Here is a 115343-nt window from a genome sequence, read left to right as displayed (position 1 = left end):
TGTTTTATTTTTACAAGGTGGTGCGTCATTACAATTCTCTATGATACCGTTGAACTTAATGAATACGTATAAAAAAGCTGGATACGTACTAACTGGCTCATGGTCTAAAAAGGCATTGCAAGAAGCCGAAAAAGTTGGGGAAGTACAAGTGATTGCTTCTTCCGAGCAAGAGAAGTTTACTAAGATTCCTAAACTGGACGGTTTATTAAGTGATGAAAAACTAGATTATGTACATATTACAACGAATAATACAATTGAGGGGACAAAATATGTGGACATTCCACATGTAGAAAAAGTGCCGCTCGTTGCGGATATGTCCTCAAATATTTTATCAGAGCGATATGATGTTTCGAAGTTTGGTCTTATATATGCGGGGGCGCAAAAGAATTTAGGACCTGCGGGCTTAACGATTGCTATTATAAAAAGAGATTTAATCGGGAGAGCAGATCGCTCTTGTCCGACAATGTTAAATTATGAAACTTACAGTAAAAATAACTCCTTATATAATACACCGCCATCCTTTAGTATTTACGTAACAAAACTTGTACTAGAGTGGTTGAAAGAGCAAGGCGGAGTATCTGCGATTGAAGAACAAAATAGAATGAAATCTTCACTTATTTATCATTTTTTAGATGAATCTAAATTGTTTACTTCACCAGTTGATCCTGCGTATCGATCACTTATGAACATTCCGTTTACAACACCGTCAGAAGAACTTAACAATGAGTTTTTACAAAAAGCGAAGGAACGCGGCCTTGTTACGTTAAAAGGGCATCGATCAGTCGGTGGTATGCGCGCTAGTATTTACAATGCGATGCCAGTACACGGCGTACAGCAATTAGTAAATTATATGAAGGAATTTGAGCTTGAGAATAGATAGGGAGATGGGGATATGTTTCGTGTTCAAACGTTAAATCAAATTGCAGAAAAAGGTTTGCAAGTTTTTACTGAAGAACGTTATGAAGTAGGAGATAGAATCAAGCATCCAGATGGAATTTTGCTTCGTAGCTATTCTTTACATCAAGAAGAGTTTTCAAAAGATTTAAAGGCGATTGCAAGAGCTGGCGCTGGTGTAAATAATATTCCTGTCGAGCGATGTACAGAAAAAGGAATTGTAGTATTTAACACGCCGGGGGCAAATGCAAACGCTGTAAAGGAACTCATTATTGCCAGTCTTATTATGTCTTCACGTAACATTATTAATGGTGTAAGTTGGACGAAAAACTTAGAGGGTGAAGAAGTACCACAGCTTGTTGAATCAGGAAAAAAACAATTTGTTGGATCAGAAATTGCAGGGAAACGTCTAGGTGTTATCGGACTTGGCGCAATCGGTGCTTTAGTTGCGAACGATGCGTTAGCGTTAGGGATGGACGTTGTTGGATATGATCCTTACATTTCAGTTGAAACAGCTTGGCGTCTTTCTACACATGTGCAAAGAGCATTTAGCCTTGATGAAATTTTTGCAACGTGTGATTATATTACATTGCATATTCCTCTTACGAATCAAACGAAGGGGATTATTGGAGAACACGCTATAGAGAAGATGAAAAGAGGGATGCGTCTATTTAATTTCTCTAGAGGAGAACTTGTAGATGAAAAGGTTCTTCAAAAAGCATTAGAAGAAGATATTATTACACATTACGTAACGGACTTCCCAAATGAAAATGTAATAAAGATGAAAAATGTAACAGCAACGCCTCATCTTGGTGCATCTACGTCTGAATCAGAAGAAAATTGTGCAGTAATGGCAGCACGCCAATTACGTGAATATTTAGAGACAGGAAATATTCGTAATTCAGTAAACTATCCAAACGTAGAATTGCCGTATATCGGAAAGAAACGAATTACAATTATGCATCAAAACGTCCCGAATATGGTAGGGCAAATTACAGGATGCTTAGCGGAACATCATATTAATATTGCCGATATGATTAATCGTAGTAAACATTCTTGGGCATACACAATGATTGATATCGATAACGGAATTGATGATATAATAAAAGAGAATATTGTAGAAAATATAAGCAAAATTACAGGTGTTGTAGCCGTTCGAATGATTGTGTAAAGGAGAGAGGAATGTGGCAAAAATACGACCGTTTCGGGCCATTCGTCCAGTAGAGGAAAAAGCGGCACAAGTGGCAGCTTTACCGTATGACGTATTAAATAGTGAAGAGGCAAGGGAAGTTGTAAAAGGGAATCCATATTCTTTCTTGCATGTTGATAAAGCAGAAATTGATTTAGATCCTGAACTGTCACCGTATGATGATCGCGTGTATGAAAAAGCGGGCGACAATTTAAAGCAATTTATACGAGAAGAAGTGTTCATACAAGAGGAAGAGCCAGCGCTATATATTTATGAACTGACGATGCAAGGAAGAACGCAGTCAGGTCTTGTTGTTTGTACATCTATTGATGAGTATGAAGATGATACAATTAAAAAACATGAAAGAACACGTCATGAAAAAGAGCTAGATCGTATTCGCCACGTAGATGTGTGTGACGCCAATACAGGTCCTATCTTTTTAACGTACCGTACAAAAGATGAAGTAAAGCATTTAATTAGAAGCTGTAAAGAAGAGCATGCGCCAATTTATACATTTACAGCAGAAGACGGTGTTAAGCATGTTGCGTGGAAGATTGCAGATGAAGATGTAATTACGACTTTAGTAAACGCATTTGAAGATATTCCTAATCTTTATATTGCAGATGGGCATCACCGTTCTGCATCAGCTGCAAAAGTAGGACTTATGCGAAGAGAACAATATCCAAATTACACAGGAGAAGAGGAATTTAATTTCTTCTTATCGGTTCTATTCCCTCATGATGAATTATCGATTTGGGACTATAACCGAGTTGTGAAAGATTTAAATGGCTTATCAGAGGAACAGTTTTTAAATCAAATTACGCAGTACTTTTATGTAGAAGAAGCAACTGTTTCTCCGTATAAACCAAATGAGCCCAAATCATTTGGTATGTATGTAAATAAGAAGTGGTATAAGCTTACTGTGAAAGAAGAAACATTTGATGCGAATGATCTTGTTAGAGGTTTAGATGTATCTATCCTGCAAGATCATTTATTAAGCCAAGTACTTGAAATACATGATCCGCGTTCTGATTCACGTATCGATTTTGTCGGAGGAATCCGCGGATTAGAAGAACTAGAACGCCTTGTGAACAGCGGCGAATACAAAGCAGCATTCGCATTATATCCGACATCTATGGAAGATTTATTAGCAATCGCAGATGCCGGAGAAGTCATGCCACCGAAATCAACGTGGTTTGAACCGAAACTTCGTAGTGGGTTGTTTGTTCATTCTTTAAAATAAATAGACTTCTTTAGTTAGAAAAACCGAAATGATTTTTAGTTTCGGTTTTTCTTATTTTACAAGTTTTTTTGAGGAGGGGTATGGATGAAATTGCAAGTAGGCGAAAAAATCACCTTTGAACGAACTTTTACGAAAGAAGATATTGCTTTATTCACAGAGGTTTCTAGGGATGAGGGGGCGCACCATGTTACACCAGATGAGCAAGGGAGATTTGTTGTACAAGGACTGTTAACTTCAACACTTTCTACAAAAATCGGCGGTGATAATAACGTATTAGCTCGTAAGATGGATTTTGAATTTTTGCGTCCTGTTTTTAGTGGGGATACGATTCGTTATGACGTAACAATTGAGCAATTTGAATCTGATGAAAAAAATCGTACAAAGATAATTGCTATGCTTACATATAGAAATTAACTTGAAGAGGAAGTAATGAAGGGGAGATAAGGCTAGGTAGCATAAAATATATCACTATATGTGGAGTGATTAATGCAAACATGTGGGTTGAATGGTTTTAAATGATGAATTTGCGGTGATAGCGGTGATGGAGGGAAAAGAATATGTTGAGTATAAAGATAAAGTAGAAAATATAATGAATTGAACCCGAAAAGTAACGCAGTAATTGGAGGTGGTACACTAAACTAGACATTAAGTTAAGTGGGAAATTGCAACGACATATATTTCCTTGTGCTCTAGAACACCTAGCTAAAGAAATTATTGAGCAAAGGAGTTAGTTGTTTTATGTGTATGGTTTAACCCGAAATTGTAAGTATATAACTCGCACCATTATGTAGTTACCTTGAAGCATCTACAGATATTCTTATCATCCCTCAAGAACCACTTAGCTCTCGAAGTTGAGTAAATTTATGCACAATTAAGTGAACGTTTTTTTACATAGATTAGTTGACATTTATATAGAGTTCATCCATTTCTAAATGTATTTTTGCTTTGCTGTTTTTCAAATATAACGGATAAAATTTTCATATTCACGAATTTAGTGCATAATGGTCGTTGGATAAATTGAAATACCACGTTCCTTTAGAATATCAGACATATTATCTTTCTCAAACTACTTTTCTTTAACAAATCTCATCTATTATGCTCCTTAGTTGGTTTTCCGGAGTTTATTATAGTTTGAAAAAAACTGCACGAGAACCTATATTTATACTGTTTTGGTGCAGGTTCGCTACAATATAAAATATACAACAGTAAGGATAAAACATACTTTGTAATTGCAAATGAAACTTATGTATATGTGAAGTAAGGGGAAAGAGGGTCTGCACATAATCAATCACCCTTTTTTATAACGTTTCTTTGCAGAGGTACGTTATAAAAAAGGGTTGTTAATTGAAAGATGAAAAATAACTTCTATTAATTATTCATATTTTATTAAATTACATTGATCTAATTATAAGTCAGCTGAAACTGTACTTATTCCAACCTGGATAGTGCTAATAAACGTATATAATTTATGGTATGAGTTTATAGGAGTAGAAACTAATTTTCATTTGATATATTTATTTGATGATTGGTTATAGTACTATACTTCTTATTTATAACTATATAAATCCAACCAATAATTGATAAGATAACTGGATAGAAAATAGCCCAACTACTAAATGAGTATACAATAATACATATAATTAGAGATAGGAAGGCCATCCACCAACCAATATCACGCACTTTTAATAATTTAAGAGCAGCTAGCATTGTAAAAATATATGAGGTAATAAATATTACACTAGGACCTTTAAGAAGCATTTCTAAATTTGGTCGTGCCATACCATAAAAAATTAAAATACAACTAAAAATTCCTCCTAAAACTAGTAATACCCTAGTTGGAGTTTGAAATTGAGAATGTAACTTAGCAAAGAAGGAAGGGAAATGTCCTTCTCTAGCTTGAGCGTAAATCATCCTTGAAAAACCTGCAATGTTAGCATGTACAGCACTAAACGAAATGAAAATTGCTAAGATAGTTGTTATATAGGTACCTATTGGTCCTAATCCTTTTGATATTAGAATACTAAGGGAAGCTATCTGATTCTTATCACCATATGAGTGAGTACCTATTGTTACAAAAGATATAGCAATGTACATAATGGAGATACAAATTGCTCCTAAAAATAAACTAACGGAAATATCTTTAGCGGGTCTTTTAAATTCTTCAGCTAATGGGGTTATCATTTCCCACCCTACAAAGGAGAAAAAGATAATTACAGAAGAAGCGCCAACGGAAGACCACCCGTTTGGTACAAATGGTGTAAAAGAACTTAATTTTACATATGGTATAGAAACGATAACCGCGACAACTATTAAAAGTGAAATAATACAAATTACAAACACACTAACTTTTGACGATAGTTCTATCCCTTTTATATGTAGGAGCAAAGAGGTAATTAAAATTAATGCTGCAATTCCTATAACACTAAGATTGCTTATTGGAAAAGCATATCCAATATAATGGGCACCTGTTAAAGCAATAACCGGTACTCCAATAGGAATAGAACCTAACATAATCCAGCCTAGGATGGCACTTGTATTTGCATTAAATGCCATCTGAACATAAGCTGTAATTCCTCCAGCACTAGGAATTATTTTAGCAAGACGCGCTAGAGTCGCTACAATAGGAAAAGCTAATATAGACATGATAACCCAAGATAAAATTGAAGCTGGTCCAGCGCTATTTGCAGTAATTGAAGGTAAAATAAGGATTCCACAACCTAACACAGCTCCGATGGTTAATGCGGTCCCCTGTACCCAAGTAATTGAACGTTTCAATGATTGTTGTGTCAAGATTTTCAGCCTCTCTTTCGTTAATTGATATTAATTATATAAAGTTTAAAAAAAAGATAACATGCTATAATTTATGTATTAATTATAATTTTCTTAAAGAATTTAAGAATTATTAAATATTTTCTTAATTAATCAAGGGGAGGCCAAGCAATGGATGATACAGATTTAAAGATTCTTTCTCATCTTCAGGAAAATGCACGTTTAAGTATGGTTGAAATAGGAAAACTGGTAGGTTTGAGTTCTCCTTCTGTTACAGAGCGAGTTAGAAGACTAGAAGAACAGGAAGTAATTATAAGTTATCGCACGATTGTTAATCCGAAAGAATTAAAAAAACATATTACTGCGTTTGTTTTGATGGAACCAAGGGATTGCAATAAATATAAAAAGTTTGCAATGGAACATTCGGATGTGGTTGAATGTCACCGTATTGCCGGTATGTATAGTTATCTAACAAAGGTAGTGACGGAATCTGTACATACACTCGAAGACTATATTAATTTGTGCTTAGAATATGGAAAGCCTACAACCTTAATAGTGCTTTCTTCTCCAGTAGAACATAAATCATTTTTTACAGAGAGTGAAAAACTTTAATTACATATGAGTGATTATTCAAAATAAAAAGCGTTAAATTAATACCTAATAGGAAATAGAGTCCTATTAGGTATTAATTTTCAGAAAATCATCTAGAAAATTCAGATAAAAAATAATATTTTACATATTCTTACTACTGGTGGGATAATGGATATTGTATTTTAGAAAAATTAAATTCTTAGTTAATTGGAGGTAGGATTATTATGAAATATGCAGTGCTCACAAATGATTTACAGTATGATTTGGTTAATAAAAATGAGGATAGAATTGCAGCTGTGGAGGGTTTTTATTTATTAATTTTTTAAGTAATTATTGCTTAAATCCAATGATATCAACATCTAAAATATATCACGATTCAAAAGAAGAGGGAATATCAGCCGGTTTTCATATCTTATCAAATTGCGAAGTTCCTAAGGGTGGAGTAATCACAGAAGAAGGGATATTAGACAATACCATCTATACAAGCACAATGTGTATGGAGTCTGGTACATATTATTATCATACCTACGATTGTAGACAAATTACAGCCATTCATTTATTTGATGAAACCTTAGATTCAGAAGAGATTAAAACCTATCCATTCCTGTGTAAACAGAATATATTTTATGAAAACTAATTAGAATAGGTAAACTGTATACAATACAAATTCAGGGTTCTTATGTGGTTTTAATCTATTTTTAAATGAAAAATGAATAACTAATAAACATTACAACCTGCAAAAAATCAAAAAGGAAGCGTGATTAGCTTGTTGATTAATCCTGTTTTAAAACTGATGCATACGGGGACGATCCCATATACAACAGTTTTAAAAAATTAGATACTTTATTTATTAAGTTAATACAAGTTACATCAGTATAGGAAACAGTGGAAATCTAAATCTTTGTTTATATGTTAATTACTTCAAACGTATCCCTTCGAATGCGTTTATAACCAAGTCATGTACATAGGAATCATCCAACTTCTCACCGGTTACTAGCAACCGATAAAAAATTGGCCCGTAAATGAGATCGATGCTTAATTCAACATCGAGGTTTTCTTTTAATTCTCCTCTGTTAATTCCCTTCTCCAGAAGTTGCTTTGCTTGCAGTCGACGTGGTTGGAAATATCGAGCACGATATTCCTCTGCTAGTTTCGAATCAAATTGCCCTTCACCAACTAACTCATTGATAATAGTTCCTTCTCGACTGATCAAAAAACTGGCTAAACTTGTAGCGTGAGTTAAAATATCATTCAATGCTGAACCTGTGTCAGGTACAGGCAATCTAGCAGCAGCAGCAGAAAGAAAACCATCCATTACCACAGCAGCCTTATTTGGCCACCATTTATAAATCGTAGCTTTGCTGACTTTAGCACGGTCTGCAATTTTATCGACTGTGACTGCTTTAAAGCCACTTTCCAATAATAACTCATAGGACGCAGAAAGTATGGCCTTTTGGGTTTCAATATTACGTGGTCGACCTCTTTTACCTTGCACATTAATCATTCCTTTCAAAACCTAAACTATACGTTTAGTATACTTAATACGAACAAAAAACAAAATAGCCTATTTACAAAACTGAACGTTTAGTATATATTTTAGTTAATTAATAAACTGAACGTTTAGTTTATTAATTAACTAACTAACTAACTAACTAACTAACTAACATCTTGTAATGTTATGGATATATTTAGGGTCCAAAAATCACAAATTAAATTGCTAAAACATTTAGAAAAGGGGGATAAAAAAGAGAAGAAGTTGGACCTTTTAAAAGCAGAATGGAAAGTAGCTCAAACTTAATTTATTACAATAAAAAATGGCATCGCAGTAGTACTTGCCAAGGTGATTTAGTAATTTTGAAATAAAAGTATGGGAGGAAATAGTTATGTCTAATTTTAAAAATAAAGCAATTGATAAGGATATTTCATCAGGCTTAATCATTCTTTTAGCAACTGCATGTGGTATTATTGTGGCTAATCTTTATTATGCACAGCCTTTAATTGGGGTAATTAGTAATGAAATTGAGCTTTCTAATAGTAGCGCTGGATTAATTGTAACGCTAACTCAAATTGGATATGTTGTTGGCTTATTATTTCTTGTGCCTTTGGGGGATATTGTTGAGAATAAAAAATTGATACTTATATTGTTATTTTTAAGTGCATTTGCACTCATTTCTATGGTTTTTGTAAAAAGCGCAACCTTGTTGTTAATTGCTTCATTCTTTATTGGACTGGGTTCGGTCGCAGCGCAAGTACTCGTACCTCTTGTATCATATCTTTCATCGGAGAATGCACGCGGTCGCGTAGTTGGCAATGTCATGAGTGGTCTGTTATTAGGTATTATGCTTGCGCGACCGATATCTAGTCTAGTAGCCGATATGTGGGGATGGAATGCAATATTTGCTTTATCTGCTACTGTAATTATTGTTTTAGCGTTTGTATTATCGAAAGTACTCCCTACTAGGAAACCAAAGGCAAAAACAAATTATATAGCCTTACTTAATTCAATGTGGCAACTGCTACGTACTACTCCAATTTTACGCCGTCGCGCCATTTATCATGCTTGTGTATTTGGGGCTTTTAGTTTATTCTGGACCACTGTTCCATTATTATTATCTAGTCCTGCTTTTCATTTTTCTCAGACTGCCATAGCATTATATGCACTTGTCGGAATTACAGGTGCAATAGCCGCTCCAATAGGTGGTCGTCTAGCTGATCTTGGCTGGACACGACCCGCCACTGGGATAGCTCTCACTATTGTTATTATTTCTTTATTACTTCCACTTATTATTCAAAGTAGTTCGCCCATAGGAATAGCTGTTTTAGTAATTGCTGCAATTCTGTTGGATATGGGAGTATCTGCAAACCTTGTGCTTAGCCAACGTTTAATTTTCTCGTTGAGTCCAGAAATTCGTAGTCGATTAAATGGGCTATTTATGGCTATTTTCTTTTTAGGAGGTGCTGTTGGATCCTTTATTGGAGGATGGGCATATGCCTTAGGAGGATGGAATCTAACATTATGGATAGGAATCGCTTTTCCGACCATAGCCTTGCTTTATTTTGCTAGAGAAGAATAGTTTTATAATCAAATTTAAACAGCCCGGATTCGTTTGAATGCTTCTTCATTGGTATGTCCGAGTTTTATAGATTAATTGCGTTTATTTTGAAGTTTTTATATCAGAACCAGACTTTTTTCTATATTGCTGTAATTGCAAAAGACTCACCTTGTTGAATATATTTGAAATGCAATAAAAAAGAGCTTGTGCCAAAACACAGACTCTCTTTACGTTGAAATGAAAATAGCCGACCACTTTAGAGAAGGAAACGGTAGAGCGAATAGAATATGGCTAGATTTAATCTTTAAAAATGAACTTCATCAGGTGATCGACTGCAATAAAATTGATAAAGAAGATTATTTACTGCAATAGAACGCAGCCCAATTAAAGATATTGAAATTAAGCATTTACTCCAAAATGCATTAGTAGATGAAATAAATAGTCATGAAATATTCATGAAAAGTATTAATATTAGTTACTATATATGAGGAATATACCGAATATAATATAGAGGATTTATAAAACAAAAAGGGCTGAGATAGCCCTTTTTGTTTTACACTTTGACGAGTATTTTTTATAAAAAAATACGTTATTCTTTTTGTAAAATTATAAGAAAGGATGACGTTTTTGTATGTCTATTTCTGTATCCAATGAATTACAACTATTTGCTCAAGAAATTCAAAGCTTTTTATCACCAAGTATCTTACGAAATCTTGCCAGAGAGTTTGGTTTCTTGCGATGAACCCGTAAATTTCAAACAAAAGATATACCCAATTCATGAGTAAGAATGAAAAAAGAAAGAAATTCTATAATGTTTTATTTAATATCAATTTATAAGAAAATTAATATAATTAAATATGAAATAATACATATTATAATGATTTATTAATATAATATGTTATATTTTGGGGTGGAATATATAAATGGAGGAAATGTAATGAACAAGAATTTAAAATTTACCCAAATGATGATCGGGATTAGTACGATGGCATTATCATTTGGAAGTATTCAAACACAGGTATCAGCAGAAGAAACAGCACCCTATAATATCTTACAGATGAAACCAATGGGGACAGAAACTTCAAAAGATGAAATCGTACATGCTACAAAAGCGGACGAAACTTTGACTTTTGAAGAGCGTTTAAAAATAGGAGATTTTTCACAACGTCCTACTCTGGTTATGAAACGTGATGAAATTCAATTAAAGCAAAGCTATACTCTGGCAGAACTGAATAAAATGCCTAATAGCGAACTCATTGATACATTATCAAAAATTTCTTGGAATCAAATTACGGATTTATTTCAATTCAATCAAGATACGAAAGCATTTTATCAGAATAAAGAACGCATGAACGTTATCATTAATGAATTAGGACAACGAGGAAGGACGTTTACGAAAGAAAACTCAAAGGGCATTGAAACATTTGTTGAAGTATTACGTTCTGCTTTTTATGTAGGATATTATAATAATGAATTAAGTTATTTAAAAGAGAGAAGCTTCCATGACAAGTGTTTACCAGCATTGAAAGCGATTGCGAAAAATCCAAACTTCACATTAGGTACAGCTGAGCAAGATAGAGTAGTAGCTGCATATGGAAAATTAATTGGTAATGCCTCTAGTGATACTGAAACAATACAGTATGCAGTAAATGTTTTAAAACAATATAATGATAACCTTTCAACGTATGTAAGCGATTATGCGAAAGGACAAGCCATATATGAAATTATAAAAGGAATTGATTATGATATACAGTCTTATTTGCAGGATACGAATAAGCAACCTAATGAAACAATGTGGTATGGAAAGATTGATAACTTTATAAATGAGGTTAATAGAATTGCTCTCGTGGGGAATATAACAAATGAAAATGGTTGGCTAATTAATAATGGTATTTATTATGCAGGTCGTTTAGGGAAATTTCATAGTAATTCAAACAAAGGATTGGAAGTTATTACACAAGCGATGAGCTTGTATCCTCGTCTAAGTGGACCTTATTTTGTAGCAGTAGAACAAATGAAAACAAACTATGGTGGAAAAGATTATAGTGGAAATGCAGTAGATCTACAGAAAATACGTGAAGAAGGGAAACGACAATACCTACCTAAAACATATACGTTTGATGACGGATCAATTGTCTTCAAGACGGGAGATAAAGTAACAGAAGAAAAAATTAAGAAATTATATTGGGCAGCCAAAGAAGTAAAGGCACAATATCACCGTGTAATTGGTAATGATAAAGCGCTAGAACCGGGTAACGCTGATGATGTACTAACAATAGTAATTTATAATAATCCAGATGAATATCAATTAAATAGACAATTATATGGATATGAAACAAACAACGGTGGAATTTATATTGAAGAGAAGGGGACTTTCTTTACATATGAGCGTACGCCAAAGCAGAGTATTTATAGTTTAGAAGAGTTGTTCCGTCATGAGTTCACTCACTATTTACAAGGAAGATATGAGGTTCCTGGTTTATTTGGAAGCGGAGAAATGTATCAAAATGAACGATTAACTTGGTTCCAAGAAGGGAATGCAGAATTTTTTGCAGGATCTACACGTACTAATAATGTTGTTCCGCGTAAAAGTATGATAAGTGGCTTATCATCTGATCCAGCAAGCCGTTATACAGCAAAGCAAACTTTGTTCTCAAAATATGGATCATGGGACTTTTATAAGTATTCCTTTGCACTACAGTCATATTTGTATAATCATCAATTTGAAACATTTGATAAGCTTCAAGATTTAATCCGTGCAAACGATGTGAAAAATTATGACTCATATCGTGAATCATTGAGCAACAATACACAATTGAATGCAGAATATCAAGCATATATGCAGCAGTTGATTGATAATCAAGATAAATATAATGTACCGCAAGTAACAAATGATTATTTAATTCAACACGCACCAAAGCCGCTAGCTGAAGTGAAAAACGAAATTGTGGATGTAGCAAATATAAAAGATGCCAAAATTACAAAATATGAGTCGCAATTCTTTAATACATTTACCGTGGAAGGCAAGTATACAGGTGGTACATCAAAAGGCGAGTCTGAAGATTGGAAAACGATGAGTAAACAAGTAAATCGAACTTTAGAGCAGTTATCCCAAAAAGGTTGGAGTGGTTATAAAACAGTTACAGCCTATTTTGTAAACTATCGTGTGAATGCAGCTAACCAGTTTGAATATGATATTGTTTTTCATGGTGTTGCAACTGAGGAAAAGGAAAAAACAAATACTATAGTAAATATGAATGGACCATACAGCGGGATAGTAAATGAAGAGATTCAATTTCATAGCGATGGTACAACAAGTGAAAATGGAAAAGTTACTTCTTATCTATGGAACTTTGGAGATGGTACAACAAGTACAGAAGCAAATCCTACCCATGTATATGGAGAAAAAGGAACATACACTGTGGAACTAACAGTGAAAGATAGTAGAGGAAAAGAAAGCAAAGAACAGACAAAAGTTACTATAAAACAAGATCCGCAAACAGGTGAATCTTATGAAGAGGAGAAGGTACTCCCGTTTAATACGCTTGTAAAAGGAAATCTGATTACTCCTGATCAAACAGATGTTTATACGTTTAATGTTACAGATCCAAAAGAAGTAGATATTTCTGTGGTAAATGAACAAAATATTGGGATGACATGGGTACTTTATCATGAATCAGACATGCAAAATTACGTAGCTTGTGGTGAAGATGAAGGAAATACTATAAAGGGGAAATTCGTAGCGAAACCAGGGAAATATTATTTGAATGTTTATAAGTTTGATGATAAAAATGGTGAATATTCATTATTGGTAAAATAAATTCATTTCCTATATGTATACAAGGGGTGTATTTCAGGAGGAGTCTGTCACGATAGGCTGCTCCTATTTTTTCTCAAGTATTAGTTCTATAAATTGTTTAAATTCTTTCTTTGTGAAAAGTTTAGTTATCAAGAAAAAGTAAATAGTTTGTCTCTGGTACAGGGTGTAACAGAGACACTTTTCTTATCCGAATTTGCTTAGCATGAGGTTTCTGAAATGTTATCGTTACCCCTAGCTAAAAATACATGCTATAACTTTTAATTTATTTAGATGGAGCAGAATACAAGCTATTTTGGACAACATGAAGCTGCACATTCTAATCATGCAAATAAGGGCGTATTAGAATTAAGTGTAAAAGTTATAAAAATAAAAGACTATGGTTTAATCGTATGAATGAATATTAAAGACTATTATATGAAACATATGTATTAAATAGTGAAGAGAATTTGAATGATTTTAGTGAAAATTTATCTTGAACAGAAGAAACTGTGTAGTAATGCTTATTAAAAAAACAGTTACTGTAACTAAAAAGGATAGTTGAATGAAATAAGACCGTTCCTAATTATAGGAACGGTTATAAACTTATCATGTGCTGGAGGGCAATCCGAATGGCATGGAATACCTTCTCTAAACAGTATAGACATGAAAATTAACGAGTATACGTAATGATGGCAAACAATAATAGTGGAAGCCGTAACGAATTATTAGTTCGTGGTGCTGAAAGTGCAATCAATCAAATGAAATATGAAAAATCGCACAAGAGTTTGGTGTACAACTTGGTGCAGACGCAATAGTTCGTTCAAACCGATCTGTTGGTGGTGAAATCACAAAACGTCTAGTGGCAATGGCTGAACAACAATTTGGTGGAGGATTCACTCGCTAATTATATAGTTTATGGATTAGAAGGGGAGATTATATATCTCTCTTTTTTTATTGGAAAATATATGAGTAGAGTATCTTTGTAGTATTTAAGTAAAATGTCAAACTCCTTTTGTAGATAGCACGAGCTAACCTAATAGTTAGGAATTCATCATTTTGGAACATACTTAATTAATAAAAAGCAGTTAGCAAAAGCTAACTACTCGGTAACCAATTTGTTCTAAAACAGGTTAGTTATATTTTAGACAAATTATTAAAAAATATACAATATAAAAGAGCAATAATCTATGTTAACCGCTATAACGAAGACCAAATCAAGGGAAGAATATTTATTTTGTAACTCTTAAATAAACTACTATTAAGTAATTACAATATTTAAAAATAAAAAATGACCTTTGTTAATTACAAAAATCATTTTTTATACCAATTTTATTTATTAATTGTTTATTACATTTAATAATATAAATAATTTTATTAAAATAAACGGGTCAAGGAAAATTAATCCAACTGTTGCACATGTTGAAGAGTAAATCAAAAGGGAGAAGTGTAGAAAAAAGAATGACAAACAAATTCTCAAAAATCATTATTACGTAGGGGGGAAATATGTAGATAAGATTATAACGTTAACTTGAAATTTTTTTCACTTTTAACGTATTATTCTCCAAATGATATAAATCCTCCAAATAAAAGGGGAAATCAAATATGAAATCATCGATAGATAGTATTCAAGAAAGTAAAAGATTAAAAAATCAACAAAAGGAAGAGAAAGCAACATGGAAATCAATGTCTATGTTTCTAGTTCCCTTGCTTTTAAGTAACATATTACAATCAGTTGGACAATTATTTGGTATGGTGGTAGTAGGGCGATGGCTTGGTGTGAATGAATTAGCTGCCATTTCAGCATTTTTTCCATTATTCTTCTTACTGGTTTCGTTTGTAATTGGAATTGGGTCAGGTAGTTCGATTTTAATTGGTCAGGCATTTGGTGCCCGTAATGAAGAACGTTTAAAAGCCATTGTTGGTACGACGTTGACATTTACCTTTATAATAGGAGTTATTTTGGCAATAGTGGGAAATGTATTTGCTCTGAACATTATGCGTCTTATGGGTACGCCAGAAAATATAATTGATATGAGTGTGCATTATGCACGTATTTTATTTATTTCTATGCCAGTTTTATTTCTATATTTCTCCTATACAACGTTTATTAGGGGTACAGGAGATTCTAAGACACCGTTTTATTTCTTAATTGTTAGTACAGTCTTAAATATAATGCTATTACCTATTCTAATTTTTGGTTGGCTAGGAATACCAAAAATTGGTGTGTACGGAGCTGCTTATGCTTCTGTTATCTCAACCATTATAACATTTATTGTTATGATTATTTATTTAAAGAAGAAGAATCATCCATTGCAATTAGATGAGACAGTACGGAAATATCTTCGTATGGATTGGGGTTTGTTAAAACTATTATTACGCCTTGGAATTCCAGCCAGTATTAATATGATTCTTGTTTCATTATCTGAGATTGCGGTAATCGCATTTGTGAATCGTTTCGGTTCGGATGCGACTGCTGCATATGGGGTTGTAAACCAGGTTGCAAGTTATGTTCAGATGCCTGCAGTCAGTCTCGGAATTACAGTATCCATTTTCGCTGCGCAATCCATTGGTGCAAAGCAATTTAATCGATTACAGGAAGTTATTCGTGCTGGAATCGTTATGAACTATATAATTGGTGGTATATTAATCGCTTTTATTTACTTGTTTTCAAGAGAAATCTTATCGTTATTCTTAACGAGTCCGAATACAATCGAAATTGCACATAGTTTGGTAATGATTACGCTTTGGAGTTACTTAATTTTCGGTCATGCTCAAATTATTGGTGCGACAATGCGAGCAAGTGGAACTGTATTATGGCCCACTATAATTGGTGTCGTATCAATATGGCTTGTAGAAGTCCCAGTTGCTTATTACCTTTCTTATCATACAAATCTTGGTATAAAAGGAATATGGATTGGATATCCAGCTGCATTTATTGTAAGTTTACTTTTGCAATATGGATATTATAAACTTTCATGGAAGAAGAAACGAATTTCACGACTTGTTAGTTAGAATAGAAGATGAAAAATGACATTCACTCATAATTTGTCAGTTCAAGGGGTATAGCTACAACATTATCAAGCTAATAAAACCGAATTAGCCTCAGGAGGGAGTATATAATTCCCGATATTTGTTCTTTTCTTTTAATATGATATCTCGGAATAAAAGAGTGTGTTTTGAAAAAGGTAAATCAAAACACGCTCTTAATATTCTCAGTTGGTTTATTCTTTTATAAAAAAGTTTAATCATTTCCTATCTATATTACTATACTATCAAACTCTTTTCTTTAATTAGTCTAAAAGTGAATGTACAGAATTCAATTGCTTATAAGGAATACTTAGCTAACTGTTCACCCCAAGATGATAATTCAGTTTCAGTAAATCCTGCTTTTTTATATGCAAATTTAGCTGTAAGGTTTTCAGGGGCATATCCAATCATTATTCTAGAAATGTTTGCGTTATTATTTCTTCTTATCTCATCAATTACCAGATATATAGCTTGTTTACCTATACCTTTTCCTTGAAAATTTTCATCAATCATAAGTCTATAAATCCAATAATTATTATCCTCAGGATCTATCCCAAACATAGTAAATCCAATCATTTTTTCTTCAAGGTAAATACCTTTTGTATAGAAATTATCTAGAAATTGAACTTCTGCGATAGAATAAAGGTTGGATGCTATAAATGTTTGTTGTTCTTCTTTAACCGAAAGTTTAATTGCTTCTTCCCAATTATTTTTGTCAATAGCCTTTAAATAAATCTTATTCAATCTGATACTCTCCTTCCAATATTGAAGAGGAAGCACGTAGTTTATGTGCTAGTGATACGTTATCCTCTTGTTTTTTTGCCCAATCAAATAGAAATATTTTCTCATCGACAACGCCTCCTTAAATGTACAATTCAAAACACATTATTATAATCAATATAAATATATTCTTTCCACTATAAATTATTTTCCTGTTGAAAAGACCCTATTTTTCTATCTAATTTATCCAAGGTATATGATACCAAATATCCGGAGAATCTCTTTGCAAACAATTGTATTTCAGCTTGAAAAAAGAAGCACGTTTTTTGAAGAAGAAAATGATTGTTAACTTGTTAGCAGTGTGGCGGTACACTATTGTCATCAACCTATTATTCTATGATTTTTGTTTCTATTTACTTATATTTTTATTGTTACTGAACTCTACTTCATTAAAAGTTTGTTTATACCCCAGATTACCTCGTGTGAAAATAAGAATAAGTAAAGCGACAAATCCCAATCCTATCACTACAAATATATCCGTATTTTTTAAAACAGGGTTGGTGGAATGAGTTTGTGCTAAACTAAACGTATTTACACTCGCATGAATTAGCATGATTATAAATAAGTTACCGTGGTTGCAGTTATAGACCCAAGTAAGAATGATTGAGATTGGCAAACATAGTAAAATAAAAATTGGCAAATGAATATATAGGAGAGAAAGGTCAGAACCCGGGCCACCCCTTTGTGCAGCTGTTAAGAAATGTGGAAGATGCCAAAAAGTCCACAAAACACTAAGTAGTAATGTAGCTTTTAACGGTCCAAATTTCAATTGTAATCGAGGCAGAGCGAAACCACGCCATCCGATTTCCTCGGGTAAAGGCCCACCGAGAAAGAAAATTGCTACAAAAGAGAAGAGATAGGTTATAAAAAATTCAAAATTAAGGTCACGGAAAGTTGGTATCTCTCCATTTACTATAACCATCCCCAGAAACATTGTAGTTGGGATAACGATGAGAGTAAACAAGTACCACTTCAAACCGATCTTAGTAGTTAGAATGCTTTTTCTAACTTTTTTCCATGACTCTTTGCCTTCAAGAGTTCGAAACATGATATATGCTGCTAACATAGGGCCTGCAAATGCATTGGCAAAAAAGAAAATATGAAATGCTTTTGTTTTAGGGAAAATACCCCATTGGGATAAGATAAATGGAATTAATACAACCCATGAGAATAAATATGCCATCACGAAAAATGAAGTTAACGGATAGGATTCAAAATACCCTCTCAGACCTGCTGATGAGTTTTTTGATTTTGTTAAATACTTCAACACAATCACCTCTTCATTTATAAAAAACTGTATATGTGCTAATTCTACATGTTTGGATAAAGAACCTTTTTGATAAAAATACACAAAAATCCCGAATCATGGGGCTTTTTTAAGTGTCCATGATTTGGGGGACAGTTCAAATTGTCAGTTCTTTTTGTATTTTAAATAAGTAATTATTGAGGATGTAATGAGAAGAAAAAGAACCCTATTGGGTTCTTTTTCAAGGCATATTAACAGTAAGGAGAATCATGAAATGCTACTTCAAATCTTTATTAGGGGAAAGATTTTGAAAAAGCTTAACATACATCTATTTTTACATAAATGTAATATATAGTAAATTGATAATATTTATACTTACTATTACTAATATTCAATTAAGATAGTTAACACTATATGTATAGTATTAACTGATGTTTAGTGTAGTATACATTTAGGAATCTAGTATTAGATTACCATTGTCAAAAAAGCTAATAGATTTATCATTTCAAATACTAACTAACATTTAAACGATTTTAATTGAAATGGGATGTGTATTAACTCTTATAAACTAATGAAAGTAAATAAAATAAACAAAGACCCTGTAAAAATACAGGGTCGGATACAGGGTTAAGGGAACATATAGTTTCTTAAAAACATAATAGCATATATGTTTTTGATAGCTATATGAGGATTTTGACAAAATTAAGAACAAGACAGAAAATCTTTAAAAAAGAAAAATGTTTTTTAAATTAAAAGAAGAAAAGACACCTTTTGAGTGTCTTTTCTTTTGGGATACAGCTCACATATTGCTGAATTAGATATGAAATCATAATTCAACTATGAAATAAACAACTTAAGAAATTTTAACATAATCTGAACTGGAAAAAATATGTGATAGTGCATTTTTATTTTTTAACTGTTTTATTGGTATAGAAAAGCAGTATAAATAAAAAGGGCATGCAGTCGTATCTGCCGCCCCTTTAGGAGGAATTCAAGACACCAATAGGACACGTATTGGTAAAAAGGCTCAAAAATAGTATATGTAAAAAGAAAAAGTCCTATTCCAAAAGTGGGCTGAGCTGTATCTTTTTTACTTATTCAAAAATCAAATACCGTTCTTTTCAAAAGCAGTACAGCAAACATATGGTTTGGAATGGAATAAGAAAAAGTATACATGAAAATGGCAGACAACAATTTTGTCGCCTGCCAGTGCCAATGGACTGAATGAGTTAGTCAATTACTATAAATTTACTACCCCATTACCAGAAGAGTGAAGCCGCTAGTTCAAACGGCTTAAAACTAGTTTGCCTAAGAAAGAAAAAATTATGAGTGGAAATTTTGTTTGCTCTATATGAAAAGATAATGAGATATTCATCAGACAAGAATAATACAGCATACCTTGAATAGGGTGTAGGAACGAATTAAGGAAAAGAATGTGATTAAGGAAGGGACTGAATCAGGAGTGGGAATTTCGGACAGGATTTGGAGAACCGTGGTTGCCTTGGGCATTGCGAGTAATATCGTTGCTTGTATAATGGCAGTATACATTCAAAAATATGAGCTAATGATAAACTACCTTACAAATATTTTATTTTTAATAATTATAGCGATAACGTATATTAAGATGAAAATTAACAAGTGGGTGGCGTTAGGATTTACGTTAGTTGTAATGGAAAAAGGTATTAAGGCAGGCTATGACTTCTACACACATGATTACTATGGTGTCAGGTGGAGTTTAGCTATCATTGTCTATTGCATATACGAGATGAAAAATTATTATGTTGAAACAAATAAATAACCGCAAAAAATAAGGGTTAGTAGGTGGAATTCTTGTTGAAGTATACAATTTTTTTAACAATGATATTACGGTCCTATTTTTTTACTTCAATAGCAAAAAAAAGACGCCATAAGGCGCCCGAAAATTGGGTAAACGAGGTTTTAGTTTTCCAATCTAAAGAAATTATGTATCAGCTCACAATGAGAGCATATCATAATATGCAATCAAAAAAATATGCATTATTACATATATGAGTTTAACAAAAGTAAGATGGGAATAAATCAAAATAATATAAAAAAGACACTACAAGAGTGTCTTTTTTGAGAAAATACTCTATAATTAACTTTGGGGAAGGTAATGTTAGAGTATATATTTAGCATTATCTTTATATTTGATAAACCATGAAATCAAAAGATTTTGTGGTTTATTTTTTGAACAATAGCTATTACAGTATTGGTAGTGAGCTATTGATCATTATAAGCATTAGGAGAGAAGGGATTAAAAGTCTAACATCGAATAACGGTTCCGGAATATAGTGTTGCGAAATGATCTCCCATATCCCAAACGGTACTTGCTTGTATATAGCCTTTAAAGCCTTCTGAAGAATAATAAATCTCTTTTGGTATACTTTCTTTAGTTTGGAAATGTGCTTTAGAATATTTTACATAATGGTTTTTAATAACTTTTGATTCTGGAACAATATTGTTTTTTTGTTCCAATGTTTGCCTAGCACTAGAAGGTGGTATGAATTTTTGAGTGTCTTGGTAATTATGATCTAAGGTGTCAGCCTGTACACTGTGTGACGACACAAAGAAGCTTAAACTACTTCCCACAATTAATGTTGTAAATACTAACTTTGAGACTTTTGTTAATCTAATCATTTTATAATCTCCTTTTCATTATTTTGTAAGGTACCTCCTTACACCTCACAGTCTATATCCACTACATAAGGGTGTACATACATATTGATAGACAAAATTCTACAAAATACCTTGTGTTTTTTGATTTGTGTATAATAATTCAATATTTGATAATTTATCAGAAGTAAAAATGCAGGCCTTATATAAAGGAAAATGAATAATTTATGCAGAGCTTGTATATAAAATTATTGTTCAAATATTCTAAAATGAGTTGATAAAGATGGTGTGGTATTATTAGACAATAATTGATTCGATAGGTTGGATTTGAAAAGTGAATTCTCTTTTTGAGCTTTTATTATTTAAAATAACTAAAGAATAAGTACAAGCACATAATTTAAATAAAAAAAGTGAGAAAAATGATAAACATTCTTCTCACTTTCATCAATTAGGGTGGCATATACATAAATATGCGTTTGAGAGGATTTTTGGATGAAAAATCCACATACATAGTATAACAAAATATTTAAGGCACTTCGCATGTAATATTGCATATAAAGAGTTGATAGATATAATAGTTAGTCTATTTCTATTATTTAACGGATTTTCCGAAAGAATGATCCTGCCTTAAGAGAGTGCAGGGTGATAGGCGAGAGAAGAATTTTGATTTGGCGTAGCCAAAAAGAACAATACATATTTTGATATGTAAAGACCCTTCAAATGAAGGGTCTTTACATACACTTATATTAAGTTTGTTGTGGTGCACCACCATGATCGCCAACACTATATGTAGGAACAGGGTAATGTCCATGAGTAGCAAACTGATCCGCTTTAGAAAGTGGAGAAATTCCCACCGTTAGAATCCCAATAAAAGCAATACCCGATAATAATAGGCTGATTTTTTTCATTATTTTAACACTCCTTTTTCAATTGATTTTCGTCTTGCTTGATAACAAATATGGAAATAATCACTTACCTTTTGGTGGTTCTCTAATTGTCTACATTTTGTGGCAAATAATTCGGCGTATTCGACAACATATTCCCATAATTCTTCTTGTTCAAAGTATAAGATTCCTTCTTGAATGATTTTTTCTAATTCTTCCAGTGGAATATTTTCATTTAATCTTTTTAAAATAGAGAAGTGGTGTGAGTATTCTTCGTTATGAATTCCTCTGCAGATCTGTAATCCCCTATCAATGAGTTTGCTAGCTGCTAATTGTTCTCCTAATTTATAATGTTCCTTAGCCTGTAGGAAGATAGCTTTGAAGTGTGTAGGGATTTTTTCTGTTACTTCTGAAAGGTGACGAATAGCTAACGTAGACATACTTTGATCAGAATACAGCCACCCCATAGTACTTTTTACGTATAACAAGGAATCTTCTTCCTTATTCTTCTGTAGTAATTCAATTGCACAATGTAGATATTCTTCTGCCTGTTCGTACTGCTTTAAATAGATACAGCAACCCCCTAACAAACTATTACAAAAGGCTGTTTTTACTTCATAACCTTCATACTTCGAAAAGATTGCTCTCGATTTATTTGCGTATTCGATAGCAGTGAGCATGTTATAGGTATGATGATAAAAAGTAGCAATTCTATAGTAGAATTCAGCATGTTCAATCTCATCTGGAATGTTTACTAGTATCTTTTCTGCCAGTTTATAATGTTCCTCTGCCTCAGTAAAACTTGATATAAAAGTGGAATGAATGGATTTGAAAAAGTGATAGTAGAAGCGTAGAAAATGGTCTGTAGGCATATCATAATCACTAATAGCATCAAAACTATTTTGTTGAATACCGAGGCTATCTGTTAAGACTGTGTAACGAAATTCAAGTAGTGAGTAATATAGTAACAAATTTTGATCCTGACGTTCTTGATTTGACTCAATGCTTAACTTAGTAATTTTTCCATCAATTTTCTTTTTTAGATTAGTAGCTTTTACAACTTGTTGAGATAGCATAGATCGATACCAGTCGTTCAATAGAGAGGTTAATTGCTCATTTCCCTTTACTGAAACACTCACTATATACTCCCCCATCCTATAGAAATATCTTAATCCTATTTAATTGTAACTATCATAGCAAAATAGAAGGGGAAATGGAGGCGTTTTACAATTTTTTCAATAAAATTCATAAAAACTAATCAATTTATGTCGAATGTACGTAGAATTTAATACCTAAAATGATAAAAAGAGGACGCATTATTATTTACGACCTCTTTTTATTAATCACATCAGTTTAAGCAAAAACTTTAATTTAATTATGTAGATTCACGAATAATTAAGTTTGTAGGGTATTCAATAATTTTACGTTTAATAGATTCATCTGTATTTATATATAGTAGTATCTCGTTAACGGTACGTTTACTCAGTTCAACAATTGGAATATCAATAGTACTAATTGTTGGGGTTGTAACTGTACAAATTAATTGATTATCATAACCACAAACAGCTAAGTCAGTTGGGATAGAATACCCCCTAATAGTAGCTCCTTTAATGACTCCAGCAGCAACTTGATCATTTCCAGTAAATAATGCAGTAGGTTTATCTTTAAATTTATCTAGCTTCTCAAAAATTTTAAATCCATCATTAATAGTAATTGCATCTCCAAATAGCCAATTTTTATTGAATGGTAATTGTTTTTCTTTTAAGGCATGCAGATAACCTTGTTGGCGTTTTAATTGTGCTTGACTATTAAGAGAGTCAAAACAAAAGCCAATTTTTTTATAACCTTTGCTTATTAAATGTTTAACAGCTTTGTATCCCGCTTCAAATTCATCGTAACAAATTATCGGAATAGGTGCATTTTCCTCATACTCATTACAAAGTATTATAGGCCCATAAGCTAAATAATGCTCTATATTTTCCCAACTATTTTCTAGAGATGCGAGAATTACACCATCTACAGCTTTATTCTTTAGTAATGAAAGTAATTCAAGCTCTATTTTTTTCTCATAAAAAGTCTGATAAATTAGCAATTTGTAATTGTGTTTTAATAATTCTTTAGAAATTTCTCTAGCTAATTTCCCGAAAAAGGGATGATCTATATTTGGAATTGATAGAGCAATGGTTTGTGTCTTATTTACCCTAAGATTCCTAGCTAAAGAACTAGGAGTATAGTTGAATTCTTTCATTACTTTTATTATTTTCTCACGTTTTTCTGAATTTACATAAGGATGATTATTTAGAACTCTTGAAACAGTAGCATTTGATACATTACATAATTTAGCTATTTCATTAATTGTTACCATAGAGAAACCCTCCGTAAAAAATATGTTGACATGTAATCGATAACATAAAATATAGTCTACTCATGATTTTCAAAATAATTTCTTAGAGGTAATTTAACGTGAAAACTCTTACTATAATTTCTTGACATAGTAAAGCCAATTTAGCTTTATTAAAGTGCTTACAGGGGGGGGACAAAAGAAAAAGAATTTGAAATTAGTAATATATTACCGAATCACAAGATGAAAGAGAAATTATTTAGGGAAAACAAATTGAAAATGGATATTGATATAGAAAAAGATATGTTCAATTATAGCAGAAAAAATATACAGAAAATATAATTTATGCCAGTTAATCGGTTGATTTCTCAAGATGAGGTTGAAAAAATTATAGCAGTTTTAAAAAATATTTTACCGACAGGTCAATTCACAAGTGGACCATTTTCAAAAAAACTAGAAGAAGTAATCGGAAGTTATTTAAATAAAAAGTCTGTAATTGCAACAAGCAGTGGTACAGATGCCCTTATGGTGTCATTGTTATCTATTGGTATTCAGCCGGGAGATGAAGTAATTATGCCAGCTAATAGTTTTGCTACTACTGAAAATGTTGTGTTAGCGGTCGGAGCAAAACCTATATTTGCAGATATAGATCAGAAGAGTTATTGTATTGATCCATCTAAAATAGAAGAAGCTATCACCAAAAAAACTAAATGCATTTTACCTGTGCATTTGTATGGTAAGCAGTGTGAAATGAAAAAAATTTGTGAAATCGCGGATATATATCAATTAAGAGTTATTGAAGAAGCATGTCAAGCTATTGGTTCTTCAAATCTTGGAGAATATGGAGATATTATTGTCCTTAGTTTTAATCCATACAAGAATTTTGGTGTATGTGGTAAAGCTGGTGCAATAGTTACTAATAATGAAAATCTTGCAATACGTTGTAATCAATATAGTTATCATGGATTTGAAATTGATAAAAAAATAAAAAGGTATTAGACTTTGGATTCAATTCTAAAATTGATAATTTGCAAGCAGCTATTGGTTTGGAAAGGATTAAGTATTTATCATGCAACAATTTAAAAAGAGCGTATTTAGCTCAACGATATATTCGTGAGTTGAAGGATTTAGAGGATAGAGAATTAATAAAGCTACCTATGATGACAGAAGATAATGTCTGGCACCTTTTTCCGATTAGAATTGAAAATGGAAGAAGAGACGAGTTGAAAAATAAATTGTACCAATTGTATAACATTGAAACAGATATTTATTATCCAGTATTATCTCATATGCAAAATACCAAGTGGGTAAAGGGAAATAATCTGTTAAATATAGAGCAAGTTCATAAAGAAATATTACATCTACCTTTACATCCAAATATGATGTTAGAAGAGCAAAATTTCGTTTTGGAGGGATTATTCAATGTCAATAAATAATGAAGTTTTAAAGTCTTTAAATTTTGAAAGACTACCACTGGTTAAAAAGCCTAAATATGTAGTGTTCTGTGATTTTGATGAAACTTATTATCCTCATAACATGGATGATTCTAAAAGAAGCAATATGAAATTGTTAGAAAAGTATTTGTATGAACAAGGAAGTAAAGGGAATTTAGTAATTGGTTGGGTAACGGGAAGTAGTTTAGAATCAATTGTTGAAAAAATGAAAAAGGGTGGTATACAGTATTTTCCTCATTTTGTGGCGAGTGGATTAGGTACAGAAATAACGTACTTTGATAGCAACGGGACTACTATAGATGATCAAATTTGGGAAGAGAGAATTATAGAGGGTGGTTTTGATTCTTCGAAGATTGAAAGAATTATTAAATTGCTAGAATCAAAATATGAAATTTTTTTAAGACCTCAGACACAATTAGGAAGTTCTAAGTACAAATTTAATTTTTATTATGAAGAGCAAAATGAATTTATTGATGCAAAGAATTTAGAAAAGATAGGAGAAATCGGAGAGATATTCCAAGTTGGAGTTAATATTAACAAATGTAATCCATTAGCTGGTGATCCAGAAAATTGCTATGATGTAGATTTTATTCCACTTGGAACAGGTAAAGATGAGATAGTGAAATTTATTTTAGACAAGTACGAACTAGATAAAACAAAAGCAATTGCTTTTGGAGATAGTGGGAATGATTTAAGGATGCTACAAGCTGTAAGGCATGGCTATTTAGTAGAAAATGCAACAGAAGAGGCCAAAAAAACACACTCGATGCTAGCTCAAGGTGAATACTCGATTGGAATTTTAAATACTTTAAAGCACATTATTAATTAAAAGGGGATGTTCATATAATGAATATTTGGATTATAGGTGCAGGAAGTATTGCAAGAGCTCATTCTAGAGCATTATCAACTATTGATAATTGTAAATTAGTTGGAGTGTATGATGTTAATTCTGAGAATGCCGATAAATTGGTAGGGGATTTTGGTGGGAAGGTTTTTAATAGCTATGAAGAGTTACTAGAAGTAGTTGATGAGGTAATAATATCTTCTCCGAATTTTTGTCATAAATCTCAAGCTGTTCAAGCATTATTAAAAAACAAACATGTTTTATGTGAAAAGCCTATGGTGATTTCTTGTGAGGAAGCAAAGTACATGATGACAATAGCAAAAAATACTAATCTAGTCGCTTCAATGGGGGTTAACTATCGCTACTTATCCTATGTTAAGGCTTTAAAGCAATTAATTCAAAATGAAGAATTAGGGGAAATGGTAGTAATAAGATTGCATTTTGAAAAAAATAGCGCTTTTAGGAGAACTTCGTTTACTTGGCGAGATGATTTTCAAAGTAATAGAACTAGTGGAGCCTTGGGAGATTTGGGAATTCATCTAATAGATTTACTATGGTTTTTATTTGAGAGTGATTTTAGAGAGGATACCGTTCGAACTAAAATCAAAACAAATGTTAAGGAAAAAGAAAGCAAACCAGTTTTTGTTGATGACTATGCTGAGGTTTATGGCCAAAAATGTTTTTTTACCCTTTAGAAATGCATAATAGCAGTTTTGTTATGACTAATTTTATTAAAGAAAAACTTGCAACAGGATATGATGCTAAAGGTAATGCCATTCCATTTTATCAAACTAGACCAACCGATATGCCACAAGGGAGTATGTTTTCTACAGGGATTGATGTAGCCAATTTCATGATTGCTCAATTGAATGATGGTAAATTTAAAAATAACCAAATACTACAAAAAGAAACTGTAGAAGATATGCAAAAAACAAAATTTGCTTTACATCCTTGAATACCTATGAAAAGAATAAATTTTCGTTCTGGGAGAACTTCAAAATGTTAGCTTGATAGCAATGTGAATGGAACACTCACTGATTAAAGTTTCACTTTATTCCACTCCACTTTCCAAAATAGAGAAAGATCCATTTTCACAATCAATTTCTGCCATCGCACCGTAAGGTAAAATAAACTTCGGTTCAGTATGGCCAAAATTTAAATTATAAAGAATCGGCAAAGCTTCTAAATTATGTTCCTTCATAGCTTTCAGTATTTCGTGTTTATATTCTTCATAATACTTTTCGTCTTTCGGTTTACCAAAAATGATTCCTTTTGCTTTTTGTAGAATGCCTTGTGCTGCATAATTTCGTAACCAATATTTTATATAACTTGGTTCTGGATGATCTTCAGAAGTTTCAAAGAAGAGAATACTATTCTCCCAATGTTTTTTCTCAGGCCAAAGTTCCGTTCCTTTTGCAAATTCCAATACTTCAATACATCCACCAATTAAGCGCCCCTGTACAGTGGTAGAGCCTTGAAGTAGCTCATATCCATTGTTTTGCTGCATCGTACGTCTTGTATCTTTATTTATTGTAATCCATTCTAAATGCTCACTTGTCCATTCATGAGCTGGTTGAATCTCGCCAATCGTTTCATTTGAAAAGAGAGTACGATTTACCATTTCAATTGTGTATGGATCCATCTCTACATTTTCGGCAAAATCGGTCAAAATTGCTGAACCATATAAAGAGGAAAGGCCTGCTTTATGACAAAATAAATGTGAAATAGTAACGTCAGAGTAACCCATAAAAATTTTCGGATTTTCGCGTATCACATTAAAATCTATATAGGGAAGTAACCGGATGCTATCTTCACCGCCAATATTCGCGATAATTGCTTTCACGCGTGTATCTTTAAATGCTGTCATTAAGTCTTCTGCACGAGCCTGTGGGTTGTTATAAATGAATTCGCTACCTTTTAAACTATTTGGCATTGGAATAACGGTAAGACCGAAAACTTCTTCTAATCTTTTAACTCCTTGCTCATATCGCCATCTTATTTCAGAATCACCTGCGCCTCCCCATGAAGGACTTACTGTCGCCACGATATCTCCTGCTTGTAACCTCTTTGGTTTTATTAACATATGAATCCCGCTCCTACATAATGTAATGAACTACGGCTATACAAACCGTAGAGTTGAAGAACATTGTACATGACATTAGTTTCTCCGCCTCCAATAAGTTCACCTGCTGTAATTTGAGAATTTAGTATTAGTGCTGAATATAGGAATAATCTACAAACATTTTTGGTTAAAATTTATATTTGAAAATCACAGTATGCAACATTGCATGAGGAAAACGGTTGTTATTTTCATAACCTGTAACTATAATGATTACAGGTTGGTCGATACCAATCAAAAAAATAAAATCATCATGAATGGAGATGTTACATATGGGTATGAAAAAAATAATTTTAGCAGGTGCTTTAGGAATCGCAGCATTATCAGGAACAAATGTACCAGGATTAGAACTAACAAAAGCGAGTGCAGCTTCTATTGAATCGAACTTCTCGATGTTAGAAGGACGAGTAGTAGAAGTAGATAACGGTGTAATTGTTGTAAAATCTCAGCAATATGAGGAACCTGTTAGTGTGTATATTGATTCACTTTCAAACGTGAAAGTAGGAGATGAAGTAAAAGCTACTGGATCTATGATGCGTAATTTTACAGAATATATGGTTGCAACTGCAGTTGAAAATACAACAAACAAGTTAGGTATGCACATGAAAGAAGATGGCTCACCTAATTATGTAATTGGAGAAGTATCAAAAGTAGGAACGATGGAAGATGAGGGAGACGGTGCTACTAAATATGTTGTAGTTGAGTATCCATCGCTAAATGGGAAGAAAGATATTATTGATGTTTTCTTAACAAAGGGACAAGTATTTAATGTGGGTGAGAAAGTGAAAATTGATATGGAGTATGTGGGCTGGGGTGGTATTTCTATTAACTGGAACACAGTTGATCATATTGAAAAAGTTCATGAAGCAAAGACGAACGCTGAAAATAATGATGATGTATGGATTTGGTCTTAATAAGGCGAGTATAGGTCGTTATTTGCAATTTTCTCCAAACAATACATGTGAAAACTAAATGTATCATGCAGTACCCATCTCATTGCGTATGACAATGAGATGGGTACTTTTTTATTTGAAATTTGTGCAAGTCAATGTTTAGCATTTCTTTTTAAGAGTAAATTACGGGTGAAATCAAAACTTTATTTGCAGTACATAATAAATAATGTTGATTTTTTATCTTATATTAAAATAAAAACAAACCACTGTTCGATTTGAATATTCCACGATATAATAGTGAGAGTTTATGGCAGAATAAATATTTACATAAGAAGTGAGGTACTGTATGAAAAAAAGAACGACAGACATTATTTTTATTATTATCGGTGCATTTCTTTTTGCGTTAGGTGTCAATTTATTTGTTATTCCGAATGAGTTTGGTGAGGGCGGGGTAACAGGTATCACGATTATTACGTACTATTTATTTGAGTGGTCACCAGGTTTAGTGAACTTAATTTTAAATGCGATTTTGTTAATAGTCGGTTATAAATTTTTAAATAAGATTACAACAATTTATACGATTATCGCTGTAGTTACGAACTCACTATTTCTTCATTTAACAGAAGGATGGACAATTGCTTCTGATGAAATGCTCGTAAATGCCATTTTCGGTGGAATATTTATCGGGTGTGGTATTGGTCTCATCATTCGCGTTGGTGGAACAACTGCAGGTACTACGATTTTAGCGAGGATGACACATAAATACTTAGGCTGGAGTATTAGCTATGGTTTACTGTTCTTCGATTTAATCGTTGCGTTTTCATCTTATTTCATCATTGGTGCAGAAAAACTGATGCTGACAATTATTATGTTATATGTAGGAACGAAAGTAATGGAATTTGTAATTGAAGGTTTAAATCCGAAAAAGGCCATTACGATTATTTCTGATAAACCAGATGAAATTGCCGGGAAGGTGACTACTTTAATGGGCAGAGGGGTTACTGTATATTCAGGGCATGGCTATTACACGAAAACGCCGAAGGAAATTCTTTATGTTGTTATTAATAAGCAAGAAGTAGTGAAGCTAAAGCGGATTGTTCAAACTACAGATCCGGCTGCCTTCATCGCTATACACGATGTTCGTGACGTATTCGGAGAAGGATTTGTTGATATTTCGAAGGCTTAAAAATTGTTTTTGATTAAAATAATCTTAATACTAAAACGTGAGAATCTATTTTGAATAATCTTTTTTCAAAATAGATTCTTTTTTAATTAAACGCCAGTCACTTTCAGTTCAATCTTTTACGTTCTAAAGAAAACCGCCGATAAAGCGCTCCAGTCTGTTCTTTAATTTTGGAATGTGAGAGTTGAATAACAATGGGTTATATGCGATTTTTTAATCTACTCCCCATGAGTTCCGCCATTTGTTTTGCATCTGGATTTTCTTCATCGTACAATTTCTCAATAATGTTAATATAATCCGTCTCATTTCGATTTTGACTTAATTTATATGCAGCCTGGATGTCTCCCACCTTAACCTTAAATCCAACTATACCTTTCAGTTCATTTTCTAAGAGAGTAGGGGAAAGTTTATCCCATAATACTGGATTTTCACGATGCTCTTCATATTTTTTCAGCATTGTTGTTAATTCATCTATTAATTCCTCTTTATCTAAAATACTTGCTTTACCATATATATGGACAGCTTGATAATTCCATGTTGGAACTTCTTCATGTTCATACCAAGAAGAAGAGATGTAAGAGTGTGGTCCTTGAAATATTACAAGAACGTCTTCACAAGTTTCAAATGTTCTCCACTGAGGATTCCCATAAGCCATATGTCCAGTAATAAAATAGTCATCACCTTGTTTAGTTAATTCAAAGGGCAAATGAGTTGCGATTGGTTTTTCTTTTTTTGTTGTGACGATTGTTCCAAAAGAGTTTTTTTGAACAAAATCCCAAATTTCATCAAGATTTGTGACTTTAAAATACTTTGGAATATACATAATAGCCCACCTTTCAAAAAAAGTTATATGAGTGTTTTGATCATTATAAGGTCAACTTGTTCGTCATCGCCCATGTAAAAGGAATGAGAGCCAGCTTGTACAAAACCTAAGTTCTTATAAAAAGCAATAGCATTTTCATTTTTCTCCCATACGCCTAGCCAAATATTCTTTTTATTATGTTCTATTGCAATTTCAATAGCATTATTTAGTAGATATTTACCAAGACCATGTTTTTGAAAGGAGCTCTTTATATAAATTCTCTCTACTTCAAGTGATTCATTGCCCATTTCTTCAGACTGAGCATCATCAATATTGACCTTTAAATATCCAGCAATTTCATCGTTAAAGTAGACAAGAAAGAATTGAGAAGAGATATTGGATAATTCTTTTTCTAATTGCTTTAAGTTAAATGCCTTTTCCAAATAATGATGCATATTTTCGGGTGAATTCTGATGTTTAAAAGTCTCATTAAATGTTTCATAACTAATTTCTTGAAGTCTGTGTATATCTTTAAGGGTGCACTTTTCTGTATGTGTAGTCATTTGAATAGTTCGCTCCTTTATATAATCAATAATTTCTCTTATTTCCCTTTTTTACAAATTCCCAATCTTTTTCTATATTTTTTCTTACTCTTTGAAGAAGGTTAGAAATAGTTTCCGCTTCTGTTTCCGAAAATCCCTCTAATGCAACAGTATTTGAATAATCGTTTTCTCTTTTAATAAAAGGATAGACGTTTTTCCCTTTTTCTGTTGGGAAAAGTTTTTTGATTTTCTTGTTAGATTCATCTTCTTTCTTTTCGATAAATCCATTGAGTTCAAGCTTTTTGATAGCACGGGCTGCGGTTGTACGATCTACTTTTATCATCTCAGATAGCTTTTCTTGAATGATTCCTGGGTTTTCACATATTCGCACAAGGTACAAATACTGACCTTTTGTAAGCTCATATTCTTTAAATTCTATATTACTAATAGAATCTAATGCCCTTGCAATCATGCCAATTTCACGAAGAATTTCTTTCATAATGAACTCCTTATCTTTTATTTTTATTGCAAATGCAACAATTTGAAGTTACATTTAATATAAAATATTTTTATTGTAAATGCAACAAAAATAACGATGAAGAGGTTGATTAAAATGAAGTATGTTTTTTATGTATTAGGAATTTTAATATTAACCCTTGGTATTTCTTTCACAATACAATCAGATTTTGGCACTTCACCTTTTGATGCACTTTTAGTAGGACTTTCTTTAAATGTGGGGCTTACTGTGGGAAGCTGGGAAATAATAATAGCTTTATTATTAATATATTGTAATTCGATATTAAAAAGAAAAAAACCAGAGGTACTAGGGTTGTTAACAGCATTCATAACGGGTATTGGTATTGATGTGTGGCTATTTTTATTACGCAATTTAATTACACCTGAAATATGGTACAGTAAAATGATTTATTTTGGAATCGGATTAGTTATTACAGGATTAGGAACTGCAATATATTTACAAACAAATTTTGCTCCCATTCCAATTGACCGATTAACTTTAATCATACAAGAATTAACTAGAACGAATATCTTTATAGCACGAACATGTATTTACCTTATATTCTTAATAATGGCAACGATTTTACATGGACCAATTGGTGTTGGGACTATATTAACTGTTTGTTTAGGTGGGCTATTACTGAATTTCTTTATGCCACTTACTAAAAAAGTAATAGATCACTTATTCGTACACCAGAGTACAACATCACCAAGTTATAAGAGTAATAAAGCAGCTGACCACAATGATAACAAGAGTATCTTCTAAGGAATCCTTTTCTTTTTCTTGCAAAAAATCTAATTGTTTCTTAATGTAGTGATGTAGAAGGATGAACGAGAGAGGGTTTAATGAAGATGATACATATTTTATTAGCTGATGACGATAAACATATTAGAGAGTTATTGCATTATCATTTACAAAAAGAGGGATTTAAAGTTTTTGAGGCGGAAGATGGAAAGGTAGCGCAAGAAGTATTAGAGAAGGAAAATATTCATCTTGCGATCGTAGACATTATGATGCCTTTCGTTGATGGTTATACGTTATGTGAAGAAATACGGAAGTATCATGATATACCTGTTATTTTATTAACGGCGAAAGATCAGTTAGTCGATAAAGAGAAAGGATTCATTTCTGGTACGGACGATTATATTGTAAAACCATTTGAACCAGCTGAAGTCATTTTCCGTATGAAAGCTTTATTACGCCGTTATCAAATGCTGAGCGCTGACATAATTACACTCCATGGAACGACAATTGATCGTAAAGGTGTTGAAGTAAAGTGTAACGGCCAGACGATTTTACTTCCTTTAAAGGAATTTGAATTATTATCACAACTAGCTAGTTATCCTGGGAGAACATTTTCAAGAGAAGAATTAATTGAATTAGTATGGGGAATGGATTTTGAAGGAGATGAACGAACAGTTGATGTTCATGTGAAGCGACTACGAGATCGTTTCTCAAAACGAACGGATGATTTTCAAATTACAACGGTGCGCGGCCTCGGGTATAAGTTGGAGTTGAAATAAGATGAAATCACTATATTCTAGATTTGTATTTATGACGGTCGGCATTATGCTACTTAGTAGTATTATCGGCTTTTTATTAACGAACGTATATTATCAAGTGAAGTTAAAACCGTATAATAGTGAAAAGATTTTAAAGTATGCGGAAGAAGTTAAATCGTTATATGAAAAGCAAAGTGAAGAAAATCAAGAGGCGTACTTACATTCTATCGCAAAGTTAGGGTATGAAATTTATATTGTCGATGATCAAAAGAATGGAAAGCGTATCGGCAATGCGTTTCGTAAGACGTCTATTAGCGATGCTACTGTTCATAAAGTATTGCAAGGAGAAACGTTTAATGGTGTTTCTACGTATCCAACGCGTCTTTTTATTACAGGATTTTTCGATAATGAATTAATAAATAGTGTTGGTGTACCGGTAAAGCACGGTGATAAACAGTACGCGTTATTTATTCGTCCTGACATTCAGAACCAATTTGGCGAGATGCGAATTTTCTTAGCGGTATTACTTGGGTTTATCGTACTATTAAGTATTATCTTTATAGCGATTGCAGCAGGTTATATCGTTCGCCCAATCCGTAAATTTACGAACGCTACGCAAAAAATTGCGAGTGGGGAATATGAAATTGAATTAGATGTAAAACGAAAAGATGAAATAGGAACGTTATCTACAAGCTTCCAAAAGATGACGAAGAGTATTAAAGAACTAGATGAAATGAGACAAGAATTCGTTTCGAACGTTTCACATGAATTTCAATCGCCACTTTCTTCCATACAAGGTTTTTCAAAAACGTTGCAAACAGAAAAGATGAGTGAGGAAGAAAGAAATCATTACTTACAAATTATTGAGGGCGAAAGTAAGCGAATGTCTAGTTTATGTAAACAGTTACTTACGCTCGCTTCATTAGATAAAGAGGAAAAGGTTCTGCAAATAAGAGAATTCAATCTGCAGAAGCAAATTAAAGACGTCATTTTTATGCTTGAGTGGAAATGGCGCGAGAAAGATATTGCCGTTGAATTTGATGTGCCGGATATCACTATAAAAGGTGATGAAAACTTACTTCATCAAGTATGGAGTAATATCTTTACGAATAGTATTAAGTTTTCAAACGATGGTGGGACCATTGAGTTTTTTGTCGAAGAGTTAGAGTCTAGCGTTATAATCTCTATATCCGATAACGGAATCGGTATGGAAAAAGAAGAAATGGAGCGTATTTTTGATCGTTTTTATAAGGTAGATACAGCAAGGGCAAGAAATGTAGAAGGTAGCGGTTTAGGATTATCGATCGTGCAGAAGATTGTTGAACTGCATAACGGAACTGTTTCAGTTTATAGCACGAAAGGGGAAGGGACGACTGTTCGAGTGGAGCTTCCGAAATAGAGGGAAGAGGCTGTTTGGGAACGGCCTCTTCTTTTTGTCGTTTTTTGTCGGTAAGTCGATATAATCGAAAAATCGCCGATATAATTCTATTTGCGCTGATATATTTGAAAAATCGCTGATATAAATTTCACGTACCCTAACTCCTATTATAAAGCCGCACCTTTTCCGCGCTCTTCCTTAAACTGAACCCCAAAAGTATCCGCTGTAATTTAATCTTTCCTCTGTAATCTTCTGTTCATATTCCGTTCATATTTCTTTTTTATGATAAGTGCATAGAAAGAAAGAGGAAGGAGCGAGCGAAATGTTTTTAGCTCTGCGTGAATTGAAACAATCAAAATTAAGATACGGATTAATCGGACTGATTATGGTGTTACTATCATTTTTAGTTCTTGTCATTTCGGGATTAGCAAATGGATTATCATATGATAATGCTTCATCGATTCAAAATATGGAGGCAAATAAGTTCGTTTTAGCAGATGATGCGGAAAATAAATTACTTCGTTCACAAATTAAGAAAGACGATGTAGATAACGTAGTAAATCAAGTAGGTGACAAAGAGGCAGTTCCGTTTCGTGTGAAAGTTTCAACATATGAAAAGAAAGATAGTTCGAAAAAGGTTGATATCGCTATTTTCTCAAGCGAACGAGATTCATTTTTAGAACCGAACATTGTAAAAGGTGAGAAATTAGGTACAGCAAACAACGAGATGGTTGCTGATGAATCGATTAAAGAGAAGGGAATCGATATTGGAGATACAATTATCGACCCTGTTTCAAAGAAAGAATTTACAATCGTTGGATTTACGAAAGATCAAATGTTTAGCCATACACCAGTCGTTTATGTAAATGAAGACGTATGGGGATCTATTTCACAACCAAACCAAAAAGATTATAGTGCAATTGCACTTAACACAGATAAAGAAATTAAAAATGCTCACGTTATCGATAAAAAAGAAGTACTGCAAAGTATTCCAGGATTTAAAGAAGAGCAAGGAACATTAACGATGATCATTGCGTTCTTACTTGTGATCGCTGCGTTATTAATTGGTGTATTCTTCTATGTTATTACATTACAAAAAACACAGCAATTAGGTGTATTAAAAGCAATTGGTACAAAGAACTCATATTTAGCAAATAGTTTAGTCGTACAGGCGTTATTCTTATCAGTCGTTGCGATGGTAATTAGTATCGTTCTTGTACAAGGGTTAGAACAAATTTTACCAGCGGGTATGCCGTTCTTATTAACAACACCGATGATTGCACAATACGCAGCAATCTTTATCGTAATTAGTATTTTAGGAACACTTATTTCGTTATACCAAGTATTAAAAGTTGATGCATTAGAAGCAATTGGAGGCGGGATGTAATGACTTCATTATTGAAATTAGACAAAGTAAGTAAAGTGTACGGAGAAGGGAATACGGAAGTAACAGCCCTTCATCCGATGTCGCTTGATGTGAAAGCTGGAGAGTTTATCGGAATCGTCGGTCCTTCTGGATCAGGGAAAAGTACATTATTATCAATCGCGGGTGCACTATTATCACCGTCAAAAGGGGATATTTACATTCGTGAGCAAAATATTACGAAGCTATCAGAAAAGGAAATGACAGACATTCGTTTGAAAAAAATCGGCTTCATTTTCCAGTTCGCAAATCTTGTTCCATATTTAAATGTGGAAGAACAATTACTTTACATTGCTAAGTTAAAAAAAGAAAGTAAACAAGAATCAGAAAAGCGTGCGGATCATTTATTAGCGGCATTTGGATTAGGAGAAAGAAAAAATCATTATCCAAATCAACTATCTGGTGGGGAAAAACAAAGGGTAGCAATTGCTCGTGCGTTCATGAACAACCCAGATTTAATATTAGCGGATGAGCCAACGGCAAGCTTAGACTCAAAACGCGCACGTGAAGTTGTTGAAATGATGAAACGCGAAGTGAAAGAGAGCCAAAAAGCAGCAATTATGATTACACATGATGAAAGAATGCTTGATGTATGTGATCGTATATTGACGCTTCGAGATGGACAGTTAATATAAAAAAAGGAAAACCGTACATGTATGTGCGGTTTTCCTTTTTTTAATGGATTTATTTAGAGAATAACGTTTTAATTTTATTACGAGTAAGTAATAAAATCCCGCCTAATACAGATAGCATTCCTAGAGCCATATTGTTTGATTGCTCGCTACCAGCGTTAGGAAGTTCTTTAGCGTTATCGTTTTTAGTACCATTATCTGCTTGCGTTTGTTTAGACTGTGATACTTCATTAATCTTGTTATCAACATTTTGCTTCGTTGTATGTAACTCAGCTAATTTGTCGTCAATTTTTTTCTCAGTATGCTTAAAGTCGTTGATTTTAATATCTAAGTCTTGTTTTTTCTTTGTTAAATCGTCTGAAACAGTTTGTTTCGATTGTTTAATTTCGTTAATTTTATTTAGTAAATCTTCTCTAGCCTTTTGTAATTCAGCTAGTTTGTTTTTTACATCTTGTTTAGCTAGTTCTAAGTTAGCGGAAAGACTGTCTAAATTGCCTTTAATTTTCTTAAGTTCCTCTAACGTGTTACCAGTATTCGGCTTGTTTTCTTTTAACTCAGCAAGTTTGTCCTCAGCAGTTTGTTTCGCTTTCTTTAACTCAGCTAATTTTTCATCTACTTGTTTTTTTACTTCCTTAAGTTCATTAACCTTTTGATCGATGTTTTCTTTATGTTGCTTCATTTCATTCACTTTTTCATCGACAGTTTGTTTATGTTCTTTAATCTCATTAACCTTATTATCGATATTTTGCTTATGTTCTTTTACTTCAGCAACTTTATCTTCTACTTGTTTTTTATGCTCTTTTATTTCCGCGATTTTATCTTCGGCGATTTGTTTGTCTTGCTGAAGTTTTGCATCTAACTCTTGTTTATGTTGTTTAATCTCGTTAATTTTTTCATCAGCAACTTGTTTACGTTCATGTAGTTCATTCACCTTCGTATCAACATTTTCCTTAACCTTGTTAAGTTCATTCAATGTTTGATCCACGTTTTCTTTGTGTTGCTGCAATTTAGCATCTAACTCTTGTTTATGTTGCTTAATTTCAGCTAATCGATCTCCCGTACTTTGCTGAGGAGTAGCATCATTTACTTCCGCATGAGCAGAGTTTGCGCCAGCAATCATTGCTAAAGCTAGTGTAGACGCAGCGATTGTTTGTTTTGTTTTCATATTTTTGTACCTCTTTTCTTTCATATGCATGAACTGTTTTGTGTAAAAATGAGCATATAGAAGTAGATTATCTTATTATTATATACTATGTTAGGCGCTTAGAGGAAGGATTTGCATAATAATCTATGATTATGTAATTTTTATAATCTCTTATTTGGGGTAGGGGATAAACCTTTAGCTAGATGAACAATTTCTTCTATAGTAAAGCTTACATCTTTATTATTGCGAATAACAAACAAATAATCAGCCTCGTTTTCTAAAGGATCTACCACATCATCGTGAAGTGATTCAGTTTGTTGTCGATCAAGTACTTCTTTGAAACTAGAATATCCACCTCTAAAAATATTCGTACTTCGCGTGCTTCGAGCCACTCTTTCGTAAAGTACATCATCTGGAATGTCAAAATGAACTAATATGCGTACATATTCATTCTGTGGAAATAATTCGTTTAGTAAATAGAATCTTCCGTTTTTACTGCGATTGGAATTACAAATAATAAGGTGTAAATTTGTATGTTCTTTCGCATAATCAACAATGAATTTTGAAAGACCGTGCTTAAATGTATTAGCACCTTCAGCCGGCTGTAATTTTTCGTAATGCGTGTTAATAAATTCAGCTTGGTTATCTTGATCCATAACGAAAGAGTGGGATAACTCTTTTTCTAAAGCTTTTGCAAATGTAGTTTTACCGCTGTGTGTTTTTCCTACAGTAATAATGACGAATCGTTTCATATTGGCCTCCATTTGTATTGTTATGAACTGGAATATTCGGTGTAGATCGAAATCTTCCTGCTAGAGATTACACAAATTGTTGGAGCGTTAGTAGGCTGGAAACTTGACAAAAAAACTTATTTGTGCTATAATTTACCAATATAAAAATAAGGTGTATAATAGGGTTCTCCTGGCCAGGGGAACCCTATTTTTGTTGTGAAAATGAAGGAGAGTGTATGTGCGTGAAACAAGGTGAAGCAAGTGTAACGTCGTTAGTATCAGCTTTCGGAAGGGCGTATCATAGTGAATTTGATAATCCTAAAATCTTTGATGATTATGTAGCTAAAGATTTCATTTCACAAAAAGAACGTAACAATATTGAAACGAACATGGTTCACGGGATACATTTCTTCAATACAGACATTGCACAGCAGTTTCAAGATAATCCACAAGAAATATTAAAATGGATTACACAAGTGCAATTATCACCAACACCTTTAGCACGTGCGGCATATTGTGAAAGAGTATTACTACACGAGATTACGCTGGGAGCGAAACAATACGTTATACTCGGTGCGGGATTAGATACATTCAGTTTTAGACACCGAGAATTAGAAAATAAAATAGAAGTATTTGAAGTGGATCATCCTTCTACGCAGCAGTTTAAGAAGGAAAGAATAAAAGAAGCAGAACTTGAAATTCCAAACAATCTTCATTTTGTTTCAATGGATTTCACGAAAGGATTTTCCTATGAACAGTTACGGAATGAAGGATTTGAAAATAAAAAGACTTTCTTTAGCCTTTTAGGTGTTACGTACTATTTAACGAAAGAGGAACTTGCTAGTTTAATAGAGTGCTTGTTTGAGATAGTTCCAGTAGGGAGTTCTATCGTTTTCGATTATCCCGATGAAAACTTATTTACGAAAAAAGGACTGTCCAATCGAGTTGAAAATATGGTGAAAATGGCTGCGGTAGGCGGAGAACCGATGAAATCATGTTATTCTTATGCTGAAATGGAAGCACTGTTAGAGAAGGCGGGCTTACTCATTTATGAGCATTTATCACCAGAGGACATAAATACATTATATTTTGAAGGACGAAATGATTATTTGAAAGCTTTTGAGACGGTGCATTATGTACATGCGGTGAAGAAGTAAGGAATTAGTAGGCATGGGGAGGAATCTCTGTGTCTTTTTTTATAAAAAAGGAAATGAGCTGTAGTGGTGGAAAATATAATTATAAATATATAATATCTATAAATTAATGTTTTGTAGAAACTAAAGGAAAGGAGTAATAGAAGATGTTGAAATTACAAGGGAAATACAATGAAGCGAAAGTGTTTACTACGAATGTAGAAAAAACTGCAGCAGGTCAAATTATTGATCTTTGTAACCAACAATTCGTAAAGGATAGCAAGATCCGTATTATGCCAGATACACATGCGGGCGCAGGTTGTACGATTGGGACAACAATGACAATTCAAGATAAGATTGTTCCTAATTTAGTCGGGGTTAACTAAGCGGCTCAGACTTTAAACTACTCACTCAATTGACTGGGAACCCTAACGATAAAAGGCGAGGGCAATCAGCAGCCAGTGGTTATGGTGACATAATCGAATGGTTCAGAGACTTGTACCATGTTAGCAGACTAAGGTACAGAATTATTCCTCATCCATTTTGAATTGAAGAGGAATAATTAATACGGTGAGCCTACAGTAGAGACTGCATATCTCGATGACTGTAGAGAAGGTATAGTCCACTCTTTCAGGAAACTGAGAGGTAAGTACGATATTGGTTGTGGCATGGAAGTTGTTATGATTAATAAGAAAAAAGAGGAAATCAACTTCGATCACTTAGACGAAACGATACGTAAATTTGTCCCAAGTGGTTTTCGTATTCGAGATAAGGAACATAGATTTTCAAAAATGATTGATTTTGATAGTGTAAGAGCCCCGTTTACATTGCAACGTGCTCAAAAAAGTATTGGTACACTTGGCGGGGGCAATCATTTTGTCGAACTGAATGAGGATGATAAAGGAAATGTATACATTGTCATTCATAGTGGTTCGCGTAATTTAGGGAAACAAGTAGCAGAGTATTATCAAAACTTTGCTTACGAGCAACTTATAAACGTTAAATCTATTAAAGAAGAAATTATTGAGCGTTTAACGAAAGAGGGTAGACAACAAGAAATACATGAAGCTTTACGTGAAATTAAGAAACCGGTGATTCGTAAAGAATTAGCTTATTTAGAAGGACAAGGATTTAAAGATTACATGAATGATATGAAAATTGCTCAAAAATATGCGGAGTTAAATCGTAAAGCAATGATTGATGAAATCGTCACTAAAATGGATTGGAAAGTAACCGATCAATTCACTACAATTCATAACTACATCGATATGGAAAATATGATTCTACGAAAAGGTGCCATTTCAGCTCAGAAAGATGAACGAGTAATCATTCCAATTAATATGAGAGACGGTTCTATCATTGCATTTGGTAAAGGGAATCCAGATTGGAACTTTTCTGGCCCTCATGGAGCAGGACGTATTATGAGCCGTAAGAAGGCGAAAGAAGTACTTAACTTAGAGGATTTTCAAAATACAATGGCAGAGGTTTGGACTACATCTGTTGCAGAAAGTACTTTAGATGAAGCACCAATGGTATATAAGCCAATGGATGAAATTATTGAGAATACAAAAGAAACAATTGATATTAAACATATTATTAAGCCACTTTACAATTTTAAGGCGAATTAAAAGAGGAGTAATGTTTATTAAAGAAAGAGAACTTGAAAAGATAGCATATTTTGTGGCGGTTATATAACAGAGATTAAAAAGACAACATATTAAACTAAGAGATTCATCATATTCATTTACATTTATGTAATGTAAAAGGCTAGAAAGCTAGATTGGCGTGAATCGCTAATTGTGGAGTGCAAAAAACGACAAAATCTCTTAAAAAACACTTAACTTTTAACTCCATCTATCTTTACAATCCCTCCTTATAATGTGAATTGGACAAGCACCTAAGAGAAAGCAGAACATGTCAGTTTGTACATTCTATTATTAGGGGGAGAATTTGTATGAAAAAGACAGTTGCTTCGTTAGCAGTTATGGCGGCATTATTACCGACGTTTTCAGTGCATGCAGAAGGGAAAGAGCAAGCCCGAAAATCAGCTACAACTTTTAATGTTATTAGTGATATTCAAGGTGATTTAGGGGATTTTGATCATGTGCTAAAAGATATGAACAAAGTGACGCCACTTTCTAGAGCGCTTATTATGAATGGGGATATAACGCCGACTGGACAACAGTCACAATATGATGATGTAAAGCGTGTGTTAAATAAAAATAAGCATCCAGAAAATGTATGGTCTACTGTTGGGAATCATGAGTTTTATGCTGGTAAATGGACAGCGGATGGGAAACTTTCTCAAAGTACATGGCCAAATGGTGTAACGGAAGAAACACTATTTGGTCGCTACTTACAATTTAGTGGACAAGAAAAGGTATATCATAAAAAAGAATTAGATGGGTATCCGCTTCTATTTTTAGGAACTGAAAAATATATGAAATACCACGATTCAAAAATGTGGGACGAAGTATATATGAGTGATGAGCAATTAGGTTGGTTAAAACAAAATTTAGAAGAGTATAGTCAAAAAGATAAAAATAAGCCAATCTTTATTTTCTCTCATCACGTTTTACCTGATACAGTATCTGGATCAAGACAATCACCGTACTTACAAGATTATTTAAACATCGATAAGTTGTACGATATATTAAAAGACTATCCGCAAGTTGTTTTCTTTACGAGTCATACGCATTGGGATTTAAACTTACCGGACTGGGCTGGTAAAAAGAAAATTAAAGGCGGAGATGAAAAAGGTTTCACTGTTGTAAATACGGGCGGGATTGAAACAGGCTGGATGTCAGCAGGACCAAATGGAGGAGAGAAAACTGCTCCAGATGGCTATTCATTTAAACAAGGGTTACAAGTGAAAGCATATGGTAACGATGTAATTGTGACAGCTTACGATTACAAACGTGATAAGGATATAAAGAAGTTATTAATTAGTGATTCAAAAATTGCGCAGATGGCACCAAATGTAACGGCAGATGATAGTAAAAATATAATTGTCGGTGCAACTGAATATATGGAGTATTCTATAGAAGGAACGAATGAGTGGCATACGTATAGTAAAGCAAACCCTCCGAATTTTGATGGAGATAAAGTCGTATACGTACGCCATAAAGGTGAAATGAATTTAGAGCCGGGATTAACACAGTTACTTCGTTTTTCGGTAAATAAGTGATTGGAGGGAGTCTGCATTTGAATGTGTGGGCTCTTTTTTTTGTTGATGAGAAAGGGGTTGCCTGTCTGTCGTTGTTTGTCGATAGATCGATATATTAAGAAAATCGTTGATATACTGCAAGTTACGATCGATATATTTGAAAAATCGTTGATATATTGTAAGTAATGAACGATATATTTAAAAAATCGTTGATATAAATTTCATGTACCATAATTAAGTTAAAAGCATTAATACGGTTTTACTTATCAAAATGAAATTCTAATACATTTTTAACCGAGAAAGATGACTTCACCATTTTTACGTGTAATAATAGTAACGTTACATATATTGTGAAAGAAGTACAAAAGGAGCGTTACAATGAATTTAGCTAAATTCCCGAGGAAAAAATATACAGAATCATATACACCAATTGAAAAGTTAAACAACTTTTCTGAAGCACTTGGTGGTCCGACTATTTATTTTAAACGAGATGATTTACTTGGTTTAACAGCCGGTGGCAATAAGACGAGAAAGTTAGAATTTTTAGTTGCAGATGCACAGGAAAATGGTGCAGATACGTTAATTACAGCTGGTGGTATTCAGTCAAATCATTGCCGCCTGACACTTGCTGCTGCAGTAAAAGAAAAAATGAAATGTATTCTTGTATTAGAGGAAGGGCTTGAGCCAGAAGAGAAGAGAGACTTTAACGGAAACTATTTCTTATATCACTTATTAGGTGCTGAGAATGTCATTGTTGTACCAAACGGAGCAAATCTTATGGAAGAAATGCATAAAGTAGCACAAGAAATAAGTGAAAAAGGTAATATACCATATGTAATTCCAGTTGGTGGATCAAACCCTACAGGCGCAATGGGATACGTTGCTTGTGCCCAAGAAATTATGGCGCAATCATTTGAGCAAGGAATTGATTTCAGTTCAGTTGTTTGTGTAAGTGGAAGCGGCGGTATGCATGCCGGTTTAATTACTGGTTTTTCTGGAACGCAAAGCCAGATTCCTGTAATCGGAATTAACGTAAGTAGAGGAAAAGCTGAGCAAGAAGAGAAAGTAGCAAAACTTGTAGATGAAACTTCAGCACACGTTGGTATTCCAAACTTTATCCCGCGCGACGCTGTTACGTGCTTTGATGAATATGTAGGGCCAGGCTATGCGTTACCAACGCCAGAAATGGTAGAGGCAGTTCAGTTACTTGCGAAAACAGAAGGTATTTTACTTGATCCAGTGTATACAGGTAAGGCGGTAGCGGGATTAATCGACTTAATTAGAAAAGGTAAATTTAATAAGGAAGACAATATTTTATTCGTACACTCAGGTGGTTCACCAGCTTTATATGCGAATACTTCTTTATTTGCGTAAGTGTAAAAAGCATTGGGTATCCAATGCTTTTTTGTTATATACTGGAATTATTGAGAGGTAGGAGGATGATATGAATTCAAATTTAAAATGGATTATATATACGGTACTTGGCATTTCTATTCTATTAATCTTATTTGTGGCTTATGGGGTGTATTCTTATTTTACATTTTAAAAGCGTAATGGAAGTGAACCATAATGTAATGTATGTTATAGTTTGATATGTTAATTACTTACAATACTTTCCACAAGGAGAATACATAATGAGAGCAAAGAAACTAGTAACGTTAGCAGTTCCATTTATGCTGTTAGTCGGATGCGAGGTAGGAGATAAAGATTCTACTCATAAGACTGAGCAAACTAGTAAAGCAATAACGAAAACAGTAATTTCCGAACAACGGTATCCGTACTACATAAGTGAACAAGTGGTAGAGTTCCAATTTAAGAAGGATGAACTATTACTAAACTTAGGAGAATCCTTAAAGGATAAAGCAAAAGCAAAAGCTGTTTTAAAAACATCAAACGAGATAGATAAAATTTTAGACAATATGGAACACATAAAAGTACCTGATACATACAAAGACATTCACAAATCCATACAAGAAGGGGTAACAGAGGCAAGAAAAGCAACGAAGTTAATTAAGGATGCTGGTAAAGAAGATAAACAGAAGATTCAAGAAGCTACAATGAAAGGTACTGAATTTTTATCAGGTGTAGACGGAGAGCATTGGAAAAAAGCAATTTATGAGTTATCACAGGAAAACAAAGATGCTTATAGTAAGGCACTTGATAAGAAAGTAAAGGAGCACTCAAAGTAAAACAGTAACTTGTAACAATACATATCCACCTAAAATTTCCGCGAATGCTATGCTAGGAAGTTAGGTGGGAGATTACTGTCCTTAAATGTGGCTGATTAAAGCTACAGCCACATTCTCCTGTTCTAATTAACTAAAAGAAGAACTTCCCCATCCCGATTAAACTACTGATCATTCCTATTCCACTCATGGTGCCTTTTCCTGCTGTAAGTAAGTTTCCAAGCATTCCAAGCTGACCGTTACCTCCATTATTTCCCCATCCCATTGGGGCCCACGGACCACCCCAGCCTGAAGGATTACCAAAAACACCCGAGTTATTGGTATTGAAATGAAAAGGCTTGGCTGGCGGCGATAGTAAAGCGGCAAGCTGACCTTGTGCGAACATCCCTGTATGATTGAATGGTTGCGCCCAGGGGAAGGGAGGTTTTTGAAAATTAAAACCTGCATGACCTGGTAATGGAGTCCAATTAGCAGGGTGACCTTGTGGTATTATCCCTGCATAATTAATTGGCTGCTGCCCCCAAGAGAAGGGAGGAGGTTGGGGATTGAACCCCGTATAATTGGCTGATGAATCCCAACTAACTGGATAGACTCGGTAACTCCAATTCTCAGGAAGCTTTAAATCATTCATTACCTCAGATTTAGTTATTTCGGGCTGTGAATATAATGAAATTTGGTTAGTATATTGTTCCCCGTTTCCCTTTGAATTCAAATACCAATATTGGTGCATACGCTTATTCTCCTCACTTTAAAAATGTAATGTTAGACTTAGCCTATGTAATATTCTTTTTTATGGATGGTTACATAACTAGATCTACAAGCCTGTATTTAAAGGAATGGGTGCGTGGTCTTTTTGATTTTTCTCGCTGCCTGTAAAATTCCCATTGATTTAAAGTTTCAATTTATTTTAGAAGGGTATTTTCAGTTGCTTCTTTTTGTATTTCAGCCTAATTTAAATTCCGTTAACAAACATTTTTATAAAGGTTTAATCAACAAAAAGATTTTAAAATGGTATGTTGAGCAAGTGGAATTGCTAAAAAGAGAATATCCATTCGAAGAGTTTGGCAAAATACTGCAAGGGTAATATTTTCTTGTGCAAATATGTAAACGATTTAAACGAATCAATGAAATTTATAATGAAGGGGCAATTAAATATATGAGTGAAACATTACATAAAAGAAAACCACCATATGTAATGCTTGTAATCCTTTTTATTGGGGCATTTGTTTCATTTCTAAATAACTCCCTTTTAAATGTAGCCTTGCCATCAATAATGAAAGATTTAAACATTCAAGATTATTCAACGATTCAGTGGCTTTCTACAGGGTATATGCTTGTAAGTGGTATATTAATTCCGGCCTCAGCATTTTTAATAACGCGTTTTTCAAATAGGAGCCTATTTATTACATCTATGGTGATTTTTATTCTTGGTACTGCCTTAGCGGCTGTAGCACCGAACTTTGGTTTATTACTTACTGGTCGGATGGTTCAAGCGGCAGGCTCTTCAGTTATGGGACCTTTGTTAATGAATATTATGCTAGTAAGCTTTCCGAGAGAAAAAAGGGGAACAGCAATGGGGATTTTTGGACTAGTTATGATTACAGCTCCAGCAATTGGGCCGACACTATCAGGTTATATTGTAGAGTATTATGACTGGCGTTTGCTTTTTGAAATGATTTTACCGTTAGCAATCATTAGCTTACTGTTAGGGATTTGGAAATCTGAGAATGTCATGAAACAAAACAAAAATGCAAAACTTGATTATCTCTCATTACTATTATCTTCTCTCGGTTTTGGCGGTTTGTTATATGGATTCAGTTCTGCAAGCTCCGATGGTTGGACGAATAAAGTTGTCTTAACAACTTTAATCATAGGCGCTATTGCCCTAATTGCTTTCATTATTCGTCAATTAAAAATGGATGAGCCGTTATTGGATTTACGTGTTTACAAGTACCCAATGTTTGCACTTGCGTCTGTAATTGCAATTGTTAACGCGGTGGCCATGTTTTCGGGTATGATTTTAACACCAGCTTATGTACAAAACGTCCGTGGTATTTCGCCGCTGAGCTCTGGGCTGATGATGCTTCCAGGTGCGGTAATAATGGGGATTATGTCACCAATTACAGGTAAACTATTTGATAAATATGGTCCTCGGATTCTTGGCATAGTAGGGCTTTCCATTACAGCTGTTTCAACTTATATGTTGGCAAGTCTGCAAATTGACTCTAGTCATACACATATTATTCTTATTTATACACTGCGGATGTTTGGGATGGCGATGGTGATGATGCCACTTATGACAAATGGTCTTAATCAATTGCCAACTCGCTTAAATCCGCACGGTACAGCTGTTAATAATACAGCTCAACAAGTGTCCGGTTCGATTGGTACTGCTATTCTTGTTACGATTATGAATTCTGTAACAAAAACAAAAGCTGAAAGTTTAATGTCTCATATAGATCCAACAACCTTCACAGAAACTACGAAGGCAATGTTAACTCAGAAGGCTTTATTATCCGGAATTCAATATTCATTCTATGTAGCGCTTGGCATGAATGTTGTTGCACTACTATTAGTTTTTTTCGTTAAACGTGTAGATACAAGTGCGGAAGCTGTCGAGAAGTTAAATCGGTAGAGAAAAATAAAACGCTAGATAAAGATTCCTACAAGTTTTTTTGCTGCTAAGGCGCCGGTATTTAAAGCTAGAAAAAACTAAAAGAAGCAGGGAAATAATTATGTAGTGAAAGAGGACCTGATGTTCATATCAGGTCCTCTTTCATTAGTAGCACGGTATACTTGCTTATTGTATTGGTTTAACTAAACCACTGATTTTTCGAATACTACAATCTTAAGCTCGTCAACTTCTCTATTTTGGGGTGTTTTAGAAGAAAATGAATCAAAATAATCATTTTTATGAACAAATACAAGAGATGAGATCCGTTTGCAATTTCTTATAAACATTACAAGTTTAGATTATCTTTTAATACCAACATTAAAAGGCTCCAACTATATTTATTCGCTTCATTTTAATTTAGTATTTTTCTACAAGTTATAAATCTAATTGCCAAGCTTATACGCAATATCATAATCATGAATAGTTAGGGAAAAGATAAAATAAGGTAATCAATTACATATCTTTATCCCAGGCGATTAGTTGCTATTTCCTCTTTATTAAATGGGATATGTTATCCCGCATTAACGGGCAGTAAGACCCCCACCTCAAAATTTAGCGGAAGCAAAGAAGTTAGGTGGGGGACCAACTGCCCGTAAAAGCCCGATTGGTTCAACTAATAATCAGTGGGGGATGAACAAAACCCCCACTGATTAAAGTTTCACTTTATTTCATGCTTTTTTGAAAGGGTGTTTTTAATGGAAAAAAAAGTATCTGCCATTCCTCAGCCGAAAACATATGGACCGCTGGGTAATCTCCCATTAATCGATAAAGATAAACCGACCCTATCCTTTATCAAGATAGCGGAAGAGTATGGTCCCATTTTTCAAATTCAAACTTTAAGTGATACCATCATTGTCGTTTCTGGACATGAATTGGTAGCAGAAGTTTGTGACGAAACACGGTTCGATAAAAGTATAGAGGGTGCTTTAGCAAAAGTTCGTGCCTTTGCTGGAGACGGATTATTTACTAGCGAGACTCACGAGCCTAACTGGAAAAAAGCTCATAATATTTTGATGCCTACATTCAGCCAACGGGCAATGAAAGATTACCATGCCATGATGGTCGATCTTGCTGTACAACTCGTTCAAAAATGGGCACGGCTTAATCCGAATGAAAACGTAGATGTTCCGGAGGATATGACTCGCCTTACGTTAGATACAATTGGTCTATGTGGTTTTAATTACCGATTTAATAGCTTTTATCGTGAGACCCCTCATCCTTTTATCACTAGTATGACCCGTGCTCTAGATGAGGCGATGCACCAATTGCAGCGGCTGGATATAGAAGACAAACTTATGTGGAGAACGAAACGTCAATTTCAGCATGATATTCAATCTATGTTTTCTTTAGTAGATAATATTATTGCTGAACGTAAAAGTAGTGGAGATCAGGAAGAAAATGATTTACTTTCCCGTATGCTAAATGTGCCAGATCCGGAAACTGGTGAAAAATTAGATGATGAAAACATTCGTTTCCAAATTATTACTTTTTTAATAGCTGGACATGAGACAACAAGTGGATTGTTATCTTTTGCAATTTACTTCTTATTAAAGAATCCGGATAAATTGAAAAAAGCCTATGAAGAAGTAGAACGTGTTTTGACAGATCCTACTCCAACATACGAACAAGTTATGAAACTGAAGTATATACGGATGATTTTAAATGAATCGCTACGTCTATGGCCTACCGCTCCAGCATTCAGTCTCTATGCAAAAGAAGATACAGTGATTGGCGGGAAATACCCAATTAAGAAAGGAGAAGATCGTATTTCTGTTCTTATTCCACAGCTACATAGGGATAAAGATGCATGGGGAGACAATGTGGAAGAATTCCAACCTGAACGATTTGAAGAGCTGGATAAGGTTCCTCATCATGCTTATAAGCCATTTGGAAATGGCCAGAGAGCATGTATCGGTATGCAATTTGCACTTCATGAAGCCACTCTTGTAATGGGAATGCTTCTTCAACATTTTGAATTAATCGATTATCAAAACTATCAGCTGGATGTAAAACAAACATTAACGCTAAAGCCCGGTGATTTTAAGATTAGGATTCTACCCCGAAAACAAACTATTAGTCATCCTACTGTTCTTGCACCTACAGAGGACAAGCTGAAAAACGATGAAATTAAGCAGCACGTTCAGAAGACACCTTCTATTATTGGGGCCGATAATCTTTCACTTCTTGTTCTGTACGGCTCGGATACAGGTGTGGCAGAAGGTATTGCAAGAGAATTAGCAGATACAGCTAGTTTAGAAGGGGTTCAAACGGAAGTGGTAGCTCTTAACGATCGAATTGGAAGTTTGCCAAAAGAAGGAGCGGTACTTATTGTGACTTCTTCTTATAATGGAAAACCGCCAAGTAATGCAGGGCAGTTTGTGCAATGGTTGGAGGAACTAAAACCAGATGAGCTAAAAGGTGTTCAATACGCAGTTTTTGGTTGTGGAGATCATAATTGGGCTAGTACCTATCAACGGATTCCAAGATACATTGATGAGCAGATGGCTCAAAAAGGAGCAACAAGATTTTCTAAACGCGGAGAAGCAGATGCAAGTGGTGATTTCGAGGAACAGCTTGAGCAATGGAAACAAAGTATGTGGTCTGATGCGATGAAGGCATTTGGATTGGAACTCAACAAAAATATGGAAAAAGAGCGCAGTACTTTGAGTCTACAATTTGTCAGTCGTCTTGGAGGATCTCCTCTTGCACGAACATATGAAGCAGTTTATGCATCTATACTAGAAAATCGTGAACTCCAATCACCCAGCAGTGATAGAAGTACACGACATATCGAGGTATCTTTGCCAGAAGGCGCTACATATAAAGAAGGAGACCACCTTGGAGTGTTGCCAGTTAATAGCGAGAAAAATATCAACCGAATTTTAAAACGTTTTGGGTTAAATGGGAAGGATCAAGTTATACTGAGTGCAAGTGGACGAAGCATAAATCACATACCTTTAGACAGTCCTGTTAGTTTATTGGACCTTCTTAGTTATAGTGTTGAAGTTCAAGAAGCTGCCACTCGAGCACAAATACGAGAAATGGTAACATTCACAGCATGTCCTCCTCATAAAAAAGAATTGGAAGCATTATTAGAAGAAGGAGTTTACCATGAACAAATATTAAAGAAACGGATTTCAATGTTGGACCTTCTTGAAAAGTATGAGGCTTGTGAAATCCGATTTGAACGCTTTTTAGAACTTCTTCCTGCGCTCAAACCGCGTTACTATTCTATTTCAAGCTCTCCACTCGTTGCACACAATCGTCTGAGCATTACGGTCGGTGTTGTTAATGCGCCTGCATGGAGTGGGGAAGGGACATATGAAGGAGTCGCTTCTAATTACTTAGCTCAGCGTCATAATAAAGATGAGATTATCTGTTTCATTCGAACGCCACAATCAAACTTTGAATTACCTAAAGATCCAGAAACACCAATTATTATGGTTGGGCCAGGTACTGGAATTGCACCATTCCGTGGATTCTTGCAAGCACGTCGTGTTCAAAAGCAAAAAGGTATGAACTTAGGACAAGCGCATCTATATTTTGGTTGTCGTCATCCTGAAAAAGATTATCTTTATCTTACAGAACTAGAAAATGATGAAAGAGATGGATTAATCTCTTTACACACAGCTTTTTCTCGTTTAGAGAGACATCCAAAAACATATGTACAGCATTTGATAAAACAAGATAGAATCAATTTAATTTCGTTATTAGATAATGGAGCTCATCTTTATATATGTGGTGATGGAAGTAAAATGGCTCCGGATGTAGAAGATACCCTTTGTCAAGCATATCAAGAAATTCATGAAGTCAGTGAACAAGAAGCAAGAAATTGGTTGGATCGTGTGCAAGATGAAGGGCGATATGGAAAAGATGTTTGGGCTGGTATATAAATGTTTCTTAATTAGATACATATTAACTAATGAACTTCTTTCGAATAAATTTCACTTTATTAGTATAGTGTATTTAGATGAATAGTGATTAACCAGATTATTTAGTATCTACTAAATAAAAAACAGGACCTGATATACATCTATCAGGTCCTGTTTCACATAGACATTATACATCGATATTTTCCATACATTATCAATGTTTGTAATGTAGTTAGCCTTTTGAGTCAGCTATAAAATCAGATATTATTTTTTCGATATCGAAAGGAGTAATCCCTTTATTCAAAGAGAAAATAGTTTCTGCTTCTTCGATGTCTTGAACGAGTTCACCTCTAGCTTCAATATGTAATCGGAACAAGTCATATAAATTCGGTTTAACTAAATTAGTTAAAGCCTTTCCAACTAGTATCATACCTTTTTGATTAGCTTCGATGGTATTATCATAAGTTAGATCTCTTGTAAGAGACAAATCTGTCCAAATCAATTTTCGTTCCTTTAAGTCTAAAATAACTGGAATAGAGATTTGGGTGTCGGCAGTAATATCCACTTTATCTTGAACAGTAGAAGGTTCAAATATTTCACCTGAACCAGGATATTGACGAATCATCCAACCAGTAAAGCATTCTGGTAAATCTTTATATGGTTGGTCTGTGTAAGAAAGCAAAGTCATAACTACATAGCGTCCACCATATTTCAGCACAGACGGAATATCGAAATCAATGAATTCAGATGCTCCCTTTGGTGCAGAAGTAATATCTCCGCTATGGTAGGCTTTGAAATTTTTTGAACGTAAGTTCGTGAAGGATACATGTTCTTTGTATTGCCAATCTTCGTCGTACATTGCAGCAGACAAATCAATGTCAACACGTCCTGTATGTTGTCCATTCACATAGCCTTCTTTCCACCATAGGAAAAAACGAATCGTATCTTCTTCTGGCAAATCTACTTTACTTCCTCGAGATAATGTGCGAAGCGCTTTGCTGGCTGAACGTTGAGAGAAGGGAACTAAGTGATTTTTTAACTGTTCATCCAAAAATACTTTTCCGAGACTTGGAAGTTCTGCGAAGCGATTTTTTAAAGTATCTTCACACATTTTTACAATCATTAAACAAATATCCTCTGAGATAAATGGAAGTGTATTTTCAATACCTATAGCTTTTGCTACATTTCCCTTTGGAAAAAAGGTGCGAAATTCATTTTTATCATTTCGATGCTTAAAATGAGCCGTGAGTTGAAGTAATACAGGAGTAGAAACGTCTCCTATTATACTTAGAAACTCTTCGAGAATATTGAAAACATCTGTTGACGTATCACTACATAAACGGATTAAATGATCCAAGCGTCTGGCAAATTCCCCCGGGCGAGTTTTTAAAAGATTTTTCGCTGTCATGATATCACGATTCAACAAAGCTGCTTCTATTTTTCCATTAAATGTTTCAACTTTAATGTTGTTGCGAAGCATCTCAAATGCTCGGTGGGTTTTTGGGAAACGAGTATGATATTCTGCTGGATGAAGAATTTCACCTAAACGAATCCAACGTTTTTTGTATCGAATCATATCTTCGGTAATGTTTCCGCATTGCTCTAACAATCCTAAAAGGAAGCGTCTTTCTACTCGGTTAAACTTCTTGAATCGAACGGAGGATGCTAAACTCACATCACCTTCAGATAAAGCAACTGCAAGGCGAAGAACATCAGTTGCTGTTTTAAAATACTTTGCAGCAGCATCGGCTGATATTTTTCTGTTTATTAATAAAACCCCAATTATAAAAGACATATTTTCCTTATGAGGAATTACATTAGGTAGAAAACAGGAAACATCTTCAGTGTGTGTAATAGCCCATTCTACATCTGTCTTATCAGTTGAGGAAATAGAGCTGTTTGCACGAATCAATTGAGAAATCATTTGATTGAAATCTTCTTCACTTCCTAAGTCAATAACTTTCAAATCAACGCTATCTAAAAGAGGAAGTCGTTCTTCTACTTTTGATACAGGTAGGCGCAACGTCACATAATGAATAACGGCATTGATGTATAAATCAGCGTCACTTAAATCCATCATTTGTTGCGGAAAGTTTGGATACATAGGAGTAAACTGAATATGTGCACCAACCATTTCTTTTAAATGTTTTACCAACTCTTTGTAAAACGATGTGAATGCATCAACCGAAAGTGTTTGCAACTCTTCTATTAAAGGCTCAGAAAAAGTAAATCCTAAACTTTCCAAGTTTTTTAAAGCAGTGGCTAAATACATGTTCGGTAGTTTATTTTCTTCTCTTTTTATAATTACTTTCAAACTTCTTCTTATATAAATAGAATTTTTCATGAGAACGCCGATTATTCACTCCTTATAAAAGAGGGGAATAGTCCGACTGTCCTCCTTTCAGTGGTAGATTTTTATTTTTACATGCATAAACACACTAATTGTAGAGAAATGCACTGAGGGTATAAAGCTATTTTTTAGTGAAAAATTAGGGGTATAACATTTAGTTGTTAAGTGGTAATTTGTTAATTAAGAAAAGAAAACCTCTACATCAATGGTTGATAAACTAAAGTTTATTCAATCCAAAAGAAGAAAGAGGTTTTATAGTCTAATTATTTTCATAGGAAATTGACAACTCTAAAACAATTTGAAATTTCTACAAAGAAGGAAGAATTGTCATAGCCTATGTGTTTAGCAGGAAAGTAACATCCCTATTTCGCCAAAGAAGTTAGAAGGAAGGAACGTCATAGCCTGCTTTATTAGTATATTCTCTTGCGAAGAGCAATTCAAGTATACTGTCTGATTTTTTATATTTTTCTTAAAGGGGAATTTTCATGTTTATCAATTAAATATGTTGAAGTATCCAAATATGAATACAAACTGTTATTCATGAGAATTTAGTTCGTTTGCAGCGTTTTGGGAGCAACTTATTCTGTTAGATTGATAGATATAAGGAAGCAACACTTTTGAATGATTTATTACTTGTAAGTGACTGTTCAATGCATCGTACTATTAAAAAATCTAAATTAAATCATTAAATTGCGATAAAATGTGGTCGGAAATAATGAAATTTTAGGAAAAATAAGGTACACTAGTCTATGATTTTAGTTGAAAATCGTTTGACGTTAATGCATACGGGGGAAAGATTGATGAACAACAATACAACAAATGAATCAGTTGAAGAAATTGATCAAAAACGAGTAAGATCAAAAAAACGTTATACAAATTGGAAGTTTATCGCAGCGGGTATTGGTGTAATTGCACTTCTTATTGGGGGAATGAGTTATTATCAGGCAACTCACTTCAATTCGAATGTTACAATTAATGACACAAAAGTTGGTGGTCTGAGCGCTGATCAGGCAATACAGAAATTAAAGACATCTGGACTAGCAAACAAAGTCTATGTTGATCAACAACAAATTTTAGATGAAAAAGATACAAAAACGGAACTTACGGAAAAAGATTTGCCTCAAGTTAAGAAACTATTAAAAAGTCAGTGGACATTTTTCCCTTCCTCAAAGGGAGAAAATTATTCATTACTACCAGAGAAGGCAGATCAGTATCGTAGTGAAACGATGAAAAAACTTGTAGAAGAAACGCTCATCTCTATGAATGAAAAATTAAAAGCGCCTCAAGATGCTATGGCGAAGCTAGAACAAGGAAAAATTGTTATTTCGAAAAGTGTTGAAGGAAAACAGTATGACGTTACTAGTCTACTGAAAGATTACGATAAGCAAAAATATAAAAGCGAAATTCATCTGAAGTCTGCATACATAAAACCTATTAAAGAAGACGATCCGATTGTCAAAAAAGAGGAGAAAGCACTACAGAATCTTCTTGGGCAGTCTGTTGAGTATAAAGTGCAGAATGAAGTTTATACTTTAAAAGCGAAAGATTTAATTCAAAATGCTTCTATGTCAAAGGATATGAAAGTTACAATTGACGCGAGCGACATTAAGAAAAAAATTACTGAAATTAATAATGCCAAATCAACATTAAATAAAGATTTCTCATTTAAAACGCATTCTGGTTCAGTCATATCAGTAAAAGGGCAAGGCTACGGCTGGGCACTAGATGTTGAAAAAGAAACTAAACAAGTTCAACAAGCCTTTGAGAAAGGCGAAAAATCGCTTTCTGCTTCTAATATTCACGGAAATGGTTGGGAGAAGGAAGGTATCGGTTATAAAACAACAGCGAATAATGGCATCGGAGACACGTATGCGGAAGTTTCAATTGCAGAGCAACAAATTTGGATTTACAAAGATGGAAAATTAGTTGTTACAACAAATGTAGTAACTGGTAAACATAGTACTGGTGAAGATACATCACCAGGTGTGTGGTACGTTCTATATAAACGAACACCATACACGCTAAGAGGTAGCGCAGTAGGGAAAGCTGATTATGCGGTTAAAGTAGATTACTGGGTTCCATTCACAAATAGTGGTCAAGGATTCCACGATGCCGGCTGGCGAAAAGACTGGGGAAATAACGCTTATTTAACAGGAGGATCAGGTGGGTGTGTGAACCTTCTTCCTAATGTTGCAAAAACTGTCTATGATAGTTTGAACACGTATGATCCAGTTATCGTGTACTAAAAAATAGCTACGTATCAAGAAATAAACAAAACAGGAAATCTTATCTGATGGTATATGAAAAAACACCTCTTGCATTCGCATACTAAGTGTGCAAATGTAATGGAGGTGTTTTTGTTTGAATACAAAAGTGTATTGTTAATAAGAAACAAAGTAGAAAGAGATTAAGAATAAGTATTCAAATAATCAATAAAATTGACAATGAATATCATTTTCACTTAATATAGAATCGTCGCATTTAATTAGACATGAATTTTTTGTTAATATAATAGATTTCTATTAAGTTGTCATATTTACGAACTATCATTAAATATTTTAAGAATTTAAACGTAGGAAAGGGTAATATAAAATGAACTGGAAAAAAGGCGGGTTATGGGTTATTATTTTTTTCGTTGTAAAAGGCACGATTTCTACACTTTTAATCGTTACAGGTGCTAAATATTTTGATTTATCATTTATGCAACTTATCTTATTAATTCTGACCTTATTAGTGATTTCTCTAATAAGTCGTAAATTGCTCTATAGACATAAACAAAACAAAAAGCAAAAAGAGCTAAATATATAATGAAGCCCCAGAGACCATTGGATTTCTGGGGTTTTATTTTGATAGTTTTTTCGCATGTATATTAATTTAACAGAATAGGTTGTCCAAAATGATAAAATCGATGATGTTTAAAATGCTTCAGTTATTTTTACATAAGGATTGTAGAGAGCCTTTGAATCAATCTTTATTCTGAAGCGACAGACACGTATAAATTATGCTCTTTTTTCAATTGGTAGTTTAAATGTAAAAGTACTGCCTTCTCCTAATTTACTTTCAACCGTAATTTCTCCTCCATGTAGTTCGACAATCCATTTTACCATCGACAATCCTAAACCTGTGTTTCCGATGTTTGAAGATGTTCGTGCTGCGTCAACTCGATAGAAGCGGTCCCATATTTTAGTAATATGTTGCTCGCTGATGCCGATGCCATTATCGGAGACTTTACCTATTATGTTGGTTTCATCACGGAATAGTTGCATATGCACAGTTCCGCTCGCTTTACTATAAGCAATCGCATTCGTTAGTAAATTCATTAATAAACGCATCATCAATGTTTGATCTGCTTTAATAAATAGGTCTTCCTCTATATTAGTTGTTATTTCAACCGAAGCTTCTTGAACCATTAATGAAAGCTCTTCTACAACGATTTCCGTTAATTCACTCATATTGATACATTCAAATTGGAAAGTATTATGGTTTCCTTGGTCAGCTCGTGCTAATAATAAGAGTTGTGAGATTAGAGCGGACATTTTACGTGATTGTTTTAAAATTACTTCTAACGATTCTTCCATTTCTTTCGGATTATTTCTCTGTGATAAAGCGTATTCGCATTGCGAAATAATAACAGATGTTGGTGTTCTTAATTCATGAGATGCGTCAGATGTAAATTGTTTTTCACTTTCGAATGATGTCTCCAATCGCTCAAACATTTTGTCAAAGGTTTGTGCTAAATGATACATTTCGTCTTTCGGTGAACCTTGTAAATTAATTCTCTTCGAAAGGTCTTTACCATCACCAATTTTACTGGCTGAATCACTCATTTGTTGCACAGGTCGAAACGCCCTTTGCGTAATAAAATATCCTCCGAATGCCGCAATAAGAATAAGTAATGGGAATGAGATGATTGTTACCACGATAAGCGTATTCATCGTTGAGGATAATTGGTTCATAGTCATTATTCCACGAACCCAGACTTGCTCATCGCCGCCTGCATTATGGAGAAAATCATATACTATCCATTCTTTATTGCCGTCTTTAATGGTTTGTATTTCATCGGATTTAAGCGATATCTTTTTATTAAAGCTTGTTGGACTATGTCCTACCAACAGCTCACCTTGTTTACTATAAATACTAATATTTACTCCATCTTCTAAGGTTTCAAAATCATCGTCAATCTTTAACTGCCCATGCTTATATTCGATATCTTCCATGCTTTCTTTTACTGTGTTCTTCAATTGATCTTTCATATTAAAAAGCAAAACTTTATCTGAAGAAGTTAAAATAAAAGCTAACACGAGTGCCATAATAATTACAATTAGCCCCGTATACCACAGAGTTACTCTCATTTTTATTGATAGTCTTTTCATGATTCTACTCGCAATACGTAACCAGTTCCTCGTACTGTATGAATTAACTTCGTTTCAAACTGGCTATCAATTTTTTTGCGAAGATAGCGGACGTAAACATCAATAATATTCGAGCCACCTTCATAATCGTAATTCCACACATGTTGCTCAATTTTATCTCGTGTCAACACAACTTCTTTATTACGAATCATATATTCTAAAATAGCAAATTCTTTACTGGAAAGAGTGATAACTTGGTCTCCTCGTGTTACTTTATGCATATTGCAATCTACCACTAGATCAGCGATTTCAAATACATTAGATGTATTTCCTGTTTTTCTTCGCATTAACACTCGAATTCTTGCTAACAGTTCATCAAAAGCAAACGGCTTTACTAAATAATCATCCGCACCTAAGTCGAGTCCTGTTACACGATCGTCAATTGTATCTTTAGCTGTAAGAAGCAAGACAGGAGTTGCATTATTGTCCGCGCGTAATCTTTGTAATACTTGTAAACCATCTATTCCTGGAATCATAATGTCAAGTACAATCAAATCGTAGGTAGCCATGTTTATATAATCTAGGGCATCTTCTCCATTCCCACATGCATCGACACTATAATGTTCTGCATTTAATCGTTTCACCAATATATTTTGTAAGTCTTGTTCATCTTCGACGATAAGAACTCGCATTAACATTCTCCTTTTCTTCTTATTAGTATGTATCACTATAATTCAAAAACATTAAAGAAAGATTAGAAACTAGTTAATTATATCATTTTATCCCACATTAACGGGCAGTAAGACTACTCCCTCAAAATTCGGTGAATGCGAGGTAGGTAGGGATTAACTGCCTGTAAAAGCCTTCACTTTATTTTTTTGTACATTAATCTTCCTTTAATGTTTGTTCAGTAATATAAAGGCAAGGATAAGGTGCACATGTAAAGGGAGGAAAACAGAATGGGAAAATGGATGCTGATTGGAGCAATGTCCTGTTTATTCTTAACAGCTTGTTCTACTCAAGTTGATAACAATACAGAAGTACAACAACTGAAAGTGGAAAATGATAAATTACAAAAAGAAGTCGCTCAACTACAACAAGAACCAAACAAAACACAAGCTGCTACAAATGATAAGAAACAAATACAAGATTTCAAAAACGAAGTCTCATCTATTGTAGAAAAGGCAAATAACACGAAACCAGTTGGAGCAAAAGAAGATAACTTAAATACGTACTTAGCAGCCAAAAAAGAAATTGACCAATTGGATGACAAGATAGATATATCTGATAATCAGCTAGAAGCAGATTATCACGCTGGAACGATAACTGTTGAACAATATCAAACGCAAGAAAGAGAACACGATATACTGGAAGATCAATTAGAACAAGCAGAAAATGCACTTGAAGCAAGATTTGGAATAGAGGATTAATCATTAAGGAGTGGATGGAAATGTTAAAACATAAAAAGAAAATAATGATAAGTGTAATTGCTATTTTAGTAAGTGGTATTGCTATTGTTAGTGGATATTATGGCATGGGTTACAATTATGCAAAAAAGAATGAAAACTACACAGAGAAACAAGTTCGTGAAATTTCTTTAGCTCATACAAATGGAGAAATTATTAATGTGAAAAAAGAATTCGAATTAGAAGATGACAACTTAGCACAATCAAAATTTGAATATGAAGTGGAAATCAAGACACCTAATAATGTGTTAAATATTTTAAAGGTTAGTGCTAGAACGGGTACAATAGAAATCGATAATGAAGATTAAATAAATATCGCGTATTTGAAAAAGCTCCTAACAAAATTTGTTAGGGGCTTTTTCATGTTTATACTTTACTATTTTAAATAGGGGACTGCTACATCGCTAGTAAGTTAAGCAATACACTCATCTTTTTCGTTTTGGGAAACTATCAAATTCTTAAGTTGATGGGCATAGTGAAAGAAGACGTTCCATATTTGGAGTGTCTTTTCTTGATGTTTTTTCTAATGTGGATTGTATTTATGCTGCTTATTTTGTAACAAAAAGAACTGGATGAGGTATCCTTAAAGATGTGTAGTTATCTGTTCTTATCATATTTTATAAAATATGATAAGAACAATATATACAGAAAGAGGATGAGGCGATAAAAATTACTACGATTATATGAAACTGTGGGATCTAAGAGGCTTCTGTAGAAGGGAAAAGAAATAAGCAGCAAAAATCACCGGAGGAATGTATGAAATTGATTTTGACAATAGGTAAATCATTTGACAATTAAAATGATCTACTTTAATATATATGCCATAGCATATATATGGTGAAACAAATACATTCATTGTGAATGATTGACTGGTATGCTATATCCTTTTATATCTTAATTTATAGAGGTGATATATGAACTTACATGATTTAATAGGCTATCTTGTTCATCGTACTGATGTGAAAATGACCAATTATTTTACAAAGAAATTAAAGCCGTATGGAGTTACGCCAGAGCAGTGGGGGATTATTAGTGTTCTTTGTAGCCAAAGGAGCACTACTCAAAAAGAGTTGGCGGAAGCTATTGATAAAGATCAAACTACTGTCGTTAGAATGATACAGTCAATGGAGAGAAAAGGGATTGTAAAGAAGGCTTTGAATGACCAAGATAGGCGTTCACATAACCTTTTTTTAACTGAAAAAGGTGACGAGTTAAAGAAAACAATCTTGCCTGTAGTGAAAGACGCTCACCATTTCGTTACGAGTAATTTGAGCGAGGAAGAAATTAAAGTATTACAATCGTTATTAAACAAATTGTATGATACACACTATTAATATTTGTTCCTTATTGATGCTATGCTATTCATAAGGAACAAACTTTGTTTTAGGTATTATATGTGCTATAGCATGTAATTTCGTTTGGACGAATGGGAAGATAGCTTTATTTTGTATGATATCTGATTCAGGTTCACTTTTTTGCCTAGTACCAGTCAAATTTTTGTATTATATATGCTATAGCATATAATTTTCAGCCCTTTAATATTGAAAAGGGTAATGTAAATTGAAGCGACTTCCATACGGGTAATCTCAGGAAATAGGGTAAAGGTAGTGACTACTACCTGAATAATACTGAGTTTTTATCAAATAATAAGAAAGGTGTGATTACTATTTTAATTTTCATCAATATTGTAAAAGTAGTGTTGTTTCTGTTCTTTTTAATGACAGGAACGAAAATTATATCCGGGAAAATGGCAGATGAATTCAAACGATTTGGTTTACCTTCGTTTTTTAATTTCTTAACTGGAGCTTTTGAGATTGTAGGAGCGATTGGAATGTTGATAGGAATTTGGATTTCAACAGTAGCTTTATGGGCAGGCTTGTTATTAGGAGGTACGATGCTTGCAGCCGCATTAACGCTAACTGTATTAGCGAGAGATCCTTTTAAGAAAGCGATACCTGCGCTTGTTTTGTTTGTCCTTAGTTTAGGGATAAGTTTATATCACATTTTCTAAACATAACCGAAAACTATTAAACTTTATGCGTTCAATTTACTATCATTTTGTGATTAGTTTACAAATAGGGGGATTCTCCAATTAGTGCTTGAATAATAATAGCAATACGAATTTAGACATTATGATCATTTGAATCATAATCAGTAAAAGAATGGGAAGAATTTTATATTAAAAATAGGAGTGAGTGAAAATGGCATATTTATTACAAGTTGATTTTCCGTTTGAAGGTCCTTTTGGTGAAGAAATGGAAAAAGGATTTTGGGATTTAGCAAATAGTATTAACGAAGAAGAAGGATTCCACTGGAAAATATGGACTGAGAATGAAGAAACAAAAGAAGCTGGAGGCATTTATGTATTTGAAGAAAAACAAGATGCTGAAAAATACGCGGAAATGCACAAGAACAGACTTGAAGCAGCCGGTGTTAAAGATATTAGAGTAAGAATTTTTAACATCAATGAAAAGTTAACTAAGTTGAATCGTGGTTTTATTAAATAATTCCGACAGTCGGAGCAAGCGTAAAAAGGAGGGGGATAATCCCCTCTTTTTTAATTCTTAAATTGATGGTGAGGGGGCTCGTATAAAAAATAAACCTAGTGCTATCATGAGACATTTTTTATTTGAACGATCTACAAGACTTCTTGACCAAATATTAGTAAACAATGTTGATAAAGCCCTAATAATATATAAACCAGAGACAGTAATTGCTGATTCTGTTATGTTAAGAACGATTAGGTTTAGAGCAATAAAGTAAACCCAACTTCCAACACTTGAAACACCAATATTAAACAATAAGATAGATGGATACCGCCAAATTTCCAATGTTTTGTTAAAACTCAATTGAATTCCTCCTAAAATATAATCAGATAGAATGCAACACTTAAAACAAAATAAAAAAATACCACTCCCACGACTTGAAGTCTTAGGGACGAGATTTATCATCGCGGTGCCACCCTAGTTTATTAATATGTCGCCATATTAACTTTATCAGGTACGGCATTTAAAAATGCTTATACCTTAGCTCTATAACGGGAGATCCCGCCACATAACCCCCTCCTAAAAGGTTCCGACGTGCTACTCTGAGGCTTGCTTCAATAAAGAAATTCTAACCCTTTTTCAGCTACCAGGGTTCTCTGTATAGAATTCACTTTATTTACTCTTCTCTTCATCGCATTTATTTTTTATATAATATTACCTATAGGTATTTTTGTTTAATATCTTAATAGGTTTTTTATAATACAAAAAACCTATTAAGATATATGATTCTTATCTAACAACTAAAAAAAGAAAAATACTTGAGAGCAAAAATTATTTGCAACTTTAATACAAAGTGGTTTTTTTCGTTTTGGGGGTACTATAAAATATTAGCTTGATAGCGATGGGATAGCGCCAACACAAAGCGAATTTCGTACGTTATCAGGGCCTAAATCCAAAAAACACTTAAAATATCAAGCTCCTAACATATTTTACATGACTAATATGTTAGGAGCTTTTGTTTTGGTAATGAGTTTTGCAACTTAATTTGAATAGTATTTTTCTCTGTTTAGGTAGAAATTAGTAAAGTCCCATAAACGATCGTTTATGGGACTTAGTTGGTTACACTAATTCACTAAATATATCGTCTTTTATTTACTATATATCTTTTGAGAAAATTACCATTTACACACAATCAGTATTAGTGTATTATTCATCTAGTACACTAATACTGAGGAGGGGAGAAATGAAAACTGAGTTTTCTCCTAATATCCCGATTTATATTCAGGTAATGGAATATATTAAAAAAGAAATTGTAACAGGTCGTTTAGCACCGGGTGATAAAATACCAGCTGTACGTGAACTAGCCAGTGAATTACAAGTGAATCCAAATACAATTCAACGCACATTTCAAGAGCTAGAACGAGAAGGTATTGCTGTGACACGAAGAGGAACAGGGAGATTTGTAACGAGTGAGAGAGAAATGATTACTGAACTACGCAAAGAAATGGCAACAGAGTTGCTTGATAATTTTATAAATGGAATGGACAATTTAGGATTTACGAAAGAAGAAATTCTTCCAATCCTCCATTCTTCATTAGAAAAGAAAAGGAAGGAAAACGAATGACAGAGTTATTAAAAATTGAGAATCTGTGGAAAAGATATAACTTAAAAACAGTGCTTCAAGATTTAAGTGCAACAATTTCTGAAGGGAAAATTATTGGTCTTGTTGGTGATAATGGTAGCGGAAAAACAACATTATTAAAAATGATTGCTGGTTTGCGTTATCCTTCTAAAGGAACTATCACAATTGAAGGTCAGAAGGTAGGAATAGAAACAAAGAAAATTGTTTCATTTATGCCTGATAGTCCTGTTTTTGACGAGTGGATGACGATAAAAGATGCTGTAGCTTTCTATCGGAATTTTTATCCTGATTTTGATTTAAACCAAGCAATGGAATTAATAACTGAATTTAAAATGCCATTAGAAGAGCATATAGTTGCTTTATCCAAAGGTGAAGTGGAAAAATTACAACTTATCTTAACTTTCTCAAGGAAAGCAAAGTTATATATATTAGATGAGCCATTGGGTGGAATTGATCTTGTTTCTAGAAAACATGTATTAGATTTAATTCTTAAATTTTACCGAGAAGATTGTACCATTCTCATTTCAACTCATTTAATAGAAGAAATCGAAAATATATTTGATGAGGTAATCTTTTTAAAAGAAGGAAATATTGTATTACATGAAAATGTAGAGGAAATCCGTTTTCATCAAGGGAAAGCAGTACATGAGTTGTTTAAGGAGGTTTTTGAGTAATGAATTCACTTTTTCATTATTTATATAAGTGTAATAAAAGAAGCATAGCCATCTTTTATTTTGTTTTTATCACTTTTTCTTTGCTACTTTTATTTCATGTGAAAGGTTCATTAAAAATAATGAATTCGTTTAGACAGGATATAACATTAGCCATATTTCTAATAGTATTATGTATGGCTTCGTTTTCTATTTTTTTACTAGCGTTGTCATCTTTTAATAAAACGATAAAAAATTCTATGATTCGCTACACAGCTATATCATCTCAAAGAAATATATATGCAAATTTATTTTTTTTCACACTCGTATTTATTATTTTGCTAGTAATAGGACTAATTTTTTTGTATTATTTTTCCTTAAATACTAATGGTAGTAAAGTGACTGAGAGTCTTCAACAAGATTTTTATATGTTATATGAATATGGCATCTTTCATCATGTATTTGCTGTTTTTTCGTGGGGAATCGATTTCATGTTTTTGTTAGTTTCTGGTTATTTCATCATAGTTATTACAAAACAGTTTCCTGTTAAGGAATCGGTGAGTAAGATACTTTTCTTTATCATTTTCTTTGCTATTTTTGTAACAATCCAAACAGTAGTAATGGATATTTTAAGTAGATTAGAGAAATATGTAGTTACTATAAAAAACAATGAGTTTATTGATCAGAATGGCTTTATTGATACGTCCTTTTATCCTAGTGAGTGGAGTACTATTACTGACCTAGGATTTAGCTGTTTGTTAATAATTTTCTTCGTAGCGCTTACTGGCCGCATCATCGATAAGAAACTAGAGATATAAAAAATTCACTTTATACGCAAAACACATTTTAGGAGGAAATAATGAAAACATCTAATCCAATGTTAAAAAAGAACGCTTTTCATAAAAAGCAAACAAATACTTCTACGATGACCATTGGTGGAACCGTTAGAAAAACATTCGTTATGCTTGTCTTACTTCTTGCAGCGTCTGTCTATTCATATTTACAGGTAACACAAGGTACAATGAAAATGTCGGTATTAATTGGAGTAGCAGTGGTTAATATAATAGTTGCATTTTTAGCTATATTTATTCCTCGAATATCACCAGTTTGCGCACCGATTTATGCTGTGGTAAAAGGAATTTTATTAGGAAGTATTTCTGCATATTATACAATGCGTTTTGGAAATTCTATTGCTTTAACTGCTGTATTATTAACCATTTCGATTTTATTTGCAATGTTAGTATTATATGCTACTCGTATAATAAAAGTAACTGAAAAGTTCCGTACTGTTTTAACAGCTGCAACACTTGGCATTTTAATTATGTATTTGATTGTCTTCTTACTAAACACCTTTGTTTTTACTGTTTCTTACATTCACCAAGGTGGGACAATCAGTATCATTATTAGTGCCGTTGTGATTTTCGTTGCTGCATTAAATTTATTACTAGATTTTGATTCGATTGAAAATGGTGCACGTAGCGGGGCAGCAAAACATATGGAGTGGTATAGCGCAATAGGGCTCATGATGACATTAGTATGGTTATACCTTGAAATTCTCCGTTTTGTTTCTTACTTTATGAAAAACGAAGAATAGAAAAAATCCTGCATGTTTGAAACATGCAGGATTTTTTTATCTAGTAGTGTAAATTTGAACCCGAGAAAAGTATCAAGAAGCTGTAACAGTAATTAAATATTGCTACTTTTTATTAATACACTAACAATTATTGTTGTTAGCTTTATGTATATTCATTTATAATAGAATATGGAAAATTTTAAACTGCAATAATAAAGATTTTTAGTATATAAGAGCTGGGAGCAGCTCTTTTTATTTTGCTCAGGGGGAGTGTGAAAGAAAAAAGTTTATGTTAGTAGCGAAATTAAATAATCTAATAGAAAATAAAAAATTAGAATTAGTAGAACTGGTAAATAAACATGGCTTTAGTCATACGAAAGTCCTCCGTTTAAGTCAGGAAATTGATAAATTAATTAATAAATATATGATTATAAAAAAGGAACCCTATAATAGTAGGGTTCAAAGGGAACATATACATAAAATAAATAAAGAGAATAATTTAATTATATAAGAAATTTTATACTGTAATATTGAGAAAGTGTAAAAACTTAATTAATTATTTTCGTTTGAAAAGTGATGTGATTACTATTTTAAAATTAAGAACAGAGTTAATAGATAAAGCAAACTAATTGATATAAAAGAAGATACCAATGTTAGTAAACTGGAAGGCAATATTGCATTTAATTTATATGAAGAGTTACAAAAAATAAACGAACCTAAGAAATTTAAATTTTATCCTTTTAATGAAAAGGAAGTCAGTGAATTCTCATAAGCTAATTTCTCGGAAGACGCTAAAAAAATGATTCGTTTAAGAAACTGGGTTTTAGAAGTGCTACCTATTATTCATTTGTATAATCAGGTTGGAAATTTACCTCTAACAAGAGAAAATGATGACTTTATAGAGTATCTTGAAGATAAAAATTAAAAACAAGTAAAAAACAGATGTAATTTGTCTAAAAATATAGAATTTTTATACAAAAAATTCATAATTATGTTATATAATGATGTTAACAAACCATATTTTAGGCATTATCCCCGATTGTGTAGAATAAATAATTTGTTTTGATTAGCTAAAGAATTTAGCTAAAAGAACTTGTAGCGGGGCCTGCTGCAAGTTCTTTTATTTTTTCAGTAAAGGAAAATAAGAAAAGGAGGGAATACAAGTATGAAAAGAAATTTAAAGAAGGCAGCACTTAATTCGTTAGATGGTAAATGGGGGTTGGGGATTGGAGTATCAGCTTTAAACTATTTTGTACCCACTCTTAGTGCATCAGCAATCGCGGGTTTCATGTATTTATTAGTTGGCTTATTTATTGGAGTAATTGGTTTGGATGTGTTCTTAATTTATTCGATTAGTGGGGAACCACAAGTAGATCCAACTGCACTAGTTTTATTTATTCTAAGTTATATATTTTTAGGAATTATTTGTTTCTTTATTTACAGTTCCATACAAGGTATCTTTAAATTTGGATACTCTGTTTTCACCTTGCATTTAGGTAAAAGTGAAGATGCTAAAGTAGATGATGTATTTTTGGGATTTAAGAAGAACAACGTGTTTAAGTCAATAAAATTGGGTCTGTTACAGGCAATTTTTCTTTTTTTATGGAGTCTATTATTAATCGTTCCAGGTATTATTAAATATTTTTCTTATTCTATGTCTTATTACATATTAATAGAGAATCCTGATTATACAGCAAGTGAAGCATTGAGGGAAAGTAAAAGAATAATGAAAGGACAAAAGTCAAAGTTATTTGTTCTTTGGTTATCATTTATTGGTTGGTTTTTATTAGCCGCCTTTATAGGAATGTTTACATTTAATCTATCTTTTATTTTCATTTCTCCTTATTACAACACAACTGTTTCACATTTTTACTTAGATATAATTAAAAAACAAGATGTTGGAGAAGCGAAGGTAAGTATATAGATGGGGAGAGTGGATATGCGATTATGCACATCCACTTTTTAATATTATATTAAAAGACTTAAGCTGCTGGATATACCATGTTTATTATGATTTGAGCAAGGATACCACAAACATGTTGCAAGTTGGGTTGAAACAAAGGTTGATTATAAATTCTTACTTGTACTAGGATTTTATCTTTGATAAAAAATCTTTATATATAGAAATTTAGATTGATAGTACTACTCTGTGCATTCCATCTCTCTCTTTTTTGCTTTAAATGTAGATTTTCGTTTTACTTTTATCTCAGCAAGTATAACACCGCTTAGAATAAGTAATGCTCCGATATACCCTTTGAGTGACAATACTTCGTTCATGAACAGGTATGCAAATAGTGCAGAAAATACAGGTTCTAATGAAAAAATGAGTCCTGTATGTGTCGGTGTTGTGTATTTCTGGGCCATCGCCTGAATGATGTAGGCAAAAGCACTGCAGAATATACTTAATACCAGTACTGCGATCCAACTTTCTTTAGTGGATGGAAGTTGCGGTTCTTCGAAAATCAGGGCAGAGAGTACGCCAAACCCTCCTGCAAATCCCAACTGAAGAATTCCAAGCTGCAATGTATTGGCAACTTTAGCCGCCCTTCCGGTGACAATAATATGAAAAGCATAAAAGAGAGCAGCGAGTATACAGAGTAAATCTCCAGAATTAAGTGTTAATTGATTATTCAAAGTCAGTAAACCAATTCCAGTCATTGCAACAAGGGAACTAATGATTAGTCTGTAGCTCAGTCGATCCTTAAACAGAACGATAGATAATAAAGGGATAAAGATTACGGTCAAACTGGCTAGAAAACCAGCATTTGAAGCTGATGTCGTTTTTAAACCTAAGATGACTGAAGCAGATACAACGAAAAGTAAAAATCCTAGAATAAAGCCGTATTTTAAGGTGACAAAATGAATTGAACGAAATTGTTTAAAAAAAACAGCAGCACAAACCAAAAAAGCAATACCAAAGCGTAATGCAACAAGAGAAAATGAAGGGACAGTTTCCAATCCGATTTTCATAAAAAGGTAGGAAGTACCCCAGGTCATTGTAACAAGTAAGATCATAAGATTAGCCTTTATTGGTTTCATTTTTAGTTCTCCTTTAAAATTTTTATGTACTTAGTTTAATTGTGATTCAAGTATTAGTAAAACGAATATATGTAATGATATACTTGAACAAAATTCATACATGAGAAAGTAGGAGAATCGATGAGTCTGACTAAGTTAGAAATCTTTCTGAAGACGGTTGAAATGGGGAACTTATCAAGAGCGGCCGAAGCAATGAACGTGACTCAGTCAGGTGTCAGCCATGCGATTAGAAGTCTTGAATTGGAGTATGGTTTTCAACTGTTATCCCGGAATAAAACAGGAGTTCGATTAACGGAAAATGGTGAGCGTGTTTTAACGCATGTTCGTGAAGTAGTAAACCATAATGAGCGATTGAAGCAAACTGTTGCAGAGATTAATGGGATAGTGGCAGGAACCTTGCGCATCGGAACCTTTACAAGCGTTTCTATTCACTGGTTGCCTGCAATCATTCATCGATTTCACTTGGAATATCCTCGAATTGAAATCAAATTAATGGAAGGTGATTATGGAATGATTGAAACGTGGATTCAACAAGGGGTGATTGACTTAGGTTTTATGTCACTACCGTCGTCGGGCCATCTAGAATCTATTCCACTAAGAAAAGATCGAATGCTATGTGTCCTTCCTAAAAATCACTCATTAAGTAAACAATCTATAATTCAGTACGATCAGCTCAAGAAAGAGCCTTTTATTATGCCTGCTTCTTCATGTGGTTACGATGTTAGGAAAGTATTAGAAGCTGCTAGGATTCATCTCGATATCCAATTTGAAACCGGTGATGATCATGCGATTGTCGCGATGGTGGAGAACGGGCTTGGAATCAGTGTCATGTCTGAACTCGCATTACAAGGACAATGCGAAAATGTTACGGTTGTGGAATTGGAAGACAAACCTAAACGATCGCTTGGGTTGTCACTTACTTCAATTAAACACGCATTACCAGCGACAAAACGTTTTATCGAACATACCCAAAAATGGCTGGATGGCGATTGAATATATAGGTAAGTAAAAGAAAATTAACATTTTATGATATTTAGTCCATATAAGGGTAGCACCACATTGCTATCAAGCTAAGCCCGTGTAACGTCAATGATAAGCAAGATTGTTTCTTTTTTTGGAAAGTCTATACGTAGATGCTTTAAAGATTTGCATACGAAATAAACCCTAACGGGTTTCTTTTTTTGAATTAAGCTGCTTGGTTATCAGACATGGTACAATTATAAACGACACCTAATATATCAAAGACTGTTTTCTTCTCATACCTATGGGATTTTCGCCCGTTTTGCTGTAGAAGATTGAACAGACGAAGTAACACCTTTGATAGCTCTTGGGTGTTTTTTTGTATAGTTTGGAATAGAAGAAGAAAATAGTCTTTAATCATATATATGGCTTTATACTCACTAAGCTCTCGTTTTTTCTTCATGAGGAGCAATTGGCGCATTTGAAACATGATAGAAGAACAGAGTAGAATGGCAATCAATTGACCATATAAATGGCACTCCAATCGTTCTGATTTTATCTTCTTACAATGATGGATTTGAAAGAATGACTTCCACGTTTTAAATAAAATTTCGATTTGCCAACGCAAAGAATACCAGTCATGTACCTGTCCCATCGGAACAATATCTGTAGGGGTGTTTGTCATATATACATTGATACCACTGAGTCGTTTGCTACGAGGAGAATACTTCATTCCTTTCTTTTTTTCTCGTATAGCTTGATCACGTAATCGTTTTTGTTGTTGTTCATCTGTAAGTCGATGAACGATTACACGGGTTGGTACTTTATCAGTCATACCTATATAGGCATCGGATATTTCATATGTTTGTCCTGGTTGGAGAGAGCTCATTAATACCTCCATATCTAGCTGTATATACTCTGTACCTTTCTTTATTCTTCCATCCTGAAAATAATCAGGTTTGCAATTTTTTTGATAAATACGTGTATTAGATTTAATACGAGAGATATAGTAAGCCTTTTTATCTTGTATATGTTGAAGATCTTTTAAATGAAAATACCCTAAATCACGGATACATAAATCATTTGGTTCCACAGTTGGAACACACAGAGAACCATAGGTTCGATCATGCTGTTTACCGGGACCTGTATGAATATGTAGGAACTTTCCACTTAATAAATCATACTCAAGCTGAATCTTTACTCCCGCTGTATGGCTGCATCCTCCTGCACCTGGATAAACCGATGAAAATACATCCGGGAGTTGAAATGCAGTTGAATCTAAAATACGAATACGCTTGAAAACAGAAGTATATGGAGAAGAAAGTGGCATAGATGAGGTTAATTTATGGTTTAGTAGTTCAGCTAATACATGTTGTAAAAGTTGAACGGCCGCTTTATTAAATCGTTGATTCAGTCCCTCGGGACTGATGAGTACTTCTGTTGATGCTTCTAAACAGCTAGATAACTGAGTTAAAGAAGTTGTAGCGACATTTTGGCTCATCCATACGCATAAAGCGACTAAATCTTTTGCTTGGTATTTACTGGTCCGTTGTACGAAACCGACATCTCTAGCAAAATCTAGTAAGATATTTGAAGATAAAAATCTTTGAATCTCCTGAGCAAATAGTTGTAATTCATCAGATACAGAAATAGACATACAAAAACGCCATCCTTTCCTATGATTTTATAGAAAGAATAGCGTATTTTTAAATTTCAGGGGAATTTTTTTGCTAATTTAATATCGATGCAGCAGCCTCGTATAGAAGGACACTTTAAATGTTATTCTTATTTTTTAGTAACATATTTAATTCTTTAGCATCTTTTTTTGTATTTAAAAATGATATTAACCAAGAAAATGCATATATCAAAACTATACTTTCAAGAAAATCAGCAGTTGGGAATATTTCTATCCAATGGTTATATGTAGATATAAGAAAGACAACTATAATCATCATGAAAAAATGGATTACCAAGGCGAACAAATAGCTGATTCTTTCAATATCAAAAATGAATGTAAAAATGCCTGCACAAGCTGAGATTATAAGAACACTTATTATCTCAGCTTGTGTAATAGATATATTATTGTTTCTTGATAGCAAAACTATCATGTATATAAATGAACCAGTTCCTAAACCTGTATACAGTCGATTTTTTAGTTTCAATAAAGTCTTTCCCTTCTTTTTTATGATTTTAAGATAAGTTTATTTAATTTTGATTGTATATAAAATGTGTAGAATATTCCTCCAAAAAATAAGCCTACAGATAGTCCACTTATGGCAGAATAAATTATATTAAACGGAATATTATCATAAAATGATGAATAAATTCCTAAAGTTACATTTAAGACATATTTTACAAAGAAATTAATCAATATAATTATTAATGGAAGGTAACATTTCTTCCTGAAAGTAACCGTCTCTTGCTTGAAAAAAATTTGATATTTTGCATATAACAAATATCCAATCAAAATGCCTGGAAGAATGAAAATCGTATAGCTTATTAAACAATATCCTAAGTAAGAAAATTTAGTGATAATTTTATCTAACCCCCATATCATAAAAATCATGGGAACAAGGAACATTTTAGATAAATTAATTGGTCTTTCTTGAGAAATAGCAATACCCCTTTTAATTAAAATGAATAATAATATCCATACCCATAATGGAGTTCTTATAAATACTTCTTTAATCATAGTATACATTGTATATCCTCCTTTGTTTTTATTAATATTTACATCAAAGGAGATATAAAGAAATACTTTTAAACATAAGTGGTAAAAATTAATACATAAGTGGTTATTGGGAATGTTTTTTTAGCTGTTTTTTTAATGAAGAAACATATTTTCTTGACACAATTACTTTTTCTCTGTTTGAAAGCAGTGCTTCCAAATTTCCGTTTGCTTTAGCGGAGAATTTGTTTAAAAAATGAATATTGATAATTATAGTTTTTGAAATTCTAATGAAGTTATCTGGAAGTTCAGATTGTAATTTATATAAAGGACTTTTTATCTCAAATATATTTTCTTTTGTATAAACAAAAATTTTCCTTTCAAAATATTCCAAATAAATAACAGTTGAGCAAGAAATTTTTTCTTGTTCACCTTTGTGAGTAGAATTAACGATTAAATAGTTATCAGAACTATTCTCTAGTGTTGATACCATATCTAGAATAAAAGATGTTACTTTGTGAATGTAGAAGGTACAAGATTCTTCTTTAAGCTTTTCAATAATTTTAATGTTTGCTTTCATTTTCTACCATATTTCCCTTTCTTTAAAATAGATTTTAATGTTTGTTTGAAACAAAGTTTAATCTAAGTCAAAATAGTATTTTATATGAATATTATTAAAAAATCTATTAACATATTTCTTCGCATATTTTTTATAAACATCGTAACATTATTTTTACCCCTCTATAATTGCCATCAATTTGAGAAATTTATTCTTCTCAAAAATGAAAATCACCCTAAGAACCTATGGACAACTATGAAAGGATGAAATTTTCGTTTTGGGGATATTTCAGAAATTTAGCTTGATAGCGATGGGGTAGCACCACATCACTATCAAGCTAAGAAAATACAACTACCCCCAGAACGAAATTTTGTGCTAACTTATAACAAAATTTCGTTTTGAGGTATTTCAAAATATGAGCTGGATAGGCATGTACGGTGATCCCTACGTAATTATTAGAAAAACATTAGTTTTTAAATTGTATACACGCTGATCACGGTAATTTTTCGATGCACCCATCATAATGAATCTCTCCTTTTCCTCTTTTTATCAGTATTGGTAGGTAAAGAGGGGGCCAGACACAAAAACAGGTTGTGGAGAAAGTCTTCTTCACAACCTGAGAGTAGTTATATATCCAAATATACTCTGTTCTTTTAACTATTAAGTCTTTTATAATCTATTATAGTCGATATAACTAGAGTCATAATAAATCCACTGCCCTGTTCCAATTCTTAGCCAGCCGTTCTTTTCTTCATATACTGTAACTTTTTCGCCCTTACTTGTCTTTCTAACAATAGAATAGTTTGTACCTGATCCGCTTCGAACATTTACTCCAATACCATTAATTTGAGCCGTTCCAATTACCTTTTCAACACTACCATTTTCAATTACTTGTAGCATATTTAGAATGAATGTTGCTGTTTCACCACGAGTTGTTGTTCCTTTAGGATCGTATTGATTGTCACCCTTACCTCTTACAATACCTAGACCATACAGTCTTTGTACGTCTTCTTTATAAATAATTTGGTCTTTGTCTGAGAATGGTAGGTTTACAACTGGTCCCCATATACCTTTATACTGTAAAGCCTTGTTTACAATAATTGCTGATTCTTCTCTTGTAATAGGTGTGTTTGGGTCAAAATAACCATCTCCTCTACCTTGAATGATACCTGCACTTGCAGTACGTTTAATACCATCTCGTAAAGTTGTATTTGCATCGTTTAGGTCTTTAAATGAAGCATCTCCAGCTGGCAGGTTTAGAGATTTAGAGATTAATTGAGCAAATTCGGCTCTTGTTATCGCTCTATTAGGTGCGAAAACTCCGTTTCCTTCCCCTATCATAATACCTCTTCTATTTAACTCTCGAATAGCTTCTTCATACCAACCTCCAGTAATGTCATCTTTTGGTTGATAAAAATTATTATAATACCCACCAACGCCATTTACGAATGCATCCCATTGTCCATTATTAATCATATTAGCAGGACAGATTTTACCACTCCATTTTTGGTGTTTTACAATGTTATTTAACGGTACACCAGTTTCTTTCATTAAATAAGCTACAAGTTTCTTAGCATTATCTACTGCTTTACTATAGTTACCGTCACTGTTAACTGCGATTTCAATTGCAATGGATTCTCTATTACCTGGACCATCACCGTCTCCTGCGTGCCATCCGTTCTCGTTTAATGGTAGATGTTGATAAATCTCTGTATCGTCTACTGTAAAATGCCACGATGCAGCTCGGTCTGTGTTCCCTACTGCTTGGTTATATAGGTATTGAGCGTGGTTTCTAGCACCTGCTCCTACACTAGTATTATCAGTCTCATGAATTGTAATGTACTTTGGACTCATGTAATTTTGCGGACGAATATTATCATTCCCTGTTGGAACAATCCACTCAGTGAATGGAACACCGTTTATTGTACTAGAGGTGCTAGGTGATATGGGAGACAGACTACGTTTTATTCTGTTTGAATTGCTAGGCACAGTTAATGTACCTGTTTCTTCATGAATACCTTCTGAACGTTGAAGACTGTCTGTTTTTTTCTTGTCGACAGTACCTCCACCACGTCCATCTACCCCTTCAAAACTAGCTTCAATACTTTTTAAAGCTTGTTCATCTGATGTTGTTTTACTTTGTTCCTGAACGTTTGTAGGTTGCTTATTGTTTACTGATTGTTGTTCCTCTGCAAACGATACCAATGGTGAAGATAATACCGTTAATCCTGCCGTGAATGCTACTACTTTTTTATTAAATTTAATGTTCATTTCTAATTTGGTATACCTCACTATTTTAATAGATATACCTTCCTCCTTGTACTTCTTTTAGTGTGAATGTTAGTTTAAATACTGGTAGCCTGAACCCTCAAAATAACAGATTGGTTTTACATTTCATATGTCAAACCGACATCTATAAGTCCTACTTGAAATGTTAGTACTTTAGAATTATAACACAGCACGGTTGCAATACTTCCAAGACTCTTGCAAGTGATCTCCTAATCTTAGATATACTGATAGTATGAATCTAAAAAAGGGCATGATTACATCGCTATCCAGCTAAGAATTTTCTAACACTCCAAACCGAGCTAACTTCTCATGGATAACTGTAGAATGAGCATTTTTATAGCTTTTTCGATTATTTTTTAGAAGATTTAGAGGTGGGAGTTGAAAATGGGTTTTATTTTAGTGTAAAATTACACTAAAATAAACATTTGTTACCTTGGAGGGGAGAAAGTGAATAAGGAGCTTATAATTGAACTCATTTCAACGAAAGCAAAGTTAATACGTACTGAAAAAGGATATACACAAGATAAAATGGCTGAAGTTCTCGGCATTTCAAAAAAAACGCTTGTTCAAATTGAGAAAGGGAGAACAAATGCAGGTTGGACCAACACCGTTGCTATTTGTGCATTGTTTAGGAATAGTGAGGTTTTACAGTCTTCTCTTGGGGATGATCCATTAGTAGTAATCGAGACAATGGCCCACAATAGCACTAGCAAATTCAAAGAAAAAACATTGGGAGGAAAAGTGTGGTGGAAACAGATTCAAGAAAAAGGGAACTTTCGTTTACAACAAAATCTAATAAGTCAGCACTATCGTATTTTAGACAAACATGATTACCGGTGGTTTAATTCGTTCGATCTTGAAGAAGCGTTAGAACAACTTGATACACTAGCAACCGATTCAGACAATTAAATAACCCCTTAAAACTATAATGAGTGAAAATAAATTAGGAGGAAATTATATATGATTATCTTAAGTTTTCTTTGGATTCTCTATGTACCTTATCTTGTATTATGCGGTTTTGTCGGTGGGATCTATCTAATTATTACTGGTGTTAAATATCGCAAATTACTAGCCAGTGTAATGGGATTACTCAGCGTTTCTTTTGTCGTACTGCCTTATGTTTTTTGGGGTATGGGGGTTGATGGAGATAAATATCTTCCCATTCCAACCGAACTATATTGGATTCTATTTTCTTTAACTGGGCTAATAGCAGCATTCATTGGATTACGGTCAAAAATTAAAGGTATACGCTATATGGGATTTATTATTTTTACTAGTGGAATAGTAGGCGACCTTTTCTATTATTTAATGTCTGTGCCTAATTCAATGTATATTAGATAGTTTTTTCCAAACTCAACGCATCTAATACTATATGGTGACTGAATCCAATTGGATAATACAACAAAGGTAGTGGATAAATCACTGTCTTTTTTACATAAACCATTTACCTATGAGATGGGTTGCACATAACCGTTGTATTTCATTAAGTACATAAAAGGTAGCATATAGATAGCTATCTGTAATTTCTACATTCTTCGACCAGTTTCCATCACGATACGTATTCTATTCTTTGTACAAACAATAGGTAGATTTTGCATTCTTGGATATGATTTGATCCATGGGGGTGAAAACATGCGAGAGAATCCGCTATAGATGCTCTTTATTATCACTTCGGTCATGTAAGGGTATCTATCCATGAGCAGTAATGTGCAACATGAATATATGAAAAAGAATTCAAAAAAATCACTCTTTACAAGTTTTCTTATATTATTAGTGATTGTACTTGATTTATTTTAACTTACATCGATTAGTCCAGAATCTAGTACACGAGATGGGATACTACTAGGTATTATCGTGTTCATTTACGACTCATTCCTATTATATATGTCTATCAATTATGAATGAAACAATTTGCTGTTTTAGAAGAGGAATATTTCATAAGCATAATCTATACAAAGTAGGAACACCCCACTTGGACACTTAACTAAGTGGGGTGTTTTTTTTTTTGATTTTAACCAAGAAGATTCCTTACTCAAGGAGCGTGAAGGGTCACAGCTCAGTGAGTAGGTGGGAGATGACTTTCGGAAAATTCATTAAAGTATACATTCAGATAGATAAAATAGTTGCACCTACTGTAGAACCAGACTAGTCTCCGTCTTTCATTATATTTTGCAAAAGAACAAAAAATAGTAAATTAGAATAATGACTTAATACTTGCTAGAATAGTAAGTACTCCTACAATAATAACAAATACATTGCTCATTTTACCTCTATATTTAGCTAATACCGGTACTTTACGGATCGCATACATTGGTAATAGACATAAGATAGCAGCAACTAATGGACCGCTTAGAGCGTCAATGAGCCCAAGAATACTTGGATTTGCATAAGCAACATACCAGCATGTTAATACGACAAAAGTAAGAATTACTGTCTTAACTGTTTTTTCTTCTATATCTTTTCCACGTGTTTTACCAAATTTGATAATCATATCACGCATTACTTCATATGATCCTATATAATGACCAAGGAAAGACTTTGTTATAGCCATAAAAGCAATAATAGGAGCTGCAATCGTAATTACTGGCGAATTAAGTTCATTAGCGAGATAGGATAGGATTGATAAGTTCTGCTCTTTTGCCACTTTTAAATCATCTGGAGTCAAACTCAGTGCGCTGCTCCAAACGAAGAACATAACAACAACGAACGTCATGATATAACAAACTTTTTGTATTTGAGCACATTTAGCATCAGTTGCTTCTATTCCATACGTAGATCTTTGTTTTATCACAAAAGACGAAATCATTGGAGAATGGTTAAATGAAAACACTATGATAGGTAGTATCATCCATATCGTTCCCAAATATCCTGTTCCGGTTGAAGCAGTAGAGACATCTGAAAAACTAAGCATTGATGTGTTCCACTGAGGAATTAGGGATATTGCGATAAATAGTAGAGAAGCTATGAAAGGGTATACTAGCAAGCTCATAATTTTTACAGTGATATCTTGACCAAAATTTAGTATAGCGATAAGACTCAGTACTAAGACAAGCGATAAAATGGCTCTTGAGGGCTCTTTCATATGTAATTGATGCACAATAAAACTACTTGCAGTATTTGTAAGTGCAACTGAATACATCAAGACAATTGTATAAATTGAGACGAAGTATACGATGTTAAAAATAATACTCGCCTTATTTCCGAAATACTCTCTTATTGTACCCGTAATTCCCTCATGGGCAGAATTGGAAGCATATATCATTTTAGCAAGCGCCCTATGTGAGTAATACATAACTGGATAGGCAAGTAATGTAATGAGTAATAATGATAATAAACCACCTGAACCTGCATTAATTGGTAAAAAGAGTACTCCTGCTCCAATCGCTGTCCCGAAAAGGCTCAATGCCCACGTAGTATCTTGCTTATGCCACTTTTTAGGATCCAAATATTTCTCGTTTGTAATCACAGTATTTTCAGATTGCAATTCTATTTTTTTAGCAGTATTCCCGTTCATATAATAAATCCTCCTTGTATCCTATTCTTAAGTCTTAGGAATATAAGTCGTTCTGGAAAATGAATCTCCTACAAGTTCCTCAAATCGTGTGTTCTTCTCTAATTGAATCTAAAACCCAATGTTTGTTAACGCTTTCAAAATCTTTTGATTGTAGATGGGTATATTTAAGTGAATAAGGATTAAAAAATTGTAAGTATGTCTAGAATTCCCCCTAAAACTATTGCTTTTAATTCGTAAGACATCTGTCTTCCATCCCTTTACATCACTTCAATAACCTCGTCAACATTGTAGACATTGCTAAGGCATAGCTAATGCGATGTCTTTTACTACTAAAGAATTTTTAATGAATTTTCTTTTTGATTACACACCTTTCTTTGAGTGATTTTTTCATCTTGTCCAATTTTAGAAAGTTGATATTTTCTAAGGTGCTAATAGGTTATCCCTAGACGTCCCTATTATAGCTTGTATATTTATAAGTTGAATATTTTTGTATTTTAAGAAAAAATGAACAAACAGAATTTTGAATAGGTAATAAATTCAACATTACATGTAGTATTTGTGTCTAATGTTTGAAACTGTATTAGTTAGAGGGGAATCAGCAGTAATACAGGAGTTCTTACATTTTCACATTGTTTATATTGGTAATCTCTTGTTAAGATACCTATATTTATCTTTTTTGAAATATCTTATTTTTAGCGTGAAAGCTGTTGTAATAAATAATACATATAGATGATAAGAACTTATGTTAGGACATGTATAGGTGAGATGTTGAATATTAAATAGTTGATTTGCATTTAAATTCATTTTTCGGAATAAATAAATTTTTATGCGAAGTCAAATTCCTATCAAATTAATACAACTAAATGTTATTAAAATAAAAATAATCAATTATAAAAGTGATTTTGAACGTAAGGAATTTGTAAGGAAGAGGTAAGAAAAAAGAGATTTTCATTGTGTAAGATGAAAATGTAAAGAAGAGTGAGAGGAGAAAAATACTATATATTTCTATAAAAAACAAATCAATTAATAAGACTTGTTTGGAGGAAAAGAGACATTACAGATTCAATGTCGTCCTTTTGCAGTGGGGTAAGAAGAAAGCTGTGTGATTAGTTCCAAACAGCAAATAACCACTTATACAATATGAATAGGGGAGAAGATTATTTTGATAAAAAAGCATAGTCAAATTACATGTTCAGGTTTAGCTCTTTTAATAACTGGAGGTTCCCTGTTTTATACACCTCTAACCTCAAGTGTAAAAGCGGAGTCCATTCAAAATGTATCTAACTCGTTACAAACAAGCACTCAAAGAGACCGTAATTCGGTCAAGGAGGCAATGCGGGATACATTGAAACTTGGATATCCAGGGATACTTGCTAAAACTTCTAAGGGTGGAAAAACATGGAGTTATGCGGCTGGTGTAGCGGATCTAAGTACTAAGAAACCAATGAAAACAGATTTTCGATTTCGAATTGGCAGCGTGACAAAGACGTTCACTGCAACAGTTATACTTCAATTAGCAGGAGAAAACCGCTTAAATCTAGACGATTCTATTGAAAAATGGATACCTGGTGTCATTCAAGGAAATGGATATGATGATAAACAGATTACTATCCGGCAATTATTGAATCACACAAGTGGTATCGCTAATTACACAAGGTCAAAGGATTTTAATATGATGGATACAAAAAAATCTTATACTGCTGAAGGATTAGTAAAGATGGGAATATCCATGCCTCCAGATTTTGCTCCAGGAAAGAGCTGGTCGTATTCAAATACAGGATATGTATTACTAGGAATTCTTATTGAAAAAGTAACTGGGAACAGCTATGCGGAAGAGATTGAAAATCGAATTATTGAACCACTTGAATTAGCGAATACATTCTTACCTGGAAATTCAAGCGTCATTCCAGGAACCAAGCATGCCCATGGATATATCCAATTAGACGGAGCAAGTGAGCCAAAAGATGTTACCTATTATAACCCAAGTATGGGGAGCTCGGCCGGAGATATGATTTCTACAGCTGATGATTTAAACAAATTCTTTTCTTATTTACTTGGGGGCAAGTTATTGAAAGAACAGCAACTAAAGCAAATGCTTACAACAGTCCCTACAGGAGTAGATGAGCTTGGCGATTCCGGGCTTGGAATTTTCAAAATGAAGCTTTCAAACGGTGAATTGATATGGGGGCATGGAGGAACCATTCCTGGCTTTTTAACTTTTGCTGGAGGCACACTTGGAGGCAAGCATACATTGGCAGTCAATTTGAACAGCCTTAAAGCTGATACTCCTGATCCTTTTAAAAATATTTTACTTGCTGAATTTAGCAAGTAGTCTAAAAGTAAAAACGGGTAAAATTTATCATAGTTTCATAGTTAAACAAATGAATGATGAAAACGATCAATTATTTAAGGAGGTAATTCCGTGATGAAAAATAAGCTAACTGGTGTGTTAGCCACTGCATTAGCGGTAACTATGATTCTACCAACAGGAGCGAAAGCATTTTCTGAAAGTAAGACTACTGTTGTAACTGGTGAAGAAGTAGCTAGTCAGGAACTGAAGAAGATTGCAGCAGAGAAGGCGGAGCTACTTACGAAGTCCCATGGGGCAGCTAGCGTGCAGTATGCACTAATTGATAATGGAAAACTTATTTTGTCGGGTCAGGCTGGCAAGAACGATATGGAAGGGGAAAAGCCGCTAACCAAAGATACTTTATACGGGATTGGTTCAGTCAGTAAAATGTATGCAACAGCGGCTGTAATGAAATTGGTCGATGAAGGAAAAGTCGATTTGGATGCTCCTGTTGTCCGCTATGTTCCTGATTTTAAGATGAAGGACGGTCGATACAAACGTATTACACCGCGTATGTTATTGAATCACTCCTCTGGATTGCAAGGTTCTACGTTAGGTAATGCATTTTTATTTAACGATAATGATACCTATGCCCATGATACCTTGTTACAGCAATTGTCAAATCAAAACTTGAAGGCGGACCCTGGTGCTTTCTCGGTATACTGTAACGATGGTTTTACGCTGGCCGAAATTTTGGTGGAAAGAGTTAGTGGTATGAGCTTTACTGAATTTCTACATCAAAACTTTGCAGGGCCTTTAAAAATGAATCATACGAAAACACCGCAGGACAAATGGAGGGATGAAAATCGGGCTGGACTATATTTCCCGGCGTACCAAGGACAACTTCCAATTGAATCGGTGAATGTTATTGGTACGGGAGGCATATCTTCTACGGCAGAAGATATGGTGCGATTCTCACAACTATTTATGGGACAGGGAAAAGGAATCCTCTCTGATAAGGTAGTCAAGGCGATGGAGCAAGAGGAATATAAAAAAGGAATGTGGCCGGGGGCTGGCGAGAATATTTTTAACTATGGTCTTGGCTGGGATAGTGTGAAACTATACCCATTCAGTGAATATGGGATCAAAGCTTTGACTAAGGGCGGCGATACGGCACTGCAACATGCTATATTAGTCGTGCTTCCGGAACAGAAAATAGCAGCGGCTGTATTGACATCTGGTGGACGGAGCTCTACAAATCAACTAATGGCAACTGAATTACTGCTCGCTACGCTTAAAGAAAAAGGTACTATTAAGGAAATCAAGCCGAACAAATCCTTTGGTAAGCCGGTCAAAGTCAAAATGCCTCAAGGCGTAGCAAAGAAAGCAGGATTTTATGGCAATAGCGAAACTCATTTCACAATTGAAATTACGAAGAACGGAGAACTGTTCTTACCATCTAATCCAGAAGAAAAATATGTATATACTACTGATGGAAGCTTTATTAATGAGAAGGGGACTTCAAAGCTCAACTTCGTAACCGAGAAAAATGGAAGAACTTATTTGAAGGAGAGCGCATATAAATCGCATCCAGGTTTAGGGCAAAGTGTGATGACCCACTATTTAGCTGAGAAACTAGAAGACAACGTGCTATCGAAGAAAACCGCTGCTGCATGGGCAAAGAGGGAAGGTGTCAAGTTCTATCTTGTAAACGAGAAATTTAGTTCTATTCAATATCTCGTTCAACCGAAACTTCTTAGTACACAAATTACTCGCAAGGAAGGCCCAGCAGGTTATTGGGGGGGCAGAAAAATTACAGGTCCGAATACCGCAACGCATCAGCTCCAAATTCCCGTAATGAATGGCCGTGATACAACGGAAACACACTTCTATACAGAAGGTGGAAATGAATATATGAAGATGGCTGGGTTGTTATACGTAAGTGAATCAAATGTAAAACCAATTGATATAGGCCAATCATCCCAAGTTACGCTGGGAGCAAATGGACATGCGAAATGGTTTACAATTCCGCAAGCGGCAGCAGAGAAAAGAATGACCGTGACGTTGCCACCAAAGGGTTCGTTTGCGGTGTATGATGAGAAGGGAGTTTGTGTCAACTTTAGCATCGTGAGCGGCAATAACAAGGCGAAACTGCCGAAGAACGGAACAATCGTATTCGCTGGGGCACCGAAATCGGAATTTGCAATCTCGGTGAACTAGCTATAATTTAAGATGATCTTAAACAAAACCAGTACGGTACAGAAAAGATGTATTACTGGTTTTGTTTGTATTTATGCATTCTCAATGAAAAAGCTTGAATAATATCACTCTCAAGCACTATAAAAACATCAAAACTAGAAAATTAGTATCTCTAGAAGATGTACAGTTTTTTTGGAGTTGAATAATTTTAACAGCGTAGAGAGATTAAATTTCTACTCTTTTTCTTCAATTAATATAATGTGTATGTACATACACATTATATTTTTATTTCATAAATTTTAAAATTTTGTTCACGATAGTTTGAAATTGTAAAAAAAGAAAATATGTGGCATGACATCACTTTGTTTTTATACAGCTTTGTAATTAAACTATAATATTGTATTTTTTCTTCATTATTGAAATTAGTAATAATAAAATGTATTATTGAAAAGCACAATTTATAATTCAAGTAATCAAGCATATGTACCCGTAATAATTTGAACATTCAGAAATTATAATATTGTCTAAAAATGAGGTGAGATTCATAGAAACAGTACATATTAAGTGGTATGGCATGTATAGTATAAATGACTTTTATAATAGGGAAGAAGCTTCTAAGAAGGGGATATTTGCAATCTCTAGAGTATATGCTAAGAATGTAACATTGCTCTATATAGGACAAACTAAAAGAAGCTTTATACAAAAGATAAGAGAACTTAATAAAGAGTGGGCTTTTGATGAGAGCGAATTAAAGATTACATTAGGAATAATAGAATTTCCTAGTGGTGAACTTTACTCTGAAAAGAAGGTAAAAGAGATAAAATCTCTTTTGATTTTACGACATACCCCATTAGAAAACGAAACATCTTTATTATACTATAGAGGGAAATTTAATTTTAAAATTATTAATAAGGGAAGAAGAGGTTTAATTGTTAAAAAGCTTTCTACAGGAGATCTAATGTGGACGTAATTGGAATCACCTTTGAATAAAATTGAAGGTTTCTTAAGTGCAGAAGCTTATCAATTTTTAATGTATTAAACTATTTTGAATAACATATGTCAGATACTTGAAAAAACACAAATTTTATTATGATATGAAATCCTGTATGGAAAGTGTAGTTTATTTCTATTGTTTAATAAAAATATTAAGAATTTTAGGGATAATACATAAAGAGTAGAGGAGAAAGTAAACACGGAGGTTTGAAGAATGGGACAAGTAAGCAGATTTCAAGAAAAACAACAGAATCGTCGTCAAAAGGCAATTTTTAATATTGCATTTACTTTGGTATTAGTGACAGTTGGTATAGTGACATACCAATTGTTTACCCCTTCTAATACATCAACGAAAGCAATTGCTCAAGAAAAGAAAGTAACAAAGATAGAAGAGAAGAAAACTGAAGATAAAGAAACAGCAAAGATAGAAGAGAAGAAAACTGAAGATAAAGAAGCAACAAAGTTAGAAGAGAAGAAAACTAAAGATAAAGAAATAGCAAAGATAGAAGAAAAGAAAAGCGAAGATAAAGAAGCAGCACAGTTAGAAGGGAAACAAAAAGTAGAAAAATCGGTAAAAACGAACGAAAATAAAGAGGAAGAAAAAACGGTATCTCAAGAAAAGGATCCTCAAACTAATCCTTCATGGAAGCCAATTGGTACAGAGCAAGGAGCAAAACCTGATATGAAATTTAAAGAAGGAACAGTAGATTGGAGTGAGATGAAAAAAGCAATCTCTTATGCTGTTGATGTTCCAGAGAGCCAATTGATTTTCGATTTTATTGGAAATAATGGTAATAATAAAGCCTACGGTAATGTACGAGATAAACAAAGTAATAAAAAATATAAGGTTAATATTGATTGGGTAGAGAATCAAGGGTGGAAACCAGCATCTGTACAAGTGGTAAAATAAATAATAGAAATGTAATTATGTGCTTAAAAGTTTACTCTTGTAAAAACTCATAAAAGAGTTTGTTTCAATCAGGACTCTTTTGTTATGTTGACAGCATTAATTACTCAGACTCAATTGTGAGATCCTGATGCAGACAAAGTTTGAAGTTTATTAAAATCTATCTAATTTAGTGCTTCGAAAGGTTCAAAATTGCATTTTTAAAGCATTAAATAATTAATGGTACCTTTTGAAATATTTTTGGTCTCATTTCATTAGAAACAATTCCGTCTATATAACTAAAAAATGTATTATGGTATCTATTGAACATATGAATAGGATAACAATTACCTGCTGTTAGCAAGTTGCAGTTTATCTAATAAAAAGATCACTTGTTTCTAAGACAAGTGATCTTTTTATATACATTTCCTTTACTATTTTTAAAATTGAATAGATATTTCAATCTGTGTAATTACAATAGACCTGATTAAAATTAAAACTGCAACAAGGATTATACCGTCCATATTTGTAGTAAGAAATATATATATAATATCTTAATGCAAGGTTGGCCTATGTTCTATGAAGATACTAAAGAATTATAGGAAACATTGAGAAACGGGAATTATTTTTATTACAATATTTATGCATCTTTAGGCCTAAATAGCTGGGTATTAGCTAAGAAACTTGAGATATTAGACTCCTATTAAGTTAAAAATGACCTTAAGTGTACTTCCCATAAAGAAAATTGTGTAAATAAGCTGTCCATATGGGCAGCTTATTGTATTTTTTGGCTTAGCTTGTTTTTTTCGAAGTGCTGGCGGTTCCTCTACAAGTATTCTTGCATTTAAATTATTTTTAATATATTATATTTATATGGTTATATAGAGATTGATGTATACAAAAAAGACTCAAATCTATTAATAAGATTTAAGTCCTTTTCAAAGATAAAAAGATTGTACCGAAATGGAATACAACTTATACTTTTCTTTTTAATATGTATCTAGTAAAAAGACATTTTTTATCAATAAAATTGTATTTTCAATATAAATGGAAGTTCATTTGTATTCAATGATAGGAAATAGTGGGTCTAGAACATAGAGGAACAAAGAACCATACAGAGAAATTTGAAGAACCTGAAAGCTATTGTATGTAGTTTGTTCATCTCAAGTACAATAAAAGAGTCTTACCTCTGTAGGCAAGACTCCACTAGTATCGTTGTATAATATTTACATATCAACTAAAAAACAAAAACCATATAACACCAAGTAGCAGAATCCTAATATTCCTCCTACAGCTAATACTTGTTTAAACCAACTTTTAAATTTTATATTACTGTAAATATCTTGAACTTTTTCCATATTTCCTCCTATTAAGGAGAACCCTTAAAGACTCTCACTTCGTTATGGTACCATTAAAGAATGGCTAATAGAGGTCAAATATTGTCAAAACGTATAAATATGCAATATTGCATACAGAAATGTATTGTTACAAATGTAAGCGTTTACTATAATGGAGGTATAAAGTTTAATCACATCCCAGTATTAACAAAAGAGGAGGAAATAATATGGAAATCGCAATGGCAGTTTTAAAATTTATAGGTGGAGCAATCCCATTAGTTCAAGAGCTTCTAAAAGCATTTATGTAAATTCACTATTTAGCAATTATTTATAAAAATTATCATTCGTATGAGTAAAGCCCCTTTAACAATATTAGGGGGCTTTTTAAATTTCTAAATATTTAAGGTTACGTCACTTTTAGCTAGCAGAATTAATAGAGCTATTGAATTTTATAAGAAACAAGAAGCAGTTTCCTCACCACCTAAGATTATTTTCTCTGGTGGACAAGGATCAGATGAAAATATTTCTGAAGCGAAAGCTATGCAGGAGTATGCTGTGAATAATAGGATTCCTCTAGAGAATACAATAAAAGAGGACCGTTCTACTACAACATACCAAAATATGCTTTTTTCAAAGAGAATTATGGAATTATTAAAAGGAACACAGTATAACTGTATTTTTTCTACAAACAACGTCCATGTGTTTCGCGCAGGATTATACGCTAAAATAGTAGGATTAAATAGCCAAGGAATTGGCTCAAAAATAGCCTTCTATTATTGGCCAAATGCGATGATTCGAGAGTATATTGCAATCTTCGTTATGAATCGTGTACGTCACAGTATTGTAATAGCAATTATTATGGGATTCTCTATTATAGCAACCGGAGTAAATTATTTGTTTTTTTAAGGATGTTGTATAACTTATATTTTGGGAGTTATCTTAGGCAAGGAGTCACCTTAGGCTGACTCCTCTTTTTTGTGTTTATATGGGTTGGTTTATTTAAATGTTAGACTACAATGCAAGTGATTGTTATGATGTTGATTAAAAAGGCAGCTGTTGTAGTCGTCTTTTTATTATCTTACAAAAGTGTAATCTTCATTTCATGTTCTTGAATTTCTTCTCAAATAAAAAGGGGTTATGATAACAGCATAATAAAAAACACATGAGGTGAATGACGTGAAAAGATATATTACACTTTTTAGTATTCTAGTTGTATTTGCTACAATGTTAGTTGGTTGCGATGTGAATCGTATGGGGAAAGATGAATACTATGTTCAAATTACAACTGATGCGAAAATAAAGTCAGGGGTATCTAAAGAAGGAAATAAATACACAGAGTATAATTATGAATTACAAGGATTTGACGAAAATGGTAATGAAAAAACAGTGAAATTTAATGGATTTAAAGAGCTTCGTAAAGAAGCATTCTTACGCGTATTCCACTCCGATAAAAAAGGTGTAACTGCTTGGGAAGAGGTGAAGAAAGACGAGCTTCCTGGGAAGGTGAAAGAAAAATTAGACGTGAAATAAATGATTTATAATGGCGAACCCACATATTCGAAGGGTTCGCTGTTTTTTTTGTGGGGTAATTTTGCCCAAATCCCCGAAAATGGAGAATAAGCTAAATTAAGTAGGTATACCACCATATCGCCATCAACCTAAGATTTTGAATTATCCCCAAAACGAAAATTTCATTCTTTCATAGTTGTCCATAGAAGTTCAGTTCGTTTTTTCGTTTATGGGAAGAATGTATTTTTTAACTTGATAGCACTGTGACGATTCCCCTAAGAGACCTAAAAAAAATATGTAAAGAAGGTTTTCCAAAAGATTAGGCATAGCGCTACTCTTTTTGGAAAACCCTAATCGATAAATTCGTGTTATTATTCTTGATATTGCTGTTGAACCGCCTCTGGTAGTTCCTCAAAGATTATTCTTTTAAAATGTTAATAATACTTCATTAAATTCTTTTGTAGGAGTTGCGTTTAATCCATGAGGACAACTTGTATTAGAGCAAGTTTACTATCAGGAATGGAATCATATGTGCGTTTCCACTTAACTCAAAAGGTACAGTTGCATCAGAGTCACCGTGAATTATAAGATTTAATATAAATATAAAATTTACCAATATATATAAACCAGTATTATAGTTTGATACTAATTTATTTGATTCTTTTATTTATGTGCTTGTTAATTTAGCATAGATGATAAAAAATAAGGTTAATTGTCCTATTATCACAATATTCGGCACTACTATAATTAAATTAATAACAAAAAAGACTGCTAAAATTCCTAAAAACAAGCACAAATGATAAATGTTCAAGCGGTGTTGTTCAAACCTGTATTGATGAAAAACAATTGTAGTTGACAGGAAATAGAGCAATACAGAACCAAAAACAAAATATAAGATAAAAGAATAATAGACCTCATGTAAAAATAATAATCTAATGGATGCTGCAACCATACTCAAAGACATTAAAATAAATAGATGACCGTAAATAATAATTTGACCAGAAGTTTGTCTAGACTTGTCGAGTTTCTTCTCCATGTTATCGAAATATTGCCACCACATCGAAATAATGAGGATAAATGAAATGATCGCAAAGCTTATTGAATCCCAATTTCCTTGTTTAGGTTGAATGACCACAAGAGTGCTTACAAGAGCTTCCCCAAAGAGAATAATGGAAAATAGACCAAATCTCTCTAACAAGTGGGCTGTATTTGTAGGAACCTTTTCTAAACACTTCCTTCCAAGCAGTGGGACAATAATATCGATAAGAATCCCAAAATATAACACAGCATATCGAATCCAAGAATCAAAAAAGACGGATAATAATGAAATAACGATTCCAATCCAAAAATATCTTCCTAAAAAGAGTGCTGCTTTTTTTCGAGCTCCCTCTTCTATAGGCTGGACAACAAGATATTGAATTGCAGTCACGACCCTTAAGCCAATATAGCCAATTAAAAAAGAAAGATAATAAGGATCAAAATCAGCTGATAAGCTTGATGTCATTATTAGGACAAAAAACATTTGCAGGATCAAAAAAATTCTTTGATGAAATAAATCTTTTCCAAACCGGTTAACAAAGATGGTTTGCCCTACCCAAGCCCACCAGATCGGAATAAAAATTAAGACAAATTTTACTAAATACTCTGCATGGATTTGACCATCTTCAACATGAAGTAAAACATGAGTCGCAGCCGTCACTGCCGCCACAAATAACAAATCATAAAAGAGTTCTAACCACGTCACTTTCTTTTCTTCCATTTCGGTACTCCCTCCTTATAGTTAATAGTATGCTAAAAAGATATAGTAATTGGAAGAGAAAATAATATAGACATAAACCATTTTTCCTCATTATTGTATTCAACATAATCCCCTGGAACGTCAGTGTTACATTTTATATAGTTGGCTACCCTTAAAATTTTAATATTAAAATACAATACTTTTAGACCGTTTAGTTTTTCTCCTATGTCATCCGCTACGATTCTATCTCCACCATATAGGGGACACCCTATATTCCCATCAATTTAAGAAATTTTAATACCTTTAAGTACAAAAAAACGTTATCATTTCTAAACAGGATAGATTAGAAATGATAACGTATGGATGATACTAGCTTATATTAGTCTTTCTGGTGCTGTGATGGTATATCATACTAATTAATAAAATGAAAGAATGTAGCAATAATAATTCTAGAATTTTTTATCATAAAGATGTAGCAACTATAGAACGCTTAGTAACAGCTATGAACAAGAAGAACGTAAAGCTAGAACAGGCTATAAATCGAGCAATGTCAAGTGTTGAAGAAAATGAGATAGCAACTGTTGCTACAGATAGTGTAACGGATACAGAACACGAACTTCATCACATGAGGGTCATCCGAAATCGGTACTTGAGTTAATCGTCAGCTGAGATCTTTGGAATTGAACCGACGGGTAACTTTAACAAAATAAGGAGTACAATTAAACAGCCTAAAATATGCAAGTTTTTATGCGAAACTGCTTGCGTATTTTGGCTATTTTTGCATTCGTAAAAGTGCTATAAGTAAACAGCATTTTTAAATTGCCAAATACCCCCATGAGATCAATGGGACTTATATTCCACTTCTTTATCAGAATTATATTAAGAAGTGGAAATAGTATAAGTACCCAAAAAACGATAATAAAAACTGTATTCATCAGTTTCTACTCCTTATGTGAATCATAAAGTTATTATCCCGTTTATTGTGGGCTGACTAAAGTTTCACTTTATCTCTCCGTCTCAAAAAACTCAATCCACTCTCCATCAGGGCCAGCGAAGAATATGTAACGTGTTCCATCTGGTAATGTTTCGATTTCTTCTCCTAGTAAAAAGGTTACGCCGTGTTTTTGTATTCTTTCAATTTCATCCTCTAATGAATCTACCTTAAAGCAAATGTGATGTACTTTTCCTTCTGCCGGAAGAGAAGAGTTATAACCTTCAATGAGTTCGAGTATCGTTTCCTTCGATTCTTCCACACCTAAAAAAGCGAGTTTTAAGTCTGGGTTCGGGTGCCCCATACGTTTAAGGAGCTGTAAGCCGACTACTTCTTCATAAAATGAGATAGATGCTTCTAAGTTTGCAACCATAAGTCCAACGTGTTCTATTCTTCTAACTGGCATGTAGATTCCTTCTTTCTGAAAATTATATACAATATATTATTGAAAATTAAGAAAATAAGCAAGATAAAAACCTTACAAATTTTAGCGTGTTATATGGTATAGTGAGAAAGTATGTTTGGGGAGAAGGAAGGAGATTATACGATGAATACAACTACTCAAACTCCTTCATTATCGGAAACGATGAAAGAGTGGCATTATGCATTAGCATATGAAATTAAACATTGGAAAACGATAGGTGGTAGTAAAATTTCTATCATGAATGGTCGTTTTTTATATACAGATTATGAAAGTACAGTATACGTATTTCAGCTTATTTCGGAAGTAAGCTTACCTGAAGGTTCACCGATTCGAATTGAGTTCGATGGTGAGGAAGCGACAGGAGAAGTATTATCTGTACATGGATTAGAAATAGAACTGAAATTAAATGATTATATACAAGGTGAAATAAGAGAAGCGGTTTTATACAGTGAACCGTGGCAACTTTTAGAGCAACTGCAAGAGCGATTGAAAGAAGCACGTAAAGATAAGCTGAAACGTAATCGTATAAAGCGTCTTGTTGATGGGACGAGCAGCCCGAAACATATTGAGAAGATGAAAAATCCAAAAAATGAACTGGCATATCGCGCGTTTTATAATCCGACAACGTACGTATGGGGACCGCCGGGAACAGGGAAGTCTTACAATTTATCACGTATTATTTCGGCCCATTATCAAAAAGGAAAATCGGTACTTGTGTTAGCTCATAGTAATGCGGCAGTAGACGTATTAATGAGTGAAGTAACGAAGCAAATTGAGAAGAAAAAGAAATGGACGCCTGGCGAAATTGTTCGTTACGGTTATAGTCAACATGAACATATACGAAATCATGAAACGTTACTTGCATCTAAGTTAGTTGAAACGACGAACGGATCATGGGGTGAGGAAAGACTCTACTTGGAAGAAACACGCCAAGAGCTTCGTGAAAAAATCTTATCGTATAAGGCAACGTCCTCTGATAAGAAGCGTATGCAGGAGATTGAAAGTGATCTTCGAAAGCAAAAGGCTAAAATTAAAGAAGTAGAAAAAGAATATATTGAAAATGCGAAAGTAATCGGCGCAACTTTATCGAAATGTGCTATTGATGCGCTAATTTATGAGCGTACATTTGATTTAGTTGTCGTAGATGAGGTGAGTATGGCGTTCGTTCCGCAAATTGCATTAGCTGCTTCACTTGGAAAACGTATCGTCGTTTGCGGTGACTTTTTACAGTTACCTCCAATTGCGATGGCAAATCATGAACTTGTTCGCAAATGGCTTGGGGAAGATATGTTTTACCATGCTGGGATTGTTGAGTCTGTTAATAAATCAGAAGCACACCCAAACCTATTTATGTTGCAGGAACAAAGACGTATGCATGCGGATATATCGAAGTTTACGAATTCGTTTATTTATAAAAATAGAGTATACGATCATCCGTCTGTTTCAGAGCGTAAAGAACTTGCGCAATTGCAGCCGTTTGCAAATGAAGCGAGTGTTTTATTTGATACGAGCCAAATGGGAGCTTTTTCGTTAAAAGATGCTGCTTCTGGTTCACGTTTTAACATTATGTCTGGTTTAGTAGCAATGCAAATGATGTTAATCGGATTGTTAGACGGTGTTCAATCAATTGGTATTGTGACACCTTACAGGGCGCAGTCACGCTTTTTATCGACGTGTATTAGAGAAATGTTGCAGAGAACGAAATATCAAAACATACCAGTTTTAGCGGCGACAGTTCATAAGTTCCAAGGTTCTGAAAGAGATATGATGATCTTTGATACGGTTGACAGTTATCCGCAAGAACGACCTGGCGTATTATTCTTTGACCATAAAAACCATCGCCTCGTCAATGTAGCAGTGACAAGGGCGAGAGGGAAGTTCATTCAATTATCAGATTGCCATTATATGCGTAAAAACCTTTCGAGAAAACAAGCGTTATCACAATTAACAGCTCATATAGAACGTCACGGAGATGTGTATGATCGCACGACATCAAGACAATTGTGGGAACGAAAAATATCGAAACGTTTACGTTGGTTTATGGAAATGAATCTTGAGGAAACGAAAGGGCTATTAAAAGATATTTTAGCAGCAAAACAAAAAATTATTATTTCACTTCCAAGTACAAAACAAGTGGATAAGCGAGTATGGCAAGCGTTAATGCGTACAAATGCGCAAATAACAGTGTATAGTGACGGACCAGTTCCACTGAAAAATGTAAAGTTACAAAGACAAAATAAAGCATTCCCGTTCCTAGTAATCGATGATGAAATCTTCTGGGCAGGCGCACCGCTTACATCTCAAATGATGTTTGAAGGTAGTACGGAATTTCCGTACGTATGTGCAAGACTGCAAGCACCTGAGACAATTGGTGTATTAAAAGGATTTTTAGATATTCGGTAAATTCGGATAGGAATTCCTTGACTTTTACTTGGAATGAACTTAGAATAAAAAATAATTTAATATAATTTTATGAAAATTCTTATCACGAGAGGTGGAGGGACTGGCCCTATGATACCTCGGCAGCGGATTCGTTATGAATACTGTGCCAATTCCAGCAAGGTAACTTGAAAGATAAGAAAGAAGCTCATTTTGACTGTATATACAGAAGCCTCTTTCTATCTTTTAGAAAGAGGCTTTTTTACGTGAAAATAAAAGGAGGAAGAAAAATGGGAGCGACAGGAGTAGCGTCACAAAGAAAAACAATTGAAGAGAGTATCGAAAGAAATAAGGAAAAGTACATAGGAACAAGTCATGATATTCATGCGAATCCGGAGATTGGAAACCAAGAGTTTTACGCATCAAGAACGTTAAGTTTATTACTAGGTAGTGCAGGGTTTCAGTTGCAGCACAATATAGCTGGACATGAAACGGGATTTATCGCGCGAAAAAGCTCTGGAAAACAAGGACCGGCAATTGCATTTTTAGCGGAGTACGACGCTTTACCAGGACTCGGTCATGCGTGTGGTCACAATTTAATCGGCACAATTAGTGTTGCAGCAGCAATTGCATTATCAGAAACACTTGAAGAAATTGGCGGAGAAGTTGTCGTGTTTGGTACGCCAGCAGAAGAAGGCGGGCCAAATGGTAGCGCGAAATCAAGTTATGTAAAGGCAGGTTTATTTAAAGACATTGATGCGGCGCTTATGATTCATCCGAGCGGAAAAACAGCGACAACGAGTCCTTCACTAGCAGTCGATCCACTTGATTTTCATTTTTACGGAAAAACAGCTCACGCTGCAGCTTCGCCAGAAGAAGGGATTAACGCATTAGATGCGGTTATTCAGCTCTATAACGGTATTAATGCACTTCGCCAACAACTTCCGTCAGACGTGAGAATTCATGGTGTCATTACAGAAGGAGGAAAAGCACCTAACATTATTCCTGACTATGCCGCGGCTAGGTTCTTCATCCGTGCAGCAACGCGAAAAAGATGCGCGGAAGTAACAAAAAAAGTAAGAAACATTGCTGAGGGAGCAGCGTTAGCAACAGGTGCGAAAGTAAAAATCCATCAATTCCAAAATGAAATCGATGAATTACTCGTAACAAAAACATATAACGATATTGTAGCGGAAGAACTAGAACTATTAGGTGAAGATGTAAATCGTAAAGAAAGAGTAGGAATCGGTTCAACCGACGCAGGAAACGTAAGTCAAGTCGTACCGACAATTCATCCGTACATTAAAATCGGACCAGATGATTTAATTGCACATACGAATGAATTTAGAGAAGCAGCACGTTCAGAACTTGGAGATAAAGCATTAATTACATCGGCAAAAGCATTAGCAAATACGGCGTATCGATTAATTACGGAAGAAGGGTTGTTAGAGAAGGTGAAGGAGGAGTTTAGAGAGGCGCAGAGGAATCAAGGGTAAGGGGATTAAGGTACTTTTTTCGAATAGCAATCTAAATAATAAGTAGAGATATAAAAAAGAACATTGAAAATCAATGTTCTTTTTTTGTTACTAATCATTAATTTTGTTGGATTTTCTCATAAAGGAAAAGCTTTTACTGTTAGCGGAGGATAATACGTATCCTTTATTAGAATGACAATTTCTCCTCAAACTCACTCTTTAAAACAATTAAAGGAGATGACAAGCCAAATTGCATTAAAGAGTCTAAAAATGTAGCGAGAGAATCCATCGAATCGCTCATGACCTTCATCATATAATTAAACTCCCCACTAATTCGATATAAATCTGTTACTTCAGGAGCGGCATTACAAAATTGAATAAAATCAGAGCATTGGCTCGTTTTAAACATGATGAATGCTTGAATGTTTTTATTAATTTTTGCAGGCTCAAATTTCGTTCGATAAGCCGCTATAACTCCTTGATCTTCAAGTTTATTAATACGCTCTTTTACAGCAGGTTGCGTCATGGATATAATTCGTCCTATTTCTGAAACGGAAATTCTCGCATTTTCATACAACAAGTTCATTATTTTGTGATCGATTTCATCCAGTTTTACTGCATTTTGCATTGGGGTATCTCCCTTGATTTATTTTCTAAAGTAAATTGTGATTTATAACTATAATATCATAAGTAAAGGAACTAAATTACCTATAAATTTATATTTAAAATGATTGGGGTTTACATGAAAATATAAGTATAGATTTTTATTAAACGGAAATTTAGGAAGGATGGAAAAAATGAAGAATCTTGATGGGAAAGTAGCGATAGTAACAGGGGCGAGTCGCGGTATTGGTCGGGCGATTGCGATGAGATTGGCAAACGACGGTGCATTAGTAGCGATTCACTACGGCCGAAATAAGGCAGCTGCAGATGAAACAATTAGTGAGATTGAATCTAATGGAGGAAAAGCATTCTTAATTGAAGCTGATCTCAATTCAGTTGATGGTGTCAAAAAGTTAGTAGAACAATTGAAGAATGAATTACAAATAAGAGTTGGTGCATCAGAGATTGATATTTTAGTAAACAATGCAGGGATAGGTACACAAGGAACGATTGAAAATACGACAGAAGAAGTTTTTGATGAAATTATGGCCGTAAATATTAAAGCACCATTCTTCTTAATTCAGCAAACATTACCATTAATACGAGCAGAGGGTCGCATTATTAACATTTCATCAGCTGAAGTAAGGCTTGGTTTTACAGGCTCAATTGCATACGGCTTAAGTAAAGGTGCGCTTAATACGATGACACTGCCTCTAGCTAAACATCTTGGAGAAAGAGGTATAACAGTGAATACAATTATGCCTGGATATACGAAGACAGATATCAATGCAAAATTGCTAGATGATCCGGAAATACGAAATTTTGCTACCAACTCATCTGTGTTCGGACGAATAGGGCAAGTTGAAGATATTGCAGATGCAGTAGCATTCCTTGCTTCTTCTGATAGCCGCTGGGTAACGGGGCAGATTTTAGATGTTTCTGGTGGGTTTTGTTTATAGGGTCACTACTCCATAGCCATCAAGCTAATCTAGTAATTTATAGAAAGATAGGCATACTAAAGAAGTCTATTAAAACGTGATTTTTTCGCTAGGCAATTTGAATAAGGGGGCATTTCTTTTTCTTAAGTTGACGGGCATGTATGGTGCCCCCTATTAGACGATAGTGAATGAACAATTTCGGGGTTCAGTTCAACTTTATTCAAAATAAGATTTTTTTGCAGTAAAATCAATGTTAGTGGAACTTTTTTAATCAAACTTTTTTAAAAATTAACATAAATACTTGCAATATTTAAATTAGTACTATATAGTTCTAGTTATGACAAAGATCAAATTAATGAATCAAAAACGTGTGATTGAAGTAGCTGCAACATTATTTTTAGAAAAAGGGTTTGCTTATACAAGTATGGATGAATTAGTACGTGTAAGCAAAGTTTCAAAGTCTAATGTGTATTATCACTTTTCTAATAAGGAAGTATTATTAGAAGGGGTCGTTGATTATTGGATTGAAATGTATCAATCTGCAATTGATGACGTACTTTCTCAGAACCAATTTTTAGTTGAAGATCGTATCCAACTGTTTTTAAAGCAATTATCACAAGGAGTTCAATCGAGAGAGTATAAGGGAAGCTGTCCATTTATTACTCTTTATATTCAAAGTCCTACACAGGCCACGCAAATAAAAGAAAAAATAGGTCTTTTTTTTACAGGATTACAAAAGAAAGTTTCTCTATTACTTAAACAAGGGGTAGAGAATGGAGAATTTAGAAATACGATTAATATTGATGAGGTTGCATCACTTTTTATTACAAATCTTGAAGGAGCGTTATTTATTTCAGAAACATTGAAGGATGCAACTGTAATCACGAAAACAGCAGATCATTTTTTAAAATTGCTTCGATAAAAGAAGCATTTTTTTTACATCAAATTAGTACTAAGTAGTACTAAAGGGAGGATTTTATATGAGAACAGTATTTTTAACTGGTGGAACAGGCTTTATTGGAAAACAATTAGTAAAAGAATTAGCCAAAGAGGATGTTAAAATTCTTCTTTTAGTGAGGTCGAAAAATAAAGCAACACGCCTTTTTCAAGAAAGAGGCATCTTAAAAAAGGAAGTTATGCACTTTATTGAAGGTGATTTGACGAAAATAGATTTAGGTCTAAGTGCTGAAGATAAGGAGAGGGTATTGAAAACGGATGTGATTATTCATGCAGGAGGCCCCATGGATATTCAAGCGACAAGTAAAGAGGCAGCTTCCGTATTTTTAAATGGCGCCAAACATATTAGTGAATTAGCTAAAAGTATTCATCAATTGAAGGGTTTGCAACAATTTATTCATGTTGTAGGTTATATGAGTCCCTTTGATGATAAAAATAGCAAGATTGCAATTGATGTGTTTAAAGAAGGAAACAATTATTTGAAAATAAAAAATCCATATGAGAGAACAAAATTTTTAGCAGATCTTTATATCCGTCAGCAGGCATCAGCAGTAGGTTATCCGCTTTCTGTAATTAATCCGCCAACTGTAGTCGGTAGTAGTAAAACAGGGAGTACAGAGCAGATAGCAGGATTAGGTTTGCTTGTGATGAGTATACGAAGAGGGCTCATGCCAGTGATTCCTGGAGGTAAGGGATATAGGTTACCACTTATTTCAAACGATGAGCTTGCGAAGTTTATTATGCAGGTTTTCAGATTGGAGCAACCGACTATTCAAACATATACACTTGTTGAAGACAAACAGTACGATCAGAACATTGCTGAATTATTAAGTATTATGTCGGAAAGTATGAATATGAGGGCACCAAAAATCTCTGTTCCAATGCCACTTATGAAAGCAATTATGAATAGTGGAGTAAGTAAAATAACAAAAATTCCTTCTGATGGATTGAATTTTATTACAAAACAAAATTTCCCAAATGTTTCAGCGAAAAAAATTATGGGAGGAGATTGGTTTAAGAAGACGAGTGTAATGAAATTTTTGCCTGCCGTAGTAGCTGATCTGGATTATCGAATGATGTATCAAAATGGCCAGCATAATCATTTATTTAAACGAACATTATGCGATAACACTACCCTTTACCAATTACAAGGAGAGGGTAAACCGTTTATTTTATTACATGGTTTATTGAGTGATGGAGAGGATTTATTTCCTTTAGCACAAGAGCTTCATGAAAAAACTGGTCAACCTGTATGGATTTTGGATCTTCCAGGTTTGGGACGTTCTCCTTTTAAACGAGAGAAAAATCTTCTAGATATCTATTTGAATGTAGTGAAAAAGTTATTGGAGAAAGCTACGAATGGTGCACATCTAATTGGCCATTCATTCGGTGCGTTTATTCTTCTGGAAGCATTGGTACAAGAGTACATAGATAAGAAGTATTCAATCACTTTACTTCAGCCACCTGTTGCTAAAAAAAATGCTAAATCGCTAAATGTTCCTCAATTTATGAACAAATGGACATTAAAATTAGCAACTACTAATTTGATAGGGCGTTATTTATTAAGTAATGGTTTGTTTGAAAGTACGGAGAGCATCCCTGAACATTATATTGAAAAAATAAGTAACAGTTTTACTTCTCCTAGAATTTTAAATACTACGGTTCAGCTTAACAGTTTACTCCTGAAAAACGATCAAGGTGATTTCAATGAAGTAACAAAGTATAATCTTCACATTATTTGGGGGGATTATGACAGAGCCTATTCTGCTCCATCGCATCTTGGTAAGGTTGATTTTGTTCCATATGGCCATCATTTTCCTCTTAGCCATCCGAGTGAAACGGCAACATTAGTAATAAAAAATAGTAATACTAGCAGATGAGAGTGTGGGATAAATAAAAAGTGTGTAGTAAAATCGTTGTGTCTTTGGAATAAAATCGTACTGTTTGGGGTCCCGCGAACAAGACGCGAATTTTGCACGCTAAGCAAAAAAACAATAAGCTGTCTACATGGACAGCTTATTTACATTATTCTCGTTATTGGAAGTTATTTTTAACTTTTCCTGATCTGAAAGAGTCAATCTTTTTTTATATAATTTATCAATAATTATTCTTTTTTCTCCGGCTGATAGGAAAGAATAACGACACCTGAATTGGTCGTTCTTGTTTCTATAAGTTTTAATGCTTTTGTATTACTCTGGTCTTTAAAGAGACGCTTTCCGCTCCCTACGATAACGGGATTGATTATAAAGTGATATTCATCAATGAGGTCGTGTTGCATCAATGTTTGTATAAGCTCACCACTACCATAAATTAAAAGGTTCTGACCGGGCTGTTCCTTCAGTTTCGATATTTCTTCTACAATATTACCCTTGATAAGATTTGCATTCCATTCGGTTTTTTCCAATGTTGTTGAGGCAACAAATTTAGGCATGCTGTTCATCTTATCAGCAAAACCTTCTTCATCAGTCATAGAAGGCCAGGCAGCTGCAAAACCTTGATAGGTTACTCACCCTAGTAGAAGAGCTTCACTTTCAAACAGTAAATCGGATTGAAACTTTGCTACTTCTTCATTGAAATATGGAGCAGTCCAAGCTGTTTCCTCCATGACACCATCTAGTGAGAGGTACATCGATACAATTATTTGTCCCATTTTATTCTCCTTTAGTTTTAAATTGAGATTTTTACATATTGGTAACACAATTATTAATTCTTCAGTTAGAGAAATTCTTCTTTTTTAATAGTTTCGACAAAATGTATTTATGTATGTTTCGGAATAACTCAATATATATTAATAACTTCGAAATATTGTATAACAGATAATTTTTATGCATCATTGATTAGCATTGCTTATTGTGCTAACGAATCCGGATAGTGTGGCGACCGACTAAATAGTTGCTTATCCTCAATTATTAGAAGGGAAGTTCTATCATTTCGCGAATTTGTTAGACATAGACGAGCGCTATAATTTTCTATATCTACATAAAGAGGTGACTACGCATGAATCAAAGACCGTCAGAAGAAGAATACGCCGGGAGCTCCGGCGAATATATCCGTTTGGTGCCGGACGGTAACATCATCGACATTCTGCTCGCCCAGGAAAAGCAAATGACAGAGCTCCTGGCATCGTTGACCGAAAGCCAGGCCACATATCGGTATGCGGAAGGAAAATGGACGCTGAAAGAAGTCGTGGGCCACATTACAGACGCGGAACGCGTCATGACCTACCGCCTGCTCCGGTTCGCAAGAGGGGACCAGACGCCTCTGACCGGTTTCGATCAGGAATTATTCATACCTCCTTTCGGAAGCTGGACAACCTCGCAATTGGCCGAAGACTACCGGGCCGTACGGCAATCAACGATCACATTGCTGCGCGGGCTACCGGCTGAGGCGTGGACCCGCAAGGGCACAGCCAACAACCTAAGCATTACGGCGCGCGCCCTCGCGTACGGCGTCGCAGGACACGAACTTCATCACATGGCGGTCATCCGAAATCGGTATTTGAGTTAATTGCCGGCTGAGGCCATTGGAATGGAACTAACACCTATCATACAATCTTTTAGATACCGTTCTTATGGGGGGCCCGCCCCACAACCATCTTAGACAATTTTTGAAATTAAAAGCACGTTACTATTCTCTTATGTTAATGAGAAAGGTTGACGTGCTTTTTATGAATATGCACCAAAAACAAGAGTTATATCGATTTTTCTCATTTTGGGGTATTTGTTTTTCTTAGATTGAGGGTGATGGGGCACTACTCTATAATGATCAAATTAAAATTTAAAATAGTTATAGAGACTCCATTTCTCGGAAATATTGTAACTATTAAGTTGTAAAAAGAACCGTAGTTTTTCATTTTTGAAAAGGTTATGGTCTTTTTTAATTGTAACAAAGATATGATGCGAGGAAGTTTTTTAGATAAATCAAAAAAACTTGATTAATAAGTTGCATATAGAACTCATCTACGTATATACTATAAACATCAAAAAAAGTTGATGAAGGGAAGTGAACTACAGTGGCACAAAATTTTCAGCTCTATGAGAAAAAGTTTAAAGCGTTGGCGGATCAGAAACGTTTAGAAATCATGTATGAACTTTGCCAGCGAGGACAGACGTGTGTATGTGATTTAACAGAAGTTTTTGAAATGACGCAATCTAAATTATCATATCATTTAAAAATTTTATTAGATGCAGGTTTGATTGTAAAAGAAACAAAAGGTACGTGGAGTTATTATGATTTAAATGATGCGGAAGTGAATAATTTATTATCAGAAGAATTGTGCTGTATCTTTAGAAAAACAGGAAAAGGTAGCTGCTGTTAAAGTTTTAATTTATTAATCAAAAAAAATTGATTAATGATATATAAAGAGGAGGAATAAGGTATGAGATATGTTCACGTCGGTATAAACGTTACGAATTTAGAGAAGTCTATTGAATTTTATGAAAAGGTATTTGGTGTTTCACCAGTTAAAGTGAAAACGGATTATGCAAAATTTTTATTAGAGACGCCAGGACTTAATTTTACGCTGAACGTACGAGATGAGGTGAAGGGAAATCAGGTAAATCATTTTGGTTTCCAAGTGGATACAGCTGAAGAAATTACATTGCATAAAGAACGATTAGAAAAAGAAGGTTTCTTCGCGCGTGATGAGATGGATACGACTTGTTGCTATGCGGTGCAAGATAAGTTTTGGGTAACGGATCCTGATGGTAATGAGTGGGAGTTCTTTTATACAAAAGCACATAGTGATGTTCATAAAATTGATGATCCATCTTGTTGCACGACTTCAAATGAGATAGTTAAAAATTCTTGCTGTTAATAGGAGATGGAAAATAAAATGAAACGTTTATCTTTTCTAGACCGATATTTAACACTATGGATCTTTCTAGCGATGGCTGTTGGGATTGGTTTAGGGTTTGTGTTTCCTAGTGTAGTAGACGGACTAAATACATTACAGGTTGGAACGACGTCTATTCCACTTGCTGTTGGTTTAATTGTAATGATGTATCCACCATTAGCGAAAGTTCGCTATGAGGAAATGGGCCGAGTATTTAAAGATGTAAAAGTGTTAGTTCTATCTTTAGTACAAAATTGGATTATTGGTCCGGTACTTATGTTTGTGTTAGCAATTATTTTTCTTCCTGATAAACCAGAATACATGGTTGGTCTCATTATGATTGGGTTAGCACGTTGTATTGCAATGGTCATTGTTTGGAATGACCTTGCTGATGGGGATAAAGAGTATGCGGCAGGTTTAGTTGCTTTTAATTCGGTATTTCAAATGCTCTTTTTCTCAGTTTATGCATACGTATTTGTAACTGTAATTCCAGAATGGTTAGGGATTGAAGGTGCTATTGTCGATATTACAATGATAGAAGTAGCAAAATCAGTATTTATCTATTTGGGAATTCCTTTTATAGCAGGTATGTTGACACGCTTTGTACTAGTTAAGTTAAAAGGAAGACAGTGGTATGAAAAGGTGTTTATACCTAAAATTAGTCCACTTACATTACTTGCATTGCTATTTACGATCATCGTTATGTTCTCTTTAAAAGGGGAGATGATTGTTAGCGTACCACTAGATGTAGTAAGAATAGCAATTCCATTACTCATTTATTTTATTGTAATGTTTTTTGTTTCTTTCTTTATGGGAAGAAAAATTGGTGCAAACTATCCGGTAACCACAACATTAGCATTTACAGCAGGTAGTAATAACTTTGAGTTAGCAATTGCTGTAGCAGTTGGTGTGTTTGGTATTCATTCGGGCGCAGCATTCGCTGCTGTTATCGGTCCTTTAGTTGAAGTACCTGTCATGATTGCACTTGTAAACGTTGCTTTTTGGTTTAAACGTAAATATTTTAATAATCAATCAGTCTAAATTTAAAAATAAAGGTGGAAAACAACATGGAAAACAAAAAAACAATCTATTTCTTATGTACAGGAAATTCATGCCGAAGCCAAATGGCAGAAGCGTGGGGTAAACAATATTTAGGAGGTAAGTGGAATGTATATTCTGCAGGAATCGAAGCACATGGAGTGAATCCCAATGCGATTAAAGCAATGAATGAAGTGAATATCGATATAACAAATCAAACATCAGATATGATTGATACAAACATTTTAAATAATGCTGATTTAGTCGTTACACTTTGTAGTCATGCGGATTCTGTTTGTCCTTCGACACCTTCGCACGTAAATCGTGTTCACTGGGGATTTGATGACCCGGCAGGAAAAGAATGGTCTGAATTTCAACGTGTTCGCGATGAAATTGGTGAACGTATAAAGCGATTTTCTGAAACAGGGGAATAAATAAAGGAAAGAGTCAATCTTCTATTGTGTTGGAGATTGGCTCTTTTTTATTATGTATTTCATTTACTTATCGCATCGCTTTAAAACTACTCTTAGGAGTAATACAGAATATTATGTGAAGATGGTAAAGTTTCATTTTATAAATTTTACTTTATTAAAAGTTGATTTGTTAGAAAGGATAATCATTTATTGCTATAATGAATGGATGCGTGGCAGGAAATAGATAGAAAGATACTGCTAGTAATTTATACTTAAAATGTAGGGAGATTGAACAGAGTTATGGGGAATGAAAAGGAAATTAGTTCCGCTAAATTAATATGGAAGATGACGCGCCCGCATACATTAACGGCGACGTTTTCTCCTGTAATTTTAGGGACAGTGGCATCACTTTATGTTGCCAAAATTGATTGGCTTTTATTTATTGCGATGATGCTTGCATGTTTAGCGCTGCAAATAGCAACGAACTTATTTAATGAGTACTATGATTTCAAACGTGGATTAGATACCGCTGAATCCGTTGGCATCGGTGGCGGAATTGTCCGTCATGGATTGAAGCCAAAAAATGTGTTAACAGTTGCCCTTTTATTGTATGTAGTAGCAGCAATTATTGGAGTTTATATTTGTATGAATAGCAGCTGGTGGTTAGTCGTCATCGGTTTAATTGGAATGGCGATTGGCTATTTATATACAGGCGGTCCATTACCAATTGCGTACACTCCGTTTGGAGAATTAGTTTCTGGGTTGTTAATGGGGACATGTTTTGTACTCATTGCTTTCTTTATTCAAACGAATACTGTAACGATTGAAAGTGTATTGATTTCCATTCCAATTGGAATTTTAGTAGGTGCAATCAATATGTCAAATAACATCCGAGATATCGAAGAAGATATTAAAGGTGGAAGAAAGACATTAGTAATCCTCCTTGGGAGAGAGAAAGCTGTGGTAACACTAGCGGTAGCATTTTTCATTGCGTATTTATGGATTGCCGTAATTGTATTAATGGGTTATATAAGCCCTTGGGCATTAGTTATGTTCTTAGGTTTGAGAAAGCCAATTTCTGCGATTCAAAGTTTCCAAAAAGGGGCAAAGGATCCTGGATATATGCGCATCGCAATGAAATCAACAGCGATGACAAATACGATTTTCGGCTTCTTATTATCAGCAGGATTATTAATTAGTTATTTGTTTTAAATGAAAAATATTGTTAAGTAACTTAACCCCAGTTTCTCAATTTTAATATAGAGAGATTGGGGTTTTTATTTTGACTTTGTTTCATGTTTAAAACAGTTTCATTTGAAATGCAAATACCAATAAATCGCAACTTCATCATTTTCAATATCCAAACCTTTATAAAGAAGAAAATCAAACCCACCAATTACAAATCCGCATTTTTCATAGAACTTACATGCTGCGACATTATTATTTTGCGTTTCAAGCATGATACCTGGCATATTTCCTTTTTTTGCCCACTGCTTTGCTTGATCAACTAATTTTTTGCCAACTCCGATTGTACGATATTTTTTATCTACCGTTATATCTTCTATGTAAGCATAGTGGTTCCAATTCTTTTTCAATACCATTAATCCAATGATTTGGTTATGTAACAGAGCTATGTAAATGACTTGATTAGGTTTATTTATATATTCATTGTAAGCTAGTTCTTCATTATCATCTTGATTTTGTAAATAACTTTTTTCATAACTTGGAACGTCTTCTACTGTATATTCTATGCGTCTATTTCCTTTGGAAAGAGAAAGAATTAACCGAGCATTCACTATAAAACTGTCATCAATCTCCGGGAGATTATCTAAATCATTTGTTTCTAACTCTCTAATTACAAGGTTCATCGGAGTACCTCCACATAATAATATTTCTTCTAGTTCTTCATTTGGTTCAAATGAATTCCAATTACAAAATTATAATAGAATTTCAATAGTACGGCCATCTCTGTATTTTATCTTTATACCGGTATGCTATTATCTTGATGTGAAAATGTTATTTAGAAAGAGTAATATTTTTTATTTTGGATGTATATCCAGTTTTCAAATTTAACTGTAGTAGAGAAACAAATATTTTTTTAAAGAGTGGATGTAATAGGCTATTCTTTAACTAATTTCGACATTATCTGCATTTTATCTTCGCCTTCCTCTATTAATCTATTTATTGTAAATATCAGCTGAAGTTAATGTTTAGCTGCATAAATAATGAATATGAAAATGAGTAGAGAAAGGATCGAAACATAATGAAAGAATCACAAAATAAGAAAAAAACAAGTGTAGTAACTAAGGCAATACTATCTCTAGGAGTTGTTTTAGCAACGACCTTTTTCACGTTCTTTTTAATAGGGAAATGGAACTCTATCCCAGCGAAAGGGGTAGCTAATGAAAATATTAGGCTAGCTAATACGCAACAACAAGGAAAGAAAGAAGACACATCGCTGGCAAAACAGAAAAGAGCTGATGGAAAACCAGTAGGAAAGGTTGTTTATTTAACATTTGATGACGGTCCTAGCGAATTAACTGGCAAATTTTTAGATGTACTAAAAGAGCAACATGTTGCTTCGACATTTTTTATGCAAGGTAGCAATTTACAGAATACTGGTTTTCAGGAAAATGTAAAACGAGCAGTAAAAGAAGGACATTATATTGGTGCACATAGTATGACACATAATAGTGATAAGCTATACAAAAAAGGACAATTTGTAACGGAGATGAAAGAAACGTTAGCTCTTATTCATAATATTACAGGTACAACTCCTAAACTAGTCCGTCCCCCATATGGATCTGCACCAGGATTAAAGGGGCAGGACATTCGTAACAAAATTGTAGAAGCAGGAATAAAAGTTTGGGATTGGACGATAGATTCAAATGATTGGAAATTAAAAGGTAACCCACAGCAAATTATAGAAAATGTAAAGCGTACAACAACAGAAGATGTGGAAGTAGTTCTAATGCATGAAAAACTACAGACATTACAAGCGCTTCCGGAAATTATTAAATTTTATAAGGAAAAAGGATATGAATTCGGGGTATACAATGAAGCGGATCATTTTCAACTAAACTTCCAGAAAGATCAACGTCTATAGTATCAAATAAATAAATTAAGAGCATGTTCTGATTTATCTTTCTTCAGGACATGCTTTTTTTGCTCGCTTCTATAAGCTTATTACTACCAATTTAACAAAGCAGAATTTACAAGTTACTTTATGGATACCTCATTTTAGAATAACTAACTTATAGAAAAAATTGAATAATTTTCATGTGTAAGGAAATTTTAAGAAGGATATAGAGGGGATATTTTCCTTTTGTTTTCTAGATAAATGATTACTTACAAAAAAACATTTAGTGGAACGGTTTTTTAAAGCTATTCTGTCAAGAAATTACTAACAATTGGGTTCAAAACATAAACCACTCGATAAATGGGGTAGTATGATGAAAAAACTTAGTAGAAAGCGTTTGAGAAAAGATATTCAGGAACTTGAGAGTGCAAGTATGCTGCTCCAAAATGATCAAGAGTGCGAACTCAAGCAGAGTGTATCTGCGAATGAAGAAGTTTTGAGACAAGTTTTTGAAAATTGTTCCGATATTGTTTTTCGTCCAATAATCATAGATAGTCAAAATGAAATTCTTTTCATTTATATAGATGGATTAATTGACACTAAAGTTGTGGAACAAGTTGTTTTGAAACCAATGATGTTTGAAGGTCTGCCTAGTGGAGTAAAGAGTGTGGATTCGGTAGGAGAAATTATACAAAATCAGCTAATTGCGGTTTCTCAAGTAAAGACAATCTCTAAAGTTCGTGAGGTTATAGAAGCAGTATTGAAAGCGAATGTTGTCATTTTAACAGAAGGAGAAAGTCAAGCTCTAGTCGCTGATTTAAAAGGTTTTGAAAAACGAGGTATTGAAGAGCCGGCTGCCGAGATCTCTGTTCGTGGCCCTCGGGACGGGTTTACGGAAACGATAAGGGTCAATACGAGCCTGATTCGCCGAAGAATTCGAAGCCAAAAACTAAAAATGGAACCTTATTCGATTGGGGAATTGTCACAGACAGATGTGGTAATTGCTTATATTGAGGGAATTGCACCTGATTCGGTTTTGGATGAAGTTCGCCAAAGGGTAAAGCGAATTCAAATTGATGGAGTATTGGAGTCAGCTTTCATTGAAGAGTTTATTGAGGACCAACCCTTTTCACCCTTTCCACAAATTCAAAATACTGAGCGGCCAGATGCGGTTTGTGCAAGTTTATTAGAGGGGAAAGTCGCCATTTTAGTAGATAACACACCTTTCGTTTTGATTGTTCCTATGACATTTTGGACTGGTCTACAAGCAGCGGAGGATTATTATGAACGCTCCATCTACACAACTTTTGTTCGATGGATACGTTTAATATTAATTAATATTTCATTATTTCTTCCTTCTCTCTATGTTGCTATTACAACCTTTCATCCTAAATTAATACCGACAAATTTGCTTATTAGTATTGCAGCTGCGCGAGAAGGCATTCCGTTCCCGGCTGTCATAGAAGCGCTAATGATGGAGTTTTTATTTGAAGGCTTGAGGGAAGCGGGGGTTCGGTTACCAAAACCTGTTGGATCAGCAGTTAGTATTGTCGGAGCACTTGTTATCGGGCAAGCTGCTGTGCAAGCAGGTATTATTTCCGCACCTTTGGTCATTGTTGTGGCGACGACCGGTATTGCGTCATTTGCGTTCCCGCGCTACAACTTAGGAACAGCTTACCGGATGTTACGCTTTCCGATGCTGTTATTGGCAGGGATGCTCGGGCTATACGGTGTTGCAATAAGTACCCTTGCGATTTTGATTCATTTAACTAACATTCGTTCTTTTGGCATTCCGTATTTAAGTCCAGTTGCACCACAGACTCCTCGTGATTTAAAGGATGTTTTTCTCCGAACACCTCGTTGGAATATGACCCACCGCCCAATAATGGTATCTGGTGAAGAGAAAGTCCGTTTTCCAGGTGGACAAAAGCCAGATGAGAAACGGGGAGGGGAAACAGAATGAGCCTGCACAAGGCACTCTGTATGATACTGGTCATTTCTTTATGCTTCTTGACGGGATGTTGGGATCGGACAGAATTAAATGATTTGGCAATAGAATTAGGATGGGGACTTGATCAAGCGAAGAATAATAAGATTGAAATTAGTGCTCAGTTTATTATTCCATCAAAAATGGGGATGGGACAGAGCGGAAGAAGTAATGCAGGAAAAGCGTTTTTTACAGAATCGGGAACGGGAAGGGATACACATGAAGCTATACAAATGATGCAAACAAAAATGTCGAGAGAAATTTTTCGAGGGCACCAGCGTGTAATATTGATTGGAGAAAAAATGGCTAAAAGTGGTCTTGCTCCAGTTTTAGATGCATATAGCCGCGATCCTGATATTCGATTACGAGCAGGTGTGTTTGTCATAAAAGGGAATACTGCAAAAGATTTTCTGAAAGCATCCATCCCTTTAGAGTCTATCCCGGCACTTGGGGCACTTAAAGAGCATATGCAAATAGAGGCAGCGGGAGATATGTCTTTATTAAATTTTCTTATTGCTGGTACGAGTGATGGAATCACTCCGATTTTACCCGTTATTAAACTAAATGTGTCTCATAAAAAAGGAAAAACTGAGGTCAAAGGGTTTCAAATTGTAGGCGGTGCTATATTTAACAACGATTTCAAATTGGTAGGATACTTGAACATGCAGGAATGGTTAACTACTCTTTGGATAGTGAATCGTTTAAGTAAACAGACAGTTACAGCAACGGCCTCTAAAGGAAATGGTAGTGCAAGTTTATATATGACAAAGATCAATAGAAAAATCATACCTACTATACAAGGGGACACAATTAAGTGTGACATTGTTTTTTCTGGTGAAGGAACAATTCAGGAGAACAATACGAATTTAGATCTTTCGCAGCCAAAAAATCTTACTCTTTTAGAACATGTATTGGAAAAACAGTCCGAAAAGGAAGCTCTCCAAACTATTAAAAAGGTTCAAAAACAATACGGAACCGATATCTTTGGATTTGGAGAAGCCATTCATCAAAAATATCCATCCGAATGGAAAGAGTTAAAAAAGAATTGGAGTAAACAATTTCGAAAAGTGGAGGTTTCTCTTCATACAAAGCTTACTATTCGGCGAGTAGGACTGACTGGACCACCGTTGCAGTTGAAGAAAAATGAAATGAAAAAATAAGGAGGAATATAGAGTGTGAGAAATTCGATGAAAATCTCTGGCAGGCAAATCTTTTGGATGATGTTCACTTTTGAAGTGGGACAATCACTCCTTCTAGTTATTCCAGCGACGATTCGTACTGTCAAACAAGATGCGTGGATCTCGATTTTGATTGCAGGATTGATAGGGGTTGCTCTTACTTTTTTGGCAACTACACTTGGTTCGCTTTATCCGAAACAAACTCTCATTGAATTTAGTCAAACTATTCTTGGTAAATGGCTAGGAAAGCTACTGATGATTCCTTACTTCTTTGGGTGGTACATGATAATTTGGATAACCGTCCGTGAATTTGGTGAATTCATTATTATCGCTTTGTTTCATAATACACCTTTGTGGGTCATTGTCTTTACTGCGATGTTATTGCTCATTTTTATCATTTACCAAGGAGGGGTGGAAGGTATTGGACGTTTAAGTGAAATCATAGGGCCAATTGTACTTTTAATGATAACGTTTGTAATCATTTTGAATGTTGGCAATATGAATTGGGATTATATGCGGCCTATTTATCACGATTCTGGCTGGCTTCCCATCCTTAAAGGTTCCTATACTCCTGTAGCCGCATTTTTTGGAGAGGCTGTTATGATGATGATGTTCGTTTTCTTTATGGATAAACCAGAGCAAGCGTCATCAAGGGCGATGTTGGGGGTAGGATTAGCCGTTTTCATGGTAACGATTGGAACATTAGCGGTCATTTTAACATTCGGTCCGAATTTATCTTCAAGTTTTTTGTATCCGGTTTACGATTTGAGCCGATACATATCTGTCATGGAGTTCATTCAAAATGTGGATATTTTGATAGTTATTATTTGGTTTTTTAGTATTTTTGTGAAATTGGCGTTATACATGTTTATCGCTTGTTATGGAACAGCACAAATATTTCATTTGAAGGATTGGCGAAAAGTAGCGTTAGTTCTTGCTCCTATTTCGTTCATCATAGCTGTGTCAGTTAAAAATATCCAAACATTTACCCATTATTACTACATATTTTTCGTAATTCCAATTGCATTTCCCGTTTATGAGCTAGGGATTCCTTTACTGTTATTGGTGGTTGGCAAAATTCGAAGGAAATATGCATAAACTCAATCGGTAATATGTTTGGAGGGCAGGTATACTTTTAGTTTTTTGACTAATATAAAAAGAGAAAAATCCTATTCATAAGTGTAGGATTTTTTGTTTGTATATTACGTTACAAGAGTTTTCTTATTTTCTCCGGAATGTCCTTTTTTGAAATCTATGCAACAGAGTCTTTATAGTAAGAGTATTTTGTCGGGGGATAATCAAAAAATGTATATTACAATATAAAAATTCACCTTAATACTAAAGGATACATGACAACGATTCCTATAAATTCTTCTCAATAATTGAAAATAAAATCAATCCAGATTATTATATTGTTATTGTAATTATAAATGTAATTACATTTTATTGAAGGAGGATACAAAGATGAAAAACTCAAAAGGCTCTATTGAATCAGAGATAAGCAAAGCAATTACTCACTGGGAAAAGGACTACCTAGGACGCGGGTCTATATCCGTTAAGACAGATATATTACGGGATATGATTATCGTAAATTTACAAGGTATTTTAACGCCAGCTGAATATACGGTTTGCGAAACAAAAGACGGTATGCTAACGATAAAGAAAAATCGTTCGGAGCTAGTTGAATCTGGAATTGAAGATTTGAAAGAGATTATACTAGAATTAACTGGAGAAAAAGTGAAAAGTTTTCATACGGATATAAGCTCCCGTACTGGTGAACGAGTAATGATTTTTAAATTGTTTCATAATCTTGAGGAAAAATTTTAAAAATTAAAACCACCGTAGGGTTAGTGGGAGATAATTAAGAAACCTAAAAGTTTTGCGCTTTATTTAAATTTATTAACATGATAATAATTAATAACTTGAAATTATTTACGTATACTGAATTTTAATTGGAATAACGCTCAAAAAAAATGATAAATAAATTGACAAATTGCTTAATATAGTTTATCTTATAATTGTTTTAAAAAATTAATAGATGCTTATTTTAACTGTTTGCTATAATTAAGGCTTTAGCATTTTTTTAATATGTAATATTGACTAAATGAAAAAGTTTCTTAATTGAAAGATAGCGCATAACATAAATTGATATATTGATTGCATAATCTAGGAGATCAGAGATATACTGTTATTTTTAATAGGAGTAATACATACATTACTATCCTCTATAAAATGGGAGCTCTTCAAAAAACTTTATTGAAGTTAGTTGAAGTGAAACCGACAATCTCCATAATTCAATGATGATATAAAATCATTGAATTATGGAAGTTGTCGGTTTTTTTTATGGGAAAAAACGATGTACTAAAAAGAGTGAATGAAAATTGAAATTAAAAAAACTATCGTAATGAAAAGGAATTTTTATAGGCTATTTTCGCTTAGAAGGGAGTATTTAACATGTTAATTTCGCTGAGTTCATCAACACTGTTAACTTTATTTTTTATGGCGCTTAGTGCTTCTTGGCTAAGTGGATTATTATTTTTAAATGCAAGGATACCTTTACGTTTTGTTCATATCCATATTGGTATCGCTGCTTTACCTTCATTGGTTTCTTTACTCGCACTTGTTAATAACAATGGAGATAGAGTTGTGGGGCCTTGGCATCTAGATACTTTAGCTTGGTTAATGGCTTTCTTTGTTCTTACAATTGGTTTAATCATTCAGCGTTTCTCTGTACGTTATTTAATGGGAGATCGCTCATATCGAAAATACTTTGCACTTTTTACATTTACTACAGGTGTATCTTCGGTTGCATGGTTAAGTGATGATCTTCGCTTAATGCTCATTTGTTGGGGAGCAACGCTTATAGGACTGGTTCTACTTATAGGGCTAAATAAAGGGTGGAAAGTAGTTAGTGAAGCAACTAAAATCTCTGGATACCTATTTACAATAAGTTGGATTGCCTTACTATCAGCTATCATTTGGCTTTTTCAAGTAACAGGACAGTGGCAGTTAACATCAGTTTTAACGAATGAAAATGTAGTGCTACATGGAACATTGGAGAGAACAGGAATTAACTTATTAATTATATTAGCGGTGATGATTCCAGCAGCACAATGGCCTTTTCAAAGATGGTTAATTGAGTCTGCTGTTGCTCCAACTCCTGTTTCTGCTATTATGCATGCGGGTTTAGTAAATGCTGGCGGTATCATGTTAACTAGATTTTCACCTCTTTTTCATGATGATATTGCACAAATAATTTTACTAATTTTCTCTAGTATTTCTATCTTAATAGGTACAGGAATTAGTTTAGTCCAAGTTGATTATAAACGTCAGCTAGTAGGTTCAACTATTGCACAAATGGGATTTATGCTTATTCAATGTGCATTAGGCGCCTATTTAGCGGCTATTATTCATTTAATTTTACATGGTTTGTTTAAAGCTACACTATTTTTACAAGCTGGTTCTTCCGTGCAACGTTTTGGGGTAGTGAATCAGTCTAATGAAAAGATGTCCAATTTATGGATTATAGTTGGGCGTGTTTTAGGATTATTTATAGCAATTACTTTCTGGTTTATGACTTCTGGAGAGGGGTATCAACTAGTTAGTGCGTTAATCTTAGGCTGGTCACTATACTTTTCATGGAAACAGCTTGTTGTTTTTGGAGAGGGAAGAATGGGACGAATTGCTGGCGTAATTGTTTTGATTGGATTTTCTCTCATTTACTTTACCGTTCATAATTCTCTTTATAAATGGTTGCATACTGATATTTATCAAAGTGTTCAACCTTCAGCTCCAGCCGTTATCTTTGTTATATGTATTTTACTATTTAGTAGTGTTATTAGTACTTTCGTTACTCGTCATCAATCTTCTACTTTATTCGCTGTACTTTATCTTTGGTTAGT

At 33.9% G+C, this 115343-nt stretch carries 94 protein-coding genes, 12 pseudogenes, 1 riboswitch and 1 other annotated feature (2 of these 108 running past the window's edge); of the genes and pseudogenes, 74 read left to right on the top strand and 32 right to left on the bottom strand.

The features are described 5' to 3' along the window. The 4 genes from serC to ACTFO4_RS13550 all read left to right on the top strand — a co-directional run. Positions 1-880 carry the 3' portion of a 3-phosphoserine/phosphohydroxythreonine transaminase gene (gene serC, locus ACTFO4_RS13565; RefSeq protein ID WP_440014333.1) on the top strand. 203 nt of this gene lie to the left of the window's left edge, so 880 of the gene's 1083 nt are visible here — the last part of the coding sequence; its start codon lies off the left edge, out of view; the stop codon is at positions 878-880. 12 nt (positions 881-892) lie between these two features. Continuing rightward, entirely contained in the window at positions 893-2065 is a 1173-nt protein-coding gene (locus tag ACTFO4_RS13560; RefSeq protein WP_063536865.1) for a 3-phosphoglycerate dehydrogenase family protein, read from the top strand. A 13-nt stretch (positions 2066-2078) separates the two neighbouring features. Continuing rightward, positions 2079-3326, top strand: a complete 1248-nt coding sequence (locus ACTFO4_RS13555; RefSeq protein WP_440014331.1) for a DUF1015 domain-containing protein — start codon at positions 2079-2081, stop codon at positions 3324-3326. Positions 3327-3410: 84 nt separating this feature from the next. Continuing rightward, positions 3411-3740, top strand: a complete 330-nt coding sequence (locus ACTFO4_RS13550) for an enoyl-CoA hydratase (protein WP_440014329.1) — start codon at positions 3411-3413, stop codon at positions 3738-3740. Positions 3741-4820: 1080 nt separating this feature from the next. On the opposite strand, the gene ACTFO4_RS13545 is transcribed toward ACTFO4_RS13550, so the two are convergent. Then, a complete protein-coding gene (locus ACTFO4_RS13545) occupies positions 4821-6116 on the bottom strand; it encodes an APC family permease (RefSeq protein WP_440014328.1) in 1296 nt (431 codons plus the stop codon). A gap of 150 nt (positions 6117-6266) precedes the next feature. Here ACTFO4_RS13545 and ACTFO4_RS13540 point away from each other — a divergent pair, with 150 nt between their 5' ends. The 3 genes and pseudogenes from ACTFO4_RS13540 to ACTFO4_RS13530 all read left to right on the top strand — a co-directional run. Continuing rightward, positions 6267-6707, top strand: a complete 441-nt coding sequence (locus ACTFO4_RS13540; protein ID WP_000342842.1) for an Lrp/AsnC family transcriptional regulator — start codon at positions 6267-6269, stop codon at positions 6705-6707. 203 nt (positions 6708-6910) lie between these two features. Continuing rightward, positions 6911-6994: pseudogene (locus tag ACTFO4_RS13535) on the top strand (cysteine hydrolase); the annotation flags it as partial. A gap of 65 nt (positions 6995-7059) precedes the next feature. Beyond that, positions 7060-7323: pseudogene (locus ACTFO4_RS13530) on the top strand (linear amide C-N hydrolase); the annotation flags it as partial. 279 nt (positions 7324-7602) lie between these two features. On the opposite strand, the gene ACTFO4_RS13525 reads toward ACTFO4_RS13530, so the two are convergent. Beyond that, a complete protein-coding gene (locus ACTFO4_RS13525) occupies positions 7603-8181 on the bottom strand; it encodes a TetR/AcrR family transcriptional regulator (protein ID WP_001161705.1) in 579 nt (192 codons plus the stop codon). Between the two features lie 388 nt (positions 8182-8569). Here ACTFO4_RS13525 and ACTFO4_RS13520 point away from each other — a divergent pair, with 388 nt between their 5' ends. From ACTFO4_RS13520 to ACTFO4_RS13500, 5 genes and pseudogenes are all read left to right on the top strand, one after another. Next, positions 8570-9760, top strand: a complete 1191-nt coding sequence (locus ACTFO4_RS13520) for an MFS transporter (protein WP_440014327.1) — start codon at positions 8570-8572, stop codon at positions 9758-9760. A gap of 207 nt (positions 9761-9967) precedes the next feature. Continuing rightward, positions 9968-10261: pseudogene (locus ACTFO4_RS13515) on the top strand (protein adenylyltransferase Fic); the annotation flags it as partial. Between the two features lie 415 nt (positions 10262-10676). Beyond that, the gene (gene colA / locus ACTFO4_RS13510; protein WP_063536861.1) at positions 10677-13559 is read left to right on the top strand and encodes a collagenase ColA; all 2883 of its coding nucleotides are present in this window, start codon (positions 10677-10679) and stop codon (positions 13557-13559) included. Between the two features lie 668 nt (positions 13560-14227). Then, positions 14228-14442: pseudogene (locus tag ACTFO4_RS13505) on the top strand (small, acid-soluble spore protein, alpha/beta type). Between the two features lie 779 nt (positions 14443-15221). Beyond that, on the top strand, positions 15222-16550 hold the full coding sequence (locus ACTFO4_RS13500) for an MATE family efflux transporter (protein WP_431140701.1): 1329 nt from the start codon (positions 15222-15224) through the stop codon (positions 16548-16550). A gap of 312 nt (positions 16551-16862) precedes the next feature. Here the strand turns inward: ACTFO4_RS13500 and ACTFO4_RS13495 are convergent, their stop codons facing one another. Together ACTFO4_RS13495 and ACTFO4_RS13490 are read right to left on the bottom strand one after the other, a co-directional pair. Next, a complete protein-coding gene (locus tag ACTFO4_RS13495) occupies positions 16863-17309 on the bottom strand; it encodes a GNAT family N-acetyltransferase (protein WP_001034039.1) in 447 nt (148 codons plus the stop codon). 385 nt (positions 17310-17694) lie between these two features. Beyond that, a complete protein-coding gene (locus ACTFO4_RS13490) occupies positions 17695-18612 on the bottom strand; it encodes a CPBP family intramembrane glutamic endopeptidase (protein WP_061457460.1) in 918 nt (305 codons plus the stop codon). Between the two features lie 1441 nt (positions 18613-20053). Here ACTFO4_RS13490 and ACTFO4_RS13485 point away from each other — a divergent pair. After that, the gene (locus ACTFO4_RS13485; protein WP_440014366.1) at positions 20054-20389 is read left to right on the top strand and encodes a hypothetical protein; all 336 of its coding nucleotides are present in this window, start codon (positions 20054-20056) and stop codon (positions 20387-20389) included. A 485-nt stretch (positions 20390-20874) separates the two neighbouring features. On the opposite strand, the gene ACTFO4_RS13480 is transcribed toward ACTFO4_RS13485, so the two are convergent. From ACTFO4_RS13480 to ACTFO4_RS13465, 4 genes are all read right to left on the bottom strand, one after another. Further along, entirely contained in the window at positions 20875-21249 is a 375-nt protein-coding gene (locus ACTFO4_RS13480; protein WP_000620456.1) for a hypothetical protein, read from the bottom strand. Positions 21250-21971: 722 nt separating this feature from the next. Next, on the bottom strand, positions 21972-22133 hold the full coding sequence (locus ACTFO4_RS13475; RefSeq protein ID WP_000724102.1) for a hypothetical protein: 162 nt from the start codon (positions 22131-22133) through the stop codon (positions 21972-21974). Then, entirely contained in the window at positions 22133-23248 is a 1116-nt protein-coding gene (locus ACTFO4_RS13470) for a tetratricopeptide repeat protein (RefSeq protein WP_440014324.1), read from the bottom strand. The genes ACTFO4_RS13475 and ACTFO4_RS13470 overlap by 1 nt, the downstream gene beginning before the upstream one ends. Before the next feature lie 236 nt (positions 23249-23484). Continuing rightward, the gene (locus tag ACTFO4_RS13465) at positions 23485-24474 is read right to left on the bottom strand and encodes a LacI family DNA-binding transcriptional regulator (protein ID WP_000256370.1); all 990 of its coding nucleotides are present in this window, start codon (positions 24472-24474) and stop codon (positions 23485-23487) included. 98 nt (positions 24475-24572) lie between these two features. On the opposite strand from ACTFO4_RS13465, the pseudogene ACTFO4_RS13460 reads away from it, so the two are divergent. From ACTFO4_RS13460 to ACTFO4_RS13445, 4 genes and pseudogenes are all read left to right on the top strand, one after another. Beyond that, positions 24573-25886, top strand: a pseudogene (locus tag ACTFO4_RS13460) (DegT/DnrJ/EryC1/StrS aminotransferase family protein). After that, complete coding sequence (locus ACTFO4_RS13455) at positions 25873-26733, top strand: HAD-IIB family hydrolase (protein WP_440014322.1); 861 nt, start codon at positions 25873-25875, stop codon at positions 26731-26733. Before ACTFO4_RS13460 ends, ACTFO4_RS13455 begins: the two are co-directional and overlap by 14 nt. Positions 26734-26750: 17 nt before the next feature. Continuing rightward, positions 26751-27422, top strand: a pseudogene (locus tag ACTFO4_RS13450) (Gfo/Idh/MocA family protein); the annotation flags it as partial. Beyond that, positions 27409-27700 (top strand): annotated as a pseudogene (locus tag ACTFO4_RS13445) (serine hydrolase); the annotation flags it as partial. The pseudogenes ACTFO4_RS13450 and ACTFO4_RS13445, both read left to right, overlap by 14 nt. Positions 27701-27799: 99 nt before the next feature. On the opposite strand, the gene ACTFO4_RS13440 reads toward ACTFO4_RS13445, so the two are convergent. Continuing rightward, positions 27800-28831, bottom strand: a complete 1032-nt coding sequence (locus ACTFO4_RS13440) for a S66 family peptidase (RefSeq protein ID WP_440014320.1) — start codon at positions 28829-28831, stop codon at positions 27800-27802. A gap of 308 nt (positions 28832-29139) precedes the next feature. Here ACTFO4_RS13440 and ACTFO4_RS13435 point away from each other — a divergent pair, with 308 nt between their 5' ends. Together ACTFO4_RS13435 and ACTFO4_RS13430 are read left to right on the top strand one after the other, a co-directional pair. After that, positions 29140-29781, top strand: coding sequence for an ATP F0F1 synthase subunit alpha (locus ACTFO4_RS13435; protein WP_063536854.1), 642 nt, complete (start codon positions 29140-29142; stop codon positions 29779-29781). Between the two features lie 325 nt (positions 29782-30106). Then, complete coding sequence (locus ACTFO4_RS13430; protein ID WP_000747497.1) at positions 30107-30946, top strand: YitT family protein; 840 nt, start codon at positions 30107-30109, stop codon at positions 30944-30946. Positions 30947-31142: 196 nt separating this feature from the next. Here the strand turns inward: ACTFO4_RS13430 and paiB are convergent, their stop codons facing one another. Genes paiB through ACTFO4_RS13415 form a run of 3 tightly spaced genes read right to left on the bottom strand, consistent with a single transcriptional unit; the run spans position 31143 to position 32786 of the window. After that, complete coding sequence (gene paiB, locus ACTFO4_RS13425) at positions 31143-31766, bottom strand: protease synthase/sporulation negative transcriptional regulator PaiB (protein WP_103622163.1); 624 nt, start codon at positions 31764-31766, stop codon at positions 31143-31145. Between the two features lie 23 nt (positions 31767-31789). Further along, entirely contained in the window at positions 31790-32308 is a 519-nt protein-coding gene (locus tag ACTFO4_RS13420) for a GNAT family N-acetyltransferase (RefSeq protein ID WP_440014318.1), read from the bottom strand. Positions 32309-32333: 25 nt separating this feature from the next. Further along, entirely contained in the window at positions 32334-32786 is a 453-nt protein-coding gene (locus ACTFO4_RS13415) for a MarR family winged helix-turn-helix transcriptional regulator (protein WP_326263613.1), read from the bottom strand. A 114-nt stretch (positions 32787-32900) separates the two neighbouring features. Here ACTFO4_RS13415 and ACTFO4_RS13410 point away from each other — a divergent pair, with 114 nt between their 5' ends. The 5 genes from ACTFO4_RS13410 to ACTFO4_RS13390 all read left to right on the top strand — a co-directional run bounded on the left by ACTFO4_RS13410 (position 32901) and on the right by ACTFO4_RS13390 (position 37742). Further along, positions 32901-33569: a YczE/YyaS/YitT family protein gene (locus ACTFO4_RS13410; protein ID WP_086396818.1), complete on the top strand. Its 669-nt coding sequence runs from the start codon at positions 32901-32903 to the stop codon at positions 33567-33569. Between the two features lie 80 nt (positions 33570-33649). Then, the gene (locus ACTFO4_RS13405; protein WP_000781966.1) at positions 33650-34327 is read left to right on the top strand and encodes a response regulator transcription factor; all 678 of its coding nucleotides are present in this window, start codon (positions 33650-33652) and stop codon (positions 34325-34327) included. A gap of 1 nt (position 34328) precedes the next feature. After that, complete coding sequence (locus tag ACTFO4_RS13400) at positions 34329-35705, top strand: sensor histidine kinase (RefSeq protein ID WP_440014315.1); 1377 nt, start codon at positions 34329-34331, stop codon at positions 35703-35705. A gap of 301 nt (positions 35706-36006) precedes the next feature. Further along, complete coding sequence (locus tag ACTFO4_RS13395) at positions 36007-37071, top strand: ABC transporter permease (RefSeq protein ID WP_006922800.1); 1065 nt, start codon at positions 36007-36009, stop codon at positions 37069-37071. After that, on the top strand, positions 37071-37742 hold the full coding sequence (locus ACTFO4_RS13390) for an ABC transporter ATP-binding protein (protein ID WP_000202599.1): 672 nt from the start codon (positions 37071-37073) through the stop codon (positions 37740-37742). Before ACTFO4_RS13395 ends, ACTFO4_RS13390 begins: the two co-directional genes overlap by 1 nt. A 49-nt stretch (positions 37743-37791) precedes the next feature. Here ACTFO4_RS13390 and ACTFO4_RS13385 read toward each other — a convergent pair whose 3' ends face one another. Both ACTFO4_RS13385 and ACTFO4_RS13380 read right to left on the bottom strand, forming a co-directional pair. Further along, positions 37792-38904 (bottom strand): LPXTG cell wall anchor domain-containing protein, encoded by a 1113-nt coding sequence (locus ACTFO4_RS13385; RefSeq protein ID WP_000851003.1) that lies wholly within the window; start codon positions 38902-38904, stop codon positions 37792-37794. A gap of 140 nt (positions 38905-39044) precedes the next feature. Beyond that, positions 39045-39647: an AAA family ATPase gene (locus ACTFO4_RS13380; protein ID WP_139256938.1), complete on the bottom strand. Its 603-nt coding sequence runs from the start codon at positions 39645-39647 to the stop codon at positions 39045-39047. 203 nt (positions 39648-39850) lie between these two features. On the opposite strand from ACTFO4_RS13380, the gene ACTFO4_RS13375 reads away from it, so the two are divergent. From ACTFO4_RS13375 to ACTFO4_RS13350, 6 genes are all read left to right on the top strand, one after another. After that, complete coding sequence (locus ACTFO4_RS13375) at positions 39851-40771, top strand: class I SAM-dependent methyltransferase (protein WP_440014312.1); 921 nt, start codon at positions 39851-39853, stop codon at positions 40769-40771. 143 nt (positions 40772-40914) lie between these two features. Next, on the top strand, positions 40915-41133 hold the full coding sequence (locus ACTFO4_RS13370) for an RtcB family protein (RefSeq protein WP_000916241.1): 219 nt from the start codon (positions 40915-40917) through the stop codon (positions 41131-41133). A 282-nt stretch (positions 41134-41415) separates the two neighbouring features. Continuing rightward, positions 41416-42375: an RNA-splicing ligase RtcB gene (locus ACTFO4_RS13365; protein WP_017657535.1), complete on the top strand. Its 960-nt coding sequence runs from the start codon at positions 41416-41418 to the stop codon at positions 42373-42375. A 326-nt stretch (positions 42376-42701) separates the two neighbouring features. Beyond that, positions 42702-43934 carry a DUF4073 domain-containing protein gene (locus ACTFO4_RS13360; protein ID WP_440014310.1) on the top strand — a complete coding sequence of 411 codons (1233 nt, stop codon included), beginning with the start codon at positions 42702-42704 and terminating at the stop codon, positions 43932-43934. A 357-nt stretch (positions 43935-44291) separates the two neighbouring features. After that, on the top strand, positions 44292-45287 hold the full coding sequence (locus ACTFO4_RS13355) for a D-cysteine desulfhydrase (RefSeq protein WP_440014308.1): 996 nt from the start codon (positions 44292-44294) through the stop codon (positions 45285-45287). A gap of 260 nt (positions 45288-45547) precedes the next feature. Continuing rightward, positions 45548-46102 carry a hypothetical protein gene (locus ACTFO4_RS13350; RefSeq protein ID WP_440014306.1) on the top strand — a complete coding sequence of 185 codons (555 nt, stop codon included), beginning with the start codon at positions 45548-45550 and terminating at the stop codon, positions 46100-46102. Positions 46103-46232: 130 nt separating this feature from the next. On the opposite strand, the gene ACTFO4_RS13345 is transcribed toward ACTFO4_RS13350, so the two are convergent. After that, on the bottom strand, positions 46233-46829 hold the full coding sequence (locus tag ACTFO4_RS13345) for a hypothetical protein (RefSeq protein ID WP_440014304.1): 597 nt from the start codon (positions 46827-46829) through the stop codon (positions 46233-46235). Positions 46830-46943: 114 nt separating this feature from the next. Between ACTFO4_RS13345 and ACTFO4_RS13340 the strand changes: the two genes are divergently transcribed. The 3 genes from ACTFO4_RS13340 (at position 46944) to cypD (ending at position 52666) form a co-directional block, all read left to right on the top strand. After that, positions 46944-47183: a hypothetical protein gene (locus ACTFO4_RS13340; protein WP_098582916.1), complete on the top strand. Its 240-nt coding sequence runs from the start codon at positions 46944-46946 to the stop codon at positions 47181-47183. Between the two features lie 72 nt (positions 47184-47255). After that, complete coding sequence (locus ACTFO4_RS13335; protein ID WP_440014302.1) at positions 47256-48734, top strand: MDR family MFS transporter; 1479 nt, start codon at positions 47256-47258, stop codon at positions 48732-48734. Between the two features lie 734 nt (positions 48735-49468). Continuing rightward, the gene (cypD, locus tag ACTFO4_RS13330; protein WP_440014300.1) at positions 49469-52666 is read left to right on the top strand and encodes a bifunctional P-450/NADPH--P450 reductase; all 3198 of its coding nucleotides are present in this window, start codon (positions 49469-49471) and stop codon (positions 52664-52666) included. 211 nt (positions 52667-52877) lie between these two features. Here cypD and ACTFO4_RS13325 read toward each other — a convergent pair whose 3' ends face one another. Then, entirely contained in the window at positions 52878-54989 is a 2112-nt protein-coding gene (locus ACTFO4_RS13325) for a TerD family protein (RefSeq protein ID WP_410987903.1), read from the bottom strand. 806 nt (positions 54990-55795) lie between these two features. Here ACTFO4_RS13325 and ACTFO4_RS13320 point away from each other — a divergent pair. Together ACTFO4_RS13320 and ACTFO4_RS13315 are read left to right on the top strand one after the other, a co-directional pair. After that, positions 55796-57241: a L,D-transpeptidase family protein gene (locus ACTFO4_RS13320; RefSeq protein ID WP_061457443.1), complete on the top strand. Its 1446-nt coding sequence runs from the start codon at positions 55796-55798 to the stop codon at positions 57239-57241. Between the two features lie 346 nt (positions 57242-57587). Continuing rightward, positions 57588-57803 carry a hypothetical protein gene (locus ACTFO4_RS13315; protein ID WP_001104104.1) on the top strand — a complete coding sequence of 72 codons (216 nt, stop codon included), beginning with the start codon at positions 57588-57590 and terminating at the stop codon, positions 57801-57803. Between the two features lie 191 nt (positions 57804-57994). Here ACTFO4_RS13315 and ACTFO4_RS13310 read toward each other — a convergent pair whose 3' ends face one another. Together ACTFO4_RS13310 and ACTFO4_RS13305 are read right to left on the bottom strand one after the other, a co-directional pair. Further along, complete coding sequence (locus ACTFO4_RS13310; RefSeq protein WP_103622175.1) at positions 57995-59368, bottom strand: sensor histidine kinase; 1374 nt, start codon at positions 59366-59368, stop codon at positions 57995-57997. Beyond that, positions 59365-60039, bottom strand: a complete 675-nt coding sequence (locus ACTFO4_RS13305; RefSeq protein WP_001264523.1) for a response regulator transcription factor — start codon at positions 60037-60039, stop codon at positions 59365-59367. The genes ACTFO4_RS13310 and ACTFO4_RS13305 overlap by 4 nt, the downstream gene beginning before the upstream one ends. A gap of 267 nt (positions 60040-60306) precedes the next feature. On the opposite strand from ACTFO4_RS13305, the gene ACTFO4_RS13300 reads away from it, so the two are divergent. The 5 genes from ACTFO4_RS13300 (at position 60307) to ACTFO4_RS13280 (ending at position 63320) form a co-directional block, all read left to right on the top strand. After that, entirely contained in the window at positions 60307-60777 is a 471-nt protein-coding gene (locus ACTFO4_RS13300; RefSeq protein ID WP_440014296.1) for a hypothetical protein, read from the top strand. Positions 60778-60797: 20 nt separating this feature from the next. Continuing rightward, complete coding sequence (locus ACTFO4_RS13295) at positions 60798-61121, top strand: PepSY domain-containing protein (protein WP_326235095.1); 324 nt, start codon at positions 60798-60800, stop codon at positions 61119-61121. Positions 61122-61727: 606 nt separating this feature from the next. Next, on the top strand, positions 61728-62147 hold the full coding sequence (locus tag ACTFO4_RS13290; protein ID WP_001048563.1) for a MarR family winged helix-turn-helix transcriptional regulator: 420 nt from the start codon (positions 61728-61730) through the stop codon (positions 62145-62147). 326 nt (positions 62148-62473) lie between these two features. Further along, positions 62474-62824 carry a DoxX family protein gene (locus ACTFO4_RS13285; RefSeq protein ID WP_031312243.1) on the top strand — a complete coding sequence of 117 codons (351 nt, stop codon included), beginning with the start codon at positions 62474-62476 and terminating at the stop codon, positions 62822-62824. Positions 62825-63014: 190 nt separating this feature from the next. Beyond that, a complete protein-coding gene (locus ACTFO4_RS13280; protein WP_000323764.1) occupies positions 63015-63320 on the top strand; it encodes a monooxygenase in 306 nt (101 codons plus the stop codon). An 87-nt stretch (positions 63321-63407) separates the two neighbouring features. On the opposite strand, the pseudogene ACTFO4_RS13275 reads toward ACTFO4_RS13280, so the two are convergent. Next, a pseudogene (locus ACTFO4_RS13275) lies at positions 63408-63662 on the bottom strand (MFS transporter); the annotation flags it as partial. Between the two features lie 81 nt (positions 63663-63743). Beyond that, positions 63744-64000, bottom strand: a binding site (T-box leader). 542 nt (positions 64001-64542) lie between these two features. Between ACTFO4_RS13275 and ACTFO4_RS13270 the strand changes: the two are divergent. From ACTFO4_RS13270 to ACTFO4_RS13245, 6 genes are all read left to right on the top strand, one after another. Beyond that, the gene (locus ACTFO4_RS13270; RefSeq protein ID WP_017673653.1) at positions 64543-64923 is read left to right on the top strand and encodes a GntR family transcriptional regulator; all 381 of its coding nucleotides are present in this window, start codon (positions 64543-64545) and stop codon (positions 64921-64923) included. Continuing rightward, a complete protein-coding gene (locus ACTFO4_RS13265; RefSeq protein ID WP_000137758.1) occupies positions 64920-65615 on the top strand; it encodes an ABC transporter ATP-binding protein in 696 nt (231 codons plus the stop codon). The genes ACTFO4_RS13270 and ACTFO4_RS13265 overlap by 4 nt, the downstream gene beginning before the upstream one ends. Then, positions 65615-66409, top strand: coding sequence for a hypothetical protein (locus tag ACTFO4_RS13260; RefSeq protein ID WP_061457442.1), 795 nt, complete (start codon positions 65615-65617; stop codon positions 66407-66409). Before ACTFO4_RS13265 ends, ACTFO4_RS13260 begins: the two co-directional genes overlap by 1 nt. A 41-nt stretch (positions 66410-66450) precedes the next feature. Then, complete coding sequence (locus ACTFO4_RS13255; RefSeq protein WP_061457441.1) at positions 66451-67185, top strand: Bax inhibitor-1/YccA family protein; 735 nt, start codon at positions 66451-66453, stop codon at positions 67183-67185. Between the two features lie 268 nt (positions 67186-67453). Beyond that, positions 67454-67675, top strand: a complete 222-nt coding sequence (locus tag ACTFO4_RS13250; RefSeq protein ID WP_000959245.1) for an aspartyl-phosphate phosphatase Spo0E family protein — start codon at positions 67454-67456, stop codon at positions 67673-67675. Positions 67676-68329: 654 nt separating this feature from the next. Beyond that, positions 68330-69088 carry a DUF975 family protein gene (locus tag ACTFO4_RS13245; protein WP_000827978.1) on the top strand — a complete coding sequence of 253 codons (759 nt, stop codon included), beginning with the start codon at positions 68330-68332 and terminating at the stop codon, positions 69086-69088. A 218-nt stretch (positions 69089-69306) separates the two neighbouring features. Here the strand turns inward: ACTFO4_RS13245 and ACTFO4_RS13240 are convergent, their stop codons facing one another. Continuing rightward, positions 69307-70203 carry a DMT family transporter gene (locus ACTFO4_RS13240; protein WP_078421406.1) on the bottom strand — a complete coding sequence of 299 codons (897 nt, stop codon included), beginning with the start codon at positions 70201-70203 and terminating at the stop codon, positions 69307-69309. Positions 70204-70323: 120 nt separating this feature from the next. On the opposite strand from ACTFO4_RS13240, the gene ACTFO4_RS13235 reads away from it, so the two are divergent. Next, positions 70324-71196, top strand: coding sequence for a LysR family transcriptional regulator (locus ACTFO4_RS13235; protein WP_098582924.1), 873 nt, complete (start codon positions 70324-70326; stop codon positions 71194-71196). A gap of 193 nt (positions 71197-71389) precedes the next feature. On the opposite strand, the gene ACTFO4_RS13230 is transcribed toward ACTFO4_RS13235, so the two are convergent. The 5 genes from ACTFO4_RS13230 to ACTFO4_RS13210 form a co-directional block, all read right to left on the bottom strand. Then, entirely contained in the window at positions 71390-72820 is a 1431-nt protein-coding gene (locus ACTFO4_RS13230; protein ID WP_440014291.1) for an IS4 family transposase, read from the bottom strand. Between the two features lie 115 nt (positions 72821-72935). Further along, complete coding sequence (locus tag ACTFO4_RS13225) at positions 72936-73325, bottom strand: DUF3021 domain-containing protein (protein WP_000769224.1); 390 nt, start codon at positions 73323-73325, stop codon at positions 72936-72938. A gap of 20 nt (positions 73326-73345) precedes the next feature. After that, positions 73346-73864: a hypothetical protein gene (locus ACTFO4_RS13220; RefSeq protein ID WP_440014289.1), complete on the bottom strand. Its 519-nt coding sequence runs from the start codon at positions 73862-73864 to the stop codon at positions 73346-73348. Between the two features lie 94 nt (positions 73865-73958). Then, positions 73959-74411, bottom strand: coding sequence for a LytTR family DNA-binding domain-containing protein (locus tag ACTFO4_RS13215; protein ID WP_088321930.1), 453 nt, complete (start codon positions 74409-74411; stop codon positions 73959-73961). Positions 74412-75059: 648 nt separating this feature from the next. Further along, on the bottom strand, positions 75060-76661 hold the full coding sequence (locus ACTFO4_RS13210) for an S-layer homology domain-containing protein (protein ID WP_002183711.1): 1602 nt from the start codon (positions 76659-76661) through the stop codon (positions 75060-75062). A 465-nt stretch (positions 76662-77126) separates the two neighbouring features. Between ACTFO4_RS13210 and ACTFO4_RS13205 the strand changes: the two genes are divergently transcribed. Beyond that, on the top strand, positions 77127-77588 hold the full coding sequence (locus tag ACTFO4_RS13205) for a helix-turn-helix transcriptional regulator (RefSeq protein ID WP_001031163.1): 462 nt from the start codon (positions 77127-77129) through the stop codon (positions 77586-77588). Positions 77589-77639: 51 nt separating this feature from the next. Continuing rightward, positions 77640-78020 (top strand): ammonia permease, encoded by a 381-nt coding sequence (locus ACTFO4_RS13200; protein WP_410987907.1) that lies wholly within the window; start codon positions 77640-77642, stop codon positions 78018-78020. A gap of 853 nt (positions 78021-78873) precedes the next feature. On the opposite strand, the gene ACTFO4_RS13195 is transcribed toward ACTFO4_RS13200, so the two are convergent. After that, positions 78874-80193 carry an aromatic amino acid transport family protein gene (locus tag ACTFO4_RS13195; protein ID WP_410987908.1) on the bottom strand — a complete coding sequence of 440 codons (1320 nt, stop codon included), beginning with the start codon at positions 80191-80193 and terminating at the stop codon, positions 78874-78876. A 1165-nt stretch (positions 80194-81358) separates the two neighbouring features. Between ACTFO4_RS13195 and ACTFO4_RS13190 the strand changes: the two genes are divergently transcribed. The 4 genes from ACTFO4_RS13190 to ACTFO4_RS13175 all read left to right on the top strand — a co-directional run bounded on the left by ACTFO4_RS13190 (position 81359) and on the right by ACTFO4_RS13175 (position 86585). Beyond that, positions 81359-82525, top strand: a complete 1167-nt coding sequence (locus ACTFO4_RS13190) for a serine hydrolase domain-containing protein (protein ID WP_440014365.1) — start codon at positions 81359-81361, stop codon at positions 82523-82525. Positions 82526-82618: 93 nt separating this feature from the next. Further along, entirely contained in the window at positions 82619-84703 is a 2085-nt protein-coding gene (locus ACTFO4_RS13185) for a serine hydrolase domain-containing protein (RefSeq protein ID WP_440014364.1), read from the top strand. Between the two features lie 514 nt (positions 84704-85217). Continuing rightward, positions 85218-85652 carry a hypothetical protein gene (locus ACTFO4_RS13180; RefSeq protein ID WP_002164503.1) on the top strand — a complete coding sequence of 145 codons (435 nt, stop codon included), beginning with the start codon at positions 85218-85220 and terminating at the stop codon, positions 85650-85652. Between the two features lie 237 nt (positions 85653-85889). Beyond that, a complete protein-coding gene (locus ACTFO4_RS13175; RefSeq protein ID WP_440018855.1) occupies positions 85890-86585 on the top strand; it encodes a DUF1510 family protein in 696 nt (231 codons plus the stop codon). A 1202-nt stretch (positions 86586-87787) separates the two neighbouring features. Here ACTFO4_RS13175 and ACTFO4_RS13170 read toward each other — a convergent pair. Next, entirely contained in the window at positions 87788-87919 is a 132-nt protein-coding gene (locus tag ACTFO4_RS13170) for a hypothetical protein (protein WP_000416932.1), read from the bottom strand. A gap of 99 nt (positions 87920-88018) precedes the next feature. Here ACTFO4_RS13170 and ACTFO4_RS13165 point away from each other — a divergent pair. From ACTFO4_RS13165 to ACTFO4_RS13155, 3 genes and pseudogenes are all read left to right on the top strand, one after another. Then, a pseudogene (locus tag ACTFO4_RS13165) lies at positions 88019-88206 on the top strand (hypothetical protein). 94 nt (positions 88207-88300) lie between these two features. Beyond that, positions 88301-88804 (top strand): annotated as a pseudogene (locus tag ACTFO4_RS13160) (YdcF family protein); the annotation flags it as partial. Positions 88805-89074: 270 nt separating this feature from the next. After that, on the top strand, positions 89075-89428 hold the full coding sequence (locus ACTFO4_RS13155) for a YxeA family protein (protein WP_000833211.1): 354 nt from the start codon (positions 89075-89077) through the stop codon (positions 89426-89428). Positions 89429-90074: 646 nt separating this feature from the next. On the opposite strand, the gene ACTFO4_RS13150 is transcribed toward ACTFO4_RS13155, so the two are convergent. Further along, positions 90075-91166 (bottom strand): low temperature requirement protein A, encoded by a 1092-nt coding sequence (locus ACTFO4_RS13150; protein WP_440018853.1) that lies wholly within the window; start codon positions 91164-91166, stop codon positions 90075-90077. A 409-nt stretch (positions 91167-91575) separates the two neighbouring features. Between ACTFO4_RS13150 and ACTFO4_RS13145 the strand changes: the two are divergent. After that, positions 91576-91758 (top strand): annotated as a pseudogene (locus ACTFO4_RS13145) (hypothetical protein); the annotation flags it as partial. Positions 91759-92149: 391 nt separating this feature from the next. Here the strand turns inward: ACTFO4_RS13145 and ACTFO4_RS13140 are convergent. Then, positions 92150-92542 carry a VOC family protein gene (locus tag ACTFO4_RS13140; RefSeq protein WP_001145268.1) on the bottom strand — a complete coding sequence of 131 codons (393 nt, stop codon included), beginning with the start codon at positions 92540-92542 and terminating at the stop codon, positions 92150-92152. A gap of 111 nt (positions 92543-92653) precedes the next feature. On the opposite strand from ACTFO4_RS13140, the gene ACTFO4_RS13135 reads away from it, so the two are divergent. After that, entirely contained in the window at positions 92654-94963 is a 2310-nt protein-coding gene (locus ACTFO4_RS13135; protein ID WP_326235092.1) for an AAA domain-containing protein, read from the top strand. A 76-nt stretch (positions 94964-95039) separates the two neighbouring features. Further along, a riboswitch (SAM riboswitch) is annotated at positions 95040-95141 on the top strand. Positions 95142-95229: 88 nt separating this feature from the next. Next, a complete protein-coding gene (locus ACTFO4_RS13130; protein WP_326235091.1) occupies positions 95230-96435 on the top strand; it encodes a M20 family metallopeptidase in 1206 nt (401 codons plus the stop codon). A gap of 166 nt (positions 96436-96601) precedes the next feature. Here the strand turns inward: ACTFO4_RS13130 and ACTFO4_RS13125 are convergent, their stop codons facing one another. Further along, complete coding sequence (locus ACTFO4_RS13125; RefSeq protein WP_001178562.1) at positions 96602-97042, bottom strand: Lrp/AsnC family transcriptional regulator; 441 nt, start codon at positions 97040-97042, stop codon at positions 96602-96604. Between the two features lie 169 nt (positions 97043-97211). On the opposite strand from ACTFO4_RS13125, the gene ACTFO4_RS13120 reads away from it, so the two are divergent. The 3 genes from ACTFO4_RS13120 (at position 97212) to ACTFO4_RS13110 (ending at position 100792) form a co-directional block, all read left to right on the top strand. Further along, on the top strand, positions 97212-97976 hold the full coding sequence (locus tag ACTFO4_RS13120; protein ID WP_326235089.1) for an SDR family oxidoreductase: 765 nt from the start codon (positions 97212-97214) through the stop codon (positions 97974-97976). A gap of 334 nt (positions 97977-98310) precedes the next feature. After that, on the top strand, positions 98311-98877 hold the full coding sequence (locus tag ACTFO4_RS13115; protein ID WP_001072324.1) for a TetR/AcrR family transcriptional regulator: 567 nt from the start codon (positions 98311-98313) through the stop codon (positions 98875-98877). 58 nt (positions 98878-98935) lie between these two features. Next, the gene (locus ACTFO4_RS13110) at positions 98936-100792 is read left to right on the top strand and encodes an alpha/beta fold hydrolase (protein ID WP_440014399.1); all 1857 of its coding nucleotides are present in this window, start codon (positions 98936-98938) and stop codon (positions 100790-100792) included. Positions 100793-101016: 224 nt separating this feature from the next. Here the strand turns inward: ACTFO4_RS13110 and ACTFO4_RS13105 are convergent. Further along, positions 101017-101562 (bottom strand): annotated as a pseudogene (locus ACTFO4_RS13105) (dihydrofolate reductase family protein). Positions 101563-101909: 347 nt separating this feature from the next. Between ACTFO4_RS13105 and ACTFO4_RS13100 the strand changes: the two are divergent. The 6 genes from ACTFO4_RS13100 to menA all read left to right on the top strand — a co-directional run bounded on the left by ACTFO4_RS13100 (position 101910) and on the right by menA (position 106409). Beyond that, positions 101910-102419 (top strand): DinB family protein, encoded by a 510-nt coding sequence (locus tag ACTFO4_RS13100; RefSeq protein WP_017673640.1) that lies wholly within the window; start codon positions 101910-101912, stop codon positions 102417-102419. 505 nt (positions 102420-102924) lie between these two features. Further along, a complete protein-coding gene (arsR, locus tag ACTFO4_RS13095; protein WP_002026021.1) occupies positions 102925-103230 on the top strand; it encodes an arsenical resistance operon transcriptional regulator ArsR in 306 nt (101 codons plus the stop codon). A 60-nt stretch (positions 103231-103290) separates the two neighbouring features. Continuing rightward, positions 103291-103728, top strand: a complete 438-nt coding sequence (locus ACTFO4_RS13090; protein ID WP_017673639.1) for an ArsI/CadI family heavy metal resistance metalloenzyme — start codon at positions 103291-103293, stop codon at positions 103726-103728. Positions 103729-103746: 18 nt separating this feature from the next. Beyond that, entirely contained in the window at positions 103747-104787 is a 1041-nt protein-coding gene (gene arsB / locus ACTFO4_RS13085) for an ACR3 family arsenite efflux transporter (protein WP_326235085.1), read from the top strand. 26 nt (positions 104788-104813) lie between these two features. Further along, the gene (gene arsC / locus ACTFO4_RS13080) at positions 104814-105218 is read left to right on the top strand and encodes an arsenate reductase (thioredoxin) (RefSeq protein ID WP_000428364.1); all 405 of its coding nucleotides are present in this window, start codon (positions 104814-104816) and stop codon (positions 105216-105218) included. A gap of 279 nt (positions 105219-105497) precedes the next feature. After that, positions 105498-106409, top strand: coding sequence for a 1,4-dihydroxy-2-naphthoate polyprenyltransferase (gene menA, locus ACTFO4_RS13075; protein WP_440014398.1), 912 nt, complete (start codon positions 105498-105500; stop codon positions 106407-106409). A 98-nt stretch (positions 106410-106507) separates the two neighbouring features. Here the strand turns inward: menA and satA are convergent, their stop codons facing one another. After that, entirely contained in the window at positions 106508-107065 is a 558-nt protein-coding gene (satA, locus tag ACTFO4_RS13070) for a streptothricin N-acetyltransferase SatA (RefSeq protein WP_440014397.1), read from the bottom strand. A 395-nt stretch (positions 107066-107460) separates the two neighbouring features. On the opposite strand from satA, the gene ACTFO4_RS13065 reads away from it, so the two are divergent. The 6 genes from ACTFO4_RS13065 to ACTFO4_RS13040 all read left to right on the top strand — a co-directional run. Continuing rightward, positions 107461-108303, top strand: a complete 843-nt coding sequence (locus ACTFO4_RS13065) for a polysaccharide deacetylase family protein (protein WP_000665165.1) — start codon at positions 107461-107463, stop codon at positions 108301-108303. 343 nt (positions 108304-108646) lie between these two features. After that, complete coding sequence (locus ACTFO4_RS13060) at positions 108647-110239, top strand: spore germination protein (protein WP_033690603.1); 1593 nt, start codon at positions 108647-108649, stop codon at positions 110237-110239. Continuing rightward, positions 110236-111423, top strand: coding sequence for a Ger(x)C family spore germination protein (locus ACTFO4_RS13055; protein WP_000052112.1), 1188 nt, complete (start codon positions 110236-110238; stop codon positions 111421-111423). The genes ACTFO4_RS13060 and ACTFO4_RS13055 overlap by 4 nt, the downstream gene beginning before the upstream one ends. Before the next feature lie 27 nt (positions 111424-111450). After that, the gene (locus ACTFO4_RS13050) at positions 111451-112539 is read left to right on the top strand and encodes a GerAB/ArcD/ProY family transporter (protein ID WP_031312238.1); all 1089 of its coding nucleotides are present in this window, start codon (positions 111451-111453) and stop codon (positions 112537-112539) included. Between the two features lie 366 nt (positions 112540-112905). Beyond that, positions 112906-113268: a DUF2294 domain-containing protein gene (locus tag ACTFO4_RS13045; protein WP_000798162.1), complete on the top strand. Its 363-nt coding sequence runs from the start codon at positions 112906-112908 to the stop codon at positions 113266-113268. Between the two features lie 627 nt (positions 113269-113895). After that, on the top strand, positions 113896-115343 hold the 5' portion of the coding sequence (locus ACTFO4_RS13040) for an NADH dehydrogenase subunit 5 (RefSeq protein WP_000908940.1). The gene runs 85 nt beyond the window's last position; only the first 1448 of its 1533 coding nucleotides appear in the window; it begins with the start codon at positions 113896-113898; its stop codon lies beyond the right edge, outside the window.

The organism is Bacillus cereus group sp. MYBKT14-1, assembly GCF_051915185.1.
GTDB classification, from domain to species: Bacteria; Bacillota; Bacilli; order Bacillales; family Bacillaceae_G; genus Bacillus_A; species Bacillus_A cereus.
Note: the sequence above shows the minus strand (reverse complement) of the source record. Positions and strands in the feature narration are given on the sequence as shown.

Bases quoted from the DNA above. Each gene is read 5' to 3' on its own strand.
- ACTFO4_RS13560 (WP_063536865.1), top strand. From the start codon at position 893: ATGTTTCGTGTTCAAACGTTAAATCAAATTGCAGAAAAAGGTTTGCAA.
- ACTFO4_RS13550 (WP_440014329.1), top strand. From the start codon at position 3,411: ATGAAATTGCAAGTAGGCGAAAAAATCACCTTTGAACGAACTTTTACG.
- ACTFO4_RS13540 (WP_000342842.1), top strand. From the start codon at position 6,267: ATGGATGATACAGATTTAAAGATTCTTTCTCATCTTCAGGAAAATGCA.
- ACTFO4_RS13520 (WP_440014327.1), top strand. From the start codon at position 8,570: ATGTCTAATTTTAAAAATAAAGCAATTGATAAGGATATTTCATCAGGC.
- colA (WP_063536861.1), top strand. From the start codon at position 10,677: ATGAACAAGAATTTAAAATTTACCCAAATGATGATCGGGATTAGTACG.
- ACTFO4_RS13500 (WP_431140701.1), top strand. From the start codon at position 15,222: ATGTCTATGTTTCTAGTTCCCTTGCTTTTAAGTAACATATTACAATCA.
- ACTFO4_RS13480 (WP_000620456.1), bottom strand. From the start codon at position 21,249: ATGATTAGATTAACAAAAGTCTCAAAGTTAGTATTTACAACATTAATT.
- ACTFO4_RS13475 (WP_000724102.1), bottom strand. From the start codon at position 22,133: ATGAAAAAAATCAGCCTATTATTATCGGGTATTGCTTTTATTGGGATT.
- ACTFO4_RS13465 (WP_000256370.1), bottom strand. From the start codon at position 24,474: ATGGTAACAATTAATGAAATAGCTAAATTATGTAATGTATCAAATGCT.
- ACTFO4_RS13455 (WP_440014322.1), top strand. From the start codon at position 25,873: ATGTCAATAAATAATGAAGTTTTAAAGTCTTTAAATTTTGAAAGACTA.
- ACTFO4_RS13440 (WP_440014320.1), bottom strand. From the start codon at position 28,831: ATGTTAATAAAACCAAAGAGGTTACAAGCAGGAGATATCGTGGCGACA.
- ACTFO4_RS13435 (WP_063536854.1), top strand. From the start codon at position 29,140: ATGGGTATGAAAAAAATAATTTTAGCAGGTGCTTTAGGAATCGCAGCA.
- ACTFO4_RS13430 (WP_000747497.1), top strand. From the start codon at position 30,107: ATGAAAAAAAGAACGACAGACATTATTTTTATTATTATCGGTGCATTT.
- paiB (WP_103622163.1), bottom strand. From the start codon at position 31,766: ATGTATATTCCAAAGTATTTTAAAGTCACAAATCTTGATGAAATTTGG.
- ACTFO4_RS13420 (WP_440014318.1), bottom strand. From the start codon at position 32,308: ATGACTACACATACAGAAAAGTGCACCCTTAAAGATATACACAGACTT.
- ACTFO4_RS13415 (WP_326263613.1), bottom strand. From the start codon at position 32,786: ATGAAAGAAATTCTTCGTGAAATTGGCATGATTGCAAGGGCATTAGAT.
- ACTFO4_RS13410 (WP_086396818.1), top strand. From the start codon at position 32,901: ATGAAGTATGTTTTTTATGTATTAGGAATTTTAATATTAACCCTTGGT.
- ACTFO4_RS13405 (WP_000781966.1), top strand. From the start codon at position 33,650: ATGAAGATGATACATATTTTATTAGCTGATGACGATAAACATATTAGA.
- ACTFO4_RS13400 (WP_440014315.1), top strand. From the start codon at position 34,329: ATGAAATCACTATATTCTAGATTTGTATTTATGACGGTCGGCATTATG.
- ACTFO4_RS13395 (WP_006922800.1), top strand. From the start codon at position 36,007: ATGTTTTTAGCTCTGCGTGAATTGAAACAATCAAAATTAAGATACGGA.
- ACTFO4_RS13390 (WP_000202599.1), top strand. From the start codon at position 37,071: ATGACTTCATTATTGAAATTAGACAAAGTAAGTAAAGTGTACGGAGAA.
- ACTFO4_RS13385 (WP_000851003.1), bottom strand. From the start codon at position 38,904: ATGAAAACAAAACAAACAATCGCTGCGTCTACACTAGCTTTAGCAATG.
- ACTFO4_RS13380 (WP_139256938.1), bottom strand. From the start codon at position 39,647: ATGGAGGCCAATATGAAACGATTCGTCATTATTACTGTAGGAAAAACA.
- ACTFO4_RS13375 (WP_440014312.1), top strand. From the start codon at position 39,851: ATGTGCGTGAAACAAGGTGAAGCAAGTGTAACGTCGTTAGTATCAGCT.
- ACTFO4_RS13370 (WP_000916241.1), top strand. From the start codon at position 40,915: ATGTTGAAATTACAAGGGAAATACAATGAAGCGAAAGTGTTTACTACG.
- ACTFO4_RS13365 (WP_017657535.1), top strand. From the start codon at position 41,416: ATGGAAGTTGTTATGATTAATAAGAAAAAAGAGGAAATCAACTTCGAT.
- ACTFO4_RS13360 (WP_440014310.1), top strand. From the start codon at position 42,702: ATGAAAAAGACAGTTGCTTCGTTAGCAGTTATGGCGGCATTATTACCG.
- ACTFO4_RS13355 (WP_440014308.1), top strand. From the start codon at position 44,292: ATGAATTTAGCTAAATTCCCGAGGAAAAAATATACAGAATCATATACA.
- ACTFO4_RS13350 (WP_440014306.1), top strand. From the start codon at position 45,548: ATGAGAGCAAAGAAACTAGTAACGTTAGCAGTTCCATTTATGCTGTTA.
- ACTFO4_RS13345 (WP_440014304.1), bottom strand. From the start codon at position 46,829: ATGCACCAATATTGGTATTTGAATTCAAAGGGAAACGGGGAACAATAT.
- ACTFO4_RS13335 (WP_440014302.1), top strand. From the start codon at position 47,256: ATGAGTGAAACATTACATAAAAGAAAACCACCATATGTAATGCTTGTA.
- cypD (WP_440014300.1), top strand. From the start codon at position 49,469: ATGGAAAAAAAAGTATCTGCCATTCCTCAGCCGAAAACATATGGACCG.
- ACTFO4_RS13325 (WP_410987903.1), bottom strand. From the start codon at position 54,989: ATGAAAAATTCTATTTATATAAGAAGAAGTTTGAAAGTAATTATAAAA.
- ACTFO4_RS13320 (WP_061457443.1), top strand. From the start codon at position 55,796: ATGAACAACAATACAACAAATGAATCAGTTGAAGAAATTGATCAAAAA.
- ACTFO4_RS13315 (WP_001104104.1), top strand. From the start codon at position 57,588: ATGAACTGGAAAAAAGGCGGGTTATGGGTTATTATTTTTTTCGTTGTA.
- ACTFO4_RS13310 (WP_103622175.1), bottom strand. From the start codon at position 59,368: ATGAAAAGACTATCAATAAAAATGAGAGTAACTCTGTGGTATACGGGG.
- ACTFO4_RS13305 (WP_001264523.1), bottom strand. From the start codon at position 60,039: ATGCGAGTTCTTATCGTCGAAGATGAACAAGACTTACAAAATATATTG.
- ACTFO4_RS13300 (WP_440014296.1), top strand. From the start codon at position 60,307: ATGGGAAAATGGATGCTGATTGGAGCAATGTCCTGTTTATTCTTAACA.
- ACTFO4_RS13295 (WP_326235095.1), top strand. From the start codon at position 60,798: ATGTTAAAACATAAAAAGAAAATAATGATAAGTGTAATTGCTATTTTA.
- ACTFO4_RS13290 (WP_001048563.1), top strand. From the start codon at position 61,728: ATGAACTTACATGATTTAATAGGCTATCTTGTTCATCGTACTGATGTG.
- ACTFO4_RS13280 (WP_000323764.1), top strand. From the start codon at position 63,015: ATGGCATATTTATTACAAGTTGATTTTCCGTTTGAAGGTCCTTTTGGT.
- ACTFO4_RS13270 (WP_017673653.1), top strand. From the start codon at position 64,543: ATGAAAACTGAGTTTTCTCCTAATATCCCGATTTATATTCAGGTAATG.
- ACTFO4_RS13265 (WP_000137758.1), top strand. From the start codon at position 64,920: ATGACAGAGTTATTAAAAATTGAGAATCTGTGGAAAAGATATAACTTA.
- ACTFO4_RS13260 (WP_061457442.1), top strand. From the start codon at position 65,615: ATGAATTCACTTTTTCATTATTTATATAAGTGTAATAAAAGAAGCATA.
- ACTFO4_RS13255 (WP_061457441.1), top strand. From the start codon at position 66,451: ATGAAAACATCTAATCCAATGTTAAAAAAGAACGCTTTTCATAAAAAG.
- ACTFO4_RS13250 (WP_000959245.1), top strand. From the start codon at position 67,454: ATGTTAGTAGCGAAATTAAATAATCTAATAGAAAATAAAAAATTAGAA.
- ACTFO4_RS13245 (WP_000827978.1), top strand. From the start codon at position 68,330: ATGAAAAGAAATTTAAAGAAGGCAGCACTTAATTCGTTAGATGGTAAA.
- ACTFO4_RS13240 (WP_078421406.1), bottom strand. From the start codon at position 70,203: ATGAAACCAATAAAGGCTAATCTTATGATCTTACTTGTTACAATGACC.
- ACTFO4_RS13235 (WP_098582924.1), top strand. From the start codon at position 70,324: ATGAGTCTGACTAAGTTAGAAATCTTTCTGAAGACGGTTGAAATGGGG.
- ACTFO4_RS13230 (WP_440014291.1), bottom strand. From the start codon at position 72,820: ATGTCTATTTCTGTATCTGATGAATTACAACTATTTGCTCAGGAGATT.
- ACTFO4_RS13220 (WP_440014289.1), bottom strand. From the start codon at position 73,864: ATGTATACTATGATTAAAGAAGTATTTATAAGAACTCCATTATGGGTA.
- ACTFO4_RS13215 (WP_088321930.1), bottom strand. From the start codon at position 74,411: ATGAAAGCAAACATTAAAATTATTGAAAAGCTTAAAGAAGAATCTTGT.
- ACTFO4_RS13210 (WP_002183711.1), bottom strand. From the start codon at position 76,661: ATGAACATTAAATTTAATAAAAAAGTAGTAGCATTCACGGCAGGATTA.
- ACTFO4_RS13200 (WP_410987907.1), top strand. From the start codon at position 77,640: ATGATTATCTTAAGTTTTCTTTGGATTCTCTATGTACCTTATCTTGTA.
- ACTFO4_RS13195 (WP_410987908.1), bottom strand. From the start codon at position 80,193: ATGAACGGGAATACTGCTAAAAAAATAGAATTGCAATCTGAAAATACT.
- ACTFO4_RS13185 (WP_440014364.1), top strand. From the start codon at position 82,619: ATGAAAAATAAGCTAACTGGTGTGTTAGCCACTGCATTAGCGGTAACT.
- ACTFO4_RS13175 (WP_440018855.1), top strand. From the start codon at position 85,890: ATGGGACAAGTAAGCAGATTTCAAGAAAAACAACAGAATCGTCGTCAA.
- ACTFO4_RS13170 (WP_000416932.1), bottom strand. From the start codon at position 87,919: ATGGAAAAAGTTCAAGATATTTACAGTAATATAAAATTTAAAAGTTGG.
- ACTFO4_RS13150 (WP_440018853.1), bottom strand. From the start codon at position 91,166: ATGGAAGAAAAGAAAGTGACGTGGTTAGAACTCTTTTATGATTTGTTA.
- ACTFO4_RS13140 (WP_001145268.1), bottom strand. From the start codon at position 92,542: ATGCCAGTTAGAAGAATAGAACACGTTGGACTTATGGTTGCAAACTTA.
- ACTFO4_RS13135 (WP_326235092.1), top strand. From the start codon at position 92,654: ATGTTTGGGGAGAAGGAAGGAGATTATACGATGAATACAACTACTCAA.
- ACTFO4_RS13130 (WP_326235091.1), top strand. From the start codon at position 95,230: ATGGGAGCGACAGGAGTAGCGTCACAAAGAAAAACAATTGAAGAGAGT.
- ACTFO4_RS13125 (WP_001178562.1), bottom strand. From the start codon at position 97,042: ATGCAAAATGCAGTAAAACTGGATGAAATCGATCACAAAATAATGAAC.
- ACTFO4_RS13120 (WP_326235089.1), top strand. From the start codon at position 97,212: ATGAAGAATCTTGATGGGAAAGTAGCGATAGTAACAGGGGCGAGTCGC.
- ACTFO4_RS13115 (WP_001072324.1), top strand. From the start codon at position 98,311: ATGAATCAAAAACGTGTGATTGAAGTAGCTGCAACATTATTTTTAGAA.
- ACTFO4_RS13110 (WP_440014399.1), top strand. From the start codon at position 98,936: ATGAGAACAGTATTTTTAACTGGTGGAACAGGCTTTATTGGAAAACAA.
- ACTFO4_RS13100 (WP_017673640.1), top strand. From the start codon at position 101,910: ATGAATCAAAGACCGTCAGAAGAAGAATACGCCGGGAGCTCCGGCGAA.
- ACTFO4_RS13090 (WP_017673639.1), top strand. From the start codon at position 103,291: ATGAGATATGTTCACGTCGGTATAAACGTTACGAATTTAGAGAAGTCT.
- arsB (WP_326235085.1), top strand. From the start codon at position 103,747: ATGAAACGTTTATCTTTTCTAGACCGATATTTAACACTATGGATCTTT.
- arsC (WP_000428364.1), top strand. From the start codon at position 104,814: ATGGAAAACAAAAAAACAATCTATTTCTTATGTACAGGAAATTCATGC.
- menA (WP_440014398.1), top strand. From the start codon at position 105,498: ATGGGGAATGAAAAGGAAATTAGTTCCGCTAAATTAATATGGAAGATG.
- satA (WP_440014397.1), bottom strand. From the start codon at position 107,065: ATGAACCTTGTAATTAGAGAGTTAGAAACAAATGATTTAGATAATCTC.
- ACTFO4_RS13065 (WP_000665165.1), top strand. From the start codon at position 107,461: ATGAAAGAATCACAAAATAAGAAAAAAACAAGTGTAGTAACTAAGGCA.
- ACTFO4_RS13060 (WP_033690603.1), top strand. From the start codon at position 108,647: ATGATGAAAAAACTTAGTAGAAAGCGTTTGAGAAAAGATATTCAGGAA.
- ACTFO4_RS13055 (WP_000052112.1), top strand. From the start codon at position 110,236: ATGAGCCTGCACAAGGCACTCTGTATGATACTGGTCATTTCTTTATGC.
- ACTFO4_RS13050 (WP_031312238.1), top strand. From the start codon at position 111,451: ATGAAAATCTCTGGCAGGCAAATCTTTTGGATGATGTTCACTTTTGAA.
- ACTFO4_RS13045 (WP_000798162.1), top strand. From the start codon at position 112,906: ATGAAAAACTCAAAAGGCTCTATTGAATCAGAGATAAGCAAAGCAATT.